Here is a 111845-nt window from a genome sequence, read left to right as displayed (position 1 = left end):
CCGCGGGCCGTGACCCGTTTCTTCCGAGAGCTCCCCGGTGATGGCCGGATCGGTGCTGATGCGCCCAGTCTACGCGCTCGGGCTGTCGTGCGGTGCGGCGGGGTGCGGCGGGGCTTGAGGTTGCGTCGCAAGCGTGGAGGGGCGGTTGCGGGGGTGGGGCGGCGAAGGCGTTGAGTGTCCAGGACACGCCGCGTCGCGCGGTGCGGGTGCGGCGTGTTCTGGACACTCAACGGGGCTGCGCCCGCGCGGTCGGCACCCGGTGCCGCGGGACGGGCGGGCGCGGGCGGGCGCGGGCGCGGGCCGGGCGCGGGCGAGTGCCCGGGGCGGTCGCGCGACCGGGTCGGCAGAGGCGTTGAGTGTCCAAGACACGCCGCGTGTGGCGGTGCAGTTGCGGCGTGTCCTGGACACTCAACGGGGTTGCGTCGCGCGCGGGCTGACGGCCCGTGCCGCTTGCCTGCAGTCGCGGGCGGGGTCCCGGCAACCGCACGCGGGGGCCGACAGAGGTGTTGAGTGTCCAAGACACGCCGCATGGAGCGGTGCGGGCACGGCGTGTCCTGGACACTCAACGGGGCTGCGCCCGCACGGGCGGGCGCCCGATGCCGCGGGCCGGACGGTGGCGCGCGCGGGCCGGGCAGGCGCGCGCGCGCCGACAGAGGCGTTGAGTGTCCAAGACACGCCGCGTGAGGCTATGTAGGCACGGCGTGTCCTGAACACTCAACGCGGCTGTGCCCGCGCGGTCGGCCGCCCGCTGCCGAGGGCCGGCAGTCGCGCATTCGCGCGCGCGGGTGGGCGTGCGCAGCTCACCCGTCGGCGGACGGGCCGGTACCCACGCCCGCCGCGGCGAGCAACTCCCTCGTGAACGGATGCCGGGGATCGGCGAAGACGCACGACACCGTGCCCGAGTCCACCACGCGGCCGTCCTTCATCACGATGACGTCGTCGGCGATCGAGGCCACGACGTCGAGGTCGTGCGTGATGAACACCATCGCGAGGTCGCGCTCGCGCTGGAGGGCGAGCAACCGTTCGAGGATCCGCTCGCGCACCGTCGCGTCGAGCGCCGACACCGGCTCGTCGAGCACGAGCAGGTCGGGGTCGGCGGCGAGGGCGCGGGCGATCGCGACGCGCTGGCGCTGACCGCCCGACAGCTGGGCCGGAAGCCGTCGGCCGAACGCCGGGCCGAGCCCCACCTCGTCGAGCAGGTCGCCGACCGCCGCCCGACGGCCGGCACGCGGCACACCCGCGGCGGCGACCGCCTCGCCGAGCGTGCGTCCGACGCTCCAACGCGGGTCGAGGGCGCCCCAGGGGTTCTGCTGCACGAGCTGCACGCGACGGCGGGCGGCGCCCCTCGCCGCGCGGGGCGACCACGGGCGGCCGTCGAAGGTCAGGGTCCCGGCATCCGGTTCGGCGACGCCGACGATCATCCGCGCGAGCGTCGTCTTTCCCGAGCCCGACTCCCCGACCACGGCGAGGGTGCGGCCGCGCCGCACGGCGAACGACACGTCGTCGACCGCCGCGCGGTCACCGAACCGCTTCGTGAGGGACGTGCCCGAGGCCAGCGGGGCGTCGGTGCGGGGGGCGCGATGCAACGGCGGATGCCGGGTGGCATCGACCAGCGCACGGGTGTGGGGGTCTCGGGGGGCGGCCATCACCTCGGCCGTGGTCCCCGTCTCGATCGCGCGTCCGTCGTGCAGCACGATCACCCGGTCGGCCACGCGACGGACGGCAGCGAGGTCGTGGCTGATGAACACCACGGCCACGCCGCTGTCGGCGATCGCGCGCACCTGATCGAGCACGCGCGCCTGCACGGTGGCATCCAGTGCCGTCGTGGGCTCGTCGGCGACCAGGATGCCGGGACCCGCCGCCAGCGCCGAGGCGAGCAGCGCGCGTTGGCGCAGGCCGCCCGACAGCTCGTGCGGGTACTGACGCGCCCGCCGGTCGGGCTCGGGCAGGGCCACGCGCTCCAGCACCGCGCGCACCCGATCGCGCAGGGCGTCGCCGCGCACGGCGGGTTCGTGGATGCGCAGGGGCTCGGCGACCTCGGCGCCGATCCGGCGCAGGGGGTCGAGCGAGACCAGGGCGTCCTGCGACACGAGGGCGATGCGTCGCCCCCGGAGCCTGCGCCAGGCCCGCCCGCCGAGGGCGCGCGCGTCGACGCCGTCGATGCGCAGGGCTTCGGCGCTCCACGACAGCGTGCGCGGGAGCAGTCCGAGCAGTGCGCGGGCGCTCAGCGACTTGCCCGTGCCCGATTCCCCCACGATCGCGACGCACTCCCCCGGCGCGACGTCGAGGTCGAGTCCGCGGACGAGCTCAGTGTCACCGTCGGCGATGCGCAGCCCGCGCACGTGCACGCCGCCCGCGCCGTTCCCGCCCGCGCCGCTCACACCCGCCACCGCCACGCCCCGCCCCTCTCGCCCGTTCACGCGCCGCGCTCCTCGGCGCGCGCGCGCAGGATACGACCGACGATGCTCACGCTGACCACCGTCGCGGTGATGGCGAGGCCCGGGAACACGGCGACCCAGGGCGCCTGCAGCAGCAGGTTGCGTCCGGCCGAGAGCATGAGTCCCCACTCCGGTGTCGGTTCGGTCGGTCCGAGGCCCAGGAAGCTCAGGCCCGCGGCGGCGAGGATGCTCGTGCCGATGCCGATCGTGCCCAGCACGCTCACCGCGCCCAGCACTCCCGGCAGCACGTGCCGCACGTGCACGGTGACCGCCGGAACCCCCACGATCCGCGCCGCTTCGACGTGCTCGGCGGCGGCCGAGGTGCGCGTCTGCGCATGCGCCAGGCGCACGTACACGGGGACGGCGGCGATCGTGACGGCCACCGCGACGTTGACCGACCCGGGACCGAGCACGGCGACGACCAGCAGCGCCACGAGGAACTCGGGGAACGCCAGCAGCACGTCGACGACGCGCATCGCCGCGGCGTCGACCAGGCGCGGTGCCATCGCCGACAGCGACCCGACGATCACGCCCACGACCAGCGCGAGCCCCGTGGCGAGCAGTCCGATGCCCACCGAGCGTCCCGCGCCGAAGACCACACGCGAGTAGACGTCGCGTCCGCTCTGGTCGGTGCCGAACCAGTGGGCGCCACTCGGCGGCTGGAGCGCCGCCCGCACGTCGGTCAGCAGCGGGTCGTGAGTGGCCAGCAGCCCCGGCGCGAAGGCGGCGACGGCGACGACGGCGAGAACGGCGCCCGCCGTGCTCAGCGCCACGACGCGGCCCCTCACCCCGGAACCCCCACCCGGGCGCGCAGGGCGGCGTCGGCCCGCCGCAGCCTCGGGTCGAGCACGGGCACGACGAGGTCGACCACCGTGTTCACGACGACGAAGACGAGGGCGCTCAGCAGGATGACTCCCGTGATGACGGGCAGGTCGCGATCGGTGATCGCGGTGAGGGTCACGCGGCCGATTCCAGGACGCGCGAACACCGTCTCGACCAGCACCGCACCCCCCAGCAGCGAGCCGACGAGGTAGGCCGCGAGCGTCACGCCGCCGACGCTCGCGTGGCGCAGGGTGTGGTGCACGCTCTCGCGCAGCGGCGTCGCCCCGCGGGCACGCACGGTGGTGAGGAACGGTTCCCGTTCGGCCGACTCCACGCCGTCACGCAGCACCTGCGACAGCAGCGCGGCGACCGGCAGAGCGAGGGTCACCGCGGGCAGCACGAGGGCCGCGGCATCCCTCGCCCCCGACACCGGGAACCACCCCAGCTGGAAGGAGAACACCGACAGCAGCACGAGTCCCGTCCAGAACACCGGCGAGGAGAGCACGATGAGTTCGATCCCGGATGCCAAGGCTCGGCCCGTCCGCCCGCGCACGAGCAGGGCGCTGGCCAGGGCGAGCAGCACCGCAATGACGAGCGCGAGGGCCGAGAGCTGCAGCGTGGGTCCGAGCTGACGCCCGATCACCTCGGCCACGGGCTGCCGCAGCTGGTACGACTCCCCCAGGTCGCCGCGCAGCAGTCGACCGAGGAAGGCGCCGTACTGCTCGAAGACCGGGCGGTCGAGGCCCAGCTCGCTGCGGATCCCGTCTTTCACCGCGTCGCTCACCTGCGCCTGCGGGCCGAGCATGACGTCGACCGGATCGCCGGGGATGATGCGGAACGCCACGAACGCCAGCGTCGCCGCCCCCCACAGCACCACGACGACGGATGCCACGATCCCGCCGATGCGCCTCAGCAGGGCGCGCGAGCGAGATCGTGGCATTCCGGGTCCGAGTCTCAGCCGACGGCGGCCGTGGCGAACAGCGGCCGACCGTAGAGGTCGAACGTCAGGCCGGTCACGTCGGGACGGACGGCGCTGATGAGCGCGGGGCTGTACAGGGGCACGATCGCGGCGTGCTGGGCGTTCCACTGCTGTACCTGGGCGTAGATCTCGGCGCGCGCGGTGGGGTCGGTGGTCGACGCGCCCTCGGCGAGCAGCGCGTCGACGGTGGGGTCGCTCACCTGCGAGGCGTTCTGGAAGCCGTCGGTGGCGAGGTGGCTGCGCAGCAGATCGGCATCGACACCCGAGAAGCCCCAGTCGGTGACGTCGTAGGTCTTCGGGCCGTACTGCTCGTTGTACGCACCGGGCTCCAGCACCTCGCGCTGCAGGTCGAATCCGATCGCCTTGAGGTCGCTCTGCACGGCGTTGGCGAGTGCGGCGCGGTCGTCGGGCACGGGGGTCCAGGCGATCCAGCGGGCCGTGAGGCGCTGGCCGTCCTTGGTGCGGATGCCATCGGCATCCCGTCCGGTCCATCCGGCCTCGTCGAGCAGGGCGCCGGCGGCGGCCGCGTCGAAGGGCCACGAGTTCTCGAGGCTCGCGTCGTAGCCGGGAGTCGTGGAGCCGAGGATGCTCCAGGCGCGCGGGTACTGGCCGAAGAAGATCTCCTGCACGGCGGTGTCGACGTCGATGGCCCGCGTGAAGGCCTGGCGCACCTTCTCGTCGGCGAAGACGCCGTACTTCTCGTTGAGGAACAGCGAGTAGGGCAGGCCGGGGTACTCGATCGACTCCACGGTGTCATCGGCCGGGACCTGGCTGACGAGGTTCGGGGGCAGGTTGGTCACGACGTCGGCCTGGCCGCTCGACAGCGCGCCGACGCGCACCGAGGCCTCGGGCAGGATGTCGACGCGCAGGGTCTCGAACGCGGGCTTGCCGCCCCCGTCGGGTCCCCACGTGTAGTCGTCGTTGCGCGTGTACACGATGTCCTGATCGGGCGTGTACTCGGTGAGCTCGAAGGGGCCGGTGCCGACCGTGACGCCGGGGCCGCCGGCCTTGAGCTGGTCGGCCTTCGTCTCGAGCACGGCCGGGGAGTAGAACCCGAGCAGCGCCGTGCTCGCGGCCTGCAGGAACGGGGCGTAGGGCTGCGAGAAACGCACGCGCACCGTGTGCTCGTCGACCACGTCGGTGCCGGCGTACAGGTCGCCGCCGAGCATGGATGCCGCCTGCGCCGACGCCGTGTCGGGATCGACGATGCGGTCGAAGTTCGCCTTCACGGCCGCCGCGTCGAAGGGCGTCCCGTCGTGGAAGGTGACGTCGTTGCGGAGGCGGAAGAGATAGCTCGCGCCGCCGTCTTCGACGTCCCACGACTCGGCGAGCCACGGCGAGAACGAACCGTCGGCCTCTTGGAACACGAGCGAGTCGAGCACCGCGCGCTGCACCATGGCCGACACGTCGAGCTGGCTCGTCTGCGGGTCCATGTGCCCGGCCGAGAGGTTCGCGCCCTCGATCGCCCAGACGATCTCGCCGTCGCCCGAGGCGCCCGGGTCGGAGCCGGAGCACGCCGACAGGGAAAGGGCGGCGACCGCGGCGACGGCGACCGCCGACAGCACGCGACGGGAGAGCGAAGAAGGCATGGACGAACCTCAGAGTTTTCGATGGGGAGGTTTCAGACTACCCGGGTTCCTGGACGCGGTGCGGAAACCTCGACGCCGTGGGCCGTTGTGCACCTCGGCATCCACCCCACCCCACGGACTTTGCGCACATCGCCGAGCACGCGCCCGCCGGCGCCACGCGCGCACGGCGACCCCGGTATCCTGGAGGCCACCCCCTTCAGGCACGCTCACACAGTGCCGCCCATATCGTTCGAGGAGTACTCCCATGGCCACGATTCCCGACAAGCCCGCCCTGGAAGGCCTCGAGCAGAAGTGGGACGCCGCGTGGAAAGAACGCGGCACGTACGTCTTTGACCGCCTGCGCGCCGCCGAGAGCGGCCGGCAGGGCGTCTACTCGGTCGACACCCCGCCGCCGACGGCATCCGGGAGCCTGCACATCGGGCACGTGTTCTCGTTCACGCACACCGACGTGAAGGTGCGCTTCGAGCGCATGCGCGGCAAGACCGTGTTCTACCCGATGGGCTGGGACGACAACGGCCTGCCCACCGAGCGCCGTGTGCAGAACTACTACGGCGTGCGCTGCGACCCCTCGCTCCCCTACGACGCCGACTTCACCCCGCCGTTCGCCGGCGGCGACAACAAGAGCAGCAAGGCCGCCGACCAGGTGCCGATCAGCCGCCGCAACTTCATCGAGCTCTGCGAGCAGCTCACGATCGAGGATGAGAAGCAGTTCGAGGAGCTCTTCCGCGAGCTGGGGCTCAGCGTCGACTGGACGCAGACCTACCGCACCATCTCCGACGACTCGATCCGCACGAGCCAGCTGGCGTTCCTGCGCAACATCGAGCGCGGCGAGGCGTATCAGTCGATGGCGCCGACCCTGTGGGACGTCGACTTCCGCTCGGCGATCGCCCAGGCCGAGCTCGAAGACCGCGACCAGCCCGCCGCCTACCACCGCGTGGGCTTCGCGAAGACCGACGGCTCGGGCGACGTCTTCATCGAGACCACCCGCCCCGAGCTGCTCGCCGCGTGCGTCGCTCTCGTGGCCAACCCCGACGACGAGCGCTACCAGCCCCTCTTCGGCACGACCGTGCGCACCCCGCTCTTCGACGTCGAGGTGCCGGTGCTCGCCCACCCGCTCGCGCAGAAGGACAAGGGCTCGGGCATCGCCATGATCTGCACCTTCGGCGACGTGACCGACATCATCTGGTGGCGCGAGCTCGACCTGCCGAACCGCACGATCATCGGTAAGGACGGACGCATCGTCGCCGACGCCCCCGACGTGATCGTGACGGATGCCGCGAAGGCGGCGTACGGCGAACTCGCCGGCAAGACGGTCTTCAGCGCCAAGAAGCGCATCGTCGAGCTGCTGCAGGAGGCAGGCGCCATGGAGGGCGCCCCGAAGCCCTTCACCCACCCCGTCAAGTTCTTCGAGAAGGGTGACCGCCCGCTCGAGATCGTCTCGACGCGCCAGTGGTACATCCGCAACGGTGCGCGGGATGCCGAGCTGCGCGAGCGTCTCGTCTCGCTGGGGCGCGAGATGTCGTGGCATCCCGACTTCATGCGCGTGCGCTTCGAGAACTGGACCAACGGCCTCACCGGCGACTGGCTCGTCTCGCGCCAGCGCTTCTTCGGGGTGCCGATCCCCGTCTGGTACGCGCTGGATGAGAACGGGGAGCGCGACTACGCGCGCGTGCTGACGCCCGACCTCGCCGCCCTCCCGGTCGACCCGACGGTCGATGTGCCCCCGGGGTACACCGAGGACCAGCGTGGAGTGGCCGGCGGCTTCGACCCCGAGCTCGACATCCTCGACACGTGGGCGACGTCGTCGCTCACCCCGCAGCTGGCCGGTGGCTGGCAGCGCGACGAGGAGCTGTGGAACCTCGTCGCACCGTTCGACCTGCGACCGCAGGGTCAGGACATCATCCGCACCTGGCTCTTCTCGACGATGCTGCGCAGCGCCCTCGAAGACGACCGGAGCCCCTGGTCGGATGCCGCGATCTCGGGCTTCATCGTCGACCCCGACCGCAAGAAGATGTCGAAGTCGAAGGGCAACGTCGTCACTCCCGCCGACATCCTGAAGCAGCACGGCTCCGACGCCGTGCGCTACTGGTCGGCGTCGAGCCGCCTGGGCACCGATGCCGCCTTCGACCCGCAGAACCCGACGCAGGTGAAGATCGGTCGTCGCCTGGCGATCAAGCTGCTGAACGCGGCGAAGTTCGTGCTGTCGTTCCCCGTGCCCGAGGGCGCCGAGGTCACGCACGACCTCGACGCGTCGATGCTCGCGACCCTGGATGCCGTCATCCGAGACGCCACCGCGGCCTTCGAGGCGTACGACCACGCGCGGGCGCTGGAGATCACCGAGTCGTTCTTCTGGACGTTCTGCGACGACTACCTCGAGCTGGTCAAGGAACGCGCGTACGACCAGTCCGACGTGGGTCAGGCGTCGGCGGCGCTCGCGCTGCGCACGGCCCTGTCGGCGCTCGTGCGCCTGTTCGCCCCGGTGCTGTCGTTCGCGGCCGAAGAGACGTGGTCGTGGTTCGAAGAGGGTTCGGTGCACACCGCCGCGTGGCCGGAGCCGCTCGGCATCGACGGCGACCCCGCCGTGCTCACCGCCGTCAGCGCCGCGCTCATCGGCATCCGTCGCGCCAAGACGGAGGCCAAGGCTTCGCAGAAGACGCCGGTCACCTCGCTCACCGTCTCGGGTCCGAACGTCGAAGCCCTGCGTCTGGCCGAGGGCGACCTGCGCGCCGTGGGCCGCATCGAGACCATCTCTTTCGTCGGGGCCGAGACCACCACGGTCACCGACATCGTGTTCGCACCCCAGGAGGACTGATGCAGCTCGGAACCCGTTGGACAGCCCGCGAGCAGCCGCCGAAGGCCGTGCCCGAGGCGCTGCACGCGCAGATCGCCGCGGTCGAGGCCGCACTCACCCCCGACGGCCTGAGCGCCCCCGCCCCGCGGTGGACGCTCACGTTCCTCGAGGGGCGTGCGGTCGCCGAGCTCGACACCGGGGTCGTCGTGACCCAGGATGCCGCGGGCGAGGTCGTCGTGCGCTACGACGACGACGACGAGTTCGCCTGAATCAGCGCACGCGCAGGTAGAACTCCGCCTCGGCGTACGGCGACCGCCCGTCGCCTCGGGCGGCGCGCCGTGCTTCGCTGTGCACGGGCCTCATCGCCCGCGCCCGCATGCGGGACTCCGGGCTCGGGCGAGCATGCGGGACAGGCCCAGCAGGGCGCGGTCGAGGGCGGTGGGGGCGAGCGTGCGCGGCGCCGCGGTCGTGAGGGCGGTCATGAGGCGACTCCGTCGGCGGGAAGTGGGAAGACGTCGGCACGCATGGTCACCACGCGAACGTCGTCGCCGGTCTGATCGCGGTACCGGTCGGTCGTCTCGTCGATCACCGCCTGCAGGCGTGCGCTGAGGTCGGCCATCTGCGCCGACGTCAGTCGGGCGCTGGCGGTGGCGATGAGCGTGGCATCGCGCCAGTCGGGTGCTTCTTCCCAGCCGTCGCGCACGAAGCGCATGAGCTGCTGCTGCCGCAGGGTGAGGGTCTCGCTCGCGACGGCCTCCTGCACGGCACGACCGGCCGGGGTCTCGGCCAGCTCGGGGTTGGTGAGCGTGATCGCACCCACCGGGCGTTCCCACCAGCGCTCGCGGGCGGTGCCGCGCCCCTCGACCTCGCGGATGAGGTCGTGGCGCGCGAGCGCCCGCAGGTGGTAGCTGGTCGCGCCCGTGGACTCCCCCGTGAGCGTCGCGAGGCCGCTCGCCGTCTGGGCGCCGTACTGGCTGAGCATGTCGAACAGTCGGACGCGAAGCGGGTGGGCGAGCGCGCGGAGGGCACCGGCGTCGAGGACGCGTTCCCGGGGTCGGTTCTGCTCGGTCATGATGCAAAGATACCTTTGCACGAGTTTCTTTGCAAGCACTTCTTTGCATCCGGTCGCTGGACGCGTGACTACGCTGGAACGATGACGGATGCCGTGACCAATCCCCTCCTCTCACCGCCCGCTCTCCCCTACGACCTGCCGCCCTACGGCAGCATCCGCGCCGAGCACTACCTCCCCGCGTTCCGCGCGGCGTTCGACGCCCACCGAGCCGAGGTCGACGCCATCACGGCGCAGACCGATGCTCCGACGTTCGAGAACACGCTCCTGGCGCTCGAGCGCAGCGGCGAACTGCTCGACCGCGTCGCGAGGGCGTTCTACACCGTGTCGTCGGCCGACGGAACGCCCGAGATCCAGGCCGTCGAAGAAGAACTCGCGCCGCTCCTGGCCGCGCACGGCGACGCCATTCAGCTCGACACGGCCCTGTTCGCCCGCATCGCGGCGGTGCACTCCACCCTCGACGACCTCGAGCTGGATGCCGAGAGCCGGTACCTCGTCGAACGCCACCACCGCGAGATGGCCCTCGCCGGCGCCGGTCTCGACGATGCGCAGAAGGCCCAGCTGACCGACCTCAACCAGCGGCTGTCGGTGCTCACCACCGCGTTCGAGAAGAACCTGCTCGCCGACACGAACGACCTCGCGGTCGTCTTCGACGACGTCGCCGAGCTCGACGGTCTCGGCGCCGGCGAACTGTCGGCCGCAGCCCAGGCGGCGACCGCCCGCGGTCTCGAGGGCCGCTACGTCGTCACCCTGACCCTGTACACCGGTCACCCCTACCTGGCGTCGCTCACCAACCGTGAGAGTCGTCGACGCCTGCTCGAGGCCTCCCGCTCGCGCGGGACCCGCGGCAACGCGCACGACAACCGTGCGGTGCTGCGCAACATCGTGCGGCTGCGCGCCGAGCGTGCCGCCCTGCTGGGGTACCCGTCGCACGCCGCGGCCATCCTCGCCGATCAGACGGCCGGCTCCCCCACCGCCGTGCACGAGCTGCTGCGCCGCCTGGCTGCCCCCGCCGCGGCGAATGCCCGCGCCGAGCAGGCCGCGCTCCAGCGCATCGCCGACGCCGACGGTATCGAGATCGAGGCGCACGACTGGGCGTTCTTCACCGAGAGGGTTCGGGCAGCCGAGTACGACCTCGACCGCGCGGCGCTCCGGCCCTGGTTCGAGGCGGAGCGCGTGCTCCGCGACGGCGTGTTCTTCGCCGCGGAGCAGCTGTACGGCATCCGCGTGAGCGAGCGACACGACCTGCAGGGCTATCACCCCGACGTGCGCGTGTTCGAGGTGCACAACGCCGACGGCAGCGAGCTGGGCCTGTTCCTGCTCGACCTGTACACCCGCGACACCAAGCGGGGCGGCGCGTGGATGAACTCGATCGTCACGCAGTCGGCGCTGCGCGGCACCGCTCCCGTGGTGGTGAACAACCTCAACGTCAACAAGCCCGCGCCGGGCACGCCGACGCTGCTGAGCCTCGACGAGGTCACGACGCTGTTCCACGAGTTCGGCCATGCTCTGCACGGGCTCTTCGCGACGGTCACGTACCCCCACTTCGCCGGTACCGCCGTGCACCGCGACTTCGTGGAGTTCCCCAGCCAGGTGAACGAGATGTGGATCCTCTGGCCCGAGATCCTGACGAACTACGCCCGCCACATCGACACCGACGAGCCCCTCCCCGCTGACGTCGTCGAACGCCTGCACGCGTCGGAGGCGTTCAACCAGGGCTTCGCCACAAGCGAGTACCTGGCGGCTTCGTGGATCGACCAGGCCTGGCACGGCCTGTCCGTCGACGAGGCGGCGGCCGAGATCGACGTCGCCGAGTTCGAGGCCGCCGCTCTGGCGGACATCGGCCTCGACATCCCGGCGGTGCCGACCCGGTACTCGTCGACGTACTTCGCCCACGTGTTCTCGGGCGGGTACAGCGCGGGCTACTACTCGTACATCTGGAGCGAGGTGCTCGACGCCGACACGGTCGAGTGGTTCCGCGCCAACGGTGGCGTGCGCCGCGAAAACGGCGATCGGTTCCGGCAGCGCCTGCTCGGCGTCGGCGGCTCGGGCGATCCGCTGGCGGCCTACCGCGACTTCCGCGGGCGCGACGCCGACATCCAGCCGCTGCTGGAGCGCCGCGGTCTCACGGGCTGAGGCGTCCCGCCGTGGCCCTCGCCGCCGACGGGCGTGGGCGGGGCCACGGCGGGACGTCACCGAGCACGCTCAGCGGGTGAGCGACTCGACGAAGTCGCCGACGCGCTGCGCCAACGCCTCCGGCACCTCGGCCGCGGTGAAATGACCGCCCTCGGACAAGCGCTCGAACACCCGCAGGTCGCGGTAGAACGCCCGAGCCATCACCTCGGGGTAGTCGGCCTCATGGCGCTGGATGAAGACCGCAGCCGGCACGGTCGTCGTCGCGGCGGGCTCGGCGTCGGCGGAGTGATGGTCGAAGTAGGGCCGGAACGACGTCGCGATCGTCTGCGTGACCCAGTAGAGGGTCACCTCGGTGAGGATCCTCTCGCGGGAGATGCGCGTCTCGAGCGAGCGCGGATCGTCGGTGTCGACGTCGGCCCACTCGACGAACTTCTCGACGATCCACGCCAGCAGCGCTGCGGGCGAGTCGTTCAGTCCGACCGCCAGGGTGTCGGGCCGTGTCGCCTGCGCGTGGCTGTAGGCACCGCCCGATGCGCGCTCGCGCTCCAGATGAGCGCGGAACGCCTGCACCTCGGGGAGCGCGGACAGGGACTCGTCACTCGGGGCGGCGAAGTGGGGGTGCGTCGCGATGATGCCGGTCACCTGATTCGGATACCGCACCGCCAGAAGGTCGTTGATCGACGCCGAGACGTCTTCGCCGTAGGTGACGTACGTCTCGTATCCGAGGTGCTCGGTCATGAGTTCGTGCACGGACCGCACCAGCCGTTCATCGGTCATCGGCCCCTCCCGATAGGGCGTCGAGAAACCGAACCCGGGCAGGCTGACGACCACGACATGCATGCGAGACTGCAGGCGTTCCGCGAAATCGAGCTGCAGGGCGAAGGTGTGCGGCCACCCGTGCATGACGAGCAGGGCCGGCGCCTCGGGGTCGGGCGCGCGGAGGTGGACGGCGTGCAGCGTCGCCCCCTCGACGTCGACGAGCACCTGCGGGTGCGCGTTCAGCCACTCCTCGCGGGCGCGCCAGTCGAAGTCGGCCCAGGACTCCACCAGCTCGGCGAGGTAGTCGGCCGTCATGCCCGAGGCCGGTCGGCCCGGGGAATCCGGGAGCAGCCGGGAACGGCGCAGACGCTCTCGGAGGTCGACGAGGTCGTGCTCGGGAACGGAGATTCGAAAGGGTGTGACGCTGACCATGTCGCGAGGTTAGCGGCCACCTCCGACATCGCTCGCCGACGCTGCGGCCCGTCTGGTCACCGCCGGTGCAGGACCGCGTGTGCGAACGCTCGCGCTACGGCGCCGCCGTCGTTCGAAACGGTCCCGATCTTCTCAGGCGAGACGAGCCGGGCGTTCGCGCTCAGGCGCTCCGGCGCTTCTGCGCGAGCACGATCGTCGGCGGCACACGGTCTTCGACCGACGCCCGCGTGATGACCACCTTGGCGATGTCATCGGCCGAGGGCACATCGAACATGATCGGTCCGAGCACGTCTTCGAGGATCGCGCGCAGACCGCGGGCACCCGTCTTGCGCAGCACCGCGAGGTCGGCGATGGCGCGCAGCGCGTCTTCGTCGAACTCCAGCTGGACGCCGTCGAGCTCGAACATGCGCTGGTACTGCTTGACCAGGGCGTTGCGCGGGGCGGTGAGGATCTCCATCAGCGCGTCCTGGTCGAGGGGCGAGACCGATGCCACGACGGGAAGGCGACCGATGAACTCGGGGATGAGACCGAACTTGTGCAGGTCTTCGGGAAGCGCCTCGCTGAAGAGGTCGGGCGCATCTTCTTTCCGCTGGAGCGGGGCGCCGAAACCGACGCCGTGCTTGCCGACGCGAGCGGAGATGATCTCTTCCAGCCCCGCGAAGGCGCCGGCCACGATGAACAGCACGTTCGTCGTGTCGATCTGGATGAACTCCTGGTGCGGGTGCTTGCGCCCGCCCTGCGGGGGAACCGACGCGACGGTGCCCTCGAGGATCTTCAGCAGGGCCTGCTGCACACCCTCGCCCGACACGTCGCGCGTGATCGAGGGGTTCTCGGCCTTGCGGGCGATCTTGTCGACCTCGTCGATGTAGATGATGCCGGTCTCGGCGCGCTTGACGTCGAAGTCGGCGGCCTGCAGCAGCTTCAGCAGGATGTTCTCGACGTCTTCGCCGACGTATCCCGCCTCGGTGAGCGCCGTGGCATCCGCGACCGCGAACGGCACGTTGAGACGCTTGGCCAGGGTCTGCGCGAGGTAGGTCTTTCCGCAGCCGGTGGGACCGAGCAGCAGGATGTTGCTCTTGGCGATGTCGATCTCTTCGGCACGCGCCTCGGCGGGCTGCAGGGTGCCGTGCGAGCGCACGCGCTTGTAGTGGTTGTAGACGGCGACGGCGAGGGCACGCTTGGCGGCCTCCTGACCGACGACGTACTCCTCGAGGAACGAGAAGATCTCGCGGGGCTTGGGGAGGTCGAACTCGGCGACTTCTCCCGCCGAGGACTCGGCCATGCGCTCTTCGATGATCTCGTTGCACAACTCGACGCACTCGTCGCAGATGTACACGCCGGGACCGGCGATGAGCTGCTGCACCTGCTTCTGGCTCTTGCCGCAGAAGGAGCACTTGAACAGGTCGGCGCTTTCACCGATACGTGCCATGCCGGTTCCTCCTGTCACCCGGCCCCCGCCGGTGTGTACCCGAGCCTAACCCGTGCCCGTNCGAGACGAGAAGCGCGTCAGGCGGTGAGAGCCGCGGGCATGCGCTTGCGCGTGGTCAGCACCTGGTCGACGAGGCCGTACTCGAGGGCCTCCTGCGCCGACAGGATCTTGTCGCGGTCGATGTCCTTGTTGATCTTCGCGACGTCCTGGCCCGTGTGGTGAGCCATCGTGTGCTCGAGCCAGGTGCGCATGCGCAGGATCTCCTGCGCCTGGATCTCGATGTCGGACGCCTGCCCGTGACCCGCTTCGCCCATGGCGGGCTGGTGGATCAGGATGCGGGCGTTCGGCAGCGCCAGGCGCTTGCCCGGGGCACCGGCGGCCAGCAGCACCGAGGCTGCCGATGCGGCCTGACCGAGCACGACGGTCTGGATCTGCGGCGAGACGTACTGCATCGTGTCGTAGATCGCCGTCATGGCCGTGAACGAGCCACCGGGCGAGTTGATGTACATGATGATGTCGCGGTCGGGGTCCTGCGACTCGAGAACGAGAAGCTGGGCCATCACGTCGTCGGCCGACGCGTCGTCGACCTGCACGCCGAGGAAGATCACGCGGTCTTCGAACAGCTTGTTGTACGGGTCCTGGCGCTTGTAGCCGTAGGCCGTGCGCTCCTCGAACTGAGGAAGAACGTAGCGGCTGCTGGGCATGTGTGACGCTGCGCCGCCGAAAGTGGGGATGTTCATGTCGGTGTCCTTTCCTCTCGGCCTCAGGCCGCGGTCCCGCCGCCGCCGGTGACGTCGGTGGCGTGCTCGCGCATGTGGTCGACGAAGCCGTACTCGAGAGCCTCGGCGGCGCTGAACCAGCGGTCGCGGTCGCCGTCGGCGTTGATCTGCTCGACGCTCTTGCCCGTCTGCGCGGCGGTGATCTCTGCCAGACGACGCTTCATGTCGAGGATGAGCTGCGCCTGCGTCTGGATGTCGCTCGACGTTCCGCCGAAGCCGCCGTGCGGCTGGTGCAGCAGAACGCGCGCGTTGGGCGTGATGTAGCGCTTGCCCTTGGTGCCGCTGGTCAGCAGCAGCTGACCCATCGACGCCGCCATGCCGATACCGACGGTCACGATGTCGTTCGGGACGAACTGCATCGTGTCGTAGATGGCCATGCCGGCGGTGATGGAGCCGCCGGGCGAGTTGATGTAGAGGTAGATGTCCTTCTGCGAGTCCTCTGCGGCCAGCAGCAGGATCTTGGCGCAGATCTCGTTGGCGTTATCGTCGCGCACCTCGGAACCGAGCCAGATGATGCGGTCCTTCAGCAGCCTGTCGAAGACGCTCGTTGCCATAAGGGGTTCGGGCATGTGTGCTCCTCTTCCGGTGATCTGCAACGAATCTACCGGCGGGCCGCGGGCCGGGATGCCGTGTTCGCCGCGGGCGGATCAGCGGGATTCGTCGGCGATTTCTTGCGCGTACCCGGTCACCGAGCGGGTATAGCGCGGCAGGTGCGGCGCGAGGGCCCGGAGGGCGATGGATGCCGCCTGCTCGGGCGCACCGGTCGACACCAGCGCGAGGGCGTAGAACGCCGCAGCGGCATCGTGCAGCGGTCCGCGCGGTTCGCGCCCGTACTCGGCGCGAAGCAGTGCCAGGGCCTCCTCGGTCTTGCCGAGGTTGCGGATCGTGCTGGCCAGCTGGATGATGGCGCGGGTGCGTCGCTCGTCGTCGAGGCCGAGGGCGAGCGCGCGGCGGTAGAGCACCTCCGCCTCGTTCTCGACGCCCGCGGAGTCCCGTGCGCCGGCCCGCTCGAACAGCGCGATGGCGTCGTCGTCGGGCCGCTCCGCGGCCAGCTCGTCGATGCGTGCGATCACCGCGGTGGGTTCCAGCGTCTCGTCTGCCCACACGGCATCCACTCGGTCCTGCCAGTCGTCCATGTCGTCGCTCCGCCCTCTCGGCGTCGTCCTTCTCACTCGAGTGTCCACCACACGCCGCATCACCGAAGTTGGGCGCGGCATGTCCTGGACACTCAACAGCATTCGGAGCCGGCGCCGGGCGCGCCGCCCCGCGCGTACCCCGGGGGGTGCGCCCGGGTGCGCACCCCCGGGTTCGGGGCCGGGTGCGAACCCTCGGGTCCGGGGCCGAGTGCGCACTCTCGGGTTCCGGCCCGCGCGCCGCGCACCGCACCGCCCGTGCGCCCCGGGGCGCAAACCCCCTGTTGAGTGTCCAAGACTCGCCGCTCAGAGCGCGCGGCGCGCGGCGTGTCTTGGACACTCAACAGAGAGTCCGGGAACGGGAAAGGGGGCGGATGCCGTAGCACCCGCCCCCTCGTCACGACTTACTCGCTCTCGGCGGCCTTGTCGTCGGCCTTCTTCTTGGCGGGCGCGCGCTTCTTGGCGGGAGCCTTCTTGGGAGCCTCCGCGGCGGGAGCCTCTTCGGCCTCGACGATGGCGTCGGCGTCGGCCGCGGCGTCCGCGATCTCCTGCGCCTCTTCGACGACCTCGTCGTCACCCTCGGTGGGCTCTTCGCCCTCGACGGCGACGAAGCCGGTCAGGTCGACGGCCTTGCCGTTCGTGTCGACGACGGACACCTTGCCGAGCGCGATCGCGAGGGCCTTGTTGCGGGCGACCTCACCGACGAGCGCGGGCAGCTGGTTGCCCTGCTGGAGCGCGTTGACGAAGTCCTGCGGCGCCATGTTGTACTGCGCGGCCGACTGGATCAGGTACTGCGTGAGCTCGTCCTGCGACACCTGCACGTTGGCGTCTTCGGCGATCTTGTCGAGCACCATCTGCGTGCGGAACTGCTTCTCGCTCGCCTCGGTGACCTCGGCGCGGTGCTCGTCGTCTTCGAGGCGGTTCTCGCCCTCGAGGTGCGTGTGCACCTCGTCTTCGATGAGCGCCGGCGGAACCGGGATGTCGACGGCCTCGAGCAGGGCCTCGATGAACTTGTCACGCGCGGCGGAGCCCTGCGTGAACACGGCCTGCTGCGACACGCGCTCGCTCAGCGACTCGCGGAGCTCCGCGAGCGTGTCGAACTCCGACGCCATCTGCGCGAAGTCGTCGTCGGCGTCGGGGAGCTCGCGCTCCTTGACGGCGGTGATGGTCACCGCGACCTCGGCCTCTTCGCCGGCGTGGTCTCCGCCGACCAGCTTCGAGCGGAACGTGGTCTGCTCGTCGGCGGTGAGCGATTCGATGGCCTCGTCGATGCCCTCGAGCAGCTCGCCCGAGCCGACCTCGTACGAGACGCCCTCGGCGCGGTCGATCTCGGCGCCTTCTATGGTGGCGACCAGGTCGAGCTCGACGAAGTCACCGGTGGTCGCGGGGCGGTCGACGGTGACGAGCGTGCCGAAGCGCGCACGCAGGCGGTCGAGCTCGGCGTCGATGCCGGCCTCATCGGCCTCGACCGCGTCGACGGTCACCGTGAGGGTGTCGTAGGCGGGGAGGTCGAACTCGGGGCGAACGTCGACCTCGACGTCGATGACCAGGTCACCGGAGAAGTCCTTGAGCTCGGGGAGCTCGATGATCTCGGCGTTGGGGCGACCGATGACGCGCAGTTCCTGGTCGTCGACGGCCGCGCGGTAGAAACCGTCGAGGCCCTCGTTGACGGCGTGCTCGATGACCGCGCCGCGGCCCATGCGCTGATCGATGATCGGGGCGGGGACCTTGCCCTTTCGGAAGCCGGGGATCTGCACGTCGCGCGCGATGTGCTCGTAGGCGTGAGCGATGCTCGGCTTGAGCTCGTCGGGCGAGACCGTGATGTGGAGCTTGACCCGGGTGGGGCTGAGCTTCTCGACGGTGCTGTTGACCATGCGGTTCGTTCTCCTCGTGTGGCCCGCGCGCACGCGGGGGCCGATTGGGCCTGTGGTCTGTGGGGCCGTGACGTCGGGGCGACAGGATTTGAACCTGCGGCCTCCCGCTCCCAAAGCGGGCGCTCTACCAAGCTGAGCTACGCCCCGGGGCGACGCGCGGCACGCGCCGACGAAACGACCGAGGAAAGTCTAGTCGATCGGCCTGGGCACGCCGGTTTCTCTGCGGCGGGGTTGTCTGATCCGCTCGGGATGCGTCCGCGGGCGGCACTTCCTGCCGGTCCTCCGGATGCCGAGGAGCCACCCGCCCGTGCACGAGTGCCCCCGCATGGTGTCGGAGGCACTCCCACGGGTGTCGTAGAGTAGAGAAGTCCGATTCCGCGACTCCTCGAGTCGCCGGATTTCGGGGCTGTAGCTTAGTGGTAAAGCCTCTGTCTTCCAAACAGATGATGCGAGTTCGATTCTCGTCAGCCCCTCCACCGTAAGTGCCTGGTCAAGCACCGTTTCCGTAGCTAGTTCGGCTCCCTCCGCTGGAGCCGATCGGCGTCCGTGGAAAATCCGTGGACAAAAGCCTTTCGCAGCACCCGCTCTCCGGCGTAACACGGTCATGAGCGGAAACAACATGAAGCGCAGCCACGGCACAGGCAACATCAGCGAGTACAAGGACGGCTTCCGGCTGAAGTGGAGCACGCCGGAGGGGGGCCGCGGGTCGAAGGTGCTGAGGCCTTCGACGCGACGGCAGGCGGAACAGGAGCTTCGCCGCATCCTCGCTGAAGTGGACAGGGGCGAGCACCAGGACGACCGTCGAGGGGCGGTGACCTTCGACGCGTTCTTCAAGGACTGGCTAGCTCTGCGTGAGCTGGAGGTGAAGCCCTCCACCTTTAAGAACCTCGTGAGCCTGCACAAGACGGTTCTGAGCCCCACTTTTGGCTCCCGCAAGCTGAACACCATCACGCGCCGGTCCGTGGACCTCTGGTGGGCCAAGCATTCCAGCCACCCCGTCACGAGGCGGAACGCGTACTACGCACTCAGAGGCGCGCTGGAGCAGGCGGTGGACTGGGGCATGCTCTCCGTGTCACCGTGCAAGGTGAAGGATCCCGGCAAGGACGTCTCGAAGAAGCGGCCGACGTGGAGCGTCGAAGACTTCGACGCGGTGCTCTCGCACGTTGACGCGTTCTACCGACCGGCAATCGAGGTGATGTTCGCCGGTCATCTTCGACTCGGTGAGCTGATCGCGCTCGACTGGTCAGACGTGTCGCGGGACGGCCTCATCACCGTGACTAAGCAGAAGCTCGGTTTGGGCTTCACTGCCGACACAAAAACCGGCCAGCACAAGCGCATCAAGCTTCTCCAGCGGGGCGTGGATGCCCTCCAAAAGCTACCGAGAGGGATCGGGTCCACTCCCCTGTTCCCGGGCAAGCGCGCCGAGCGCATGCCCCGTAGGAGCCTCCAGGATGCGTGGGACGACGCCCTGAAGGCCGCTGGGTACGAGAACTTCCATGTGCACGATGTCCGGCACATCGGCCTGAGCCTGGTCGCCGAGGCGGGAGCATCGGAGCGCGTCGTGCAGGAGCCTGCGGGGCACGCTTCTGCGACCTTCACCAGGCGCTACCTGCACTCGAACGAACGGATGCACGCGGACGCAGTTAGGAAGGTAGACGCGCTGGTGTCCAAGTTGCGCGACAAGGCTTCCTAACCCCTCTCCCCCATGCGGGGCGCGGTTCGCTCGGGCAGTGTCGGTGGTCGCCCCTAGAGTGCCGGTGGAGGCAGTGCCTCGGAACCCGGGGGAGCTGAATGCTGAGTTCTCGTGAGTGGGCAACACTCATCATCATCTTCGCTGCCATCGTGGCGATACTCCTGTGGCCTAAGACCAGGCGGGGTGTTGTCCCCCACCTCAAGCCATTGGTGACAGCGGCATTCGCGCCGCGCCTAGTTGCCGTGTATCTGATCGTCCTCGCAGTGTGCGTCTTGTCCACGCTCATTGCGAGGGCGGTCGGTCTATGGGAGCCCGCGCTTCTGAAGGACACAGTCATTACGACCTTCACAGTGATACTGCCGATGACCTTCCGCTCAATGAGCTTCAAGACGGGCGGCGCTCTAACTCACCGCCTTATCCGCGAAACGTTGACGCTCGCGGCGCTGCTCACTCTCTACTTGGACACTGCCCCTCTTGCCCTCGGATGGGAGATCGTGGTCCAGCTCGCGGCTATCTTCTTCGGTGCTCTCACTGCGGTGGCCGCGACCAAGCCCGAGTGGGCCCCGGTCAAGCGGCTGTGCGATGTCGTTCTGGCGTTGTTGGGTACGTTCCTCATCGTCTGGACGACGGTGCGCCTGTTCCAGGAGCCGCCTGACTGGGCAGAGTTCTTCCGCTCGTTGTTCTTCGGCTTCTGACTGCCGCTTTCTCTCCTCCCCTTCTTTTACCTATTTGGTTTCTACGCTCGCACAGATATGGTGCGCGCTCGGGCACGAGCTTTCGGCCGACCGCTGACGCCCGCGCTCGTTGCTGCCCTCCTCGTCGGCACCCGGCTGCGGCTGGGCTTGCTGGCGAAGTTCACCGGACGGTACAGCGACCTCGGGCGCAAGTCGGGTTTGAGAGATGGCCTGGCATACATGCGCTCGTTTCGTGAGGACGTTGCGCGCCGCGAACGAGATGAACAAGAGCGACTTCGCGCCCTCGATGAGCACGTCGGAGATGGCGGTGTAGATGACCAAGGTGCACACCTAGATCGCCGGGAGTTCGAGGCCACGAAAGATCGCCTCGACTGGATCTGGACATGCCAGAACGGCCAGTTCGATCGGCAGGGAGGGCGCTACTGGACGGATCTTCTTGACTGGATTGTTGACGCCGAGAAGCACGGGCTCCCCCAGGCGCACGGCTTCTTCGTGGAGGTCACCCGAGACGGTCAGATGTTCCGCGCCTGGCGGCGCACGCCGGGTGGAGCGGTGCTGGGAGTAGGGGCGCGCGAGCGGGGCTCCAAGTTCCTCTTCCAGGGCGAGGAACCTCCGACGCAGTGGCCGGGTGAAGCCGTAGCTTGGGTTGACGCCATCCGCGCGGAATGGCCTCCCGATTGGCACCGCAGCGACCGGTCACGACTGTGAGTGAATGTGGAGTGTGACGGCACCATGCGTAGTTGGGACTTTCTGAAGCAAGAAGACCTCCCCGACATCTGGGGTGGGCAGTCAACGAGCACGCAGACGGTGATCGATAGCCACCTGCTTGACGCTGTGACAGCGGGTCCGATACCCGACCACCCCGACGTCGAGGTTGCAGTCGCCTTGGCTCGTTTCGTGCACGAGGAGTATGAAGGGCGCGGAACTCACGAGAATCAGGTCTCGTCGCAGGCGGATTCCGCCACGATCATGCGCGCATTGAAGGCGGTACTTCGGCGGATGAACATCGATACCTTCAACCCGCCGTATCGCGACTTCGACACGTTCTACAAGTACTGGCGGACATCAGGGGCAACTGGGAGCTGGCAAGCTCGCCGGGATCTGCTCGATGCGGATTTCGAGCCCCTCCACCAGCTTCTGGACGAGCGCGAGGCGGGCTCTATTCACTCGACCCTTGCGACAGCAGTCTCACCTCACCGAGTCACCGGGTGGCCGCGCGTTGACGAGGAAATATCGGAGCTGAGGCGACACTTTGAGACGGCGTCGACGCGGCAGGATTACTCCAATGTCGGCAATGATGTGGTCTCGGTGCTGGAGGCTGTGAGCGCGACCGTGTACGACCATGCGACTCACGGCCGCGCCGACGAATCAGAACCTCCGATTGCTAGCACCAAGAACCGCCTAGACCGCTTCATTGAAGTTTCCCTTGACGGCCGGGATAACGCTGAGCTTCGCAAATTGGCACGCGCTTCTATCGAGCTTGCGCAAGCAGTCAAACACCGGCGGGAGACTGTCACGCGGCTGGAGGCGGGTGTCGCGGCCGACGCGGTCATTCTCCTCGCCAACATGCTGAGACGTATCCAAAGCTAACGAGCCAAGGACGGAAGGGCGTGCGCTCTGTGTCATGCTTCCCAAATGGGCTGGAAAGAGTTCGCGGCTTCCGTCATCGGAGATGTGCTCTCGTGGCCGGTCGTTTTCTTGGTTGTCATCTTGCTCCTTCTCAAGCCGTTACGCCGACTGATTGGGCGGTTGCGCAGCTTCAAGGGGTGGGGCGCTGAGATGAACCTGGCTGAGGACCTTCTGACGATCTCCACGCGGACTGAAGAGAGGCTGGAGGCGGCAGAGCCCAACGGTGCGAGCAACGCGGGAACGCGGGACGGCACAACAGTGCCCCTCCGGTCTACGCGCCGTGACGACGGCGGTCGCAAACCGGACAGCAAGGACAAGCATCCCCAGTCAGGCGGCGAGGCGTCGGAGGAGGTCGCGTTTTACGACACTGAAGCGGGGGCTGAGATTGATCCCGTTGGGGCGATCATTTTTTCCTGGTCTGATCTGCTGCACAGCCTGGTGATGCTTGACATCGCCTCGCTAGGTCCCAATAGGCCAGCGAGCGGCGAACGAAACATCTTGAAAGAGCTGGAGCGAGCGGAGCTTCTCGACGAGGGCCTCATTACGTCAATCCGGGGGCTCCAAAAGGTTCGAAACCTCGTGGCGCACGGTCAAGTCGTCCCATCACCGGCAGAGGCGCTCAGCTATAGACGCACGGCGCGAAAGCTCGCCAATCGAGCCGACATGTTGACGGGTCAGCTCACAGCGAAGTCGAAGCCATCGGGGCACCTCGACCCCTAGATTTTCGACGCGGGCGATCGAGTGATCCGGTAAATCGTTGCGATCGAGACTCCCAGGGTGCGGGCGATGTCGGGCACGCTCTCGCCCGAGTTGCGCAAGGTCTGCGCCGTGCGAGCTTGCTTGGGGTCGGTCACCCTGGGGCGACCACCGACTCGGCCCTGCGCCTTAGCCGCGGCGAGTCCGGCGACGGTGCGCTCGGCAATGAGATTGCGCTCCAGTTCGGCGAAAATACTGGCCATCTGAAGCATGGCGCGTCCCATAGGGGTGGCACTATTCAGGCCGTCCGAGACCGACTCGATATTGATCCCGCGCTCTGTGAGGTCAGCGAGGAGCTGCGCAATGTGGAGTGAGCTGCGGCCCAGGCGATCGAGACGGTAGACGACAATCGTCACCTCGTGCCCAGCCTGACGCTCGGCGTAGGCATCGGCGAGCATGGCGTCCAGTCCGGGGCGCGAGGTCCTCGTGCCGCTGACTCCGTGGTCGGAGTACCGGTTCCGGCGCAGGACCTTCGCGTCTTCCAAGGCGCTGAGCTGAAGAGCTTCATCCTGGGCCGAGGTCGAGACACGGGTGTAACCGAGGCGGATGTTTTGCGGGGCCGTCACGAGTCCAGTGTCTCATTAAGTCAGACGTTTAGGCGACTCATTCTCGCTTGAGTTCTGACGCACCTTCCGATGCTGGGGTGAGCCCAGGGATACGCGCAGCCTGATTGGCGCGCTGGTCTCTCGTCTCGGCTTCGTTTTTGAGAGGCCTCCGTCGGCTGTGTCAGGCGAGCTGCGGAGCGACGTCATCGCCGGAGTCGTCACCTATTCGGCGCATTCCGATCTGCACGGGTGGTGCGGTGCCCAACAGGATCGCTTCGATGTCGCGCGAGTTCTGGGCATCGTCGGTGATTGACATGGGGCGAAACACCGGTTCCCATCGGTCGGTCACCGTGGGGCCTCGCCCTCGCCCAGCACGCCGCGGAGGGCCTGCTCTGCGCCTTCGAGGAAAGCTCGCTGAACGGGTGTCGCGCTCTGCTCGCCACGCTCCACCGCGGCCAGGCGGGCGGACAAGGCGTCGGCGGTGGCGCGGATCTCGTTCGGTGGCATCATCTCGGGACCTTCCTTTCGATGGGGGGAGGTGGCCCGCCTCTCACTCCTGCCCATGCCCTAGGAGAAAGTGAGAGGCGGGCCGCCGACACCTCGGCCGTCGTCGGGGAAGGAGGGCCCCTCCGAGATGTCGGCGGGGTGCAGCGCTGTCGTCACTGCACCGGACCGGCCGCGATCGCCGCAAGGAGGTTCGACGATCCCGGCCGGGGGTCAACGGCTTGGAAAGGCGCGGCTGCGCAGCTCGGCCACGTACTCGCGCGGAAGATCCGCAATCTCGACCACGCGCCCGTCCTCGACCGTGAGGCAGTGCAAGATCTGCTCACGATCCAGCACGAGTGCACTCCGCGGCTGGATGCCGACAGAGATCCGCGCACCGGCCGGGACCGCGACGGTCGCGCCAGCGATCGTGAGCAACACGCTGCGTTGTCCCCGGAACGTCGGCTCCACCAAACGCTTTGTGAGGGGGAAGCCACTCTGAGAGCGCCTCTCAGGCGACTGTGCGCGCTTCTGCGCTGCTTGCAGGGCTCGTGCCACCTGGGCGCGTTGGGTGGCGGCTGCGGGCTTCTGAGTGCGCTGTGCGGTGGTCACTGGGGTTCTCCGATCCAGTACGCGAAGCTGCGGAGGGACATGAGCACGATCGCGTGCCTCACGGGCAGGCCGGGGCGCTGGATGACGGCTGCGGCCAGGCGGTTCCCGTCGGCTGCGGCTGCGACCTCTGCGAAGTCGAGGCGCTCGGCATGGCCACGATCGAGAAGATTCGCGCCAGAGGTGAGGGTCCAGCCCGGGACGCCGCCGATACTCCCCGCGGCGTGATGGTTCAGATCGAGCGAGCCGCGCACCGCGGCGGGGAGACTCGTCTTCGAGCGGATGTAGGACACGACCTCGTCGCGGAACTCCCGCCCGCGAACGGCGTTATTCTCCGGCATTGCCTAGGTCGGCGTGGGGTCTGGTGCCGGGGTCGAGGTGGCGGGCGTGAGGTCTCCGGCGAGTGCTCGCGCATAGATTTCCAGCTCGACTGCGACGAGCTGCTGCTCGGTGGCTCGCCCCTTGCGGAAGAGCACAGCGGCTCCGTACGGCACCCCGTCGTCGGCGGCGACGATGCGGGCGAGGCGCAGCGCCTCTGCCCAGTCGCGGCGATATGCGGGGCGGAGGGCCAGGGACCAATTCGGCACACCGTGGATGTCGCTCATGCGGTTGAGCCGTCGGAAGCTGACAGGGCGCTCGACAGGGAAGCCGGTCACTGCGCGGAGCAACCATGCGACGGCCTCGCCCCAGTCGTGAGCGCGGCGGTCCACCTCCTCCCGTGCTCCTCGCTGTCGGTGGGTAAGGCCGGTCATCGCAGCGCCCCGCCCTGGGCTCGTGCGTCCGCCGCGCGGGCGCTGGCGTCGAGGCGTTCACGCTCCGCGGGGTCCGACCACGTCGTGGATGATGTGAGGGGCGCGGGGCCGTAGCGCCGCTCGACCGCCGCACGCGCCAGGGCACGCTCCCGGGGGTCCTCGATCCGCCACGCGGCGACCCGGGCGGCTTCGCGGGCCTCCTCCCAAGCGGCCGACCCGCGCTCCGGGATTGAAAGATCCTCGGTGACGTCGTCTGCGGGTGCGAGCATGCGTCGGCCCCAGAAGGCCGTCTGCTTTTCCTCGTCGTGCACGAGTGCTGGCCAGCCCGGGTCACCATTGCGATCGCGGCTCGCCTCGACAAGATCGCTGGTCACGACGAAGACCTTCCCGCGAGCGAGCGTCATGCCCGCGCCGCCCAGTGTTCCGCGGCCGGTCGGCAAGCTGAGTCCATCGTGGAGAGCGACGATGCGCTCGCCGGGGGTCGCAATGCGAGGAGTCATGCTGAGACCGCCTTTCGAGTCGTTTCGGAAAACAGGATGCGGAGGTCCGCTGCGTCCTCTGAGCGGTCGGCAGCATCCAACTCGGTGGCCAGCGCCTCGCCGACGGCGGGGTTAGCGCGAACGGCTCGCTGGACAGCGGCTGCGAGGGCGGCGAGCTTAGGTAGTTCGTTGAGCGCTTGATCCGCGGGGATGCCTACGCGGTCGGCAATAGAGGCCAAGAGACTCTGCTCTGCAACGATCGCTCGGATCGCCGTCGAGTCGTGGCCAGTCGCCATCGCTCGCACGCGGATCTCGCTAGCGGCGCTCATCAGCTCGACCATGCGGGATGCGATCGTCACCGCTCCGAGGCCCAGGCGAGCGCCCTGGTTGCCGCGCAGCTCACTGGCTACGTGATTGTTCCAGTGCCGCTCGATCGAGTCAGGGAAGTAGAGGGAAAACCGGGTCTCCCGCGATACGGACGCGAACGAGGCACCGTTTGCGAGGGCTCGCTCGATGCGGTCGCGATTCTGGCTGTCGTTGCACAGACTGCATTCGCGCGGCATCCTGACCTCCTCCTGAAGGGGCTCTGTGCCGCTTCATTAAGGATATCGACCTCACCCCGGCGGAATGATGGCGATGCGGCACACGGGTTTCAGAACGCCCCGGAGGCGAGAAGGTCGTCCAGATCGAGGACAGGTCGGCATGTGCCTGTTGTGGTCCAGGTGCGGCGGCGGAAGCTTCCAGCCTCCAACTCGTGCACGAGGCCCAGTGCGTCTGCGTCTCCGTCCCGAACGCTGCTCCAAAGGGACGACGGGGTGTCAGTGGCATCAGCGCGGACGCGGCTCTTGGTCACGTAGCGGGCTGCACGGTGGAGGTCGGACTCTCCGATGAGTGCGATTTGCTGCCCCTGCGGCGATGCGTGCCGGTCCAGCTCAGCGGCTTTGACTATCCAGCGGTCGCGCAGGGTTAGCGCGAACTGGCGGGCTTCGCCACGGGTGAGACGTTTTGGAAAACAGACCAAGAGGTGCCCGTGTGGATGCCATCCGGCCTCGGTGTGCTCGACCTCGATCGCACGGGCGGTTCCGGAGACTCCTCGACGCTTGAGCCAGCTTCCCGCGGTCGTGGCCTGAATGACCTGCACAAGAGCGCTCCAGTGGCTTCTGAGGCTTTCTCCGGGCTGTCCCGCGATCGTGGGAGTCCAGAGAAGCACCGTGCCGTGTTGTGCTGTTGTGAGCGAGTCGAGGAGTGACCTACGGTTCTGACCGGCCCGGGCTGTGCTGCATACCGCGCAGAGCGCGGACTCGCACCGTCGCCCACCTTGCCTACATCGCCGGATGCCCTGACGGAGCGAATAGAGGCGCANGCAGAGCGCGGACTCGCACCGTCGCCCACCTTGCCTACATCGCCGGATGCCCTGACGGAGCGAATAGAGGCGCCGTATTCCGTTTAGCTCGTACTGGGCGTTATATCGATCGCCTCGATTTAACCCGTCTTGATGGATGGACCGTGCCGCGACGAGATTGGATGCGGCTCGGTCAGCGCGCTCGTGAGCGACGCAGGCCTCGTGGGTAAAGGGGACGCGACGCCCCGCGCGTGGGTGCGACGGATCGGCTAAAGTCGGCACTAGAGATCGTTTCTTCAGCCGCCTCAGACCTGGCCGGGTCGGGGCGGGTTCTCTTTGCCCCCTGGGCGGATGAGGCCGAGGTTATCTCATCAGGCGAATTTATACTCTGACCTGGTATTTATTTCCTTACTCGCACTAACCAACATTTGACGCTGGTTCGCGCTAGATATGCACAACGTTGCTAACAGGGGGTTCGCGCTAACCGTCCTAGGCTCGGGGCTATGAGTGGATCTGATTGGATTGCGATCGCGGCGGCCTTAATCGCCCTCATTGGTGCGGGATTCGCAGGGTGGCAGGCCCGGGAAGCATCGCAGGCCCGTCGCGATGCGGCGCAGTCCAGCAAAGAGGCCGCAGCACTCGCCGCCGAGTCCGCCGCGGCCTGGAGGAGCATCGCCGAGTCGCAAAAGCAAGTCGCACTCGCGCACCGGCCGAAGGCTTGGAGCGACGTCAAGGCGGGCCCTGGCGACCTCCGAACTATCCGCAACAGCTCAGAGCGCCCAATTCGCGTGGAGCGTATTGACGCTTCCCCCGAGGCCGCTCAGGCGCTTGTGCGGGTTGAGGGAGGGATACCTCGGACGCTCAAAGCGGGTGAGCTGCTGGAGCTGTTCGTTTCAGCACGAATGAGCCTCGCGGTGCGTAACGTGACGATTGTCTGGCGGTTTGCTGACGAGGACGGGCCGATTCACGATTCTCAGCGCCGCGTGAACTAGCTGCCGCCACCCTTCGGGCACCCGCCCCCTGCCGTGGACAATCCGTGGACAATCACGGGCCCTGCGCGAGGTAGATTATGGGGCGAAGGAACCGTCATGTTTTGCGAAATATCGCGGGTCCAGGCACAAGCAAAAGGGTCCTACATCTGTCTTCCAAACAGATGATGCGAGTTCGATTCTCGTCAGCCCCTCAACCCGTCCCGCGCCTAGGGATTCTCCGCATCGGCATCCGATCGCCGACGACACTCTCCGCGGAACGATTCCGGCAGCACGACGTTCTGCCCGGCTCCCGCGAAGAACCCGGCCACCTGCGCGGGTCGATATCCCGCGATCCCGCACCCGACCTCGGTGACGAGGAACCGCAGGTGGGGGTGATCCGCCGCGAACGCGACGAATCGCCGTGCCTGCTCCTCGAACACGGCGAGTCCCGACATCGTGTCGATGCCGTACGCCTGCCCCTGCAGCCCCTCGCTCTGACCCCAGACCGCTCCGAAACGGTCGAGGGCGAACCGCGCCGCTCCCCCGCCGTGCGCCCCGGACGCGTTCGATCCGAACACGAAGATCTCGTCGGGGCCGAGCGTCGTGATGTGCATCTCGCGAGACTACGCGTCGCGCTGCTGCTCGGGGCCGGCCCATCCGCCCAGCGACAGGTCGAGATCGAGGCCCGCTTGCGCGTCGGTGGGGACGTCGAATCCGCAGGCGGCGTAGAGCGCCGCGTGCCGCCACGACCCGCGCGGCCACGATCCTCGCGCCGCCGCGACACGGACCCGCTCACGGCGTATCGACGAGGCGGTTGCGCAGATGACGACTCCCGGGCGGCGGCGGCATCGCCGACAGCGACACCGCTGGCCACGACACCACAGTCCCGGCGCGGGCCCCGGTCAGAGCCGCGGAACTTCACCCGACGGACGCGTCGATTCGCTCCCCCTGGGTCAGTTCATCCACATACGCAGGTCTCGGTCGATGTCCGTGACCGGCGACGCGGCGCGATGCCGCGCCGCGTGCGCCACGTACGTCTGGGCGTTGCGCAGGATCTTCGCCCGCTCCTCGTCGTTCAGCGCGCGACGCACCCGGGCCGGAACCCCCGCGACGAGCGATCCCGCCGGCACGACGGTGCCCTCGAGCACGACCGCTCCCCCGGCGATGAGGCAGCCCGGACCGATATCGGCACCCGAGAGGATCACGCTCCCCATCCCGATCAGCGAACCGTCGCCGATGGTGCACCCGTGCACGACGGCGTTGTGTCCGACCGAGACGTCGGCGCCGATGACGACGGGGCGTCCGGCGTCGACGTGGACCGAGACGTTGTCCTGCACGTTGCTCCGGGCGCCGACGGTGATCGACGCGCTGTCGCCCCGCAGAACCGCGTTGTACCAGACGCTCGCATCCGTCGACAATCGCACGTCCCCCACGACTCGGGCTCCGGATGCCACGAACGCGGTGTCGTCGATCTCGGGAGCAGCATCGGGAAAGGCGAGCACGACGGCGTCGCGAGCGATGGTCATGGCCCGACCCTAACGACCCGCGGCTCCTGGCCGCACGCGCGGCCCTACTACGGGCGGGGGCCACTTCCCTGCCGGGAGCGCGAAGCCGATAACGCCGGCGATTCACTGGCCCAGACGGGGCGTGGCAGCGGCGCGCTCGCGGCCGGCGCGCTCCCGGCATCCGGAGCCCAGGGAGCGCGGACTCGCGCTCCCTGCGAGAAGGCGGGAGCATAGGTGAGGATTGCCTATTCATCAGGTATTTAGCCGAGCCTCATCTTGCTTGCGGAATGTCCGCGAGTGAGTAGCGTTGCATCCATCGAGACTTCGAACGTCGCCTAAGGAGCAAACATGAGCACCGTTCACACCCCCGCCGCCACCACCGTCGACTCCACCATGGCGTCCGGCACCGCGCAGTTCCTGTCCCCCGTCGTGATCGGCCTCGAGGCGCTCGTCGTCAACGGCAAGCAGGCGCACTGGCACGTCCGCGGATTCAACTTCATCGGCGTGCACGAGTTGCTCGACACCGTCGTGGCTCACGCGCAGGATTGGGCCGACCTGGCCGCCGAGCGCATCGTCGCCCTGGGCCTGCCCGTCGACGCGCGCCTGTCGACGGTCGCGGCCAAGGCGAAGGCCACCGAGGTCCCCGCCGGCTTCGCGCAGTCCGACGTCGTCATCCGCGCCGTCATCGCCGACATCGACGCCGTGCTGCTCGACATCGAAGCCGCCATCGAGGGCCTCGACGAGCTTGACATGACGAGCCAGGACGTCGCCATCGAGATCAAGCGCGGTCTCGACAAGGACCGCTGGTTCCTGTTCGCGCACCTCGCGGCGTAATTACTCCACGAAGGGGGCGGTGCTTCGGCACCGCCCCCTTCGTCGTCCCCACGCACAAGACGCCGGGGCTGTCGTCGCGCGCGAATCCGAAGCGGCGAGGACTGCCGCCTCAGGAGCCGTGCGTCACGCGCCCCGCGAGCAGCGTCGTGCGCACCGGCATGGCGCGCAGACCCCGCTCGTCAGCGGCGTGCGGATCGTCACCCACGATGACGAGATCCGCCAGGGCCCCGGGGCTGATCTGCGCCGGCGCCGTCGATCCTCCGGCGGTGGACGCCGCGATGGCGGTGTCGATGTCGATCCGCTGGTGCGGGTGCCAGGCGTCGCGCCCGTCGCGCGTGCGGAACACGGCCGACGCCATCGCCGCCCAGGGATCCATCGACGCCACGGGCGCGTCGGAGCCGAACCGCACGTTCGCCCCGCTGTCGACCAGGGCGCGCAGGGGGTAGGGCTGAGCGGATTGCTCGGCCCAGATGGCATCCGTCATGTCGCGATCGTCGAGCGCGTGCTCGGGTTGCACGCTCGCCGCGACGCCCAACCGGGCGAAACGCGGAATGTCGGCGTGCGCGACGAGCTGTGCGTGCTCGATAGTGCCCACCGCGCCGGTGCGTGCATACGCGTCGAGAGCGTGCGCGTTCGCGACGTCGCCGATGGCGTGGATCGCGCACTCGAGCCCCGCGGCGGTCGCCCGCGTCATCATGTCGACGAGCGCGTCAGGGGGCACGGTGAGCAGTCCGTGGTTGCCGATCTCACCCGGGTAGTGGTGGGCGCACGCCGCCGTGCGGGTTCCGAGCGACCCGTCGGTGATGGCCTTCAGCGGTCCGACGCGCACGAGGTCGTGCGCTGCCCCGCGCACCCGGTCGCCGGTGCGCAGGCCCTCGGCGATCGCGCGGTCGAGGTGCTGCGGGTAGGTGCCGTACGAGACGCGGAGCGTGTCGAAGCCCCGCGCGACCCGCCGCTGCCAGGGCTCGTCGTTCCACGTCATGTCGAGGTCGACGAGTCCGACGATCCCGCGCGCCGCGGCGGCGCGAGCCATGCGCTCGACGGCGTCGTCGGCACGGTCCGGGTCCATGGCGTTGAGTCGGCGCGAGATCTCGAAGGCGTCCTCTTCGCGCAGCATCCCGGATGCCACGGGCTCGAAGCCCTCGCGACGGAACGCGGCGCTGTTCATCCAGACGCTGTGCACGTCGGCGTTGACAAGGTAGGTCGCCCCGTCTCCGGTCGCGGCGTCGAGCAGGGCGAGACTCGGCTCGTCGGGCCACAGCCCGTCGCGGAAGCCGACGCCGATGCGGCGTCCGTCGCTCTCGGGGGCGAACGCCATGATCGATGCGGCATCGCGCGCCGAGGCGACCTCGCCGAGCGGCACGCGCTCGGCGACCAGGGCCCACTGCAGCACGTGCACGTGGTGGTCCCAGAGGCCGGGCAGCAGCCAGCCGCCCTCCCCGTCCACCACCACGCCGGTGGGCCGGAGGTTCCCCGTGGGGGCGATGTCGGCGATCACTCCGTCGGCGATGACGAGGTCGACGGGCTCCGAGGTGGGGAGGAACTCACGACCCGGCCCCGCCACCCGCACGGCGCGGACGAATCCGACGTGCTCGCCGATCACGCGCGTCCCCGGGCGTCTTCGGCGCGGCGCATCTCGCCGGCGAGCTCGGGGTGCTGTGCGGACAGCCCCGCGATGACGGTCTCGACCACCTCGGCGCTCTTGTTCTGGCTCAGCTTGCGTTTGGCCGTGACCCGCGTGGGTGTCAGGCGGAAGCCGACGGTGCCGCGCTCGAGGCGTTCGACGAACGTCGCGTCGTTCGGCAGGGCGTACAGGGTCCGCGCGTCGTCGGCGTCGCCCTCGAACCGCTCGACGAGACGTTCGAGTACGCGGAGGTTCTCGTCGGGCGTCAGGATCTCCGGGATGCCGGAGAGGTGCGCCGACACGAAGTTCCAGGTGGGGACGGCGGGCACGTCGCCGTACCACCGGGGAGTGATGTATCCGTGCGGGCCCTGCACCACCACGAGCAGCTCGCGGTCGCCGAGACCGAGGATCGCGTCGTCGGGCTTGCCGACGTGCCCGACGATGGTCAGGTCGTCTCGCTGGTCGTCGAGCATGACCGCATAGTGCGAGGCGACGAGACCGTCGTCGCCCTGACCGACGAGGGTGACCCACGGGTGGCGGTCGATGAGACGCCGGATCTCACCGACGTCGGTCATCGCGAAGCTGGGGTTCTGGCGCACCGGATCAGCCTAGAACGCGGCGGGCTTCACCAGGCTCATCCGCCGACGCGGCGCGCGAGGCACCGGGCTCGTCGACGGGACCGTCCCCGGCAGATCAGGCCCGGCAGATCAGGCCTGGCAGCGTGGGCACCAGTAGAGCTTGCGCCCCGCCGCCTCTTCCATCACGATGTCGGTGCCGCATACGCGGCACGGCAGACCCGCGCGGTGGTAGACCCAGTGCCGGTCGTCGCGATGGGCCATGGCACGGCGATACGCCTCGGGATCGAGGTCGTCCATCGTCATCATCTGGCCGGTCTCGACGCCGATCGACAGCAGTCGCACCCAGTCCCGCCACATGCCGCGGACGACCTCTTCGGGCACGTCGCGGCCAGGCGTGTGCGGATTCTGCCGGGCTCGGAAGAGGATCTCGGCGCGGTAGACGTTGCCGATTCCGCTGACCACGGCCTGATCCATCAGGAGCAGGCCGATGGCGGTGGGCTTCTTCTCGACGGTCGCGGTGAAGCGTTCCTCGCCCTCGGCGACGTCGTCGACGAGGGGGTCGGGGCCGAGCTTCGCGATCGTCGCCGCCACCTCGTCGGGCGTCTGCAGCACGCAGGCCGTGGGGCCGCGCAGATCGGCGCACGTCGTCTCGGTGAGAAGACGCAGCCGCACGGCGCCGACCACCGGCGGTGGCCACTCGACCTGTTCGTCGAGACCGGTCGTCTGCTCCGACATGCGCACCCGCGCGCGCCGGGGGGCACCGATCGAGCTCAGGGAGTTCTCGCCCGCGGCGTCGAGGATCGGCGCGTCGTCGAACGTCGTGCCGCGCTGGTTGGTGTGCCCCATGCGGCCGTTCGCCGAGGCGATCGTCGCGTCGAGCGCCACCTCGCCCGAGAAGTCCCACGCGCCGTACATGCCCAGGTGCACGCGAAGCCACACGTCACCGTCGAACCGCAGGAACATCTGCTTGGCGACGGCCCGCACCTCGACCGCTTCGCGTCCGTCGAGCACCGACGCGCCCTCGACGAAACGACCCTGGGGGCTGGATGCCGCCACGACGCGCCCCACGATGTTGCGGTCGAACTGCCGCGCGATGCGGTGGACGGAATGCCCTTCGGGCATCAGCCTGCCTCGGGGTCGAACGAGTCGCTGGCGTCGGTCAGGGTGTTCTCGCCGCGAGCCGCCCGCGGGTCGGGCAGCAGCACGCCGTCTTGCTCGTACGCCGCGAGCTGGCCGATCCGGCGCGCGTGGCGTTCTTCGCCCGAGAACGGTGTCGCGATGAAGCGGTCGATGAACGATGCGGCCTCGTCGAACGTGTGCTGACGCGCGCCGATCGAGATGACGTTGGCGTCGTTGTGCTCGCGCGCGAGCTCGGCGGTCGACACGTTCCACACCAGCGCGGCGCGCACGCCCAGCACCTTGTTCGCGGCGATCTGCTCGCCGTTGCCCGAGCCGCCGAAGACGACGCCGAGCGCGTCGACGCCGTCGGCCTGATCACGCACGACCGCTTGAGCGGCGCGGATGCAGAAGGCCGGGTAGTCGTCGAGCGGGTCGTACTCGAGGGGGCCGTGGTCGACGACCTCGTGCCCCTGGGCGGCGAGGTGGTGCTGGATCTGGGTCGAGAACTCGAGACCGGCGTGATCGGTGCCGATGTGGATGCGCATGCGCTCATCTTATTGACGGCCGCCGACATCAGGGGGCGGACGCGACGACGCCGCCCGCTCCCCGGAAGAGAGAGCGGGCGGCGTCGGATCGGGTCAGGGGCGAACGCCCGCGGCGACGGGCTTGAACCCGGCGCGGATGTTCTCGCAGCAGCCGGGGCGACACACGTCGTACCACGGCCCCAGGTCGGTCAGGTGCGGGCGTTCCGATTTCGGAGTGCCGTTCAGTCGCTCCTCGACGAGGTCGACGAGGCCCGAGACGTAGGCCGGGTCGACGCCGGGCGTGGGCGTGCGGACTGCGCGGATGCCGGCCTCCTCGGCGGCCTCCATGGCCTCGGTGTCGAGGTCCCAGAGCACCTCCATGTGGTCGCTGACGAAGCCGAGCGGCACGATCGCGACGGCCTCGACCCCGCGGCCGGGAAGTTCGGCGATCACATCGTTGACGTCGGGCTCGAGCCAGGGCTGCGTGGGCGGGCCGGAGCGCGACTGGTAGACGAGCTCCCACTCGACCTCGGCGACGGCGTCGGCGACAGCGGCCATGACGACCTCCGCGACGGCCTTGTGCTGGGCCTCGTACGCGCCCCCCTCACCGAACTCGACGTCACGGGGGCCCGAGCGCTGGGCGTCGGCCATCGGAATGGAGTGGGTCGAGAACAGCACACGGATCTTCTCGGGCGCGATCCCGTCGGCGACGAAGCCGGCCACGGCATCCGTCACTCCGCGCAGGAACGTGTCGACGAAGCCGGGGTGGTCGAAGAACTGGCGCACCTTGTCGATCGTCACGGTCTCGCCGAGCCCGGTCGACTCGAGCACGCGGGCGTAGTCCTCGCGGTACTGCCGGCAGCTCGAGAACGAGCTGTACGCGCTCGTGGCGATCGCCAGAAGAGTGGTGTGGCCGGCCTCGGCGGCCTCGGTCACGGCTTCTTCGAGGTAGGGCGCCCAGTTGCGGTTGCCCCAGTAGACGGGCAGGCCCAGCCCGCGCGCAGCGATCTCCGCCTCCAGAGCCGCCTTCAACTCGCGGTTGTGCTCGTTGATGGGGCTGACCCCGCCGAAGTGGCGGTAGTGATGGGCGACCTCTTCGAGGCGCTCGTCGGGGATGCCGCGTCCGCGCGTGACGTTGCGGAGGAAGGGGATGACGTCGTCCTGCCCCTCCGGGCCGCCGAATCCGGCGAGGAGGATGCCGTCGTATGCGACGGGCGTCTCGACCCACTTTGGCCCCGACGCCGCGGCGGGCGAGGCATAGAGGACGGGTTCAGGGGTGGTGTCCGTGTCGGTCGTGCTCACGCAGACATCCTCGCACCTGCATGGCGAGCCCGGGCGCGGGTTATCTCGTGACTAGGCTTATCTGGTTGTCATCGTCGCCGACGGCGTCCGTCGTCACCCGCGAGAGCGCTCGATCTGCGACGATCCACCCTCATCCCAGGGAGTACGCCAGTGCCAGGAGAGAACCTCACCCGCATCGAAGCGCAGGAACGCCGCGCCGTCGTCGACACGCACGCCTACGACGTGCAGCTCGATCTCACCCGCGGCGACGAGGTCTTCTCCTCGCGCACCGTCGTCACCTTCGCCGCCACCGAGGGCGCATCGACGTTCATCGATCTCATCGCGCGCACCGTGCACTCCGTCACGCTGAACGGCCGCTCCCTCGACCCGGCCGCCGTGTTCGTCGACTCGCGCATCGCGCTCGACGAGCTGGCATCCGAGAACGAGCTCGTCGTCGAGGCCGACTGCGAGTACACGAACACCGGCGAGGGCCTGCACCGCTTCGTCGACCCCGTCGACGGCGAGGTCTACCTCTACTCGCAGTTCGAGGTTCCCGACTCCCGCCGCATGTACACGGTGTTCGAGCAGCCCGATCTCAAGGCCGCCTTCACGTTCTCGGTGACCGCCCCCGCGCGCTGGAAGGTCGTCTCCAACTCCCCCACGCCCGAGCCCGTCGCCGTCGGCGACGACACCGCCCGCTGGGACTTCCCCCCGACGCCCCGCATCTCGTCGTACATCACCGCGCTCGTCGCGGGTCCGTACGAGGCGACCTTCTCGGAGCTGACCAGCGCCGACGGCCGCGTCATCCCCCTCGGCGTCTTCGCCCGCAAGAGCCTCTGGCAGCACCTCGACGCCGACTACGTCTTCGACAAGACGCGCCAGGGCTTCGCGTACTTCGAGGAGAAGTTCGGGTTCCCGTACCCGTTCGCCAAGTACGACCAGCTCTTCGTGCCCGAGTTCAATGCCGGCGCGATGGAGAACGCCGGCGCGGTGACCTTCACCGAGACCTACGTCTTCCGCAGCAAGGTCACCGACGCGGTCAAGGAACGCCGCGTCGTGACGATCCTGCACGAGCTCGCCCACATGTGGTTCGGCGACCTCGTCACCATGAAGTGGTGGAACGACCTCTGGCTCAACGAGTCGTTCGCCGAATGGGCGTCGACGATCGCCACCGCCGAGGCCACCGAGTGGAAAGCCGCCTGGACCACCTTCAACGCGATGGAGAAGACCTGGGCCTACCGTCAGGACCAGCTCCCCTCGACCCACCCGGTCGTCGCCGAGATCACCGACCTCGAAGACGTGCAGGTCAACTTCGACGGCATCACCTACGCCAAGGGCGGGTCGGTGCTCAAGCAGCTCGCCGCCTGGGTCGGGATCGAGCAGTTCTTCGCCGGGGTCGGCGCGTACTTCCAGAAGCACCAGTGGTCGAACACCGAGGTCGGCGACCTGCTCGTCGAGCTCGAGGCCACCAGCGGCCGCGACCTGGGCGACTGGGCGAAGAAGTGGCTCGAGACGGCGGGCGTCAACACGCTCTCGCCGCTCATCGAAGAAGGCTCCGACGGCACTATCTCGCGCTTCGCGATCGTGCAGACGGCGCCCGCCGACTACCCCACCATCCGTCCCCACCGCCTCGGCGTCGGCTTCTACTCGCTCAACGACGCCGGAGCGCTCGAGCGCGTGCACCGCGTCGAGATCGACGTCGACGGTGACCGCACCGAGGTCGCCGAGCTCCGCGGCATCCGTCGTCCCGATCTCGTGCTGCTCAACGACGACGACCTGGCCTACGCGAAGATCCGCCTCGACGAGCGCTCGCTCGCCACGGCGATCGCCCACCTGAAGGACATCTCCGACCCGCTGGCCCGCTCGCTCGTCTGGGGTGCGGCCTGGGATCAGACCCGGGATGCCGAGTCCTCGGCCACCGACTACCTGGATCTCGTGCTGCGCAACATCGGTTCCGAGACCGAGTCCACGACGGTGCGCACGACGCTCGGTCAGCTGCAGCTCGCAGCCAACTCGTACGTGACGCCCGCGTCGCGTGAGGCGGCTCGCGCCCGCGTCGCCGACGGCCTCTGGGCGCTCGCCCAGGCCGCCGAGGCCGGCAGCGACAGCCAGCTGCAGTTCGTCACCGCGTTCGCCTCGGCGGCCTCGACTCCGGCGCACGCCGAGACGGTGCGGGCCCTGCGCTCGGGCGAGACGGTGCTCGACGGCCTCGAGATCGACACCGACCTGTCGTGGCAGTTGCTCATCTCGCTGGCCACGGCCGGCGCGGTGTCGGCCGACGACATCGACGCGGCCCGCGCGGCCGACAACACCTCGAAGGGTGGGGAGCTCGCCGCCCAGGCGAAGGCCTCGCTGCCCACGCACGAGGCGAAGCAGCAGGCGTGGAACTCGCTCATCGACAATGCCGACGCGCCGAACACGATCGTGCGTTCGACCGCCCTCGGCTTCACGCACCCGGCGACGGTCGACGTGCTGGCCGACTTCGTCGAGCCGTACTTCGCGATGCTGCTGCCGATCTGGGAGTCGCGCAGCTACCAGATCGCGCAGTACCTGATCGTGGGTCTGTACCCCGCCGCCCTCGCGAACACCGCCCTGCGCGATGCGACCCGAGCCTGGCTGACGCAGAATGCCGACGCCGCCCCGGCGCTGCGCCGCCTCGTCGGCGAGAACCTCGCCGGCGTGGAGCGTGCGCTGTCGGTCCAGGAGCGCGACTCGCAGTAATCGCGCCCCTCAGAATGCCCCCTCCCTCACCGGGAGGGGGCATTCGTCGTTCGCGGGTCATCCTCGCGTGGACCCGGATCATCCCCTGGGAGGATGCCCCCGCCCGGGGCGCCTCCGTAGCGTGAAGGCATGATCGTTGCAGAGCACCTCACCAAGCGTTACGGCGACAAGACCGCCGTCGACGACGTCTCGTTCACCGTGGCCCCCGGCCGCGTCACCGGCTTCCTCGGCCCCAACGGCGCGGGCAAGTCGACCACCATGCGCATGATCGTCGGTCTCGACCGTCCCTCGACGGGTTCGGTCACCGTCGGCGGGCAGGACTACCGCCGCCTGCGCTCCCCCCTCACCGAGGTCGGCGTGCTGCTCGACGCCAAAGCGATCCACACCGGGCGCTCGGCGCGCAACCACCTGCGCGCCATGGCCGCGACGCACGGCATCGGGCGCAGCCGCGTCGACGAGGTGATCGAGCTCACCGGCATCGGCTCGGTCGCCGGCAAGCGGGCGGGCAAGTTCTCGCTCGGCATGGGCCAGCGTCTCGGCATCGCCGCCGCTCTCCTCGGCGACCCGCACACCCTCATCCTCGACGAGCCGGTCAACGGCCTCGATCCCGAGGGCGTGCGGTGGGTGCGCCAGTTCGTCCGCCATCTGGCGGGTGAGGGTCGCACCGTGCTGCTGTCGAGTCATCTGATGAGCGAGATGGCGCAGACCGCCGACCACGTCATCGTGCTCGGCCGCGGACGCGTCCTGGCCGATGCGCCGCTCGCCGACCTCGTCGGCACCTGGACCACCACGACCCTGCTCGTGCGCTCCCCGCGCCTGGCCGACCTCGTCTCGGCCCTGCAGATCCCGGATGCCACGGTGACGGCCACCGAGCCCGGTGCCGCTCAGATCACCGGCGTCACGGCGCAGACGGTCGGCGACCTCGCCGCCGCTCGCGGCATCCCCCTCTATGAACTGACCCCGCGAGCGGGCTCGCTCGAGGACGCCTACCTCGCCCTCACCGACGACTCGGTCGAGTACAAGATCAAGGAGATCGCATGACCGCCGTCGCTTCCGCGCCGACCACGCGGGCCCACGCCCTCGCCTCGACCGCGCACCGCCTCAGCTTCATCCACCTGATGAAGAGCGAGAGCATCAAGATGCTCACCCTGCGCTCCACCTGGTGGTCGCTCGGCGTCACCGCCGCCCTGTCGGTCGGGATCTCGTTGCTGATCGCCGCGGCCTCGAGCGACATCGGCGGCGGCTTCCCCGCGGCGAACGTGATCCTGGCGCCGACGCAGTTCACGATGCTGGTCGCCGGCATCCTCGGTGCGATCGTCATCACGGGTGAGTACTCGACCGGCATGATCCGTTCGACGCTCACCGCCGAACCCCGTCGGGGGGCGGTGCTGGTGGCCAAGGCCCTCGTCGTCGCACTCGTCATGGCCGTGACCACCGTCGTCATCTACGCGGTGGCGATCGCCGTGACCGCGCCGCTGGTCAGCACGGGCCTCGACTGGTCGACGCCCTCGGAGTCCCTGGTCCCTCTCGCGTTGGGGGTCGTGTCGATGGCGGCCTTCACGCTGATCGGTCTCGGCTTCGGCTTCGTCATCCGCAGCGGCGCCGGCGCCATCGCCGCCACGGTCGGGGTGCTCTTCGTGCTGCCCATCGTGTTCAGCCTGTTCTCGTTCGCGGGACCGAGCTGGCAGTGGATCCTCGACGCGGCCGACTACCTGCCGGTCAACGCCGCGGTGCAGCTCACCACACCCGGCGGCACGGAACTCGGCCAAGGCGCCCTCACCCTGGCCGCGTGGGCCCTCGCGCCGCTCGTGCTGGGCTGGATCTCCCTGCGGTCGCGCGACGTCTGACCCCTCCTCCCCACCACGGATGCCTCGACGCTCAGCCAGCGCCGAGGCATCCGTCGTTACGCTGTGACGGATGTCTGTTCTCGCCGAAGTCCCCGAACCGAGCCCGTCTTCCACCGCGCCCCCGGCCGACATCGGCAGCCTCGATTTCTGGACCTGGGTCGGCGGCCAACTGCTCGGCTTTGGTGGCGTGCTGCTGCAGATTCTCGGCATCGTCGTCGGGATCGCCATAGCGGCATGGATCCTGCGCGTCATCATTCGGCACGTGGTCGATCGCATCGTCAACGGCGCCAAGAGCAAGGCGCGCGTCGACGACACCCAGGCCCTCGACCGGTCCCCGCTCAGCGCGGTGCGACTCGTGCAGCGCACGCGCACGCTCGGCACGATCCTGCAGAACATCGTCAACGTCATCTTGGTGATCGTGGCGCTCGTGTGGGTCGCCGGGATCGTCGCGCCGAACGCGCTGGCCTCGCTCACCCTGCTCACGGCCGCCGTCGGTGCCGGTCTCGGTTTCGGCGCGCAGAACATCGTCAAAGACGTGCTCAACGGCATCTTCATCGTCGCCGAAGACCAGATCGGCATCGGCGACGTCGTCGACCTGGGCCTGGCGACCGGCATCGTCGAGTTCGTCAGCGTGCGCATCACCCACGTCCGCGACGTCAACGGCACGCTCTGGTACGTCCGCAACGGCGAGATCACCCGCATCGGCAACATGTCGCAGGGCTGGTCGCGCGTCATCATCGACCTCGCCGTTCCCACCGACGCCGACATCGACGACGTCGAGACGGCGATGCTCGCCGCGGCGAAGACGATGTCGAAAGAGTCCAAATGGCGCTCGCGCATCATCGAGCAGCCCGAGATCTGGGGCCTCGAGTCCATCAGCGGTGACGCTCTCGTCATCCGCCTGGTCATGAAGACGCGCTCGAGTGCCAAGGACGACGTCGCCCGCGAGCTGCGCGCGCGCCTCAAGCGTGCGATTGATGCGATGGGCATCGCCCTGCCCCAGCTGAACTCCATCATGCTCAGCGGGCCCGAGGGCGCGCAGAGCGTGCGCGGCGCGCACCCGCCGAAGACGAAAGAGACGCCGGTGGCGCCCGGCGCCGACCGCCCGCGTTGGAAGCCCCGCGGCCGCCGGATCGAGTCGTCCGACACCGCCGACGACCACGACGACGCCGTCCCCACGAAGACGAAGAAGAAGGCCGTGCGCGACGAGACCCCGACGGCGACCCTGGATCTCCCGGGCGCCGAGGTGCCCGGGGCCGACGTCGCCAAGCCGACGCCTCCGGCCGTCCGTGCCGACCAGGAGGAGCAGTCGTGACCGAACCCATCAGCTTCTACGACCAGGTCGGCGGCATGGACACCTTCCGTCACCTGGTCGATGCGTTCTACCGCGGCGTGGCCGGCGACGAGGTGCTCAAGCCCATGTACCCCGAAGAAGACCTCGGGCCGGCGGCCGAACGTCTGACGCTCTTCCTCGCCCAGTACTGGGGTGGGCCGGCGACCTACGGCGAGACTCGAGGTCATCCGCGTCTGCGCATGCGCCACATGCCGTTCCACGTCGATCCCGACGCCCGCGACCGGTGGCTTCGGCACATGCGCGCCGCCGTCGACGAGATCGCGCTGCCGCCCGCGTTCGAGGCGCCCCTCTGGGACTACCTCGAGCGCGCCGCCTACGCGATGGTCAACACGTTCGAGCCCCGCGGCATCGGGCCGCAGCAGAACGGGCGCCCCGACACGGGTCTCCCGGTACGCGCCGCCGACTGAGCGACGTCACGGGGCGGCGGGTGCCGATCACCGCCGCTCCGGCGCCGTGGTCATACCGGCCCGCGCGCCGTCGGGTCGGCCGCGCCGTCCGCCTTGCCGCGTCGACCGGCGCAACGTCGACCGGCGCAACCTCGACCGGCGCAACCTCGACCGGCGCCACGTCAGCTGGCTCGAAGCTGGCCGCCCGCGCACTGTCGCGCATTCACGCGGTGCAGCGGGTCGTCGGGCCGCCTCAGCGTCCGAGGAAGTCGCCGAAGCCCGGGATGTCGAAATTCGACAGACGTTCCCCGAGCCCGCCGACCTGATCGCCCAGACCCGACACCGCGTCCTGCGCGCCGCCGGCCCAGTCGCCCGCCGCCCCCAGATCGACGCCGCCCGCGAGTGTCTCGAGGTCGACACCGGATGCCAGAGCGTCGAGGTCGACGCCCTCGGCGAGCCCGGCGAAGTCGACGCCCAGCTGACCCGCCTGCGCGAGCAGGGGCCCCGCGACCGCACTGACGATCGCTCCGCCGGCCACGGCGGCGAGCAGCCCGCCCGCACCCACCACTCCCGCGCCGATCAGCCCGCCGCGGCCCGCGCGGGACAGCATCTGCGACATGCGACCCGGACGCGTGGCCTCGGCGCGTGCGGCCGTGCGGGCGAGGTCGTCGGGGGCGTCCGAGCGCGGACGCTCGTGCGGGTGCAGGTCGGTATCCATGCGCTCGCGCACGTGCGCGCGCTGCTCGGGCGTCAGTCGCGCGAAGGCCTCGCGATGCATCTGCTCCACGCGATCGGGGTCGGCCGTGCGCAGCAGGTAGTCGTACCGCGCGATCGCCCCGCGGTCGTCGGCCGAGAGCGCCGGGGCCGAGCCCGACGTGGGCGGCGGAGCGTATCGGCCGGTGTCTCGGCGCGAACCGGCGACGGGCGCGGGAGCGGGTGCGGAGTCCGCCCGGCGGTCACCGGTGACGGCATCGGCGGCGGAGCGCACCATGGTGCGCCAGTCGCGGGAGGCACCCGACGAGGGGTGGGGAGCGGAGCCGTCCCGCGAGGACGACGAGGACGACGCCTTGTCGACGGCCTTCGAAGCGAGATCGAACAGACGGGAGAACGAGACCATGGGGTACCTCTCGACGGGCAGCGGAAACTGCGACGTCAAGGTCTCCTCCGCCCCGGACGGGACCGACGCACCCGGAGCCCAACGGTGGGCTCGTGATGACGGATGCATCGCGACGGGAGTACTCCCCTTGCTTCCCTCAGCGTAAAGCGGCCACCTATGCGCGGGCTGGATCAGCTCCCGGTCGCGCGCACGGCGGTCAGCCCCGAGCGCACGGGGCCTCGAACGAGCACGTGACCGCGAGCGAGGCTCACGCGAGTCCACGCGCCGCTCGTGCGGACGGGCGCCATCTCGCTGCCGGCGATGAAGCCCAGCGCGAAGGCCGCGAAGGCGGTGCCGAGCGGCAGACCCCCGAGGGCGTCGTCGGGCTGACCCCACACCTGCGCGCGGATCACCCGCACGATGTCCTCACCCGCATCGGCGGGGAGCGCGTCGGCGACGGCGGCGACCCCGTACTGGGCTCGGGATGCCAGAACGGCGGCGTCGATGGCATCCTTCTGCTCCCATCCGCTGCGCGGGGGCGAGATCCCCGCCCACGCGGGCGAGGTGGCGGTCTCGGGAAGGACGACCGCTGAGGCGTCGTCAGGGGCCGGGAGCAGCGCGGAGGCGTCGACCACGAGGTCGCACTCGAGCTCGGGATCGATCGCCGAGACGCGCAGGCCCAGCACCGTCGGGGTGGCGTCGAGCAACCCGCGGGGAGCGAGGGGGGCGGCGGTGGCGACGAGCACTCCCCCGTCGGCACGCAAGCGCACGGTGCCGTCACCCAGACGGATCGTGCGGGAGGCGAAGGTCAGCAGGTCGGCTGCCGCCTGGGGGTCGGGGAACAACAGGCGCGCGGACACCCGCCCTAAACTATCAAGCGGCGCGGGCTCGCTGCGCCGGAAAGCGAGTCGCCATGACCGATGCCCTCGATCCCGTGGCGTCGCTCCTCGCGGTGCTCGACCTGCGCGACGCCGGCGCCCGCACCACCGAGGACATCTTCACCGGTGTCTCGCAGCCCATGCCGTTCGGGCGGGTGTACGGCGGCCAGGTGCTGGCCCAGTCGGTCGTGGCCGCGTCGCGCACGCTCCCGTCCGAACGCGCGGTGCACTCGATGCACGGGTACTTCCTCCGCCCGGGCGACCCGGCCGACGGCATCACCTTCTCGGTCGACCGCATCCACGACGGACGCTCGTTCTCGACCCGGCGCACGCAGGCCTACCAGGCCGGCGTCCCGATCTTCTCGATGATCGCCTCGTTCCAGGACGAGCACCCGGGCCTGGAGCACGCCGAACCGATGCCCGACGGCATCCCTCAGCCCGAAGACCTCGCGCCGTTCGACGCCGAGGGACTCCACCCGCTCAGCCGCCGGATGTTCTCGGAGCGACCGGTCGACGTGCTGCACGTCCCGTCGCCCATCTACACCTCGGTCGAGGGCCCTCGGGTGCCGCGACAGGCCGTGTGGATGCGCACACGCCGAGCACTGCCCGACGACCCGGCGGTGCACCGCGCGGCGCTGGCGTATCTCAGCGACCTCACGATCCAGGAGTCCATCATGCGCGCGCACGGCGTCGCGTGGAACGTCCCGAACCTGAAGGTCGCCAGCCTCGACCACGCCATGTGGTGGCACCGTCCGGGTCGCGTCGACGACTGGCTGCTGTACGTGCAGGAGTCCCCCAACGCCCGCGGCGGCCGAGGCCTGTCGACCGGGCGCATCTACTCACGCGACGGCGTGCTGGTCGCGAGCGTGGCCCAGGAGGTCATGGTGCGGGTGCCGAACGACTGACGGCGCCGAAGGCTCAGGCGCGGGCGGCTCGCCGCCGGTACTCGATCGGATCGCCCGTGTAGGGCGCCCATGCCGCGCGCTCCGCATCGGTCCATCGGATCGGGCGACCGGTCGAGGTGTCGACGAGCACGACGACGGCCGTGGCGCGCGCGTAGAGCACGCGCTCGGGATCGCCGACCGGACTGTAGACCTCGAAGCAGATGTCGGCGCTCGAGCCGCCCATCGCGCCGATCCACATCCGCACGTCCAAGGGGCGCTGGGTGTACGGCGTCGGTCGGAAGTACTCGATCTCCTGCCGCGCGATGAGGGTTGCGCGTTCCCCGCCGCTGGCGAGGACGTCCATGTCGAACACCGCGGTCGGCAGGGGCTCTTCGTCGCCGTCGCTGTACCAGAAGGCCCGCAGGCGCGCCTCTTCGAGCAGTTTCAGCATCGCGGTGTTGTTCACGTGCCCGAGCGCATCGAGGTCGCCCCACCGCAGGTGGATGGGGACGTGCACCCGCGAGGGTCCGGCCGCAACCGGACCCTCGTCGGGGGATGCCGCGCCCGCCGACGCGGCGGCCGCGTCAGTCACGCGTGAGCTTGCGGTACGACGACCGCGACGGGTTGGCGGCGTCGGCACCGAAGCGCTCGATCTTGTTCTGCTCGTAGGCCTCGAAGTTGCCCTCGAACCAGTGCCACTGGTCGGGGTGCTCTTCGGTGCCCTCGTAGGCGAGGATGTGCGTCGCGATGCGGTCGAGGAACCACCGGTCGTGAGTGATGACCACGGCGCAGCCGGGGAACTCCAACAGCGCGTTCTCGAGCGAGCTCAGCGTCTCGACGTCGAGGTCGTTGGTGGGCTCATCGAGCAACAGCAGGTTGCCGCCCTCTTTGAGCGTCATCGCCAGGTTGAGGCGGTTTCGCTCACCACCGGAGAGCACGCCGGCCTTCTTCTGCTGGTCGGGTCCCTTGAAGCCGAACTTCGACACGTACGCGCGGGAGGGGATCTCGGTCTTGCCGACCGTGATGATGTCGAGTCCGTCGGACACGACCTCCCACAGGGTCTTCTCGGGGTCGATGTTCGCGCGGGACTGGTCGACGTAGCTGATCTTGACGGTCTCGCCGATCTTCAGCGTGCCGCCGTCGAGCGGCTCGAGACCGACGATCGTCTTGAACAGCGTGGTCTTACCCACACCGTTGGGCCCGATGACACCGACGATGCCGTTGGGGGGAAGGTTGAAACTGAGGTTGCTGATCAGCGAGCGGTCGCCGAAGCTCTTCTCGAGCTTCTTCGCATCGATGACGATGCCGCCCAGACGCGGACCCGCGGGGATCTGGATCTCGTCGAAGTCCAACTTGCGCGTGCGCTCGGCCTCGGCTGCCATCTCTTCGTAGCGGGCGAGTCGAGCCTTGGACTTGACCTGGCGACCCTTGGCATTGGAGCGCACCCACTCCAGCTCCTCTTTGAGGCGCTTGGCGAGCTTGGCGTCCTTCTTGCCCTGGACTTCGAGGCGCTGGCCCTTCTTCTCGAGGTAGGTCGAGTAGTTGCCCTCGTAGGGGTACAGGTGACCGCGGTCGACCTCGGCGATCCACTCCGCGACGTTGTCGAGGAAGTACCGGTCGTGAGTGATCGCGATGACGGCGCCCTTGTAGGCCTTCAGGTGCTGCTCGAGCCAGAGCACGCTCTCGGCGTCGAGGTGGTTCGTGGGCTCGTCGAGCAGGAGCAGGTCGGGCTTCTGCAGCAGGAGCTTCGCGAGCGCGACGCGGCGGCGCTCACCACCGGACAGCGGCACCACCGACGCATCGGCGGGCGGGGTGCGCAGGGCGTCCATCGCCTGGGCCAGCTGGGAGTCGAGGTCCCACCCGTCGGCGGCGTCGATCTCTTCCTGCAGCGTGCCCATCTCGGAGAGAAGGGCGTCGAAGTCGGCGTCGGGATCGGCCATGAGGGCGGAGATCTCGTTGAACCGATCGAGCTTGGGCTTGATCGCCACGCCGTCCTGGATGTTCTCGAGGACGGTCTTGGTGTCGTCGAGCTCCGGCTCCTGCATGAGGATGCCGACAGTGAAGCCCGGGCTCAGCCGCGCCTCGCCGTTGGACGGGACGTCGAGACCGGCCATGATCTTCAGGATCGTCGACTTTCCCGCACCGTTCGGCCCGACCATGCCGATCTTGGCACCCGGGAGGAACGACATCGTGACGTCGTCGAGAATCAGCTTGTCGCCCACAGACTTACGGGCGCGGACCATGGAGTAGATGTATTCCGCCATAACCTCTCCAGTCTAGGGGCGCAGAGCCTCCGCGCCGACGCCCGGGGTCCGCTGCTGCCGATCGGTGGACGCTCGTCGCTCGAGGTCCGCGTCGCGCGGGGAGGTCGGACTGCCGGCGCCGAGGGAGGGCACGCGCACCCAAGTCCCGCGCCCGGATCGGGCGCGAAGGCTCACCAGTCGATCGTGCGCGTCTCCCCGATCAGACAGCCCCCGGCCGACAACCCGGGCAGCACCGTCGACACGGGGTTGCCGATCGAGGGACCGACCTGACCGACCAGGCAGTCGTCACCGAGGCGCACCGAGAACTCGATGCTCTCGGCGGGGTTGCCGATCGTGGTCTGGTCGGCCGTGACCTGCATCGACCCCTTGTCGAACCCGGCTGCGGCGAGGGCGTCGATGTAGGCACGACCGGCGACCTGATCGGGTCCGGACCAGACCGCACCGACGACCTGCGTGAAGTACGGCAGGTTCTCGGCGGCGGTTCCGTTCGGTACGAGTGCGACCGGCGCCGGAGCGCTGGTGGCGGCACCGGCGTCGGAGGGAGTCGTCCCCTCGGTGGCGATGGCCGCAGGCGTGGCGGACCCCTCGGGCGTCGTCGGCAACTGGCCGCCCGTACAGCCGGCCAGAGACAGCACGGCCAGGAGAGTCAGAGCGGCGAGGGGACGACCGTGGGAGCGGGACACGCGGTCAATCCTACGGACGCGGCCCGCGACCGCAGCCTCGCCGGCCTCCGCCCCCGCGCCGACCGTCTCAGAAGGGCGCGTCGACGGGCTCGGCCGACGAGTCGGCGGTAGCGCCGGACTCGGTCTCGTCGCGTGTCGCCGCCTCGGGCGACTCCCCTCCCGGGAGTGCCCATCCGTCGGCGTCGCTGGTGGCCGCCGCCGCCGTTCGTCCGGCCGATGCCGCCGCCACGACCGCGGGGCCCGACGGAGTATTCGACGACTCCGGCCGCGGCGTGCGTTCGAAGCGCGAGATCCCCCACCGCAGATCGTGGCCGATCGCCTCGGCGGTGACGTCGGCGCTGACGCCACGTTTGCTCTCGGTCTCCCATTCCCGCAGCCGCAGGCGACCGTTGAGGATGATGCGCTCCCCCTTTTGGAACGACCGCAGCGCGTGCGCCCCCAACTCGCCGAAGACGGACACGGCATAGAAGCTGGTGTGCCCGTCGACCCATTCGCCGCGTTCTCGATCGAGACGTCGCTCGCCGACGGCGAGACGGAACGCCGCGACGGTCCCGCCTCCGCGCGTCGAGCGCTGCTCGAGATCGCCGACGATGTTGCCCACCAGGGTGATGTGGTCGCTCATGATGAAGTCCTCTCGGTGTGTGTGGTGCGCTCCGGCATCCGTGTGCCCGACGGATGCCGGAGCCCCGCCAGAATGACCGCACCCGCCTGGTCCGCGCGGGCCCGAACCGCACATCCGGGGAGGGATCGAGCGATCCCTGTCGTGGGGAGGACGGGTGAGATCTCCCGTCCGCGGCGATGTCGGAGGTTGGTTCTACCGTGTCCGCATGAGCACCGCACTCTGGAACGACCTCGCCCCGGCTCCGCGTCCGGCCGGGTGGGGCGCGGCGACCCATGTCGCCGCGGGTCTGTGGCGCGTTGCCGACCCACGCGGCCTCGTGGTGGGTCACATTCGCGCGATCGCGGCCGAGGGGGGCTGGCGGTACACCGCCGAGCGCTTCCATGCCGCGTCGGGACGCTTCCGTGAGCTCGGCGCGTTCTGGTCGTCATCCGAGGCCTTCGAGTGCCTGCGGTACAGCCGCTGACCCGGTGCCCCGCGGGCTCAGCCGCCGGCACCGCGCTCCGCGCGCTCAGACGCCGACACCGCCCTCCCCCGGCTCAGCCGCGCGACCGCGCCCCGCGCGCCGACGCGGCGCTCCGCGCGCAGAGGCAGCTCGACCGACGTCAGACGACCGTCGAGAGCTCGTCGCGCGCTGCGACGGAGCCGCCGCCGCGCACGTCGTCCCAGGCGGTGCGCAGAATGTCGACCGCGCGCTCGAGGGTCGGGGGTGCCGCGGTGAAGGGCAGCCGCAGCCGGCGATCGTGGCCTCCTTCGACCGCGAAACGCGAACCCGCCGACAAAGCAAGCCCGCGCGCCCGCGCGTTCATCACCAGCGGGGTGCTGAGCGGGTGCCCGATGCCCACCCACAGCGAGACGCCACCGGAAGGTTGGGGCACCTCCCACTCGGGGAAGGTTCGGCGAAGCGCCGCGACCAGGCTGTCCCGTCCGGCGCGCAACAGGTCGCCGCGCTGGACCGAGATCTCGTCCAGCCGGGGAACGAGACGCGCCGCGATGGCCTGCTCGAACTCGGGTGTGCCCAGGTCGTGCACCGGGCGACCGACGGCGAGCCGTCGGATGATGTCGGGCGCGGCGCGGATCCATCCGACGCGAAGCCCGCCCCACACGGTCTTGCCGAGCGACGCCACACGGATGATCCGGTCGTCGTCCGGGAACGGCGCGGCCGTCCCGCGCCGATCGATGTCGAGTTCCGCCGTCGTCTCATCGAGCACCAGCACGCTCCCCACCCGACGGGCGCCCTCGACGAAGGTCGCCGCCTCGAGCGAGGTCATGGTGCGGCCGGTGGGGTTGTGGAAGTCGGGCATGAGGTACGCCAGGGTCGGCAGGGCACGCGCGAAGGTCTGTGCCGCCCGCTCCAGGTCCCAGCCGCGCTCGGGGTCGACGGGAACGCCGACCAGGCGCGCGCCGACACGACGGAAGGCGTCCGCTGCGTGCGGATAGGTCGGCGTCTCGATCATCACTCGGTCGGCGCGCGTCAGCAGGATCGACGCGATCAGGTGGATCGCGCTCTGCGCACCGGTCGTGACGAGGATCTGATCGGGGTCCGTCGGCAGACCGCGCCGCACATAGCGTTCGGCGATCGCCGAACGCAGTGTCGGATCGCCGACCACGTCGTAGCCGATCCGGGCGACCAGCGCGGGGGCGTCTTGGGCCACTTCCGAGACGACGGCCGGAAGCCCCGGCCACGCCGCCGGGCTGGCCTGCTGCAGGTCGATGATCGTGTCGTCGGCCTCGTAGCGTCCGGGATCGTTGCGCCCCACGGGAAGGGTGACGCTCCCGCTGCCGCGAAGGCTCTCAATGTGGCCGGTGTCCCGCAGGCTGCGATACGCGGCGGCGACGGTCGTGCGGCTCAGCGACAGCGCCGTCGCGAGTTCGCGTTCGGCGGGCAACGCGGTCGAGGGCGCGAGGCGGTTGTCGAGGCAGAGCAGTCTGACGCCGTCGGCCAGCGCCTCGTACGCCGGGCCGGCCCCCCGCCACCCCCCGAGTGCTTCAGCCAGAGCGCGGGCGGAGATGCGGGAATCCATGGGGCCACGGTATCCGTATTGGCCTTATCAGACCAAGCCAATCACGTGATTGGATTCCTTCATGTTCTCCCGCATCACCCGGCTCATCGTCGGACTCGCGCTCTATGGCGTGGGCTGCGCGTTCACCGTCGCCGCGGGCCTCGGCGTCGACCCGTGGACGGTCTTCGCGCAGGGCATCTCGCGGGTGTCCGGGATCGGCATCGGATGGATCACCAACATCGTGGGCCTGGGGGTCCTGCTGCTCTGGATCCCCCTCCGCCAGAAGCCGGGCGTGGGTACCGTCGCGAACATCCTTCTCGTGGGGACGAGCATGCAGGTGGCGCTCGTTGTCCTCCCCCACCCCGACGTGTTCTGGGTCCAGACGGCGATGCTCGTGGCGGGCGTCGTCCTGGTGGCCGTGGCATCCGGTCTGTACATCGGCGCGCGCTTCGGCCCCGGTCCGCGCGACGGCCTCATGACGGGCATGCACGCGCGCTTCGGATGGCCCATCTGGGCCTGCCGCCTCGGGGTCGAGGGCAGCGTGCTCGTCCTGGGGTGGATGCTGGGCGGAACGGTGGGGATCGGCACCGTCGTGTTCGCCCTCGGTATCGGACCCCTGGTCCACGTCGCGCTTCCGCTCCTGGCCACGCCCGAACCGTCGCGACGCGCGCGCCGCCCGGTCCGGGTGTGACCTCGAACGCTCAGTGCTCCCGGAACTCGGGGCGATCGCTGCCGGGCTTCAGGTGCGAATGCAGCGCGTTCTTGGCGATCTCCATCGACGGATAGACCCCCAGCCGCTCGTCCTTGCCCGCCATATGGACGGCGTAGCCCTCGGCATCCTTCTGGATCTTGCCGACGACCCCGGAGGGGCCGTACGCGACCCAGAGGCGGCGGTGCGTGATGGTCTCAGACATGAGTGCTCCTTCGCTCTCGATGGCGGCAGATTACGCTCGCGCGTCCGGCCGCACCAGGGGCTGGTGTCGACGGAACGGCCCGACGGATATCCTGGAGCGGACCCCCAGTAGCTCAGTGGATAGAGCAGCGGCCTTCTAATCCGCCGGTCACACGTTCGAATCGTGTCTGGGGGACCAGATGCCGTGTCGGAGCCCCTCACTAGACTGAGGGGATGGTGAACGCCTCCGAGAACGACCGTCTCGTCTGGATCGACTGCGAGATGACGGGACTCGACCTCGCGGTCGACGAGCTCGTCGAGATCGCCGTCGTCGTGACCGATTTCGAGCTCAACGTGCTCGACCCCGGCTTCCAGATCGTGATCAAGCCCGATGACTCCGCGTTGGACAACATGGGCGAGTTCGTCACCGACATGCACCGCTCGTCGGGACTGCTCGACGAGATCCCCCACGGGGTCAGCCTCGCCGACGCGGAGTTCCAGGCGCTCGAGTACATCCAGCGGTTCGCGCCCGTCGAGGGCAAGGCCCCGCTGGCGGGCAACACCATCGGCACCGACCGCATGTTCCTCGCCAAGTACATGCCGCGCGTCGACCGCTGGCTGCACTATCGCAACGTCGACGTGTCGAGCATCAAAGAGCTGTCGCGCCGCTGGTACCCACGCGCGTATTTCCAGGCGCCCGCGAAGCACGGCGGGCACCGCGCCCTCGCCGACATCCGCGAATCGATCCGCGAACTCGCCTACTACCGCGCCGCGGTCTTCGTGCCGCAGCCGGGTCCCACCAGCGACGAGGCGAAGGTCGTCTCGGCCTCGGCCGTGTCGTCGTTCGCGCTGGACCTATGACATAATCGTTCAGTTGTCTGCTGCGGCGGACACATGGTGGCTATAGCTCAGTCGGTAGAGCACCGCGTTGTGGTCGCGGGGGTCGCGGGTTCAAGTCCCGTTAGCCACCCCACACCCACGAAAGCCCGGTCGAGTCCTCTCGCCGGGCTTTCGTCGTCCCGGACTCCCGGGCGCAGCGCCCGTAGAATCGTCTGTGTCCGCCGGCGTCGCCGGCTCGGCATCCATCGATCGGCTTGCGACCCCGGGAGGCCCGCCGTGAACGACGACGCCGACACGCGCGCGGCCCTCGACCTCGACGCCGAAGCGTTCGAACGCCTGGTCGTCGATGAACTCGACCGCCTGCCCGACGACATGGTCGACGGGCTCGACAACGTGGTGTTCGTCGTCGAAGACCGCCCCGAAGACGGCTCCCTCGATCTGCTGGGCCTGTACGACGGATGGGCCCTGACCGAGCGCGAGCGCTACGGCGTCGGCGAACTGCCCGACAGGATCATCCTGTACCGCGAACCCCACCTCGCCGCGTGCGACGACGAGGGCGAGTTGCGCGACGAGATCCACACCACGCTCGTGCACGAGATCGCGCACTTCTACGGCATCGACGACGAGCGTCTGCACGAGCTGGGATGGGCATGATGGCCGGGCTCGCGACACCCGACCTCGACGTCGTGGACGAGACCGACCTACGCGCGCAGCCGCCGTCGTCGTGGCAGACGGTCGTGTGGAACGACCCCGTCAACCTGATGAGCTACGTGCGCCACGTCTTCCGCACCTACTTCGGCTTCGACACCGCCACGGCCGAGCGACTGATGCTCGCCGTCCACCACGACGGGCACGCCGTCGTGGCGCGCGGTCCCCGCGAAGTCATGGAAGCCCACACGCACGCGATGCACGACTTCGGACTCTGGGCCACCGTGCGGAAGGAGCCCGCGTGAGCGAGCAGATCGTGGTGCTCGAGATCAGTGGTCTCGAAGCCCTCCACCTGGCCGGCATCGTGGGTCAGTTCCGCGACGTGATCGCCGACAGTCGACGCGACGACGACCCCGCCGTGGCACGCCTGCTGCCCGACGCCTATCCCGACGACGACGACGCCACGCGCGAGTTCCGCCGCCTCACGGGCGACGACCTGCTCGGACGGCGGGCCGACGACGCCGCGATCGTGCTGCGGACGTTGGGCATGGACGGCGGCGACCTCGACGCCGACGACGATCCGGATGCCACGATCTCGGTCGCGCTCGGCGAGACCGAGGCTCTCGCGTGGATGCGCACCCTCTCGGCCGTGCGGCTCGTACTGGCCACGCGTCTCGGCATCCAGAGCGAAGACGACCACCAGCCCGACGATCCGCGCTTCGGCATCTACGACTGGATCGGCTACCGTCTCGACGGCCTCGTCACCGCTCTCGATCGGCGCTGAACGCGGAGAGTTCCGAATGCCGTGCACCCGGCGCGTGGGCGGTCACGAGGTGCCGCACGGGGCGTTCTGCATGTCGTCCCGACCAGGCGCCGGACTCGTCGGCGCGTTACGGCACCCGCACGACCACCGAGGCCAACGACACCGGATCGTGCGCGACGAGATGCTGCTCCTCTTGCACCGCCCAGCCGTCCCAGTGCGGTCGGTAGGTGTCGCCGTCGCGGTCGAGCGCGCGGTGCTTGCGGGAGGACGATGGAGCGTCGACCCACACCGTGACATCGGCCAGGCGCGCCGACTCCGGAGTGAGCACCCCGGCGCCCTCGACGACGAGAGGAAGAGACGGGTCGACGGCGTGCGCCTCGGCGCGCGCGTCGCTCTGCCAATCCCACCGCTGCCAGACGCCCACCATGCCCCGCGCGTGCGGTGACAACACGGTCTCGCGGGCGTACTCCGCCCCCGCGGCGAGCCCGCCCCAGCCGGGGTAGAGGTCGTCGAGGGCCACGAGCTGCACCCGACCGCGACCCGGCCACGCGGCGACGAGCCGACGCGCGAGAGAACTCTTGCCCGCGCCGCTGCGGCCGTCGACGACGACCACCGGATTCGCCACGCCGAGGGCGCTGACGCGCGCCACGACGGAGGCCGTCGCCGCGGCGAGGGCGTCGTCGACCGGGTCTGCGCTACTTCTTGAGGGCGCGGATGACACGGCTGAGCGCGCGACCGGCGACCCACACGAACGGGATGCCGACGGCGAGCAGCGACACGAGGTTCGGGTCGAACCGCAGGTCGTCGCCGCGGCGGATGTAGGCACCGAGCGGCAGGGTGTAGCCACCGCCGCCACCGCCGCCGTTGCCCTGCTCGTCGGAGCCGCCGCCGTACCCGGCCCACACCAGGGCGACGGGAACGATGCGCACGCCGTCGACGTCCTGCTGCTCGCCGTAGGCGGAGGTGACGCCGAAGTGGGTGGACTGCTGGCCGAGTTCCAGAGCGATGTTGGGCATGAGCCCACCGTACCGGCCCGGGGATCAGCGACCCAAGGGCGTTGCGTCGACGCCGACGGCGTGTCAGTGGTCGTACGACGGCCGGGGGTTGGTGGGCAGAGCGCCCCCGCCGCGCGTGGGGCCGAGGAGCGACCCCCGGGTCACCGCACCGCGCCCGAAGCGCGCCGTGGCCCCGTCGAGCGCTCCCTCGATGCGGCGCCACTCGGCATCGTCGTCCCAGAGCGTCGCCGCCATGGCCGCGGGCTTGAGCTTCTCGCCCCGCACGCCCACCAGGCGCACCGCCTGGCGGCGGTCGATGGAATCGAACAGCTCGATCGCCGCGTCGCCGATGCGCTGTCCGACCGAGGTGGGCTCGGCGAGCGTGCGCGAACGGCTGAGCGTGGTGAAGTCCGAGAAACGCACCTTGATCGCAATCGTCGACGCCTCGTACTCCTGCGCGCGCAAGCGGGCACCGACGCGGTCGGCGAGTCGACGGAACTCGACGTGCAGGGTGCGCGTGTCGGAGATGTCGGTGTGGAACGTCTCTTCGTGCCCCACGCTCTTCTCGGCGCGACCCGTGTGCACCTCGCGCGCGTCGACCCCGCGCGACAGGTGCCAGATGCGCTCGCCCATGGCGGCGCCCAGCACCTGGTCGAGCGCGTGCCGCGGGGTGTCGAGGATGTCGGACACCAGGCGGATCCCCCGGGACTCCAACGCCTCGGCCGCCTTCGGGCCCACGCCCCACAGGGCGCGCACCGAGCGCGGCCGGAGGAACGCCTCGGTGTCGGCGGCCGAGACGACCAGCAGTCCATCGGGTTTCGAGATGGTGGACGCCATCTTGGCGACGTGCTTGGTGGCCGCGACACCGATGCTGCACGTCAGCCCGGTCTCGGCCTTGACCCGGGCTCGCAGGTCGCGGGCGATGATGGCGGGACTCCCCCACAACCGGCGCGCTCCGCGCACGTCGAGAAAAGCCTCGTCGATCGACAGGGGTTCGACGAGCGGGGTCACGTCATGGAAGATCGCCATGACCTGCCGCGACATCTCGGTGTAGCGCTGGTACGGCGGGTTGACGACGATCGCCGTCGGGCAGAGCCGCAGAGCGATCGCCACGGGCATGGCCGACTTGACCCCGTACCGACGCGCCTCGTACGACGCACTCGACACGACGCCGCGGCCCTCGGAGCCGCCGATGATCAGGGGCTTGCCCGCGAGCGAGGGATCGTCGAGTACGGCGACCGACGCGAAGAAGGCGTCCATATCGACGTGCAGGATGCCCGCGCCGGTGTCGTCGGCGTCGGGACGCGAGACGAGCCTCCCGGTGCCGTCGCCTCGTCCCATGGCATCCATTCTCCCCCCCGACCTCCGACATCGGGCGGAGTGGAGGCGTCGACACCAACGGGAAACGACGGATGCCACGGCACCGGCCCCTCGTGGGGCGGCGGTGCCGTGGCATCCGGGGCGTTCTACTGGGCGGCGGCGCGCTCCAGCACGAGCTCGCGCACGCGCGCGGCGTCGGCCTGGCCCTTCATCGCCTTCATGACCGCGCCGATGACGGCGCCGGCGGCCTGCACCTTGCCGTCGCGGATCTTCGCCAGCACGTCGGGCTGAGCCGCGAGGGCGTCGTCGATCGCCGCGATGAGCGCTCCGTCGTCGGAGACCACGGCCAGGCCGCGGGCGTCGACGACCTCTTGCGGGGTGCCCTCGCCCGCGATGACGCCCTCGAGCACCTGACGGGCGAGCTTGTCGGTGAGGGTGCCCGCCTCGACCAGCTGCTGCAGAGCGGCGACGTGCGCGGCCGAGACGAGGTCGGCGGCGTCGCGCTCCTGCGCGTTGGCGACGCGGGTGATCTCACCCGTCCACCACTTGCGCGCGGTCGCGGGGGTGGCACCGGCGGCGATCGTCTCGGCGACGGCGTCGAGCAGACCACCGTTGGCGACGTCCTGGAACTCGAGGTCGGTGAAGCCCCACTCGGCCTTCAGACGACGGCGACGGGCCGCCGGCGGCTCGGGAAGGGCCGCGCGCAGCTCCTCGATCAGCTCGGGAGCCGGTACGACGGGCAGCAGGTCGGGCTCGGGGAAGTAGCGGTAGTCGTCGGCATCCGACTTCGGGCGCCCGGGAGAGGTGCGACCGGTGTCCTCGTGCCAGTGGCGCGTCTCTTGCGTGATCGTGCCGCCCTCGGCCAGGATCGCGGCCTGGCGCTGGATCTCGTACCGCACGGCGCGCTCGACCGAACGCATCGAGTTGACGTTCTTCGTCTCGGTGCGCGTGCCCAGCTTCTCTTGCCCGCGGGGACGCAGCGACACGTTCGCGTCGCACCGCAGGTTGCCGCGCTCGAGCTTGGCCTCGGAGATGCCGAGACCGCGCACGATGTCGCGGATCGTGGCCACGTACGCCTTCGCCAGGTCGGGAGCCGAGTGCTCGGCGCCGATGATCGGCTTGGTGACGATCTCGACCAGCGGGACACCCGCGCGGTTGTAATCGACCAGCGAGTACTCCGCGCCCTGGATGCGACCGGTCGCGCCACCCATGTGGGTGAGCTTGCCGGCGTCCTCTTCCATGTGGGCACGTTCGATCGGAATCGTCACGAGCGTTCCGTCGGCCAGCTCGACCTCGACCGAGCCCTCGAAGGCGATCGGCTCGTCGTACTGCGAGATCTGGTAGTTCTTGCCGAGGTCGGGGTAGAAGTAGTTCTTCCGCGCGAAGCGGCTCGACGGCGCGATCGAGCAGCCGAGGGCGAGCCCCAGGCTGATCGAGGAACGGATCGCCTCGGCGTTCACGACCGGGAGCGCACCCGGCAGTCCCATGTCGACGGGCGCGACCAGGGTGTTCGGCGCGGCGCCGTGGTGGGCCTCGTTCGCCGGGTTCGGCGCGGACGAGAACATCTTCGTCGCGGTGTTCAGCTCGACGTGCACCTCGAAACCGAGGACGGGCTCGAATCGCTCGAGCGCCTCGTCGAAGTCCATCAGCGCATCTTTCGCCATCAGCTCGACGCTCCGTTCGTGAGAGAGGGGGCCTTGTCCAGCAGCGGTCCGCCCCACTGGTCGACCAGCAGCGCCTCGAGCGCCGCGCCGACGCGGTACAGACGCGCGTCTTCGCGGGCGGGGGCGAGGAACTGGATGCCGACGGGCAGGCCGTCTTCGGCGGCGAGGCCGCTCGGCACCGAGATGCCCGGGACACCGGCCAGGTTGGCGGGGATCGTGGTGATGTCGTTGAGGTACATCTGCAGCGGGTCGTCGATCTTCTCGCCGAGGCGGAATGCCGTGGTCGGCGCCGACGGCGTCGCGATGACGTCGACCTCGGCGAAGGCTGCGTCGAAGTCCTGCTGGATGAGCGTGCGCACCTTCTGGGCGCTGCCGTAGTAGGCGTCGTAGTAGCCCGCCGACAGCGCGTAGGTGCCGAGGATGATGCGGCGCTTGACCTCGGGACCGAAGCCGGCGTCGCGCGTGGCGGCCATGACGTTCTCGACCGTGGCGGGGCCCTGGGGGTTCACCCGCATGCCGAAACGCACCGAGTCGAACTTGGCCAGGTTGCTCGACGCCTCGGCGGGGAGGATCAGGTAGTACGCGGCGACACCGTACTCGAAGTGCGGGGCGCTGATCTCGACGATCTCGGCACCCTGCTCCTGCATCGCGGTGAGCGAGGCGCGGAACGAGTCGGAGACCCCCTTCTGAAAGCCCTGGTCGTCGAGTTCGCGGATGACGCCGACCTTCAGTCCCTTGAGCACCTGACCGGTGGCGCCCTCTCGGGCGGCCGCGGCGAACGAGGGCCACGCGTCGGAGAGCGACGTCGAGTCGTTCGCGTCGTGTCCGCCGATGACGTCGTGCAGCAGCCCGGCGTCGAGGACGGTGCGGGTCACCGGCCCCACCTGATCGAGGCTGGATGCCAGGGCGATGGCGCCGTAGCGGCTGACTCCGCCGTACGTGGGCTTGACGCCCACCGTGCCGGTCACGTGCGCGGGCTGACGGATCGAACCGCCCGTGTCGGAGCCCAGGGCCAGCGGCGCTTCGAACGCCGCCACGGCGGCGGCGGAGCCACCGCCGGAGCCGCCCGGGATGCGATCGAGATCCCACGGGTTGCGCGTGGGACCGTAGGCCGAGAACTCGGTGGACGAACCCATGGCGAACTCGTCCATGTTCGTCTTGCCCAGGGGCACGAGGCCCGCGGCGCGCGAGCGCGCGACGACGGTGGCGTCGTAGGGCGACATGTAGCCCTCAAGGATCTTCGATCCGCTGGTCGAGGGCATGTCGGTCGTGACGAGCACGTCCTTCACCGCGAGGGGCACACCGGCGAGCTCGTGGAGCTGCTCACCCGCGGCGCGGCGGCGATCGATGTCGGCCGCCACCTCGAGGGCGTGGTCGCTGACGTGCAGGAACGCGTGCACGTCGCCGTCGACGGCGGCGATGCGGTCGAGGTGCGCTTGCGTCGCCTCGACGCTCGACACCTCTTTACGGGCGAGAGCGGCGGCCAGGTCGGCGGCGCTCAGGCGGGTCAGGTCGGTCACTGTTCCTCCCCCAGGATGGCGGTCACGCGGAATCGGCCGTCGGCCTGGTCGGGTGCGTTCTGCAGCACCTGCTCGCGCGTGAGCGGTTGCTGAACGACATCCGGGCGGAACACGTTCTCGAGCGGGATCGGGTGGCTCGTGGCGACGACGTCGGGCGTTGCGACCTCGGACACCTTCGCGATGTTGTCGACGATGGCATCCAGCTGGCCGGTGAGGCTGTGGACCTCCTCGTCGCTCAACTGGATCCGAGCGAGCACACCGAGATGGCGCACGAGATCAGGAGTGATTTCAGACACCCGTCGAGTCTAGTTCGCGCGGCGCCGCGCGCCGGGCCGCGATGGACGGGCGAAGACCGGTGACGTGCCGCGCGTATCCCCGCTGTGCGGAACGCCGGGCCGGTTGCGACGGTACGGCGCTCGCCCCTCGCCGTAGGCTGGCCGCGTGACGCGCTTCGACCCGCCCCGTCCCTGGACCCGCAGCTACGCCGACGGCGTCCCCGAGAACGTCGGAGCCCAGACCGGCTCGCTCGTCGACATCGTCGACGCCTCGACGCGCGACTATCCCGACGCCCCGGCGCTGCAGTTCTTCGGACGCGAGACGACCTACGCCGACATGTCGGCGCAGATCTCGCGGGCGGCAGCCGCTTTGGCGGCCCACGGCGTACGCGCCGGAGACCCCGTCGCGATCGTGCTGCCGAACTGCCCTCAGCACATCGTGGCGTTCTACGCCGTGCTGCGGCTCGGAGCGGTGGTCGTCGAACACAACCCGCTCTACACCCCGCGCGAGCTGCGCAAGCAGTTCGAAGACCACGGCGCGAAGCACGCCATCGTCTGGAGCAAGGTCGTGCGCACGGTGCAGGAGTTCCCCGCCGACCTGCGGGTGAGCACACTGGTGTCGGTCGACGTCACCCTGGCGATGCCTCGGCTCACGCGTCTCGCACTCCGGCTGCCGATCGCAAAGGCCCGCGAGTCCCGCGCCGCGCTCACCGAGAAGACGCGGGATGCCACCCCCTGGACCGAGCTCGTCCGTCACGCGCCGCTGCCCGAGTCGCACCCGCGACCGACCGCCGACGATCTCGCGATCATCCAGTACACCAGCGGAACAACGGGCACCCCCAAGGGCGCCATGCTCACGCACGCCAACCTGCTCGCCAACGCCGCCCAGGCCCGCGCCTGGGTTCCGCAGATCGTGCGCGGCGAGGGGTGCGTCGTCTACGCGGTGCTGCCGATGTTCCACGCCTACGGGCTGACCCTGTGCCTGACCTTCGCGATGTCGATGGGCGCGCGGCTCGTGCTCTTCCCGAAGTTCGACCCCGACCTCGTGCTCGCCGTGACGAAGAAGCACCCCGCGACGTTCCTGCCCCTCGTTCCGCCGATCGCCGAACGGCTGCTCGCCGCCGCCGAGGCCCAGGGAATCTCGCTGGCCGGAACGGACGTCGCGATCTCGGGGGCGATGGCACTGCCCCACGACCTCGTCGTGCCGTTCGAGAAGGCCACCGGCGGCTACCTCGTCGAGGGATACGGGCTCAGTGAGTGCTCCCCCGTGCTCATGGCGAACCCCGTGGCCGGCAACCGGGTCGCCGGAACCGTGGGGCTCCCCCTGCCGGGCACCGAGTGCCGCGTCGTCGACCCCGACGACCCCCGCACCGACGTCGAACGGGGCGAGCTGCTCGTGCGCGGTCCCCAGGTGTTCTCGGGCTACTACGGCAAACCCGAAGAGACCGAGTCGGTGTTCGTCGACGGCTGGTTCCGCACGGGCGACATCGTGACGATCGACGACGACGGGTTCGTGCGCATCGTGGACCGCATCAAGGAACTCATCATCACCGGCGGCTTCAACGTCGCACCGACCGAGGTCGAGAACGTGCTGCGTCAGCACCCGTCCGTCGCCGATGTGGCCGTGGTCGGCGTGCCGAGCGAACATTCGGGTGAAGACGTCGTCGCCGCCGTCGTGCCGACCACCCCGGCTGACTTCGACGCCGAGGCGGTGCGGGCGTTCGCGCGCGGCATCCTGACCCCGTACAAAGTGCCCAAGCGTCTCGTGGTCGTCGACGAGCTGCCCCGCTCGCTGATCGGCAAGGTGTTGCGCCGGCAGGTGCGCGATCAGCTGCTCGGCGGCTGAACGAGAGGCCCCGCGCGGCTCCGACACAAGTCCCCGGTGCAAGATGGCGCCCCTCGTCGTGCCCTCGATATCGTGAGCCCCACCCGGAGCGATCCGCCCGGGGAGACAGAGGGGGATCACATGATCATCAAGCGCACTCCGCTCGCCGCCCTGGCGGCGTCGGCATTGCTGCTGCTGGCCGGCTGTTCGGGAGGCGGCGCTCCGGCGGCCGATCAGTCCAAGGCCGACGCGTGCGACATCGTCAAGACGCAGTTCGAAGAGGTCAGCAAGGCGGGCTCGTCGATGAGCTCGTCCGACCCCGAGGCCGCGATGACGAGTTTCAAGAGCCTCGCGACGAACGTCGACGACGCGTTCTCGTCGATCACGAACACCGAGGTCGCACCCGCTGCCGCCCAGGCGAGCGGTGCGCTGAACGACTACGTCGCCTTCCTCGAGGGCGTCGTCGCCGACCCGAGCGGCGTCGACGGCTTGGGCGAGCAGGTGCAGACGCTGCAGCAGAGCTTCACCGACGCCGCGGCGGTCTGCGCCGGCTGACGTCGCGATACGCGCGCTGAGGGGCGGGGCCGGTGTCGGCTCCGCCCCTCCGTGCGGGAGGGAGGGGCCGATCCGGGGCCGCCGCCTCGCCGCGGCGCGGACCTCGGGCATCTCCCACGGTAGGTGCGGTCAGGCCGTCGTCGCGACCCCACGGACGCGCACGCACGCGAACGGCCTGCGGTGTCTGCGCTCCGGGGGCGTCTGCGGGGGGCCGGGGCTGCTCAGTCGTCCGAGGTCGGCATGTCGGAGGTCAGCGTCTCAGAGGTCGCTTCGTCTACGTCGCCGACAGCCCTCGCGCCGCCGTCTGCGGTGACGTCAGCGGTCGCGTCGGCGATCGCATCCGCGTTGCCGCCGTCCTCGCCGTCAAGAGCCGCGGGCCCTTGCTCGACCAGCACGCGGAACTGTGCGGCGTCGAGGATGCGCAGACCGAGCTCTTCGGCCTTCGCCAGCTTCGACCCGGCTCCCGGGCCGGCCGCCACGAAGTCCGTCTTCTTCGACACGCTCGACGCGGCCTTGCCTCCGGCGGCGAGGATGGCCTCCTGCGCCCCCTCTCGGGAGTACCCCTCGAGAGACCCGGTCGCCACGACCGTGAGCCCCGCGAGCACACCACCGGCGGCTGCTGCGGCGCCCGGCCCCGGGTGGCCGGGGATGGCGAAGCGCACGCCCGCGGCCGTCCATCGCTCGACGATCTCGCGGTGCCAGTCGACCTCGAACCAGTCGATGACCGCGTCGGCGATGATGCCCCCGACGCCCTCGACGGCGGCGAGCTCTTCTCGCGAGGCCGCGCGGACGGCATCCAGCGATCCGAACCACTGCGCGAGCGCGCGGGCGGCCACCGGTCCGACGTGGCGGATGTTCAGCGAGACGAGCAGACGGTACAGGTCTTTGGTCTTGGCCTTCTCGAGTTCGGCCACCAGTTTCAGCGCCTGCTCCGACGGACGCACCTCGCGGTGATCCTTGCGGATGCCGCGGCGTCGGCGCTCGGCGGGATCGAGGTCCTCGGTCCCCGGCGGATACGTGGCCGGGCCGAGCTTCTGGAACGGCGCGCGACGCACGAGGTCTCCGGTGTCGGGGTCGACCTTGCGCTCGCCCGTCTCGGAGTCGCGCACGACGACCTCGATGGGAACGAGCTGCTCGATCGTGAGATCGAACAACCCCGCCTCGGTGTCGAGGGGTGGGCGGTCGGGGACCTCGGGCTGGGTGAGCGCCGCGGCGGTCACTTCGCCGAGCGCCTCGATGTCGAGCGCGCCGCGGGAGCCGATGTGCTCGACACGCCCCCGCACCTGCGCGGGGCAGGAGCGGGCGTTCGGACACCGCAGGTCGATGTCGCCCTCTTTCGCGGGGCGCAGCGGGGTGCCGCACTCGGGACAGTCGGCGGGCATGACGAACGCGCGTTCCGTGCCGTCGCGCAACTCGACCACCGGGCCGAGGACCTCGGGGATGACGTCGCCCGCCTTGCGCAGCACGACCGTGTCGCCGATGAGCACGCCCTTGACCTTGACCACGTCTTGATTGTGGAGAGTGGCCTGGCGCACCACGCTGCCGGCGACCTTCGCCGGCTCCATCACGGCGAAGGGCGTGGCGCGCCCGGTACGCCCGACCGAGACGACGATGTCGATGAGCTTCGTATTGACCTGCTCCGGCGGGTACTTGTAGGCGATGGCCCAGCGCGGAGCGCGGCTCGTGGCGCCGAGCTCGTCGTGCAGCGCCAGCTCGTCGACCTTGACCACGACGCCGTCGATCTCGTGCTCCACGTCGTGGCGGTGCTCGCCGTAGTGCGCGACGAACGACAGAACGCCGTCGATCGAGGATTCGACCCGGCTGTACGGCGACGTGGGGAGTCCCCACGACGCCAACAGGTCGTAGATCTCGCTCTGGGCGGCGACCGGCGGATCGGGCCACGCGCCGAGGCCGTGGACGTATAGAGAGAGCGAGTCGATGCGGGCGAGGCCGGCCTCGAGCTCGAGGCCGGTCTTCTTCTCGATCTGCTGGCGCAGTCCGCCGCTGGCCGCGTTGCGCGGATTGGCGAACGCGGGGAACCGTCGCGCGGCCGCCTGCTCGGCCTTCTCTTCGTCGAAGGCCCGGTTGCCGCGTCGACCGGCGGCGCGCTCGCGGGACTCGGCCACTGCGCGCTCTCGGTACTCGCCCTGCAGTCTGTTGAGGTTCTCGAACTTCGCGACCGGAATGAACACCTCGCCGCGCACCTCGACGAGGGCGGGATGCCCCTCGCCGGACAGTTGTCGCGGAACGCCGGCGAGACGGAGCGCGTTGTCGGTCACGATCTCACCGACGCGCCCGTCACCCCGGGTGGCCGCCGAGGTGAGAACGCCGTGCTCATAGCGGAGGTTGAGGGCGAGGCCGTCGATCTTGAGCTCGCTGAGCCAGTGCACCGCTCGACCCGCCGCCGCCTCGGTTTTCACCGCCCAGTCGCGCAGCTCGTCGGGAGAGAAGACGTTGTCGAGGCTCAGCATGCGCTCGGCGTGCTCGATGGTGGCGAGGTCGGTGGCCTCGGCGGCGCCCACCGACTGCGTGGGGCTGTCCTGCCCCTGCAGCTCGGGGTGCAGCCGCTCGATGGCCTCGAGTCGTTGCATCCATCCGTCGTAGGTGGCGTCGTCGACGAGCTCGGCGTCCCGGCCGTAGTACGCCTCGCGCGCGTCGACGATGCGCTGCGTCAGGTCGGCCGCCTCGACGCGCGCGTCGTCGAGAGAAAGGTCGGGAAGCTGGTCGTGCTCGGTCACGTCCTCCAGCTTAGGGAGGGGTTCCGACATCGCCGTCGGGGTTGCCTCACTGGCGTGATGAGCGGAGTGCCAGGGACCAACGGAGGACCGATGCCACGGCATCCACCCTCCCCCGAACCCACACCCTCCGCTCATCACCGCCGGCGGACCCCCACGCCCGCGCGAGAAGGTCAGGCGTCGACCGGTACCGCCGACACCGTCCGGTCGATCGTGAACTGGCCCATCACGCGCGTGCCGTCGTACAGCACAGCCGTCTGCCCGGGGGCGACGCCGTCGAACGGCTTCTCGGGACGCACGGTGAGCACACCGTCCACCAGAGAAGCGCAAGCGGGCACCGGGTCGGCGTGCGCGCGGATCTGCACGTGGCAGTCGAAGCGGTCCTCCGCGGGTGCCCGGCCGGCCCAGGTGAAGCGCTCCCCCGCGATCTCGGCGCACGCGAGTGCCTCTTTCGGCCCCACCACGACGGTGTTGTTGATCGGGCGCACCTCGAGCACGAAGCGCGGCTTGCCGTCGGAGGCGGGAACGCCGAGCGACAGGCCCCGTCGCTGACCGACGGTGAAGGCGTGCGCCCCCTCGTGCGTGCCGACGACGGCGCCCGAGCGGTCGAGGATCTCGCCGCGCTCGGCTCCGACCTTGTCGGCGAGCCAGCCGCGCGTGTCGCCGTCGGGGATGAAGCAGATGTCGTGGCTGTCGGGCTTCTGGGCCACGGTCAGCCCGCGCTCGGCCGCCTCGGCGCGCACGAGGGCCTTCGACGGGGTCGACCCCAGCGGGAAGTAGGTGTGGGCCAACTGCTCCGCCGTCAGCACGCCGAGCACGTACGACTGATCCTTGGCATTGTCGGACGCACGGTGCAGCTCCCGCCCGTCGGGCGTGTCGATGAGCGTGGCGTAGTGCCCGGTGCACACGGCGTCGAAGCCGAGCTCGAGGGCGCGTTCCAGCAGGGCTGCGAACTTGATCTTCTCGTTGCACCGCATGCACGGGTTGGGGGTGCGCCCCGCGCGGTACTCCGACACGAAGTCGTCGATGACGTCGTCGCGGAACCGCTCCGAGAAATCCCAGACGTAGAAGGGCATGCCGAGCTTGTCGGCGGCGCGACGGGCGTCCATCGCGTCTTCGATCGTGCAGCATCCGCGACTGCCGGCGCGCAGCGTTCCACCCGCGCGCGACAGCGCCAGGTGCACGCCCACCACGTCGTGGCCCGCCTCCACCGCGCGGGCCGCGGCCACCGCGGAGTCGACGCCACCGCTCATCGCCGCCAGAACTCGCATGGGTCCAGTCTACGAACGCGGGGCTGAACGGGCGCCGGATGCCACGGCCCGGGCGTACGCGTCGGGAAGACGAGCGAGCACCGCCTGGACGTCCGCCGACGTCGAGGTGCGTCCCAGGCTGAACCGCAGCACCGAGCGGGCGGCGCGGTCGTCGAGTCCGAGAGCGAGGACGACGTGCGAGGGCTCGGCGACACCGGCCTGGCACGCCGATCCCGTCGACACGGCGATCCCCGCCATGTCGAGCAGGAACAGCAGCGTCTCGCCCGCGGCATCCGGGAACAGCACGTGCGCGTTTCCGGCAAGCCGATCCGTCGGATCGCCCAGCAGGCGCGCCGCCGGGACGGAGCTCAGGATGCCGTCGACCAGGCGATCGCGCAGCGCTCGGAGCCGTGCGTTCTCGCCCTTGCGCTCGGCCTCGGCGGCGGTGGCCGCGGCGGCGAAGGCGGCGGCTCCCGCGACGTCCTGCGTTCCGGCGCGCAGCCCCCGCTGCTGCCCGCCCCCGTGCACGAGGGCCGTCAGCTTCGCGTGCCGCGACACCACCGCGGCCCCCACCCCGACGGGGCCGCCGACCTTGTGCGCCGAGACCGACATCGCCGCCAGTCCCCCGGTCGCGGTCCCGGCACCCCGCCAGGCCGCGAAGTCGACCGCGATCTGACCGAGCGCCGAGACGGCGTCGAGATGCAGGGGAACCCCGGCTCCGGATGCCAGCTCCGCGAGAGCCGCCGGATTCTGCACCGTCCCGACTTCGTTGTTGGCCACGAGCGCGGTGGCGACGGCGGCCCCCGGCAGCGCCGCGGCGAACGCGTCGGCGTCGATCCGACCGAGGGCGTCGAGGCCGACCGGGCGTACGAGCGCGCCCTGGGTGGCGAGCCAGCTCACGACGTCGAGCGTGGCGTGATGCTCGCCGTCGGGCAGAACGAGGGCGTCGACCCCGGTCGGGCGGGACCACCACAGCCCCTTCAGGGCGAGATTGGCCGCCTCGGTGCCGCTGCCGGTGAAGACGATCTCGATGGCCTGGCACCCCAGTACGAGGGCGAGCTGGTCGCGGGCGTCTTCGAGCAGGCGACGCGCCGCCTGGCCGGCCCCGTGGATCGACGACGGATTGCCCAGCACATCGTGTGCGGCGAGCCAGGCATAGCGCGCTTCTGCGCGCAACGGCGTGGTCGCTGCGTGATCGAGGTAGACCTGCATCGTGCTGTCCTTCCGACGACGCCTGCCGCCGTTCACTACCCTAAGACGCATGGTCCGACCCGAGACTGTCCTTCCCGCCCGCCCCGGCCTGCTCGGCAGCGCCTTCGACGATCTCGGAGTGAGGCTGGGCCCCGATGGCGGCACCCTCCGGGTGTGGTCGGGTCACGCCGACGCGATGCAGATGCTCGTGTTCGACGACGTCGACCTCGACTGGGCGACCGAGACGGTGACGATGGTCCCCCTCGGCGACGGGGTGTTCGAGGCGACCTCCGCCCTGCTGCGGCCCGGAGCCCGCTACGCCATCCGCGTGGGCGGTCCGCTCGGCCCCGGCAACACCTTCAATCCGCAGACGCTCCTGGTCGAGCCGTACGCGCGGGGACTCGTCTCGGGCAACTTCGGCGATTGGCGCGCGGTCGTGGTCGAGGGCGGCTTCGATTGGGGCACGTCGACGAAACCGCGCGTGCCGCTGGACAAGACCGTGATCTACGAGGGCCACGTGAAGGGGCTGACCAAGCGGCATCCCTTCATTCCGCCGGCGCTGCACGGCACCTACGCCGGTCTCGCGCACCCCGCGATGATCGATCACTTCCTGTCGCTCGGCATCACCAGCGTCGAGCTGCTGCCGATCCACGCCTTCGCGACCGAGCCGCGTCTGCTGCAGCTGGGGCTGACGAACTACTGGGGCTACAACAGCCTCAACTTCTTCACCCCGCACGCCGCCTACGCCACCGCCGCCAGCCGCGCCGAGGGTCCCGAGGCGGTGCTGCGCGAGTTCAAGGGCATGGTGAAGCTGCTGCACGAGGCCGGCCTCGAGGTCATCCTCGATGTGGTCTACAACCACACCGCCGAAGAGGGCATCGGCGGCCCCCGCACGAGCTTGCGGGGCATCGACAACCGGTCGTACTACCGCCAGACCGACGACGGCGCCTACATCGACGAGACCGGGTGCGGCAACGCGGTCGACACCTCGACCGACGCCGCGGCGCGGCTGGTCCTCGATTCGCTGCGTTACTGGGCGAACGACGTGCAGATCGACGGGTTCCGCTTCGACCTCGCCGTCACGCTGGGCCGCGACGAGCGGCACTCGTTCACGCCGGAGCATCCGCTGCTCCAGGCCATCCGCGACGACGCCGAACTCGCCGACGTGAAGCTCATCGTCGAGCCGTGGGACGTCGGCATGGGCGGGTGGCAGACGGGGAACTTCGGCGACGGCTGGCAGGAGTGGAACGACCGCTACCGCGACCGGGTGCGCAACTTCTGGCTGAGCGACATCGACTACGCCCGCCGCGCCGACACCGCCCCCGTGGGGATCGGCGGCTTCGCCACGCGCCTGGCGGGCTCCTCGAATACGTTCTCAGAGGAGCGCGGACCGCTCGCGAGCATCAACTTCGTGACGGCGCACGACGGCTTCACGCTGCGCGACCTCGTCTCGTACGACGTCAAGCACAACCTGGGCAACGGCGAGCAGAACCGCGACGGCGCCGACACCAACCGCTCCTTCAACCACGGCGCCGAAGGGCGCACCGATGACGAACGCGTCCTCGCCACCCGTCGCAAGGCCATGCGCAACCTGATGGGCACGCTGCTCGTATCGGCCGGCATCCCGATGATCACCGCGGGCGACGAGATGGGACGCACCCAGCGGGGCAACAACAACGCCTACTGCCACGACTCGGCCCTCACCTGGCTGTCGTGGGATCTCGCGCCCTGGCAGCGCGATCTGTTCGCGCACACGCAGCGTCTGCTGCAGATCCGCCGCGACAACCCGGCCCTGCGTCCTCGGCGGTTCGCCCGACTCGGGGAGCGCATCCCCTCGGCCTCGGTGATGCAGTGGTTCGACGAGAAGGGGCGCACGATGTCGAGCGACGCCTTCAACGACCCCGCGCATCGCACGCTGCAATACCTCGCGACCTCGACGCCCGAGCACGAGGACCTCAACCAGGTCCTGCTGGTCGTGCACGGGACCGAGGCGCCGGCCGACATCGTGCTGCCCGCCCTCGACGACGATGCCGGCACGGCCTACGTCTCGCTGTGGTCCAGTGCCGACGAGGCGCCGACCCCCGGCGGGGAGCGTTTCGCCCCCGGCGAGACGGTCTCGCTGGCGGGTGCGTCGATGCGTTTGTTCCGCGTCGAGTAAGCGACGCGCGCTGTCAAGGGCGCGAGAAAGGTGAGGGCACGTCGTCGCCCCGCGGTAGGTTCGGACCGTGGCTGACACGACGACTCTCACGCCCGAGCTGCCCTGGCGCAGTGCCGCCTCGATCCCCGTGCGGCCGGTCAAGCCGACACCGACGTCACGGAACGTGGTCACCCCACGCATCCCCCTGGCTCTTCCGCATCCGAGTGTTCCCGGCGGGCGGTTCCGACCGTCGGCCTTCGTCGGCGAAGCCGTGCCCTTCACGGTGACCGCCTTCCGCGAGGGACACGATCTGATCGGCGTGCACGTGCGCCTGTTCTCGCCCTCGGGCGACGAGTCACTGCACCGTCTCAGCCCACTGAACGACGGGTTCGACCGCTGGTCGGCGCTCGTGGTCCCCCTCGAGCAGGGTGTCTGGCGGTTCCGGTTCGAGTCCTACGCCGACGACTTCGCCACCTGGGAGCACGCGGCAGACCTGAAGATCGCCGCGGGCGTCGACGTCGCCGTCATGCGCGAGATGGGCGCTCAGCTCTTCGACCGCGCCCGAGGCGAGAAGAAGCGCCCCGGCAGCGACAAAGACGTGCTGTACGACGCCGCGCGGGCACTCCGCGACCCCGACACGCACGACGACGTCGCCCTCGACATCGTCCGCGACCCCGCGATCGCCGCGTTGTTCCACGCCCGGCCCCTGATGGGTCTGGTCTCGGTCGGGCGCGACGCCGAACTGCTCGTCGAACGCACCCGCGCCGGTGTCGGCTCGTGGTACGAGTTCTTCCCCCGCTCCGAGGGCGCCACGCGCGCCGAGGACGGCAGCGTCGTCAGCGGAACCTTCCGCACCGCCGCCGAGCGCCTCCCCGCCGTCGCCGCGATGGGCTTCGACGTGCTGTACCTGCCGCCGATTCATCCGATCGGTCAGACCAACCGCAAGGGCCCGAACAACACCCTCGTCACCCAGCCGGGCGACCCCGGTTCGCCGTGGGCCATCGGCGGGGCCGCGGGCGGGCACGACAGCGTGCACCCCGACCTCGGCACTCTCGACGACTTCCGCGCCTTCGTCGCCGCGGCGCGCGAGAACGACATCGAGGTGGCCCTCGACCTCGCCCTCCAGGCCTCCCCCGACCACCCGTGGGTCACCGAGCACCCCGAGTGGTTCACGACGCTCCCCGACGGCTCCATCGCCTTCGCCGAGAACCCGCCGAAGAAGTACCAGGACATCTACCCGGTCAACTTCGACAACGACCCCGACGGCATCCGCGCCGAGGTGCTGCGGATCGCGCGCCACTGGATCGCCCAGGGCGTCAAGATCTTCCGCGTCGACAACCCGCACACCAAGCCGTTGCAGTTCTGGGAGTGGCTCATCGCCACCGTCAGCGCCGAAGAGCCCGACGCGGTCTTCCTCGCCGAGGCGTTCACGCGCCCAGCTCCCCTGCAGGGGCTCGCGATGGCCGGGTTCCAGCAGAGCTACACCTACTTCACGTGGCGCAACACGAAGGAAGAACTCGAGGAGTTCCTCTCGGGCCTCGCGCACGAGACCGACGACTTCCTCCGTCCCAACCTCTTCGTGAACACTCCCGACATCCTCACCGAGTACCTGCAGTTCGGCGGTCGACCGGCGTACAAGATCCGCGCCGCGATCGCCGCCACCGCAGCCCCCACGTACGGCGTGTACGCCGGGTACGAGCTGTACGAGAACGTCGCGCGTCCCGGCGCCGAAGAAAACATCGACAACGAGAAGTTCGAGTACAAGTTCCGCGACTGGGCCGGTGCCGAGGCGGCGGGCGACTCGCTGGCCCCGTACCTGCGCATGCTCAACGAGGCCCGACGCGCGCACCCCGCCCTCGGCCAGCTGCGCAACCTCAGCGTGCACTGGAGCGACGACGACGCGATCCTCGTCTACTCGAAGCACCTCGATGCCGCCCTGTCACCCACCGGCGAGAGCGACACGATCATCGTGATCGCCAACGTCGACCCGCACTCGACCCGCGAGAGCACCGTCCACCTCGACACCACCGTCTGGGGTGTCGAACCGGGAACGTCGTACGACGTCGAAGATCTCGTGACGGGACAGGTCTGGACCTGGGCCGACCACAACTTCGTGCGTCTCGACGCCTTCACCGAGCCCGTGCACATCCTGCACGTCAAGGAGAACCGATGACCACTCTTCCTCCCGAGATCCTGGATGCCGTGGCGAACGGCGCGCACCACGACCCGCACAGCGTGCTCGGCGTGCACGAGGGCGCCGACGGCTGGGTCCTGCGCGCGCGGCGCCCTCTCGCGCGCGAGGTGGCTGCCGATCTCGCCACCGGTGACAGCGTCACCCTCGAGCACGTGCACGGCGGCGTGTGGGAAGTCGCTCTCGCCGAGAACCCCGGCCGGTACACGCTGCGCACGACCTACGACGACGGGGTCGAGAACGCCACCGACGACGGCTATCGGCACGCTCCCTCGATCGGCGAGCTCGACCTGCACCTCATCTCCGAGGGGCGTCACGAAGAACTCTGGCGGGTCCTGGGCGCCCACATCCGCGAGATGGACGGCTCCGCCGGTACGGCCTTCACGGTGTGGGCGCCCGACGCCCGCGCCCTGCGCGTGATCGGCGACTTCAACGGCTGGGACGGCACGGGCAGCGCGATGCGCTCGATGGGCGGCAGCGGCGTCTGGGAGCTCTTCGTGCCCGGCATCGGCGCGGGCACCCGCTACAAGTTCGAGATCCTCACCCGCGGCGGTGCCTGGATCCAAAAGGCCGACCCGATGGCCCGCCTGGCCGAGGTCCCCCCGGCCACGGCCTCGGTCGTCACCGAGTCCGAGTACGCCTGGTCGGATGACGCGTGGATCGAGGAACGCTCGACGACCGCTCCGCTGGACCGCCCGATGTCGATCTACGAGCTGCACCTCGCGTCGTGGAAACCCGGGCTGTCGTACCGTGACGCCGCCGACGAGATCATCGACTACGTCGGGGCCCAGGGCTTCACGCACGTCGAGTTCCTCCCGCTCGCCGAGCACCCGTTCGGCGGTTCCTGGGGCTACCAGGTCTCGGGCTACTACGCTCCGACGAGCCGCTTCGGAGACCCCGACGACCTGCGCTACCTCATCGACCGGCTGCACCAGGCCGGCATCGGCGTGATCATGGATTGGGTCCCCGGCCACTTCCCCAAAGACGAGTTCGCGCTCGCGCGCTTCGACGGCGAGCCCCTGTACGAGCACCCCGACCCCCGGCGCGGGGAGCACAAGGACTGGGGCACGCTCATCTTCGACTACGGCCGCAACGAGGTGCGCAACTTCCTCGTCGCGAACGCGCTGTACTGGTTCGAGGAGTTCCACGTCGACGGTCTGCGCGTGGATGCCGTGGCATCCATGCTCTACCTCGATTACTCGCGCAACGACGGCGAGTGGGCCCCCAACCAGTTCGGCGGGCGCGAGAACCTGGAGGCCATCCGGTTCCTGCAGGAGGTCAACGCGACCTCGTACAAGCGTTATCCGGGCATCGCGATCATCGCCGAGGAGTCGACCAGCTTCCCCGGGGTGACCGCCCCCACCTCGCACGCCGGACTCGGTTTCGGGTTCAAGTGGAACATGGGCTGGATGAACGACTCGCTGCAGTACATCGGGCGCGATCCCATGTACCGCTCGCACCACGAGGGCGAGCTGTCGTTCTCGTTCGTCTACTCGTTCAGCGAGAACTTCGTGCTCCCCATCAGCCACGACGAGGTCGTGCACGGCAAGGGGAGCCTCTTCGGCCGCATGCCGGGCGACCACTGGCAGAAACTCGCCAACATGCGCGCGTTCCTCGCCTACATGTGGGGCCACCCGGGCAAGCAGCTGCTCTTCATGGGCCAGGAGTTCGGCCAGATGTCGGAGTGGTCGGAGTCGCGCGGCCTCGACTGGTGGATGCTCGACCAGCCGTCGCACGCGCAGTTGCACGCCTTCGTCGCCGAGCTCAACCGCGTGTACCGCGACCAGGCCGCCCTGTGGTCGCGCGACCACGACGGTGCCGCGTTCTCGCGTCTGGGCGCTCCCGCGTGGAACCCCAACGTGCTGGCGTTCGCGCGCCGCGACCACCACGGCAACACCATCGCCGTGCTGTGCAACTTCTCGGGCGTCCCGCTCGGGGACTTCCCCATCGACCTGCCCGAAGCGGGAACGTGGACCGAGATCCTCAACAGCGATGCCGAGGCGTTCGGCGGCTCGGGTCAGGGCAACTTCGGTGCGGTGACGACCGATTCCCGCGGCAGCGCCGTCGTCACGCTCCCGCCCCTGGGCGTGCTGTGGCTGCACCACCGCGCCGGGAGCTGACCTCGGCGAACGACGAAGGCCCCACCCTCGATCGGGTGGGGCCTTCGTCGTCGGCTCAGAAGAGCAGGGATGCCAGACGGGTACGCGCGCGGATGACGCGGGCGTCGTCGTCGCCGACGAGACCGAACAGCTCGAGGATGCGTTCGCGAACGGGCGCCCGATCGTCGGCCGGGAGCTCGGCGAACAGATCGAGAAGACGCGCGAAGGCGTCGTCGACGTGGCCGCCCACGAGGTCGAGGTCCGCAACCAGGAACTGCGCGTCGAAATCGGTGGGAGCTGCGGCCGCGGCCGCACGGGCGGCCTGGAGGTCGGCATCCTGCACGCGGGCGAGCAGGCGCACCTGTCCGAGTCCGGCGCGGGCATCGGCGTCGCGGGGGTCTTCGACCAGCGCCTGCTCGTAGGCGGTGATCGCCCGGGCGTAGTCGCCCTCTTCGATCGCGGCGAACGCCTCGGCGTGCAGCGGGGGCAGAACCGGCTCTTCGGGCTCGGCGACCGCATCGGCGGCGCCGTCGACGGGGATCGTGCCTGTGACGCCGTGCTGAGCCGCGAGCTGCAGCAGCTGGGCGAACACCTCGCGCACCTGCTCCTCGGGGACGGCGCCCGTGAACAACGGCACGGGCTGGCCGGCGACGAGCGCCAGCACCATCGGGATCGACTGCGCGCGGAAGCCCTGGGCGAGCTGCGGGTTGGCGTCGACGTCGACCTTGGCGAGCACGAGACGGCCCGCGAGCTCGGTCACGACCTTCTCGAGCACGGGGCTCAGCTGCTTGCAGGGACCGCACCACTCCGCCCACAGGTCGATGACGACCGGAACGGTCCGCGACAGCTCGAGCACCTCACCGAAGCTGGCATCGGTGACGTCGAAGACGAGGGGCAGCGCTCCCGACGGCGGGGCCGCCGGGGCGGCCTCACCGGCGGCGGGGGGCTGCGGGCGGTTGCGCAGCGACGAGAGGTCGACGGCACCGCGCATGACGGAACCGGGGGCGGGAGTGCTCACGGGGACACCTTCGCTTCGAGGAGGCTGGATCGGTAACCGAGCAGGCGGATCTGGTCGTCCGAGCCTTGGCTGGGGACGTAGAAGAAGACCTGGTCGGAGTAGGTGGTGGTGAAGCCCGTCGCCGACTGGTCGACGCCGGTCAGCGCCTTCACCGCCGGGTTGTTGTCGAGCTTGATCACGGCGTCGGCGTTCGTGGGCTTGGCCGTGTCGCTCTCGTACACGTTGACCGCGACGATCGCGCCGGTGTCGAGGGTGGCCAGAGCGATCGGCGAGGCGGGACCGGCCGAGGCGGCGAAGCTGATCTCGGCCGTGCCCTGACCCGTCTGATTCAGCTCGTCGGTGCGCTTGGTCTTGTTGTCCTGGATGGCGGTCAGCAGCAGGTCGTTCGCCGTGTCGAAGAGGCCGTACGAGGCACTGTTCTGCCCGTTGTTGATGATGTCGGAGTAGGCCTCCGCGACCTTCTGCGGCTCCATGACCAGGAACGACGAGTCCGGGGGAACCTGCGTGGCGCCCACGTACGGGGCGGCCAGCTCGGGCAGGTTGGTCGAGGCCTCGAGGTTTCCGACGTACGCGGCCTTGTACTCGGCCCAGGGCGTCTCTTGCGTCATCATCATGATCGTCGTGGTCGGAGTCGCCGCGTCAGCGGACTCCACGACCGTCATGAGCGTGCGCGGCCACGCGCCGGTGGTCTGCGGCAGGATGATCTGCACCGGTTCGGCCGGGATGGCGGGGAGGGCCGGACGGTCGGTGATCGCCGCCCGCAGCGTGTAGTTGGTCTCGCGCTCCGCGAGCGCCGGTCCCGTCAGGCGGGTCGCGGCGGCGGTCTTGTCGAGGGACGCGTCGGCCTGCGTCACCGCGGTCGACACGCGCGAGACGATGCGCGTCGCCTGCGCCTCGGTGACGGCCGGCGGGAACTGGCCCTCGGGCACGATGACGGTCGGGGACGCACTCGGCGTCTCGGTCGCGGCCAACTGCGGCCACGCATCGGCGGAGCAACCGGCGAGCAGGGTGAGCGAGACACCGAGCGCGGGGACCGCGATGAGGGCGCGTCGTCCACCACCCAGGGCTCCGCGCACCCGACCCCGGCGGGCCGGCGACTCGCTCACGACACCCGTGCCCGCCGTCCGGGACTCGCCGATCGAGATGGGCTCGGTCACGGGCAGCGGGAGGCCCTTGCGGCGCGGGCGGCGCGAACGACGCACGTGCCGGATGCCGAGGAGGTACAGCACGAGACCGGCGAGAAGCGCGATGCCGCCGCCCACGATCAGCGGGCCCGCCCAGGGTGTGCTGTCGTCGATCGGCCACGTCACGCTGATGTCGGAGGGGGCGGGAGCGATACCGTCCGAGGCCACCAGGACGCTCATGTCGGCGGGAAGCTGCAGAGTGGTCGACAGCGAACCGGTCTGTTCGAACTCGTCGAGCCACAGGTCGGAATCGACCGGGCTGCGCCCGGCGACCTCGCCCGTCGCGGTCGCGGTGGGCTCGACGACCGACGTCTGGAGGCTGCCCTCGCCGCCGGGGACCACCGAGGTGTACCGCGTGTCCGACAGCCACGCCTGCATGTCGGAGGTGCGCCCGTACGACACGAACACGGCTCCGTCACCCGCGACGCGCAGCGTCTGCGCGCCCGGGGTGCTGGTGAGAACCGACCCGTCGATGAGCGTGTAGGGCGTGGTGCCCTCGGTCTGCACGGCCGCGGTGGTCTCGGACGGACCCTGGAATACGGTCCGCTGAGCGATGCCCGCACCGATCATGGCGGCGGCGATGACGAACGCCACCACGGCCCAGACAAATCTCACTCTTCACACCATCCCCACCGGCGGCCCTGGCACCACCGAAGAATCGACGTTTCAGAATAGCCGAGGACGCCTGAAAGTTCGCGGCGAGGCCCGTCGCGCACGTTCGAGGGCGCGGCGTCAGTATCCTGACGACAACGGGCGCCGTCGCACCCGTCCGAGGCGGGAGTCGTCGTCATGAAGATCCACAATCCTTTCCAGGTGGCGCTGCTGGCGACGCTCGGCGTCGGCGTCGGGCTGCTGCTGATCGGCAGCGTCGAGAACCTGTCCACGATCCTGCTGTACGTGGGAACGGCCCTCTTCCTCTCGCTGGGCCTCGATCCCGTCGTCTCGTTCCTCGAGAAGCGCGGTCTCCCCCGGTGGGCGGCGGTCCTCGTGACGATCCTCGGGGTGCTGGGGATCTTCGCCGGCATCATCGTGATGGTCGTGCCGATCATCGTCGGGCAGATCACCCAGCTCGTGGTGCAGATCGAGCAGCTCTTGCAGCCGACCCGGTGGAACGAGATCGTCACGCAGGTGCAGACCTGGGTCGAGCAGACCCTCCCCTGGTTGCGCCTCGACGAGGTGTGGGCCGGTGTGCAGCAGTGGGTCACCACGCTCGACGTGGGTTCCATCTCGACGATGGTGGGCAACAGCCTCCTCACGATCGGCGGTGCGGTGGCGGCCGGCCTCGGCGGCGCGTTCATCGTGCTCATCCTGACGATCTACTTCACGGCATCCACCCCGTCGCTCAAGTCGGCGGTCTACCAGTTGGTCCCCGCGTCGAAGCGCGCGCGGTTCATCGAGCTGGCCGAGAAGATCACCGATTCCGTCGGCTACTACGTCATGGGTCAGGTGAGCCTGGGCGTGATCAACGGCGTGCTGAGCGCGATCTTCCTGTCGATCATCAACGCCCCGTTCCCGGCCGTGCTCGCCGTGATCGCCTTCTTCTTCTCGTTGATCCCGCTCGTGGGTACGCTCACCGGGTCGACGATCATCGTGCTGACGTGCCTTCTGCCCGGGCTCGGATCTCCCACGACGGCGCTGATCGCGCTGGTCTACTACCTCGTCTACATGCAGATCGAGGCGTACGTCATCTCGCCGCGCATCATGAACCGCGCCGTCTCGGTACCCGGTGCCGTCGTCGTGATCTCGGCCCTCGCCGGCGGTGCGCTGCTCAACCTGCTCGGCGCCCTTATCGCCATCCCCGTGGCCGCGAGCATCCTCATCATCTACCGCGAGGTGATCATCCCGCGGCAGAACGAGCGGTGATCGAGAGTCGGCGCTCCGTCACCCCGCGAGACCGGCCGAGCCGTTCGCCTCGCGTGGGAGACCGTCGTCAGCCGTCGAGGTCTCCGTCCCACTCCACGGGGAGCGGCAGCGCGTCGGGGTTCACGGCGGCGACGATCTCGGTGAGCACCCGACGGGTCTGGGTCTCGCCCACCCACAGGTGCTTCCCGCCCTCGACGGCGATCAGGGTGGCATCCGGAACGGACGCGAATCGCTCCCGCGCCTCATCCGGTCGCAGGTAGTCGTCGAATTCGGGAACCAGCACGACCATGCGCCGCGCGTCGCCGGCCCACGCGGCGACCTCTTCGGCCGTCGCACGATGCAGCGGCGGCGAGAGCAGGATGACGCCCTCGACGTCGTGATCGCGACCGTACTTCAGCGCCAGCTCGGTGCCGAACGACCACCCGACCAACCACGGTCGGGGAAGACCCCGCTCGCGCGCGAAGTCCACGGCCGCGGCGACGTCGAACACCTCGCTCGCTCCCCCGTCGAAAGTGCCCTCGCTCGTTCCGCGGGGTGACGTGGTGCCGCGCGTGTTGAAGCGCAGCACCGCCAGGTCGGCCAGGGCCGGCAGTCGCCCCGCGGCCTTGCGCAGGATGTGCGAGTCCATGAAGCCGCCCGCCGCCGGCAGCGGATGCAGGGTCACCAGCGTCGCGACGGGTTCCCGCTCGAGCGGAAGGGCGAGCTCGCCGACGAGGGTGAGCTCGTCGACCGTCCGCAGCTCGATGTCCTCACGACGGGCGGGGAGCAGAACGGGTCCGCGTATCTCCATCAGGCGATCCTCCAACAGTGCGTGTGCCAATGGCGTCGGGCGGCGAGGTCGGCGGCGTCACCGAGCACGCCGTCGGCCCGCCAGACGACGAGGTGGGCGGTTCCGGCCACGACCGCGCGACCGCAGCCGGGGCAGACGTAGTCCTTCAGCGCTTGCGGTGCCGAGATCGGCTGCACGGTCCAGTCGATCCCGCGCTTGACCTCGGTGCGCTTCCACCCGGCGATCAGGCGGTCGAGGGAATCCTCGCCGCGGCCGGGTTCCGGACGACGTTTACGGGAGCGGGGCATGGGCGCCGCTCACCACCAGTGGTTGCTGGTCCAGAACGCGTAGGCCCCGGCCCAGCTGCCGTACCGGCCCGTGGCGTACCCGGTGGCCCAGCGCAGGTTGTCGACCGGGTCGTAGCCGTTTCCGGGCACCTTGCTGCACGGCAGCGCCTGCACGAGACCGCACGCGCCCGAGGAGCGGTTGGTCGCGTTCGGGTTCCAGCCGCTCTCACGGCTGACGATGTAGTCGACGTAGCCCATGTCCGCGTCGGAGATGCCCGCCGCCGCCATCCACTCGCCCGGGGCACCGCCGCCGGAGTAGAACAGCGGTCCGGCGTCGCCCGCCGACGATCCCGACCCGCTCGACGGCGTGGGGGTGGGTGTCGGGGTCGGCTTCGGCTTCACGTAGACGTTGTAGCTCGAGCGATCGAGCACGGGAGCCTGCTTCTCGCCCGAGGTCGATACGGCCTGCGTATCTCCGAGACCCTCGGCGTACAGCGTGACCGTGCGGGGTTCGTCCGCCTGAGCCGGCGTCAGCGCCGCACCCATCGGACCGACGTACGCGGCGGCGAAGAGCACCGCGGCGCACGAGGCGAAGACACCGACCACTCCGCGTCGGCGAGACCAGCGCGGCGCCGAACGACGCGGAAGCGCGGGCGGCACGACGTCGACGGACACCACGCCCCGGCGGGCGGCGCGGGACGAGGAGGCACGCGAGAGGTCTGAACCGGCAGTCACAGTGTGCTCGAGTCTACCGACGCCCGCGGGCGCGTGCCACGTGAACGGGTCATCCGACGGCGAGCATGACCTCGACGACGGCATCGAGCACGGCGTCGACCTGCGCCTCGCGGTATCCGCCGCGCTGCATGCGGAAGGCGACGGCGCGCACCTGCTCGGGCGTGACGGGGTGGCCCGCCGCCAGATACCCCGCGACTCGGTCGGCGACGACGTCGACCTCGTCGACGCGGTAGCCGTAACGGAGCAGACCGACGCGATCGAAGCGTTCGCCGCGCGGGCGGCCCAGACGATCGAGCACGACCTGGGCCGTGTCGCGCGTCTCGGCGACCCACGCCCGCGCGCCCAGGCGCGACAGGGCGAACTCCCGCTCGCGGGCGGCGAAGGCGTCCTCGACGCGTCCGAGCGCCGCGTCGACGGCGGCGACCGCGTAACCGCCGCGCACCAGGGGGAAGGCGGCAGCGCGGATCTCCGACGAGCGCAGCGCTCCCTCGGCATCCGCTTCAAACGCCTCGCGCGCCTGCGCGAGGAAGGCGTCGACGGCCCGCTTCTCGTAGCCCTTGGAGCGCCCGGAGGCCTCGGGGAACGGCGTCGCGCTCACTCGATCGTGGATCGGGGTCTCGGTCATGACACTCCCAGCGGGGCGAGCACGTAGAACATCACCAGCGCGGCGGTGGCCGACGGCAGGATCGAGTCGAGGCGGTCGAGCACTCCCCCGTGGCCGGGGATCCACGAGCTCATGTCCTTGATGCCGAGGTCGCGCTTGAGCATCGACTCACCCAGGTCGCCGACCGTCGCCGTCGCCAGGACGACGGCGCCGAAGATGAGACCCGCCCACCACGGCACCTGCAGCATGAAGACGGCCAGCAGCGCCCCGGCGACGAGGGCGGCGACGCAGGCCCCGGCGAAGCCCTCCCAGGTCTTCTTCGGGCTGATGCGGGGGGCCATCGGATGCCGCCCACCGCGCCCGAACGTCAAGCCCGACACGTACGCGCCGGTGTCGGCGGCGACGGCCAGGATGAGGAACGCCAGCACCCACCATTCGCCGCGCGGCTGCGCGAGCAGAATCAGCGCGACGCTGGTGAGGAAGGGGACGTAGAGCTGCACGAAGCCGCCGACGAGAACGTCGCCGATCACCTCGATGGGCGCGCGACCGTCGTCCGAGAACAGCTGCGCGGTGAGGCGCCACACGATGACCACGACGACCGCGACCAGGGTGGCGACCCAGTGCACCCACGCGCCGAGGAAGAACCCGCTGAGCACGAGCAGGAAGCCCATGACGAGCTGGGGCACCACATCGACGCGCCGCCCGGCCACCTGGAGCGCGCGCGAGAACTCGAGCACGCCCAGCACCATGGCCGCCGCGGCGAACAGCACGAAGAGCCACTTGACGAAGACCAGCGACGCGATCACGATCACGCCGATGCCGACGCCGATCAGTGTGGCGACGATGAGGTCGCGGCCCGTGCGCTGCTTGAGACGCTCGTTGGCCTGGTCGAACTCCGCGCGGGCATGCGCGATGTGCTGCTCGGCGTCGGTGCGCATCGCCCGCAGCTGCGACTCGATCGCGGTCACGCCCTCGCCCGTGATCGGCGAACGGCGCACCGGATCAGCCCGGCGAGCATCGGTCGGATCGATCGGATCGGTGTCGCCGGTCCCGGGCAGGTCGGTCATGACTCAGACCTCGAGGAGTTCGGCCTCTTTGCGCTTGAGAGCCTCGTCGATCTTGTCGACGTGCGTGCGCGTGAGGCCATCGAGGTCCTTCTCGGCGCGGACGAGCTCGTCTTCGCCGACATCGCTCTTCAGCGCGTCGAGGTCGTCCTTGGCCTTGCGGCGGAGGTTGCGCACCTGCACCTTGGCGTCTTCGCCCTTGCCGCGCACGATCTTGACGTACTCCTTGCGGCGGTCCTGGGTGAGCTCCGGCATGGTGATGCGCACGATCGTGCCGTCGTTCGTCGGGTTGACCCCGAGGTTCGGCATGTCGCGGATCGCCTGCTCGATCGCCTTCAGCGCCGACTTGTCGTAGGGGTTCACCACGAGCGTGCGGGCCTCGGGGTTGTTCAGCGAGGCGAGCTGACCGAGAGGGGTGGGCGAACCGTAGTAGTCGACCAGCACCTTCTGGAACATCTGGGGGTTCGCGCGTCCGGTACGGACGGTCGCGAAGTCCTCCTTGGCGGCCTCCACGGCACGATCCATGCGCGCTCCGGCATCGGCGAGGACATCGGCGATCACGGTGACTCCATTCGTTGGGACTGACTTCTCAGTCTAGCCGTGTGCGGACCCGGCTCCCCGGGCCCGCACGGCGCGTCATGTGGTGACCAGGGTGCCCATCGTCTCGCCGAGCAGCGCACGGGTGACGTTGCCGGCCGGCTCCATGCCGAACACGCGCATGTCGATGCCGTTGTCCATGCACAGGCTGAACGCCGTCGAGTCGACGACCTTGAGACCCTTCTGCAGAGCGTCGCGGTAGGTGAGGTGATCGAGCTTGACGGCGTCGGCGTCGGTGCGCGGGTCGGCGGTGTAGACGCCGTCGACGCCGTTCTTGGCGACGAGCACCTCGATGGCGCCGATCTCGAGCGCGCGCTGGGCGGCGACGGTGTCGGTGGAGAAGTACGGCAGCCCCGCTCCCGCGCCGAAGATGACCACGCGGCCCTTCTCGAGGTGGCGCACGGCGCGACGCGGAATGTAGGGCTCGGCTACCTGCGTCATCGAGATGGCGGACTGCACGCGGGTGGCCGCTCCCGCCTGCTCGAGGAAGTCCTGCAGGGCGAGTGCGTTCATCACGGTGCCCAGCATGCCCATGTAGTCGGCGCGCCCGCGGTCCATGCCGCGCTGGCTCAGCTCGGCTCCGCGGAAGAAGTTGCCACCGCCGACCACGATCGCGATCTCGACCCGGTCGACCGCCTCGGCGATCTCGCGGGCGATCTGGCTCACGACGTCGGGATTCACGCCCAGTTGGCCCCCGCCGAATGCCTCCCCCGACAGCTTCAGCAGTACACGGCGGCGCTTGGTGGCTTCATCGATCACGTGTGGTGTCCTCTCGTCTTGAACAAACTAGCTCCCCGCCCGCGTCGACCGAAACGACCCCCGGGCAGGGAAAAGGCCCGGGATGCCATGGCACCCCGGGCCTCGTCATGCGTGGATTACGCGCCGACCTTGAAGCGGGCGAAGTCGGTCAGGGTGAGACCGGCGTCGGACGCGACCTTGGCGACGGACAGCTTGTTGTCCTTCGCGTAGTCCTGGTCGAGCAGCGAGACCTGCTTGAAGAACGCGTTGACACGGCCCTCGACGATCTTCGGAAGGGCGGCCTCGGGCTTGCCCTCGTTGCGGGAGATCTCGGTGACGATCTCGCGCTCCTTCTCGACGTCGGCCTCGGGCACGGCGTCGCGCGTGAGGTACGAGGGGTTGGCGAACGAGATGTGCTGCGCGATGGAGCGAGCGGTCTCGGCGTCGTCGCCCGTGTAGGCCAGGACCACGCCGACCTGCGGGGGCAGGTCCTTGCTGGTCTTGTGCAGGTAGACCTCGAACTTGTCGCCCGAGATGGTGCGCACGCGACGGAGCTCGACCTTCTCGCCGATGATCGCGGCCTCGTCCGAGATGAGCTGCTCGACGGTCTTGCCGTCGGCGTCGGCGGCCAGGGCGGCCTCGACCGAGTCGGCGCCGGCGGCGGACGCCGCGTCGACGACCTTGTCGGCCAGAGCGATGAAGCGCTCGTTCTTGGCGACGAAGTCGGTCTCGCAGGCGAGCTCGAGCAGCGTGACGGTGCCGTTAACCTCGCGCGCGGCGACGAGGCCCTCGCTGGTCGAACGGTCGGCGCGCTTGGCGTTGCCCTTTGCACCCTTGAGGCGCAGGATCTCGACGGCCTTCTCGACGTCGCCGTCAGCCTCTTCGAGCGCTTTCTTGGTGTCGACCATGCCCGTGCCGAGCTGCTCGCGCAGCGCCTTGATGTCGGCGATCGTGAAGTTTGCCATGGTGTGGCGGTCTCCTTGTCGTTTGCGTTCTAGATGTGAGCCCGGCGGGGCCGTGTCACCACCCTCGCGAAGAGGGGGCGGTCACGACCCCGCCGGATCGTAGCCTGTGCGGGTGACGCCCCGGCCACCCGAGGGTGACCGGGGGTCGCGCGGCTTACTTGCTGTCGGTGGCCTCGGCGTCGGCGACCTCGGTCGCGGTCTCGCCCGACGCGTCGGCGACGGCCTCGTCGTGAGCCTCGGCGCCCGCGGCGTCGTCAGCCGACTCGGTGGCGGCCTCGGTGGTCTCGGCGTCGGTCTCGGCCGCAGCCTCGTCGGACGTGCCCGAGGTGAGCAGCTCGCGCTCCCACTCGGCGAGCGGCTCGGCGGCCTCGGCCTCGGCCTCGCCGGCGGGCTGGTGGCGCTGGATGAGGCCCTCGGCGGCGGCGTCGGCGATGATGCGCGTGAGCAGGCTCACCGAGCGGATCGCGTCGTCGTTACCGGGGATCGGGTACTGGAACTCGTCGGGGTCGGCGTTCGTGTCGAGGATGCCGATGACGGGGATGCCGAGCTTCTTGGCCTCGTCGACCGCGAGGTGCTCGCGCTTGGCGTCGACCACCCAGATGGCCGAGGGGGTCTTCTGCAGGTTGCGGATACCACCGAGCGACTTGTGCAGCTTGTCGAGCTCGCGCTTCTTGAGCAGCAGCTCCTTCTTGGTGAAGCCACTCTCGGCCGGGTTCTCGTAGTCGAGCTCTTCGAGCTCCTTCATACGGGCGAGGCGCTTCGACACCGTCTGGAAGTTGGTGAGGAGGCCACCGAGCCAGCGCTGGTTGACGTAGGGCTGGCCCACGCGCGTCGCCTGCTCGGCGAGGACTTCCTGCGCCTGCTTCTTGGTGCCGACGAAGAGGATGGTGCCGCCGTGCGCAACGGTCTCTTTGACGAACTCGTAAGCCTTGTCGATGTACCCGAGCGACTGCTGCAGGTCGATGATGTGGATGCCGGAGCGCTCGGTCAGGATGAAGCGCTTGACCTTCGGGTTCCACCGGCGGGTCTGGTGTCCGAAGTGAACGCCGCTGTCGAGCAGCTGGCGGATGGTGACGACGGCCATGGTCGTACTCCTGTTTCTGGGCGCTTTCGCGCCGTGGTTGTGGTTGTTCGCGTCGGACGATGCGTTCGACGAGCCTGGTGCCCGGCGCACACCCGCCATCCGCCGGAGCGGAGGACCATGGGGTGTGGATGCCGCGCGATGCGCTGCCCCGAGGGGCGGCGCGCTGCGCTGAGGGCACGCGGAGTCATCCCGACAAGCGAGATGCGTCCTCCAGCATACAGGACGCCTCCTCCCCACCGCGTGCATGAGAGGGACCGTCACCGTCACGCCCGATTCGCCCTCGAGGGCACGGAACGGGGCGGGAGACTTCGGCCATGCGATCCCGGCCCCTCGTCCCGCGCGCGCTCCGGTTCGCGATGATCCTCGCCCTGCTGCTCGCGGCGAACCCGACGGTCGGCGGCGATCCGCTCGCCGATCGGGGGTGGGTGTGGCCGGTGCAGACGGTGCAGCTCCTCCGTCCCTTCGAGGCCCCCGCCCACCGCTACGGTCCGGGCCACCGCGGAATCGACCTCGCGACCCCCGAGCCGGTGCGCTCCCCCGCCGACGGTCGCATCGCCTTCGCCGGAGCGGTGGCCGGACGCCTCGTCGTCACCATCGACCACGGAGACGGTCTGGTCACGACCCTCGAGCCCGTGGCGACCGGCCTGGTCACCGGTGACCGCATCGCCCGCGGAGCCGTCGTGGGCACCGTCGCCCCCGAAGGTCACACCCGGCCGCACACGCTGCACTTCGGCGTGCGGCTGGACGGCGAGTACATCAATCCGCTGCGTCTGCTGGGCGGCGTTCCGCGAGCGGTTCTGCTGCCCTGCTGCTGACGACGGGACCGGGCGGCGCGCTTCCGCGACGTCACCTGCTCGCTGCGGGCGGCCGGGCGTCAGCCGATCTGGTTACCGCGACCATCGACCGTGGTCTGGCCGACTCCCCCGCCGGCGCGGACGATGTTGTCCTGTCCGCGTACCGTGACCGATGAGACGGCACCACCGGCGTCGACGGTCGTGCGGTCGCCGCTGAGGTCGACGCTGCCGATGGCGCCGCCCGACGAGACAGCCGCATCGTTGCCCTGCACGACGAGCGCATCGATCGCCGACGCGGACACCCGGACTCGATCGCCCGAGACGCGCAGGGAACGGATCGTCGCGCCCGCGGCATCCACCGTCAGCGCGGACCCCGAGACGGTGAGTTCGGCGCAGGTGCCGACGACGCGGACCGTCTGTTCGGCGCCCGAGACGTTCTGCGAGCCTCCGTCGCCGCACGAGAGGGCATCGGGGTCCGACGCCGGCGTCGAGGGATCGGGCACGGGTGCGACCGTCGGCGCCGTGGTCGGAGGCAGGGTGACGACCGTCGGCGAGGGCGCGGCAGCGGTCGGAGGCGCGGAGGTGACGACCGCTCCCGGGGGGAGGCGCGTCTCGACGGGCGTCGGCTGCAGCGCGCACCCGGCGAGCGAGAGGACGAGCACGACGGCACCCGCCGCGGCGGAGACGGATCGGCGATTCACCCGGCTCACGCTACGTCCGCCGACGGGGCGAGCGCCAGCGGCTGGCCGCGCAGAGCGTGCATCGGGTCGCGGTATCGGGCCGTCACGCGGGGTCGGGCACGCGCGGGCCCACGCCGGATCGAGCCCGTGCACGCTCGAGCTCGCGCGGCCAGCGCCTACTCGGCCCCGTAGCTGCTCGGGTGCGGTGATGCTGAGGTGCTCGAATGCCAGACACGTGGCTGCTCCGAGGCCCGCATGCTCTGCGGCTCGGACACCACGTGCGCGGCTGGTCAGACGCCCGGGTGCTTAGGCCCGCGGATGCGCGAGCTTGTACGCCTCCCGCAGCCGTTCGCCAGAGACGTGGGTGTAGATCTGCGTGGTTCCGAGGCTGGCGTGTCCGAGGATCTCCTGCACCGCGCGCAGGTCGGCGCCCCCGTCGAGCAGGTGCGTCGCTGCGGAGTGGCGTAGCGCGTGGGGTCCCAGGGTCTCGGCCCCGACGACGGGGGCCACGGTGCGCGAGACGAGGGAGTGCACGGTCCGTGGTCCCAGGCGCCGGCCTCGCGCGCCGAGGAACACCGCGCGCCCCGCGCCCCCCTCACCCCGCGCCGAGAGGACCGGGCGCGCGCGGACCAGGTAGGCGTCGAGGGAGAGGCCGGCGGGAACGCCGTAGGGCACGACGCGCTCCTTGTCGCCCTTCCCGCGCAGACGCAGGGTGCGACGCTCGGGGTCGATGTCGTCGAGGTCGAGACCGCAGATCTCCGACACGCGGGCGCCCGAGCCGTAGAGCATCTCGAGCAGGGCGTGGTCGCGCAGCGCGAGCGGATCGCCCTCGCGCGCGTTCTCGGCCGCCGTCGCCAACACGCCCTCGAGTGCCTGAGCGGTGGCCACGGCCGGCAGCGTGCGACCGCGCTTGGGGGCGACGAGGCGTTGCGCGGGGTCGCCGTCGATCAGCCCCGCGTCCTTCGCCCAGGCGAGGAATCCCCGCACCGCCGACGTCCGTCGCGCCGCGGTGGCCTTCGACAGCCCCGACGTGGATGCCTCCCACTGCCATTCGCGGAGGTCCTCGACGCCGAGCGCCGCGACCTCCGGATCGCCGGTCGCCCCCGTGAGGTCGGCCAGATCGGCCCGGTACGCGCGCACCGTCGCCGACGAGAGCCGGCGCACGTCGGAGAGGTGGGTGAGATACCCCTCGACGGCTTCCGAAACATGCACGGCTCCACCCTGCCCGCCACGCACGACGGAGCCCGGCGCGACGCGCACTCCGACCGCGATCGCATCGAACGGACGACCGACGGCGCGCGCGGGGCCACGCGAGGAGCATTGGGCACTCCGCCACCGGCCCTCTCATCGCGCGCCGTGCCCCAGGAGCCAGTCCCCCTCGCCGTCGCGCATCACCCGCCCCTCGAGCTCGGCGAAGCCCAACAGCACGACGGCGCGTGAGGGCGCCAGCCCACTCCGCCGCGCGACCTCGTCGGCCGGTCGTGCCGACCGCGCGGAGAGAGCGTCGATGATCCGGGTGCTCTCGTCGGTACGCCCGTCGTCGACCGACGTGCCCGCTCCCGCGCCGCCGAGCATCTCGCGCACGTCGGCAGCCGAGGTCACGCACACTCCGTCGTACTCGCGCAGGATGCGGTGGCAGCCGGCCGAGGCCGCACTCGTCACCGGCCCGGGTACCGCCCCCAGGGCGCGACCGAGCGTCGCCGCATGTGCAGCCGTGTTGAGCGAGCCGCTGCGCCACCCGGCCTCGACGATGACCACGGCATCGGCGAACCCCGCGATCAGCCTGTTCCTCGCGAGAAACCTCCATTTCGTCGGTGCGGCTCCGCACGGTGTCTCGCTCCACACCCCACCCGACGCGGCGATCGTCGTCAGCAGGGCTTCGTGCCCGCGCGGATACGAACGGTCGACGCCTCCGGCGAGGAAGGCGCTCGTCGTTCCCGCGGTGCTCAACGCGGCGCGGTGGGCCGCGCCGTCGATTCCGTACGCCGCTCCCGACACCACCGTGACGCCGTCCGCAGCGAGCTCGGCGGCGAGGTCGGCAGCGATCCCCTCTCCGTAGGCCGTCGAGGCGCGCGCCCCGACAAGGGCGACGACGGGCCCGACGGGAGCCGCAGATCGGCCCCGCCGCCACAGAGCCACCGGGGCATGGGCACCGAGGTCGTCGAGCTTCACCGGCCAGTCTTCGTCGCCCGGCACGACGAGGTCGACCGCCGCCCGACGGGCCGACTCCAGCGCGGCGGTGATCGACCCGGGCTGCAGGCGCGGCAGCCACCGTGCGCGCGCGTCCGCGAGTTCCGCCCCCTCTCCGCGCGAGACGAGACGGAGCGCGTCGACCGGCCCGTGCGTCGCGATCAGGGCCCCGGCCACCCCGTCGCCGGGCTCGAGCAGAACGCTCCAGATCGCGCGGGCGTAGGCCGAGCCGTCGTCGCCCTCGGCGCGCCGGAGCCCGTGGAGGGCGCGGCGCGCGGCCGGTGCCTCGAGATCGGGGAGGTTCACGCGCTCATCCCCCGCCGCAGGTACAGCGCTCGACCCACGTCGTCGGGCTGCAACCGCTCATGACCGGCGATGTCGGCGACGGTCCACGCCACCCGCAGCAGCCGGTCGTAGCCGCGCAGGGTCAGCGCCCCACGCCGCAGTGCCGCGTCGAGCGGGCTCAGCACGGCGGGCGACGGTGCCGCGGGGCCGCGCAACCAGGTCCCCGGCACGTCGGCGTTTCGACGCCACGGGGTTGCGGCCCACCGGACCGCCGTGTGTTCTCGCGCCCGCGCGACGGTCTCGCGCGCCTGCGCGGTGGTCACCGTCCGTGTGTCGCTCTCGCGTCGCGCGGCCGATACGCGCTGGAGGCGCAGGTCGATGTCGATCCGGTCGAGGAGGGGACCCGACAGTCGACGGGTGTACCGCCGGATCGCCTGCGGGGCGCACTCGCATCTTCCCCCGGCCACCCCGTACTGACCGCACGGGCAGGGGTTCGTCGCGACCACGAGTTGGAAACGCGCGGGATAGGTGGCGGCCACCCCCGATCGGTGCACCTGGATGACGCCGCTCTCGAGCGGTTGGCGCAGGGCGTCGAGGACCGCCGCCGGGAACTCACCACCCTCGTCGAGGAACAGCACCCCGTCGCTGGCGCGGGCGATGGCGCCCGGGCGGACCACGCCCGACCCTCCCCCGATCAGGGCGGCGGCCGTCGCGCCGTGGTGAGGGCTCTCGAACGGCGGTGTCCGCGACAACCGGGTCACCGTCTCGCCCGACAGGGAGCGCACCGACGCCACCGACAGCGCGGCGTCGTCGTCGAGCGGGGGCAGGATGCCGGGGAGCCGACGCGCCAGCATGGTCTTGCCCGCGCCCGGGGGCCCGCTCATCAGCATGTGGTGGCCGCCGGCCGCCGCCACGACGAGCGCGTCGACGGCATCGGCCTGCCCGACGACGTCGGCGAGTTCGTGGCTCTCATCGGAGGACTCGTCGACCGCCGGAGCCGCGACGGGGTCCAGCTCCACGGCGTCGGTCGCCCCTCCGTGCCAGCGCACGACCTCGGCCAGGCAGGTGGCGGCGAACACCTCGACCCCCTCGACGAGGGCGGCCTCGGCCGCATTGGCCGCGGGGACCACGACCCGTGCGTGCCCCGCGCGGCGGGCAGCGACCACCGCGGGCAGAATGCCCGGCACCGGGCGCAGCCGCCCGTCGAGTCCCAGCTCGCCGACGTGCACGGTGGCGGCGACGCGGGCGGCATCCATGCGCGTGGTCGTCGCCAGTGCGGCCACGGCGATGGCCACGTCGAACCCCGACCCGCGTTTGGGAAGACTCGCCGGCGAGAGGTTCACGGTGATCCGCCGCTTCGGCAGGTCGAGACCACGATTGGCGCACGCGTTGCGCACCCGACGCCCTGCTTCGCCGAGGGACTTGTCGGGGAGTCCGATGATGGCGAACTCCGGCGTCTGCGACGACACGTCGGCCTCGACCTCGACGGGGTCTCCGCGCAAGCCCGTCAGTGCCACCGCCCACGTGCGTGCCACGCTCACAGGGCGTCCTCGAGGTGCTCGAGGCGGGCCGTCGCCGGATCGTCCCCCACGAGGGCGATCGCGTCGATGCGCAGATGGCGGCCGCGTGCCGCGTCGGGGTGAGCGGCGATCCACGCCATGGCCAACCGCCACAGGCGAGCCGCCTTGCGCGCGTCGATCGCCTCGAACGGGTGACCGAAGTCCTCGCTCCGGCGGGTCTTCACCTCGACCACGACGAGAGTGCTCCCGTGCTCGGCGACGATGTCGAGCTCGCCCTGTGCGCACCGCCAGTTCCGCGCCAGTATGCGGTAACCGTCGCCCGTCAAGAAGGCGACGGCGCGTTCTTCCCCGGCTCGGCCGAGATCGTCTTTCGCTGCCATGCCCGAGAGCGTGGCATCCGGCTCACCCCGTCCGGGGCATCGAAACCGTCATCGGTGGAGAGCCCGAGAGATCGGGCCGCTGTGGAGGAGCCTCAGTTGTCGAGCGACAGCTCGTCGGGCAGCTGGAAGTCATGGCGAGAGAGCTCTTCGACGTTGACGTCCTTGAACGTCAGCACCCGCACCGACTTCACGAACCGGTCGGCGCGGTAGATGTCCCACACCCACACGTCGGTCATCGAGATCTCGAAGTAGAAGTCGTGCTCGGTGTCGCGGCGCACGACGTTGACGTCGTTGGCCAGGTAGAACCGTCGCTCGGTCTCGATCACGTAGGTGAACTGGCGCACGACATCGCGGTACTCGCGGTAAAGGGCCAGTTCGAGTTCGCGGTCGTAGTCCTCGAAGACGTCGTCATCCATGGTTCTCCCATCCTAGGCGGGCGTCGGGCGCCGAGCCGCACGCGGGTGCGCTCCCGGGCGCGTCCCTCGGCGTCGTCGGATCGGCGTCGTCAGAACAGCGTCGTCAGAACAGCGTGGGCGCCGCGGCGATCGCCCACGAATGCCGGTGGTGCTCGCTCATGCCGTGCACGGCGATCGCGTCGCGGTGATCGAGGCTCGCGTACCCCTTGTTGCGCGCCCACCCGTAGGCGGGCAGGTCGTCGTGCAGACCGACCATCAGGGTGTCGCGGGCGACCTTGGCGATGACGGATGCCGCGGCCGCACTCGCGCAGTCGCGGTCGGCCTTGATGATCGGGCGCACCGTCAGCCCCGACTCGCCCGCCGGGGTGATGTAGTCGTGGTTGCCGTCGAGGATCACGAGCGCTTCTTCGGGCACGACGCCGTGGGCGCGCAGGTCGGCGATCGCCCGGACCGCCGCGAGCCCGAGGGCACGGATGATGCCGATCTCATCGACCTCGACGGAGCTCGCCCACCCGACGGCGCTGTGCTGCACGAACGCCGCCGCCCGCGCGGCGACCTCGGGGCGACGGGCCTCGGGTACGAGCTTGGAGTCGCGCAGCCCCATCGGCACGCGCTTGCGTGAACGGGCCGGGTCGACCACCGCCGCGCCGACCGCCACCGGTCCCGCCAGCGCCCCGCGACCCACTTCGTCGCAGGCGATGACGATCGCGTGCTCCTTGAGCAGGCGACGCTCGAGCGTGAGGGTGGGCTCGATCACGGCGATCCCGGCGCGGGGACCCCCGCGAACACCTCGTGGTGGAAGTCGACGAGGCCGAACCGGTCGAGCGGCCACGTCTTGAGGAAGGCGCGCCCGACGACGTTGTCGACGGGAACGAAGCCCAGCCCGGGCTGATCCTGGTTGAAGCGCGAATCGCGCGAACTGTTGCGGTTGTCGCCGAGCACCCAGAGCGAGCCCTCGGGCACCGTGATGTCGTAGGGAACCGGCTCGGGAGCCGTGGCGCCGGGCGCGAGGCGCACGTAGCTCTCGTCGAGCGGCACACCGTTCACGGTGGTCTGCCCGAGCGCGTTGCAGCAGACGACGTGGTCGCCGGCGGTGCCGATCACGCGCTTGATCAGGTGGTCGTCACTGTCGGGCGCCGACAGGCCGAACAGCGACAGCGCCCAGTCGACGCCCTCGACGAGCGGCGACCGCGGAGCGGCCGGTGTGGTGTCGAGCCATCCGCCCGGGTCGCGGAACACGACGACGTCGCCGCGCGAGTACTCGCCGAAACGGGGGGTCAGCTCATCGACCAGAATCCGGTCGTTGATCATCAGCGTGTTCTCCATCGACGCCGACGGGATGTAGAACGACCGAACCACGAACGTCTTCACCAGGAACGACACGACCAGCGCGATGAGCACGATGACCACGAGGTCGCGGAAGAACAGCGCCCACCCGCGGCGACGCCGACCGTCGGAACGGGATGCCATGGCATCCGGGGTCGAGGCGGTCTGGTCGTTCATGTGTTCCTTCACCGGGTCCACCGCACACCGGAGAACCGCACGGACAAGGGTCGCACATCGAGGCCCCGCCGAATGACCGACGCCGCCGCGAAAACGCCGAACGCCCCGTGGGTGAAATCCACGGGGCGTTCGAGGGGAGCGGACTCAGCGGTCGCGCTTCTCCTTGATCTTGGCCTTCTTGCCACGGAGGCTGCGCAGGTAGTAGAGCTTGGCGCGACGGACGTCACCGCGGGTGACGACCTCGATGTGGTCGATCACCGGGCTGTGGACGGGGAACGTGCGCTCCACGCCGACCTGGAAGCTGACCTTGCGGACGCAGAACGTCTCGCGGACGCCATCGCCCGAGCGGCCGATGACGACGCCCTGGAAGACCTGGACACGCGAGCGCGTGCCTTCGGTGATGTTGACGTGCACCTTGACGGTGTCGCCGGGGGCGAAGACGGGGATGTCGGACCGCAGCGAGGCTGCGTCGACGGAGTCGAGGATCTGCATGATCTTCACTTCCTGCGACCGCCACAGGTCGATCGCACGATAAAAGGGGAAAAGGTGAGGCGTGCCCGAAGCCGCGGATGCGGCGGACTCCCCTGAGGCAGAGCCGGTCAGGGCACAAACGCCTATTCTGCCACGGACACCGGGCGCGGCAAAACCGGCTCAGTCGGGGCGGCGCGTTTCGGAGACGACGATCACGTCGCCCGCGGGCTGGGCAGCCGGGCGTTCCTGCGCCGGCGGGATGTAGGCCGTGCCGTCGGTGGCGTGCAGCACGGTGACCGCACCCCGTGCTTCGTTCCACAACTGCGCCAGCGATGACCAGAACAGCAGCAGCGCACCGACGACCGACAGCACCAGCAGCGGGAAGAACACGCGCGAGTCGAAGAAGCCCAGCGCGATGATCACCACGTGCCACAGCCCCAGGCCCGCCACATCGCGCCACGACACCGCGCGCGACTCGCGCACGCTCGCCCGTCCGCGGATGAGCAGTGACAGCAGCACCTGCGAGACGAAGACGGCCGGCAGGGCGACGAACAGCCACAGCAGGGCCCACCCGCTTCCGCCCGAGAAGACGATCCATCCGACGAACAGCCAGAGCGGCAGGACGAAGGCGGCCGGGAACAACCAGCCGAGGAAGAGTCTGCGCAGCGCCATGGACCGATGCTACGGCGCGGGAATGTGCGCTGCCTATGAGAACCCTCTGCCCGTCTCGGCGCGAGGGCGCCGCGTCGGGGAGAATGGATGTTCCACGAGAGGAACACCATGATCGAACTTCGCACCCCGGCCGAGATCGAAGCGATGCGTCCGGCGGGCCGCTTCGTCGCGGAGGTGCTCGCGACCCTGCGCGACGAGACCAAGGTGGGCACGAACCTGCTGCACCTGGATCGCCGCGCCCACGACATGATCCGCGCCGCCGGTGCCGAGTCCTGCTACATCGACTACCACCCCTCGTTCGGCGCGAGCCCGTTCGGCAAGGTGCTGTGCACCTCGATCAACGACGCCGTGCTGCACGGCCTCCCCCACGACTACGTCCTGCGCGACGGCGACCTCGTCTCGCTGGACTTCGCGGCGTCGGTCGACGGCTGGGTCGCCGACTCGGCCGTGTCGTTCGTGGTCGGCACGGCCCGCGACGAGGACCTGGCGCTCATCGACACCTCGGAGCGCGCTCTGGCCGCCGCGATCGACGCCGCGACCGTCGGCCACAAGATCGGCGACATCTCGGCGGCCATCGCCGCGGTCGCCCACGCCGAGGGGTTGAGCATCAACACCGACTTCGGCGGTCACGGCGTCGGACGCACGATGCACGGCGACCCGCACGTCGCCAACGACGGCAAGGCAGGACGCGGCTATCCGCTGCGTGCGGGTCTCGTCGTGGCGCTCGAGCCGTGGTTCCTGCACACGACCGACGAGCTGGTCACCGACCCCGACGGCTGGACGCTGCGCAGCGCCGACGGCTCGCGCGGGTCGCACTCCGAGCACACGGTCGCGATCACCGCCGACGGCCCGATCGTGCTCACGGACCGTTCGTTCCTCGGCGTCGACTGACACGCGATCGACGGATGCCGCGGCCTCGGGGTCGCGGCATCCGTCATTCACAGGGCGGGCCGGTGCCGAGCGCGGGGCGCACCCGATGCGGACTCCCCCTCCGCCCCAGGCCGCGAGGCGTACACCCGGGGCGGCGGGGTCAGTCGGCGAGCAGGTCGGGCCGGCGCTGTCGCGTGCGCTCGAGCCGCTGCTCGCGTCGCCACGAGCCCACCGCACCGTGGTTGCCGCTGAGCAGCACCGGGGGCACCTCGCGCTCGCGCCACACCGCGGGCTTGGTGAACGACGGATACTCGAGCAGCCCGTCTTCGTGGGACTCCTCGACGAGGCTCTCGGGGTTGCCGACGACGCCGGGCACGAGGCGGCCGATGGCCTCGACCATCGCCATCACGGCGACCTCTCCCCCGTTGAGCACGTAGTCGCCCAGGCTGATGAGACGCACCTCGCCGAGTTCGGCGGCGTAGTCGAAGACGCGCTCGTCGATGCCCTCGTAGCGACCGCATCCGAAGACGAGGTGCGGGGCGGTCGACAGCTCGCGCGCGGTGGCCTGCGAGAACCGCTCGCCGGCGGGCGACGGGAAGACGATCACGGGCCGCTCGGGCGCATCGCGGGTGACGTCGTCGAGCGCCTCGCCCCAGGGTTCGGGCTTCATGACCATGCCGGCGCCGCCCCCGTAGGGCGTGTCGTCGACCGTGCGATGACGGTCGTGCGTGTAGTCGCGCAGATCGTGCACGCGCACGTCGAGCAGGCCGCTCTGACGGGCCTTGCCCAGCAGCGACACCTCGAGCGCGTCGAAGATCGTCGGGAAGATCGACACGATGTCGATGCGCACGTCAGTCCTCGCGCGCGTCGGTGGCCTCGTCGGCGTCGGGCGTCTCGTCGACGTGCGCCTCGAGGTCGGCGGCGTCGGGCTCGGGCTCGTCGCCCTCGACCGACGGAAGCTCTTCGAAGAGACCGGCCGGGGGCGTGACGACCACGCGACCGGCGGCGATGTCGACCTCGGGAACGATCGCGCTCACGAACGGAACGAGGACCTCGCGCTCGTCGCCGCTCAGGCGGACGATGAGCAGGTCCTGCGCGGGGAAGTGTTCGACCCGCACCACGCGACCTATGATGTCGCCGTCACGCACCACGTCGAGACCGACCAGCTGGTGGTCGTACCAGGCGTCGTCTTCGGTGGGGGCGGTCTCGGAGTCCTGGTCGATCCACAGGATGGCCTTGACCAGCGCCTCGGCGGCGTTGCGGTCGTCGACACCCTCGAAGAAGGCGACGGGGTGCGAGTTCATCCACCGGAACTCGCGAACGGTCAGTTCGCGGCCGTGCCACGGCGACGACTCGGGCACCTGCAGAGTGAAGGTGCTGCCCGGGACGAAGCGCCTGTCGGGGTCGTCGGTGTAGAGCTCCAGCTTGAAGGCGCCTTTCAGGCCGTGGGCCTTGACCAGGCGCCCGACGCGGAGCTGGGTCTTGGCGGGCTGGGAGCCCGCGGTGTCGTCGGCCGCCATCAGTCGTCGGCGACGTCGACGCGAACGCGACGCCCGTCGGCGAGGACGGACACGACGGTGCGCAGTGCTTTGGCGGTGCGTCCGCCGCGCCCGATCACGCGACCCCGGTCATCGGGGTGCACGTGAACCTCCAGCACATCGCCGCGGGGCGAGGTGCTGGAACGGATGGTCACGGCGTCCGGGTGATCGACGATCCCCTTGACGACGTGTTCGAGCGCGGCAGACAGCACGGGAATTACTCGGCCGAGGTCTCGGCGGCGTCGGCGGACGCCTCGGCGGGGGCCTCGGCAGCCTTCTTCTCGGCCTTGGGCTTGACGACCGACTTCTTGGCGGCGTCGGGCTGGAAGGGCGCCTTGGGCTCGCGCACCTTGACGGTGGACACGGCGTTGGCGTCGCCCTTGAACTTGCCCCAGTCGCCCGTGAGCTTGAGGATGGCGGCGACCTGCTCGGTGGGCTGGGCGCCGACCGACAGCCAGTACTGCGCGCGCTCCGAGTCGACCTCGATGAACGAGGGCTCCTCGGTCGGGTGGTACTTGCCGATCTCTTCGATGACACGACCGTCGCGCTTGGTGCGCGAGTCGGCGACGACGATGCGGTAGTAGGGCGCGCGGATCTTTCCGAGGCGCTTGAGACGGATCTTGACAGCCACGATGACTCCTGATGATGGAAAACGAACGAACCGAACGCCTGGAGCGTGGGGTGCACACCCGGCGGAAGCTCAAAAGGGCGGACCGACACTGGATAGAGGGTCGAGTGGTGGGTCCGACCCTCTATTCTGCCAGATCCGTCGCCCCACCCGCGACAGCGACATCGAATGACACGCCGCGGCGCGCCGGAGTCGGCGTAACACGGCGTTTCCCGCGGCGCGATCCACCGCATGCCGCATGCGAGACTGAGCCGCATGAGGCTGCCGTTCGCTGCATCGACGCGCTCGTCCGTGGGGCTGGAGTGGGAGCTCATGCTCGCCGACCGCGAGACGGGCGACCTGGTCCCCCGTGCCCCCGAGATCCTCGAACGCCTCGAGGATCGCACCGCGCTCGAGCGCTTCACCGTCACGGGTGAGCTGCTGACGAACACCGTCGAGGTCACCAGCGGCGTGGGCGACACCGTCGCCGGAGCCGTCGACGACATCGCCGACGCGATCGGCGCTCTGCGCGAAGAGACCGAGCCGCTCGGCGTCGAGCTGCTGTGCGCCGGAAGCCACCCCTTCGCGCAGTGGTTCGACCAGCAGGTCAGCGACAAGACGCGCTACCACTCGCTCATCGAGCGCACGCAGTGGTGGGGCCGCAACATGATGATCTGGGGCGTGCACGTGCACATCGGCGTCGACGACGTCGAGAAGGTCCTGCCGATCGTCAACGCCCTCACCGTCTACCTCCCGCACCTGCAGGCCCTCTCGGCATCCAGTCCATTCTGGGCGGGCGAGCGCACGGGGTACGCCTCGAACCGCGCCCTCGTGTTCCAGCAGCTGCCCACCGCGGGTCTGCCCTGGCAGCTCGAGACCTGGGACGACTTCGAGCGCTACCTCGACGACATGGTGCGCACCGGGGTCATGGCGGATGCCAGTGAGGTGCGCTGGGACATCCGTCCGGCGCCCAAGTGGGGCACCGTCGAGATCCGCGCGTGCGACGGGATGTCGACCCTGCCCGAGCTCGCCGCGGTCGCCGCCCTCGCGCAGACGCTCGTGGAGCACTTCTCGCGCCTGATCGACGAGGGTCGCGAGCTTCCCGGCATCCCGCCCTGGTACGCCCGCGAGAACAAGTGGCGCGCAGCCCGCTACGGTCTGGACGCGCGGGTCATCGTCGATCGTGACGGCACGCAGCTGCCGGTGGTCGACCACCTGCGTTCGACGATGCAGGAGCTCGCCGGGGTTGCCGCCGAGCTGCACTGCGCGCGCGAGTTCGCCGGGCTCGAGACGATCCTCGCCACCGGCGGCAGCTCCGCTCGCCAGGTCGCGGTGGCCGAGGCCGCCGACGGCGATCTGCGCGAGGTCGTGCACCACCTGATCCGCGAGTTCCGCGCGGGACCCACCCTGCGCGAGCACCTCGCCTCGCTGCGGGTGTGAGCGGGCTCGGCGCCCCTTCATAGGGTCACCCTCATAGGATCGCTCCATGATGCGCGGGCGTTCTCTGGTGGTCACGACGGCGATCGCCGTGGGCCTGGGCGTGCTCCTCACCGCCTGCGCCGCCGAGACGTCGACCGCTCGGCCCGAGCCGACGTTCGCCGATCCGGTGCTGCGTCCCTCCCCCACCGCGACGCCCTCGTCGACGCCCGCGCCCCTGCGCGTGGTGACGGTGGGCGATTCCCTCATGTCGGGGTTCGGGCTGGAACCGGAGCAGGCGTGGCCGGTGCTGCTCGGCACGCGCGCGCACCTGAACCTCACCAACCTCGCCTGCGCGGGAGCGGGCTTCGTCGTCACGGGCGACTGCGGGGTGCCCTTCTCGGGGCTCGCGCCCGCCGTCACCGCCCTGCAACCGCAGCTGATCGTCGTGGAATCCTCGAGCAACGACTTCTGGGAGGACGGCGACGAGATCCGCGACGATACCGCCGACACCGTCGAGCTGCTGCGCGAGGCGGCGCCCGACGCGCGCATCGTCGGGCTCAGCACCATCTGGAACGACGAGGCCGACGTCCCCGACGACACCGCCGTCACCTCGCAGGCCCTGAGAGACGCCGTCGACGACGCCGGGGGCACGTTCCTCGACGTCGGGCAGCCGCTCGTCGGGCACCCCGAATGGATGCAGCCCGACGACGTGCACCCGACGCCGCGGGGTCAGCGCGCGATCGAGCAGACGGTCATGTCGGCACTGCAAGACGCCGACGTGCTGCCCTGACCCGACGCCCTGGGCGCGGCGTCAGCCGCGACCGAGCAGCTCTCGTCGCGGGGTCAGCCGCGACCGAGCAACCTTCGTCGCGGGGTCAGCCGCGACCGAGCATCTTCTGCAGCTCGGCGAGGTCGGCCTCGCTCGGCGCCGCCTGGCCGCCCAGGCCAAAGCCCGAACCGGTCGGAGCGGTCGCCTCGGCGACCCCGGCGTTCTCGGCCGCGCGCTTGGCGGGGTTGCCCGAGCGCGAGCCCTTCGCCTTCTGCTGCTTGCCGCGCTTCGATGAGGCGCCGGGCTTTCCGCCGACGGGACCCATGCCGGGGATGTTGGGCACACCGCCCCGTGCGACGGTCTTCATCATCTTGGCGGCCTGGTCGAAGCGCTGCACGAGCTGGTTGACGTCGGTCACCGTCATGCCCGAACCGCGAGCGATGCGCAGGCGACGCGAGCCGTTGAGGATCTTGGGGTTGCGACGCTCACCGAGCGTCATCGAGCGGATGATGGCCTCGGTGCGATCGATCTCGCGCTCGTCGAAGTCTTCGAGCTGTTGCTTCATGTTGCCCATGCCCGGGAGCATCCCGAGCATCTTCTTCATGGAGCCCATCTTCTTCATCTGCTGCATCTGCTGCAGGAAGTCTTCGAGCGTGAACGTCTCGGTCGCGAGCTTCTCGGCGACCGCCATCGCCTCGGCCTCGTCGAACGCGGACTGCGCCTGCTCGATCAGGGTGAGGATGTCACCGAGGTCGAGGATGCGCGACGCCATGCGGTCGGGGTGGAACGGCTCGACGTCGTCGAGACCCTCACCCGTCGACGCGAAGATGATCGGCCGACCCGTGATCGAGGCCACCGACAGGGCCGCACCACCGCGGGCATCGCCGTCGAGCTTCGACAGCACGACGCCGGTGAAGTCGACGCCGTCCTGGAACGCCTTGGCCGTGTTGACGGCATCCTGGCCGATCATGGCGTCGATGACGAAGAGCACCTCGTCGGGCTGGGTCGCCGTGCGGATGTCGGCGGCCTGCTTCATCAGCTCGGCGTCGACGCCCAGGCGGCCGGCGGTGTCGATGATGACGATGTCGTGCTGCTGGCGGGTGGCGTAGGCGACGCCGTCGCGGGCGACCTTCACGGGGTCGCCGACGCCGTTGCCCGGCTCGGGGGCGTAGATGGCGGCACCGGCGCGCTCGGCGACGACCTGCAGCTGGTTGACGGCGTTCGGGCGCTGGAGGTCACAGGCGACCAGCAGCGGGGTGTGCCCGTCTTTCTCGAGCATCTTGGCGAGCTTGCCGGCGAAGGTCGTCTTACCGGAGCCCTGGAGGCCCGCGAGCATGATGACGGTCGGGGGGTTCTTCGCGAACTGCAGTCGTCGCTGCTGACCGCCCAGGATGCCGACGAGCTCGTCGTTCACGATCTGCACGACCTGCTGCGCGGGGTTCAGCGCGCGGTTGACCTCGTCGCCGAGGGCGCGTTCGCGCACCGCCGCCGTGAACTCCTTGACCACGGGCAGCGCCACGTCGGCGTCGAGCAGGGCCCGGCGGATCTCGCGCACGGTCCCGTCGACGTCGGCGGGTGTGAGCTGGCCCTTCTTCCGGAGGTTGCGGAAGGTCTCTGTGAGCCGGTCGGAGAGGGTGCCGAAAGTCGCCATGATGAGACGAGTTTACGCGGGTGGCGCGAAAGGCGCTGTCGACCCGCGTGGCCCGTGGCCCCGGCGTCGCCGGGCTCAGGCGAGAGCGAGGGCCGCCGTGAGCGTGTCACGGAGCGCCGGCCCGGTTGCGGTGCGGTCCGCCCACGCCCAGACGGCAGCCAGAACCGCCGCCGAGAGGGCTCCCCCGCGCACCTCGGCCGAGAGCTCCGGCATCCCGTCCCGCACGAATCGCGCCGCGAGATCCCGCTGCAGCCGGAACTGCCGGATGGCGCGATCGCGGTCGAGCTCGGTGGCGATGCCCATGGCGTCGGCGTTCGTGATCGCCAGGGCGAGGGCGTCGGGAGCGAACCCCTCTCCGATGCGGATCAGGGTCTCATCGATCGCCGACCCCGTGCGCAGGTGCCGCTGGGCGGCATCCACCCGCTCATCGAACCCCGACCACAGCACGTCGCTCTTCGCGGCGAAGTAGTTGAAGAAGCTGGAACGACTGACGCCGACCCGGCGGGTGATGTCGGACACCGAGGTGGCGTCGTAGCCGCGCTCGAGGAACAGCTCGCACGCGGCTTCGGCCAGCACCTCTCGCGACGAGGCGCGGGGGCGTCCGCTGCGGGGCTCGGGGGTCACCGCTTCAGCCTAGGCGGCTCGTCGCATGTATTCTTGGACGCAATCCAACATTGGGAGCGGTCGATGATCGACATCCACCACGCGGGGCTCTCCCCGCACTACGTGCCCTATCTCGACGGCTGGGCCCACCAGCGGGCGATCCACGCGGACGTGGTCGCCGGCAGCCGGCCCGACACCCTGCTGCTCCTCGAGCACGAGGCCGTCTACACGGCCGGCAAGCGCACCGAGGCCCACGAGCGGCCCGACGACGGCACCCCGGTCGTCGACGTCGATCGCGGAGGCAAGATCACCTGGCACGGACCGGGCCAACTGGTGGGCTACCCCATCGTGCGTCTGCCCGAGCCGATCGACGTGGTCGCCCACGTGCGGCGACTGGAAGCACTGCTCATCTCGGCTCTCACCGAGCACGGAGTCGACGGCTTCCGCATCGAGGGACGCAGCGGCGTCTGGGTCCGACGCCCCCTCGGCGTCGACAAGGTCGCGGCGATCGGAGTCCGCGTCGAAAGAGGTGCGACCATGCACGGCTTCGCCGTCAACTGCGACAACTCCCTCGCCGGCTTCCGGCGCATCGTCCCGTGCGGGATCTCGGATGCCGGGGTCACGACCGTGAGCGAGGTGATCGGCCGCGATGTTTCCCCCGCCGATCTCGCGCCGGCGATCGAGCGCGCGTTCCGCGCCGAGTACGCGGCGGTGGCCGCGTGAGCGCCTGCGGAACCGGAGCGACCGGGGCACCGGCATCTACCGCTCCGAACGGACGCAAGCTCCTGCGTCTCGAAGTGCGCAACGCCGAGACCCCGATCGAGCGCAAGCCCGAGTGGATCAAGACCAAGGCCCGGATGGGGCCCGAGTACACGGCCCTGCAGAACCTCGTGAAGACCGAGGAACTGCACACGGTGTGTCAGGAGGCCGGCTGCCCCAACATCTTCGAGTGCTGGGAGGACCGCGAGGCGACCTTCCTCATCGGCGGTTCCCAGTGCACGCGGCGCTGCGACTTCTGCCAGATCGACACGGGCAAGCCCGCCGACTACGACACCGACGAACCGCGCCGTGTCGCCGAGAGCGTGACGCGGATGCAGCTGCGCTACGCCACCGTGACGGGCGTCGCGCGCGACGACCTGCCCGACGAGGGCGCGTGGCTACACGCCGAGACCGTGCGGCGCATCCACGCCGAGAACCCGGGCACGGGCGTCGAGATCCTGGCCACCGACTTCTCGGGCAACATCTCGCACCTCGACGAGGTGTTCTCGTCGCGGCCCGAGGTGTTCGCGCACAACGTCGAGACGGTGCCCCGCATCTTCAAGCGCATCCGTCCCGCGTTCCGGTACGAGCGCTCGCTCGGCGTGCTGACCGCCGCGCGCGAGGCCGGCCTGATCACCAAGTCGAACCTCATCCTCGGGATGGGCGAGGAGCCCGCGGAAGTCGTGCAGGCGCTCGAAGACCTGCGCGCGGCCGGCACCGACATCATCACCATCACGCAGTACCTGCGCCCCACGCCCCGGCACCTTCCCGTGCAGCGCTGGGTGAAGCCCGCCGAGTTCGTGGAGTTCAAGCAAGAGGCCGAGCGCATCGGCTTCCTGGGCGTGCTCGCCGGGCCCCTGGTGCGCTCGTCGTACCGCGCGGGGCGCCTGTGGGCGCAGTCGATGGTGTCGATGGGCCGCGAGATCCCGCCGCACCTCGCCCACCTCGCGAAGGACATCGCCGCCGCCGACGCCGGTTTCGCGCAGGCCGTCTGACGCGGTTCGTCGGCGGCGACGGCCGTCTCGTCGCCACGGCGGCAGACGGCAGCCGTCGTTCTCGCACGTCCGCGCGGGCACTCACCCGCGTCGTGAGCCCGGCCGTCTCGGGGTCGGGCCTCAGTCGGCGCTGGTGACCGACTGCACCTGACCGTCGGAGCCCAGGTTCACCAGCAGGGCATCGTCGGTGGCGTCGGGATCGAGGGCGTACTCGAGCACCGCGAAGGGGTCGGCTCCCCCGTGCTCGTCGGCGAGGATCGTCATGCTCATCAGCTGCAGCGCCTTGATGACGTCGATGTGCGTGTCGCCGGTCACGTCGGTGAGGAAGTCCTCGAGCTCGTCACCGAGGGTGGCCTGCTGCTGCAGGATGTACTCCGTCACCTCGCTCGTGCGGGTGTCGAGCTCGTTCACCATGGCGTTGCGCGCCACGAGGTCGATCGCCTCGAGCGTGGAGATGAGCGAGGCCGCGACGTCGAGCGCGTCGACCGAGACGTCGTCCTGGTCGGGGGCGGTCAGGTCGACCGTGACGCTCTGATCGCCGAACTCCACGTTCTCCGACCAGAAGATCGAACCGTCGGGACCCGACTCGAGGAGTCCGAAGAAATCGTGCTCGATGGCCATGAGTCCATGTAAGCAGTCAGCCCCGACTTCGGGAAGGCGACCCGCCTGGGGCGCCGACTGCGATAAGGGTCCCGCGGTCAGTCGACGAGCGAGGCCGCGAACACGTGCGGGGTGAAACCGGTCAGGTCGTTGATGCCCTCGCCCTGGCCGAGCAGCTTGACGGGGATGCCGGTGAGTTCCTGCACGGCGAGCACGAAGCCTCCCTTCGCCGACCCGTCGAGCTTCGTGAGCACGAGGCCGGTGACCCCGGCACTGTCGAGGAAGGCCTGCGCCTGCATCAGTCCGTTCTGGCCGGTCGTGGCATCCAGCACCAGGAGGACCTCGCTGATGGGCGCCTGCTTCTCGACGACGCGTTTGATCTTGCCGAGCTCGTCCATGAGCCCGCCCTTGGTGTGCAGGCGCCCCGCGGTGTCGATGAGCACGATCTCGGTGCCGGTCTCTTTCGCGTGGGCGACGGTCTGGAAGGCGACGGATGCCGGGTCCTGACCCTCGTGCTGCGGGCGCACGATCGTCGCACCGCCGCGCTCGGCCCAGGTGGCGAGCTGGTCGACGGCTGCCGCGCGGAACGTGTCGGCGGCACCCACCACGACCGTCCGGCCGTAGCGCTGCAGGAACTTCGCGAACTTGCCGATCGTGGTCGTCTTGCCGACGCCGTTCACCCCGACCACGAGCACCACGGCCGGCCGCTCGGTGAGTCGCAGGGTGGTGTCGAACTTCGCGAAGTGCTCCTCGAGCGTCTCGCGCAGCATGCGCTGCAGATCGCGCGGGTCGGTCGTGCGGAAGCGCTCGACCTTCTCGCGCAGCTCGTCGATGAGGCGCTCGGTCACGTCGGGGCCGAAGTCGGCGGTCAACAGCGCCGTCTCGAGGTCGTCCCACGTCGTCTCGTCGATCGTGGGTTTGACGAAGAGTCCGCGCAGCGCGCGACCCAGCGACCAGGAGTTCTCAGCCATTGCTTCAGCTTACGGGGGCGGCTTCGCCCCGCGCGGCGGCGCGATCGCCCACGCGCTGTCCGACCACGGCCGACACGCCGTCCTGACGCATCGAGACCCCGTAGAGGGCGTCGGCGATCTCCATCGTGCGCTTCTGGTGGGTGATGACGATGAGCTGGCTGCTCGCGCGGAGCTTCTCGAACACCCCCAGCAGGCGGCCGAGGTTGGCGTCGTCGAGCGCCGCCTCGACCTCATCGAGGATGTAGAAGGGGCTGGGTCGCGCGGTGAAGATCGAGGTCAGGAACGCCACGGCCGCCAGCGACCGCTCCCCGCCCGACAGCAGCGACAGCCGCTCGATCTTCTTGCCGACCGGGCGCACCGACACCTCGATGCCGGTGGTGAGCGGATTGTCGGGGTCGGTCAGCGAGATGCTCCCCGCCCCGCCCGGGAACAGGATGGGGAAGATCTCGGTGAAGGCGACCCGCGTGTCCTCGAAGGCCGCGACGAAGATCGTCTGCATGCGGTCGTCGAGCTCGGCGATGATCGTCTGCAGGTCGGCGCGCGTCTGCTGCAGGTCGGCGAGCTGCTCGGTCAGGAACGCGTGCCGCTGCTCGAGGGCCGCGAACTCCTCGAGGGCGAGGGGGTTCACCCGTCCCAGCTGGCCGAGCTTGCGTTCGGCTTCCTGCAGGCGCTTCTTCTGCGCCGCGCGGTCGAACGCCACGCCGTCACCGTCGCCCTCGCCGGGAAAGACCTGGTCGGGACCGTATTCCGAAATGAGAATGCTCTCGTCGAGCGCGAGCTCCGAGTGCACGCGTTCGAGAAGGCTGGTGATGTGCAGCTTCTGCTCGTGCATCTGCAGCTCGAGACCGTGGACGCTCTCGGTGAGACGTGCCAGGCGCTCGCGCACCCCGCTCTCCTCCGCGCGCGCTCGGCTCAACTGCTCGGTCACGGCCGTTCGGGCCGACTCCGCGGCGGCGAGCTCGACGCGCGCCTCGCTCACCGATCGATCGACGGAGTCGAGCACCGCCGGGAGGTGCCCGGCGACCTCGGCGGCGATCTCGCGCTGCGCGCGACGGATGACCGTGCGTCGCGCCGCTTCGTCGGCCGCCGCGCGCTCTCGCTCCCGCTGCTGCTCGAGCTGCACGATGCGGGCCTCGCCCGCGCGCACCCGCTCGCGGAGCGTCTCGATGTCGAGTCGCGCCCGCATCTCCCCCTCGCGCGCCGCCTCGACCTCGGCGAGGAATCCGTCGCGCGCCGACACGTCGAGGATGGGGCGGGGCGTCTCCTGGGCACGGCGCAGCGCCTCCTCGGCGACGCGGGCGGTGGCCTCGGCCTCGGCGACGGCGGCCTCGGTCTGCGCGAGTCCGGCCGCCAGGCGTTCGCACTCCGCCACGGCGGCCTCATGCCGCACCGTCACGCGGTTCACCTTCTCGGCGTGCGCCGCCAGCGCGGCGTCGTGCGCGCGCAGGGTCGACAGCGCGTCCTTGGTGCGTTGACGCGCCTCGCTCTGGTGACGCTGCTCGTCGCCGAGGGCCTCGCGCAACGAATCGGCGATCACGACGGTCTCGTCGAGCCGCTCGCTCGCGGCGGCGCGTTCGGCCGCGAGCTCGAGGCGCGAACCGCCCGCTCCCGAACCGGCGCGCAGGGTGCGCGCGGTCAGCACCTCTCCGGCGCGGGTCACCAGGGTGATGTCGTGGGCGAGCGAGGGCAGAGCCGTCCGGGCGGTCGCCAGGTCGTCCACGACGACCACCCGCGACAGGATGGCGCTCACCCCCGACGAGGCCGTGACGACCTGCGCGGCGGGCACCCCGCCCGCCACCGTCGGCGGGGCGTCCGAGACGGCGGCATCGGCGATCGCGATCTCGACGAGCCCCAGATCGGAGTCGGCGGCCGTCCGGGCAGCGGCGAACGCCGCGTCGATGTCGTCGACGAGCAGACCCTCCGCGAGGGTGCCGAGGGCGGCGGCGATCGCCGCCTCGAAGCCGGCCGTCACCCGCACGTCGTCTCCGACGAGCCCCCGGATGCCGGTGCCCCCGGCCGCGATCAGTTCGGCCGCGGCGTTGCGCACGTCCAGCGCGCGTCCGAGCGCGGCCGTCTGCGCCGACAGCGCGTCGCGCTCGCGCTCGGCCGCGTGGAGGCGTTCCCGCAGCGCCGCCACCTGCGTCTCGGCGTCGTTCGCGTCGCGCTGGGCGCGCTCGTACGCCGTGGCGTGTTCGACGGTGGACGCTTCGGGCACGACGTCGGGATCGAGCGCCGCCCGCGCCTCTTCCGCTTCGGCGCGCCGGGCGAGCGCGGCCTCGAGCGCACGCTGCTGACGCTCCACGCCCGCGCGCACCGCGGTGAGGGCCGCGTGGGCGGCATCCGCGGCTCCGCGCAGGGTGGTGAGGCGCATGTCGTGCTCGGACACCAGCGCGCTCTGCGCGGAGATCTCGGTGTCGAGGGCGTCGAGCTCGGCGCGAGCCCGCGCCACGGCCCGTGCGGCATCCGCGGCGGCGTCGTGCGCGTCTCCGAGACCGGCCGCGATGTCGTCGATCTCGGCGCGGACGTCGTCGATCATGGTCTGCGTCACCGTGGGGGCGAACCCCGCGCCGTCGGCGTCGTCGTCGGCGAGCAGCGTCAGACGCTGCCCGGCCAGGCTGTAGAGCCCGCGCAGACGCTCCTGCACCTGCTCGAGCGCGAAGGCGACGCTGCGCGCACGGTCGACCGCCTCGGAACGCTGGTCGTTCTCGAGCCGCTCCACCCGCTGACGCAGCCCATCGGCCTGCTCCTGCAAGCCCAGGCGTTCGGTGTGCCGCTCGCTCTCGGCGCGGGCGGCGTCGGCGAGCTGCCCGCGCAGGCGCACCAGTTCGTCGGCGTACAGCCGGGCTTTCGCATCGCGCACGACCGCCGCGATCGTCGCGGCCTCGCGTGCGACCTCGGCCTGCTTGCCGAGCGGCTTCAGTTGGCGTCGCAGCTCCCCCGCGAGGTCGCTGAGACGGGTGAGGTTGGTCTCCATGGCCTCGAGCTTGCGCGCGGTCTTCTCTTTGCGACGGCGGTGCTTGAGGATCCCCGCCGCCTCTTCGATGAACCCGCGCCGATCCTCGGCCGTCGCCTGCAGAACGGTGTCGAGGCGGCCCTGGCCGATGATGACGTGCATCTCGCGGCCCAGGCCCGAATCGCTCAGCAGCTCCTGCACGTCGAGAAGGCGGCACGTCTGTCCGTTGATGGCGTATTCGCTCGCGCCGGTGCGGAACAGCGTGCGGCTGATCGTCACTTCGCTGTAGTCGATGGGCAGGGCGCCGTCGCTGTTGTCGATCGTCAGGTGCACCTCGGCGCGCCCGAGGGGTCCACGCGTGGACGTTCCGGCGAAGATGACGTCTTCCATCTTGCCGCCGCGGAGCGTCTTCGCTCCCTGCTCGCCCATCACCCAGGCGAGGGCGTCGACGACGTTGGATTTCCCCGATCCGTTCGGCCCGACGATGCAGGTGACGCCGGGTTCGAGGGCGAAGGTCGTGGACGAGGCGAAGGACTTGAAGCCCTTGAGCGTCACGCTCTTGAGGTGCATGTCACCCCGCCTTCCCGCGATCGAGTACGGCCTCACGGTACCCGAGATTCCGCGGGATTCCGCGGCGCCAAGCCGCGCACCGTCGTCGCGACGCGCCCGGCGGGCACGCCAATCTGGACGAACGCTTGACATTCGCGCGCACACCTCGCTAGCGTCGGTGGTCGCAACCGACGACGAAAGGAGGTCCTCCCATGATTCGCACTCTCACCGGCTTCACCGCCACCGGCTTCATCGCCGTTCCCGTGCTCTCCGCACCGTTCACCGGAGTGACCACCGCCGTCGGAATGCCCTCCCGCCAGGGTTGACCCGGCCCACGGGGTTGTCACCTCGCGTCGAGACGCCGTCCGTCTCCGCTTCCCGTGCCGCATCCCTCGGATGCCGTGCACCCGATCCTCTGGATCCCTCCGTGCGAGCTCGGCTCGCGCGATTCTTTCCGCTCTTCTCTTCTCGGAGCCTCCGCATGAGCACTCTGCCCACGCGCGCGCCGCACTCTGCATCGGCCGCGCCCGCCCCTCTCACCATCCCCGTCACCGACCACCCGGTCGGCCGCCTCGACCGACTGACCCTGCGTCTCGGCCTCTGGCTGCTGACCCGTCACGCCGCCCGGATCCACGCGATCGAGCGGCGTGCCGCCGCCGCCCACCGGGCACGGCAGCACGACGCCCAGCGCACCCAGCGCGAACGCGACTGGTATCGCGCCGCCGCGCTGCAGCGTCCGCCGGCCTGACCCGGCAGTGCCGTCCCCTCGGGGGCGGCACTGCTCGCCCCCTTCTCCCCCGTAAGAAAGACACACACGACATGACTTCGCTCCCCGCCGGCCTCGAGCTGCGCCCCCTGCACGTGCCGATCTCGATCGATGCCCCCGATGCCGCCGACTTCCGCGAGATGGCCCGGGTGCGGAACCTCGTCTACGCCGAGATCTCCGGACACGACGACAACTCCATGCCCGCCGACGAGCTGCTGCCGGCGTATCAGCCCGACCCCGCTCAGGTGCGTTACTGCTGGTTGGCCGTGCTCGACGGTGAGGTCGTGGGCCGTGCCTCACTCGACCTGCCGCAGGAAGAGGGGGCGCGCACCGGGTTCTGGCTCGTGGAGCTCCGACGCTCCGCCTGGAACCGCGGCATCGGCCGCGCCGCCTTCGCCCTGATCGAGCGCACCGCGCGCGAGCATCACCGCACCGTGCTGCAGGCCTGGGCCGAGCACCCCGAGACCGACGGACCGCGGCTGGACGCACCGACCGGATTCGGCTCCGTCCCGCGCGACCACGCGGCGCGCTTCTTCCTGGCCTCGGGGAGCACCCTCGAGCAGGTCATGCGCGTCAGCAGCCTCGACCTCGCCGACGCCGCACCGCGGGTGCGGGACCTCCTCGACGAGGCCGAGCGCGCGGCCCGCGGCTATCGCGTCGTGCAGTGGGCGCTCCCGACCCCCGACGAGTTCGTCGAGTCCTTCGCCGCGATGAAGTCCCGCATGGTCACCGACGCCCCCTCGGCCGACCTCGAGTTCGACGAGGAGGTGTGGGATGCCGCACGCGTCCGCCGCTTCGAGGCGACTTACCTCGACGCCGGTCGCCACATGCTCATCACCGCCGCGCAGCACGTGGACTCCGGGGAGCTGGCGGCGTTCACCGAACTCGTCATCGGCAAGGACCGCACGGCGATGTCGCATCAGGAGGACACCCTTGTCACGGCCCCCCACCGCGGCCACCGCCTGGGGATGCTGGTGAAGTGCGCCGCCCTGCAGGCCTGGCGCGAGATCGCCCCCGACTCTCCGCGGGTGATGACGTACAACGCCGAAGAGAACCGCCCGATGCTGTCGATCAACGAGCGCATCGGGTTCGTTCCGGTCGCCTACGAGGGCGTATGGAAAAAGGTGCTCGACTGACGTCCGCCTGACCGGGAGAGGTTCCCGCGCGTCCCGCGAACCGCGGCGCGCGGGAACCGGGCGCCGGCGGGTCGCTCACCGCACGCGCTGGCAGTGCGGACAGAAGTGGCTCGAGCGGTTCATGAACGACACGCGCACGATCGGGCGCCCGCATCGCGGGCACGGTTGCCCGGTGCGGCCGTAGGCGTTGAGCGAGTGCGCGAAGTACCCGGCCTGCCCGTTCACGTTGACGTACTGCGCGTCGAAGCTCGTCCCGCCCTCGGCGAGGGCCTTCTCGAGCACGGCCTGCACCTCGGCCAGCAGACGGTTCACGGCACGGGTCGACAGAGCCGACGCCGCGGTCTCGGGGTGGATGCGCGCGGCCCACAGCGACTCGTCGGCGTAGATGTTGCCGATGCCGCTGGCCACGGTCTGATCCAGCAGCACGCGCTTGATGCCCGACGCGGTGCGCGCCAGACGCGCGCGGAAGCGGTCGGCGCGGAAGGCGGGGTCGAGGGGATCGCGAGCGATGTGGGCCACCTGCGTCGGCACCCGGGCGAGGTCGGATCCACGCCCCGCCGCAGCGCCGTCGGCGGTGTCCACGAGGGTGTCGACCGCGAGCGAGCCGAACGTGCGCTGGTCGGCGAAGACCACCGACAGTGGCCCGTGCACGGGATGCTCGAGCTCGATGCGGATGCGCTCGTGACGCTCCTCGGGCGCCCCGGGAACACGAAGCAGCATCTGACCGCTCATGCCCAGGTGGGTGACGATGGCCTCGGTGTCGGAGACCGGCATCCACAGGAATTTGCCCCGGCGCACCGCCGACGAGATGCGGCGACCTGCGAGCTGGGCTTCGAAGTGCGCGGCTCCCCCGGTGTGCCGGGTGAGGGCGCGCTCGTCGCGCACGTCGACCGACGCGATGACGGCGCCGGTGACCGCGGGTTCGAGTCCCGCGCGGACGACCTCGACCTCGGGGAGTTCAGGCACGCGCGTCGAGTTCGCGCCAGGCGGTGAGGGCGGCGGCCATCTCCGCCTGCTTCTTGCTCGACCCCGCACCCGTGGTCACGACCTCGCCGACGGTCACGGTGGCCGTGAAGCGACGGTCGTGGTCGGGCCCGGTCGCCTCGACGCCGTAGACGGGCGCCGGAAGCCCCAGTCGCGCGGCGATCTCTTGCAGGCTGGTCTTCGGGTCCATCGCCGCGCCGTACCGCTCAGGGTCGGCGAAGAGCGGTTCGACCAGGCGCAGCACCATGTCGGTGGCGGCATCCGGTCCCGCCGAGAGGAACGTCGCCCCGATCACGGCTTCCATGGTGTCGGCGAGGATCGAATCCTTGTCACGACCGCCGGTCAGGATCTCGCCCCGGCCGAGCCGCACGTGATCGCCGAGGCCGATGGTGCGCGCCACCTCGGCGAGGGCCACGGTCGACACGACGCTCGCGCGTCGCTTGGCGAGGCTTCCCTCGTCGAGATCCGGATGCCGGGAGAACAGCCGCACGGTCACGGCTTGGCCCAGCACCGAGTCGCCGAGGAACTCGAGACGTTCGTTGTGCGGGATGGCGCCGTTCTCGTAAGCGAACGAGCGGTGGGTCAGGGCAAGCGAGAGAAGCTCGGGGTCGATGTCGACCCCGAGCTTCTCGGTGAGCGCTGAGCGCCCGACGGTGTTTCGCGTCACGGTGTTTCGCGTCACAGTGTTCCGCGTCGCAGTGTCTCGTCGCGGGCGACGATCAGACGTCGGCGACCTTGCGGCCCTTGTACTCCATGAAGAGTTCGGTGCCCTGCGAGTCGGTGACGACCTTGGCCTGGTGGGGGCGGCTGTAGACGACCTTGCCGTTCTCGATGGTCTTCACCAGCGGAGTGGGTTCGGCCTTCCACTGCGCGCGGCGCGAGCGGGTGTTCGAGCGGGAGACTTTCCGCTTCGGGGGGTTACCTGCCATGGCTAGCTCTTCTCTGTCTTGGGGGCGGCGCGGAGCGCATCGCCGTCGTCTGGGGTGTACTGCTGGAGCGCAGCCCATCGAGGATCAACGGACGTCTGCTCCGTGTCGCCGGTGCTTTCCGTCAGCCTCTCGCCCGTATTCGGGTCGAGCCCGGGGCAGTCCGGCTGACACACCGGCTGGAACGGAAGCGACAGGACAATCGTGTCCCGGACCAGATTTTCAAGATCCACGTGGTCGTCTTGAACGTCGAAGTCACTCGCTTCGTTTCCAGGATACGTGAAAAGTTCCTGGAACTCGACTTCGACAGGCTCCTCGATGTCGATGAGGCATCGGCCGCACACGCCGGTGGCGGTGGTGTCGACGGTGCCGGACACGAGGATGCCCTCGTGCACCGACTCCAGACGCACCTCGATCTCGAGGGGCTCGGCCTCGGGGATCGAGACGAGTCCTTCACCCCACTTCTCGGGCGCGGGGATGTCGAGGCTGTGCTCGCGCATCTCTCCCGCGTGGTGCTCGATGTCACGTACGGGGAGTTGGAAGGGACCGGGTCGGCGGGTTCTCACGGTCGTCCATGCTACCCGCGCGCCCCTGAACACGGGCCGGATGCCGCGTCGCGACCCGCCGCGGACCGGTGGGACCCGCG

General features: G+C 70.1%; 114 protein-coding genes and 4 tRNA genes. 39 read left to right on the top strand and 79 right to left on the bottom strand.

Annotated features, from left to right (window positions below; translation table 11 throughout):
- Positions 1-800 precede the first annotated feature (800 nt).
- From IFR11_RS01650 to IFR11_RS01635, 4 genes are read right to left on the bottom strand one after another with little or no spacing between them, the layout of a single operon-like run.
- The gene (locus IFR11_RS01650; RefSeq protein WP_342030232.1) at positions 801-2420 is read right to left on the bottom strand and encodes an ABC transporter ATP-binding protein; all 1620 of its coding nucleotides are present in this window, start codon (positions 2418-2420) and stop codon (positions 801-803) included.
- Positions 2417-3211 (bottom strand): ABC transporter permease, encoded by a 795-nt coding sequence (locus IFR11_RS01645; RefSeq protein ID WP_342030231.1) that lies wholly within the window; start codon positions 3209-3211, stop codon positions 2417-2419. The genes IFR11_RS01650 and IFR11_RS01645 overlap by 4 nt, the downstream gene beginning before the upstream one ends.
- Before the next feature lie 11 nt (positions 3212-3222).
- Positions 3223-4200 (bottom strand): ABC transporter permease, encoded by a 978-nt coding sequence (locus IFR11_RS01640; protein ID WP_191915013.1) that lies wholly within the window; start codon positions 4198-4200, stop codon positions 3223-3225.
- 14 nt (positions 4201-4214) lie between these two features.
- Positions 4215-5828, bottom strand: coding sequence for an ABC transporter substrate-binding protein (locus IFR11_RS01635; protein ID WP_191915012.1), 1614 nt, complete (start codon positions 5826-5828; stop codon positions 4215-4217).
- Between the two features lie 244 nt (positions 5829-6072).
- Here IFR11_RS01635 and valS point away from each other — a divergent pair, with 244 nt between their 5' ends.
- Complete coding sequence (valS, locus tag IFR11_RS01630) at positions 6073-8640, top strand: valine--tRNA ligase (protein ID WP_191915011.1); 2568 nt, start codon at positions 6073-6075, stop codon at positions 8638-8640.
- Positions 8640-8888: a hypothetical protein gene (locus IFR11_RS01625; protein ID WP_055836886.1), complete on the top strand. Its 249-nt coding sequence runs from the start codon at positions 8640-8642 to the stop codon at positions 8886-8888. The genes valS and IFR11_RS01625 overlap by 1 nt, the downstream gene beginning before the upstream one ends.
- Before the next feature lie 90 nt (positions 8889-8978).
- Here IFR11_RS01625 and IFR11_RS16500 read toward each other — a convergent pair whose 3' ends face one another.
- The gene (locus IFR11_RS16500; protein WP_274604416.1) at positions 8979-9101 is read right to left on the bottom strand and encodes a hypothetical protein; all 123 of its coding nucleotides are present in this window, start codon (positions 9099-9101) and stop codon (positions 8979-8981) included.
- Positions 9098-9691, bottom strand: a complete 594-nt coding sequence (locus IFR11_RS01620) for a winged helix-turn-helix domain-containing protein (RefSeq protein ID WP_191915010.1) — start codon at positions 9689-9691, stop codon at positions 9098-9100. Before IFR11_RS01620 ends, IFR11_RS16500 begins: the two co-directional genes overlap by 4 nt.
- A gap of 81 nt (positions 9692-9772) precedes the next feature.
- On the opposite strand from IFR11_RS01620, the gene IFR11_RS01615 reads away from it, so the two are divergent.
- Complete coding sequence (locus tag IFR11_RS01615) at positions 9773-11824, top strand: M3 family metallopeptidase (protein ID WP_191915009.1); 2052 nt, start codon at positions 9773-9775, stop codon at positions 11822-11824.
- A gap of 69 nt (positions 11825-11893) precedes the next feature.
- Here the strand turns inward: IFR11_RS01615 and IFR11_RS01610 are convergent, their stop codons facing one another.
- The 7 genes from IFR11_RS01610 to IFR11_RS01580 all read right to left on the bottom strand — a co-directional run bounded on the left by IFR11_RS01610 (position 11894) and on the right by IFR11_RS01580 (position 18377).
- Positions 11894-13015, bottom strand: coding sequence for an epoxide hydrolase family protein (locus tag IFR11_RS01610; protein WP_191915008.1), 1122 nt, complete (start codon positions 13013-13015; stop codon positions 11894-11896).
- A gap of 160 nt (positions 13016-13175) precedes the next feature.
- Entirely contained in the window at positions 13176-14444 is a 1269-nt protein-coding gene (clpX, locus tag IFR11_RS01605) for an ATP-dependent Clp protease ATP-binding subunit ClpX (RefSeq protein WP_055836872.1), read from the bottom strand.
- A 77-nt stretch (positions 14445-14521) separates the two neighbouring features.
- Entirely contained in the window at positions 14522-15184 is a 663-nt protein-coding gene (locus IFR11_RS01600) for an ATP-dependent Clp protease proteolytic subunit (protein ID WP_055836869.1), read from the bottom strand.
- A 23-nt stretch (positions 15185-15207) separates the two neighbouring features.
- Positions 15208-15792, bottom strand: a complete 585-nt coding sequence (locus tag IFR11_RS01595) for an ATP-dependent Clp protease proteolytic subunit (RefSeq protein ID WP_055836866.1) — start codon at positions 15790-15792, stop codon at positions 15208-15210.
- A gap of 78 nt (positions 15793-15870) precedes the next feature.
- A complete protein-coding gene (locus IFR11_RS01590; RefSeq protein WP_191915007.1) occupies positions 15871-16359 on the bottom strand; it encodes a tetratricopeptide repeat protein in 489 nt (162 codons plus the stop codon).
- A 401-nt stretch (positions 16360-16760) separates the two neighbouring features.
- Positions 16761-18230, bottom strand: a complete 1470-nt coding sequence (gene tig / locus IFR11_RS01585; protein WP_191915006.1) for a trigger factor — start codon at positions 18228-18230, stop codon at positions 16761-16763.
- 73 nt (positions 18231-18303) lie between these two features.
- Positions 18304-18377 (bottom strand) — tRNA-Pro (locus tag IFR11_RS01580).
- A gap of 255 nt (positions 18378-18632) precedes the next feature.
- On the opposite strand from IFR11_RS01580, the gene IFR11_RS01575 reads away from it, so the two are divergent.
- From IFR11_RS01575 to IFR11_RS01550, 6 genes are all read left to right on the top strand, one after another.
- Positions 18633-18706, top strand: a tRNA-Gly gene (locus IFR11_RS01575).
- A gap of 128 nt (positions 18707-18834) precedes the next feature.
- Positions 18835-19923: a tyrosine-type recombinase/integrase gene (locus tag IFR11_RS01570; RefSeq protein WP_191915005.1), complete on the top strand. Its 1089-nt coding sequence runs from the start codon at positions 18835-18837 to the stop codon at positions 19921-19923.
- A gap of 98 nt (positions 19924-20021) precedes the next feature.
- Positions 20022-20618, top strand: a complete 597-nt coding sequence (locus tag IFR11_RS01565) for a hypothetical protein (protein WP_206755286.1) — start codon at positions 20022-20024, stop codon at positions 20616-20618.
- 57 nt (positions 20619-20675) lie between these two features.
- Positions 20676-21326, top strand: a complete 651-nt coding sequence (locus IFR11_RS01560) for a hypothetical protein (protein ID WP_191915003.1) — start codon at positions 20676-20678, stop codon at positions 21324-21326.
- A gap of 24 nt (positions 21327-21350) precedes the next feature.
- On the top strand, positions 21351-22208 hold the full coding sequence (locus IFR11_RS01555) for a hypothetical protein (RefSeq protein WP_191915002.1): 858 nt from the start codon (positions 21351-21353) through the stop codon (positions 22206-22208).
- A 45-nt stretch (positions 22209-22253) separates the two neighbouring features.
- A complete protein-coding gene (locus IFR11_RS01550; RefSeq protein ID WP_191915001.1) occupies positions 22254-22967 on the top strand; it encodes a hypothetical protein in 714 nt (237 codons plus the stop codon).
- On the opposite strand, the gene IFR11_RS01545 is transcribed toward IFR11_RS01550, so the two are convergent.
- The 8 genes from IFR11_RS01545 to IFR11_RS01515 all read right to left on the bottom strand — a co-directional run bounded on the left by IFR11_RS01545 (position 22964) and on the right by IFR11_RS01515 (position 26434).
- Positions 22964-23569, bottom strand: coding sequence for a recombinase family protein (locus tag IFR11_RS01545; RefSeq protein WP_342030230.1), 606 nt, complete (start codon positions 23567-23569; stop codon positions 22964-22966). The genes IFR11_RS01550 and IFR11_RS01545 overlap by 4 nt on opposite strands.
- 160 nt (positions 23570-23729) lie before the next feature.
- Positions 23730-23864 (bottom strand): hypothetical protein, encoded by a 135-nt coding sequence (locus tag IFR11_RS16495; protein WP_274604415.1) that lies wholly within the window; start codon positions 23862-23864, stop codon positions 23730-23732.
- A 29-nt stretch (positions 23865-23893) separates the two neighbouring features.
- On the bottom strand, positions 23894-24058 hold the full coding sequence (locus IFR11_RS01540; protein ID WP_191915000.1) for a hypothetical protein: 165 nt from the start codon (positions 24056-24058) through the stop codon (positions 23894-23896).
- A 207-nt stretch (positions 24059-24265) separates the two neighbouring features.
- The gene (locus IFR11_RS16205) at positions 24266-24472 is read right to left on the bottom strand and encodes a hypothetical protein (RefSeq protein ID WP_192040442.1); all 207 of its coding nucleotides are present in this window, start codon (positions 24470-24472) and stop codon (positions 24266-24268) included.
- Between the two features lie 167 nt (positions 24473-24639).
- Positions 24640-24981, bottom strand: coding sequence for a hypothetical protein (locus tag IFR11_RS01530; RefSeq protein WP_191914998.1), 342 nt, complete (start codon positions 24979-24981; stop codon positions 24640-24642).
- Between the two features lie 3 nt (positions 24982-24984).
- Positions 24985-25245, bottom strand: a complete 261-nt coding sequence (locus IFR11_RS01525; RefSeq protein ID WP_191914997.1) for a hypothetical protein — start codon at positions 25243-25245, stop codon at positions 24985-24987.
- 143 nt (positions 25246-25388) lie between these two features.
- Positions 25389-25832, bottom strand: a complete 444-nt coding sequence (locus IFR11_RS01520; RefSeq protein ID WP_191914996.1) for a hypothetical protein — start codon at positions 25830-25832, stop codon at positions 25389-25391.
- Between the two features lie 56 nt (positions 25833-25888).
- On the bottom strand, positions 25889-26434 hold the full coding sequence (locus IFR11_RS01515) for a hypothetical protein (RefSeq protein WP_191914995.1): 546 nt from the start codon (positions 26432-26434) through the stop codon (positions 25889-25891).
- A 1282-nt stretch (positions 26435-27716) separates the two neighbouring features.
- Between IFR11_RS01515 and IFR11_RS01510 the strand changes: the two genes are divergently transcribed.
- Positions 27717-28205, top strand: a complete 489-nt coding sequence (locus IFR11_RS01510; protein WP_191914994.1) for a hypothetical protein — start codon at positions 27717-27719, stop codon at positions 28203-28205.
- A gap of 206 nt (positions 28206-28411) precedes the next feature.
- Here the strand turns inward: IFR11_RS01510 and IFR11_RS01505 are convergent, their stop codons facing one another.
- On the bottom strand, positions 28412-28798 hold the full coding sequence (locus IFR11_RS01505) for an A1S_2505 family phage non-structural protein (protein WP_191914993.1): 387 nt from the start codon (positions 28796-28798) through the stop codon (positions 28412-28414).
- A gap of 339 nt (positions 28799-29137) precedes the next feature.
- Positions 29138-29710, bottom strand: coding sequence for a gamma carbonic anhydrase family protein (locus IFR11_RS01500; protein WP_191914992.1), 573 nt, complete (start codon positions 29708-29710; stop codon positions 29138-29140).
- Between the two features lie 327 nt (positions 29711-30037).
- On the opposite strand from IFR11_RS01500, the gene IFR11_RS01495 reads away from it, so the two are divergent.
- Entirely contained in the window at positions 30038-30523 is a 486-nt protein-coding gene (locus tag IFR11_RS01495; protein WP_191914991.1) for a Dps family protein, read from the top strand.
- Between the two features lie 109 nt (positions 30524-30632).
- Here IFR11_RS01495 and IFR11_RS01490 read toward each other — a convergent pair whose 3' ends face one another.
- The 5 genes from IFR11_RS01490 to IFR11_RS01470 form a co-directional block, all read right to left on the bottom strand.
- Entirely contained in the window at positions 30633-32126 is a 1494-nt protein-coding gene (locus tag IFR11_RS01490) for an amidohydrolase family protein (RefSeq protein ID WP_191914990.1), read from the bottom strand.
- Positions 32123-32746 (bottom strand): FMN-binding negative transcriptional regulator, encoded by a 624-nt coding sequence (locus IFR11_RS01485; RefSeq protein WP_191914989.1) that lies wholly within the window; start codon positions 32744-32746, stop codon positions 32123-32125. Before IFR11_RS01485 ends, IFR11_RS01490 begins: the two co-directional genes overlap by 4 nt.
- 108 nt (positions 32747-32854) lie before the next feature.
- Positions 32855-33847: an Fpg/Nei family DNA glycosylase gene (locus IFR11_RS01480; RefSeq protein WP_191914988.1), complete on the bottom strand. Its 993-nt coding sequence runs from the start codon at positions 33845-33847 to the stop codon at positions 32855-32857.
- Positions 33847-34389 carry a ribose-5-phosphate isomerase gene (locus tag IFR11_RS01475; RefSeq protein WP_055836828.1) on the bottom strand — a complete coding sequence of 181 codons (543 nt, stop codon included), beginning with the start codon at positions 34387-34389 and terminating at the stop codon, positions 33847-33849. The genes IFR11_RS01480 and IFR11_RS01475 overlap by 1 nt, the downstream gene beginning before the upstream one ends.
- Positions 34390-34482: 93 nt before the next feature.
- Positions 34483-35670: a ferrochelatase gene (locus tag IFR11_RS01470; protein WP_055836825.1), complete on the bottom strand. Its 1188-nt coding sequence runs from the start codon at positions 35668-35670 to the stop codon at positions 34483-34485.
- A 150-nt stretch (positions 35671-35820) separates the two neighbouring features.
- Here IFR11_RS01470 and pepN point away from each other — a divergent pair, with 150 nt between their 5' ends.
- The 5 genes from pepN (at position 35821) to IFR11_RS01445 (ending at position 41978) form a co-directional block, all read left to right on the top strand.
- Complete coding sequence (gene pepN / locus IFR11_RS01465) at positions 35821-38370, top strand: aminopeptidase N (RefSeq protein WP_191914987.1); 2550 nt, start codon at positions 35821-35823, stop codon at positions 38368-38370.
- A gap of 129 nt (positions 38371-38499) precedes the next feature.
- The gene (locus IFR11_RS01460; RefSeq protein ID WP_191914986.1) at positions 38500-39411 is read left to right on the top strand and encodes an ABC transporter ATP-binding protein; all 912 of its coding nucleotides are present in this window, start codon (positions 38500-38502) and stop codon (positions 39409-39411) included.
- Positions 39408-40217, top strand: a complete 810-nt coding sequence (locus IFR11_RS01455) for an ABC transporter permease (RefSeq protein WP_191914985.1) — start codon at positions 39408-39410, stop codon at positions 40215-40217. Before IFR11_RS01460 ends, IFR11_RS01455 begins: the two co-directional genes overlap by 4 nt.
- Before the next feature lie 70 nt (positions 40218-40287).
- A complete protein-coding gene (locus IFR11_RS01450; RefSeq protein WP_191914984.1) occupies positions 40288-41532 on the top strand; it encodes a mechanosensitive ion channel family protein in 1245 nt (414 codons plus the stop codon).
- Positions 41529-41978, top strand: a complete 450-nt coding sequence (locus tag IFR11_RS01445; RefSeq protein ID WP_082516559.1) for a globin domain-containing protein — start codon at positions 41529-41531, stop codon at positions 41976-41978. Before IFR11_RS01450 ends, IFR11_RS01445 begins: the two co-directional genes overlap by 4 nt.
- Before the next feature lie 232 nt (positions 41979-42210).
- On the opposite strand, the gene IFR11_RS01440 is transcribed toward IFR11_RS01445, so the two are convergent.
- Complete coding sequence (locus IFR11_RS01440) at positions 42211-43074, bottom strand: cation-transporting ATPase (RefSeq protein WP_191914983.1); 864 nt, start codon at positions 43072-43074, stop codon at positions 42211-42213.
- 170 nt (positions 43075-43244) lie between these two features.
- Positions 43245-43913: a hypothetical protein gene (locus IFR11_RS01435; RefSeq protein ID WP_055836809.1), complete on the bottom strand. Its 669-nt coding sequence runs from the start codon at positions 43911-43913 to the stop codon at positions 43245-43247.
- A gap of 53 nt (positions 43914-43966) precedes the next feature.
- Here IFR11_RS01435 and IFR11_RS01430 point away from each other — a divergent pair, with 53 nt between their 5' ends.
- Positions 43967-44836, top strand: coding sequence for an acyl-CoA thioesterase (locus tag IFR11_RS01430; RefSeq protein ID WP_191914982.1), 870 nt, complete (start codon positions 43967-43969; stop codon positions 44834-44836).
- 13 nt (positions 44837-44849) lie between these two features.
- Here IFR11_RS01430 and IFR11_RS01425 read toward each other — a convergent pair whose 3' ends face one another.
- From IFR11_RS01425 to IFR11_RS01410, 4 genes are all read right to left on the bottom strand, one after another.
- Entirely contained in the window at positions 44850-45332 is a 483-nt protein-coding gene (locus tag IFR11_RS01425) for an acyl-CoA thioesterase (protein ID WP_055837884.1), read from the bottom strand.
- Positions 45333-45399: 67 nt separating this feature from the next.
- Positions 45400-47079 (bottom strand): energy-dependent translational throttle protein EttA, encoded by a 1680-nt coding sequence (gene ettA / locus IFR11_RS01420; RefSeq protein WP_191914981.1) that lies wholly within the window; start codon positions 47077-47079, stop codon positions 45400-45402.
- A gap of 170 nt (positions 47080-47249) precedes the next feature.
- Positions 47250-47762 (bottom strand): DUF6993 domain-containing protein, encoded by a 513-nt coding sequence (locus IFR11_RS01415; RefSeq protein ID WP_191914980.1) that lies wholly within the window; start codon positions 47760-47762, stop codon positions 47250-47252.
- Positions 47763-47829: 67 nt separating this feature from the next.
- Positions 47830-48384 (bottom strand): single-stranded DNA-binding protein, encoded by a 555-nt coding sequence (locus tag IFR11_RS01410; protein WP_191914979.1) that lies wholly within the window; start codon positions 48382-48384, stop codon positions 47830-47832.
- Positions 48385-48589: 205 nt separating this feature from the next.
- Between IFR11_RS01410 and IFR11_RS01405 the strand changes: the two genes are divergently transcribed.
- Positions 48590-48847, top strand: a complete 258-nt coding sequence (locus tag IFR11_RS01405) for a hypothetical protein (RefSeq protein ID WP_191914978.1) — start codon at positions 48590-48592, stop codon at positions 48845-48847.
- Between the two features lie 139 nt (positions 48848-48986).
- On the opposite strand, the gene yczR is transcribed toward IFR11_RS01405, so the two are convergent.
- Positions 48987-50405 (bottom strand): MocR-like transcription factor YczR, encoded by a 1419-nt coding sequence (gene yczR / locus IFR11_RS01400; protein WP_191914977.1) that lies wholly within the window; start codon positions 50403-50405, stop codon positions 48987-48989.
- Positions 50406-50466: 61 nt separating this feature from the next.
- Between yczR and yczE the strand changes: the two genes are divergently transcribed.
- Positions 50467-51075, top strand: a complete 609-nt coding sequence (gene yczE / locus IFR11_RS01395; protein ID WP_191914976.1) for a membrane protein YczE — start codon at positions 50467-50469, stop codon at positions 51073-51075.
- A gap of 10 nt (positions 51076-51085) precedes the next feature.
- On the opposite strand, the gene IFR11_RS01390 is transcribed toward yczE, so the two are convergent.
- Positions 51086-51298, bottom strand: coding sequence for a hypothetical protein (locus IFR11_RS01390; RefSeq protein WP_055836783.1), 213 nt, complete (start codon positions 51296-51298; stop codon positions 51086-51088).
- A 101-nt stretch (positions 51299-51399) separates the two neighbouring features.
- Between IFR11_RS01390 and IFR11_RS01385 the strand changes: the two genes are divergently transcribed.
- From IFR11_RS01385 to IFR11_RS01360, 6 genes are all read left to right on the top strand, one after another.
- Positions 51400-51475: transfer RNA gene (locus IFR11_RS01385), tRNA-Arg, on the top strand.
- Positions 51476-51510: 35 nt separating this feature from the next.
- Positions 51511-52137 carry an oligoribonuclease gene (orn, locus tag IFR11_RS01380; RefSeq protein WP_055836780.1) on the top strand — a complete coding sequence of 209 codons (627 nt, stop codon included), beginning with the start codon at positions 51511-51513 and terminating at the stop codon, positions 52135-52137.
- A gap of 36 nt (positions 52138-52173) precedes the next feature.
- A tRNA-His gene (locus IFR11_RS01375) sits at positions 52174-52249 on the top strand.
- A gap of 239 nt (positions 52250-52488) precedes the next feature.
- The gene (locus IFR11_RS01370; RefSeq protein WP_374754289.1) at positions 52489-52770 is read left to right on the top strand and encodes a metallopeptidase family protein; all 282 of its coding nucleotides are present in this window, start codon (positions 52489-52491) and stop codon (positions 52768-52770) included.
- Positions 52761-53069 (top strand): ATP-dependent Clp protease adapter ClpS, encoded by a 309-nt coding sequence (gene clpS / locus IFR11_RS01365; RefSeq protein WP_055939876.1) that lies wholly within the window; start codon positions 52761-52763, stop codon positions 53067-53069. Before IFR11_RS01370 ends, clpS begins: the two co-directional genes overlap by 10 nt.
- The gene (locus tag IFR11_RS01360) at positions 53066-53548 is read left to right on the top strand and encodes a DUF2017 family protein (protein WP_342030229.1); all 483 of its coding nucleotides are present in this window, start codon (positions 53066-53068) and stop codon (positions 53546-53548) included. The genes clpS and IFR11_RS01360 overlap by 4 nt, the downstream gene beginning before the upstream one ends.
- Positions 53549-53654: 106 nt before the next feature.
- On the opposite strand, the gene IFR11_RS01355 is transcribed toward IFR11_RS01360, so the two are convergent.
- From IFR11_RS01355 to gatC, 6 genes are all read right to left on the bottom strand, one after another.
- Complete coding sequence (locus IFR11_RS01355; RefSeq protein WP_191914975.1) at positions 53655-54248, bottom strand: hypothetical protein; 594 nt, start codon at positions 54246-54248, stop codon at positions 53655-53657.
- Positions 54223-54543: a hypothetical protein gene (locus tag IFR11_RS01350; protein ID WP_055836765.1), complete on the bottom strand. Its 321-nt coding sequence runs from the start codon at positions 54541-54543 to the stop codon at positions 54223-54225. Before IFR11_RS01350 ends, IFR11_RS01355 begins: the two co-directional genes overlap by 26 nt.
- Before the next feature lie 63 nt (positions 54544-54606).
- The gene (locus tag IFR11_RS01345; RefSeq protein WP_191914974.1) at positions 54607-55863 is read right to left on the bottom strand and encodes a DNA polymerase IV; all 1257 of its coding nucleotides are present in this window, start codon (positions 55861-55863) and stop codon (positions 54607-54609) included.
- A 125-nt stretch (positions 55864-55988) separates the two neighbouring features.
- Positions 55989-57506 (bottom strand): Asp-tRNA(Asn)/Glu-tRNA(Gln) amidotransferase subunit GatB, encoded by a 1518-nt coding sequence (gene gatB, locus IFR11_RS01340; protein ID WP_191914973.1) that lies wholly within the window; start codon positions 57504-57506, stop codon positions 55989-55991.
- A complete protein-coding gene (gene gatA / locus IFR11_RS01335; protein WP_055836757.1) occupies positions 57506-59026 on the bottom strand; it encodes an Asp-tRNA(Asn)/Glu-tRNA(Gln) amidotransferase subunit GatA in 1521 nt (506 codons plus the stop codon). Before gatA ends, gatB begins: the two co-directional genes overlap by 1 nt.
- Positions 59023-59322, bottom strand: coding sequence for an Asp-tRNA(Asn)/Glu-tRNA(Gln) amidotransferase subunit GatC (gatC, locus tag IFR11_RS01330; RefSeq protein WP_055836752.1), 300 nt, complete (start codon positions 59320-59322; stop codon positions 59023-59025). The genes gatA and gatC overlap by 4 nt, the downstream gene beginning before the upstream one ends.
- Positions 59323-59467: 145 nt before the next feature.
- On the opposite strand from gatC, the gene IFR11_RS01325 reads away from it, so the two are divergent.
- Together IFR11_RS01325 and IFR11_RS01320 are read left to right on the top strand one after the other, a co-directional pair.
- Positions 59468-61147 carry a long-chain-fatty-acid--CoA ligase gene (locus tag IFR11_RS01325; RefSeq protein WP_055836750.1) on the top strand — a complete coding sequence of 560 codons (1680 nt, stop codon included), beginning with the start codon at positions 59468-59470 and terminating at the stop codon, positions 61145-61147.
- Between the two features lie 120 nt (positions 61148-61267).
- Entirely contained in the window at positions 61268-61681 is a 414-nt protein-coding gene (locus IFR11_RS01320; RefSeq protein WP_055836747.1) for a hypothetical protein, read from the top strand.
- Between the two features lie 221 nt (positions 61682-61902).
- Here IFR11_RS01320 and ligA read toward each other — a convergent pair whose 3' ends face one another.
- The 3 genes from ligA to IFR11_RS01305 form a co-directional block, all read right to left on the bottom strand.
- Entirely contained in the window at positions 61903-64449 is a 2547-nt protein-coding gene (gene ligA, locus IFR11_RS01315) for an NAD-dependent DNA ligase LigA (RefSeq protein ID WP_244630510.1), read from the bottom strand.
- Between the two features lie 140 nt (positions 64450-64589).
- On the bottom strand, positions 64590-65687 hold the full coding sequence (gene mnmA, locus IFR11_RS01310; RefSeq protein WP_191914972.1) for a tRNA 2-thiouridine(34) synthase MnmA: 1098 nt from the start codon (positions 65685-65687) through the stop codon (positions 64590-64592).
- A 9-nt stretch (positions 65688-65696) separates the two neighbouring features.
- The gene (locus tag IFR11_RS01305; RefSeq protein WP_191914971.1) at positions 65697-66878 is read right to left on the bottom strand and encodes a cysteine desulfurase family protein; all 1182 of its coding nucleotides are present in this window, start codon (positions 66876-66878) and stop codon (positions 65697-65699) included.
- A gap of 49 nt (positions 66879-66927) precedes the next feature.
- Here IFR11_RS01305 and glgX point away from each other — a divergent pair, with 49 nt between their 5' ends.
- The 3 genes from glgX to glgB all read left to right on the top strand — a co-directional run bounded on the left by glgX (position 66928) and on the right by glgB (position 73305).
- Positions 66928-69015 (top strand): glycogen debranching protein GlgX, encoded by a 2088-nt coding sequence (gene glgX, locus IFR11_RS01300; protein WP_191914970.1) that lies wholly within the window; start codon positions 66928-66930, stop codon positions 69013-69015.
- Positions 69016-69082: 67 nt separating this feature from the next.
- Positions 69083-71167, top strand: coding sequence for a maltotransferase domain-containing protein (locus tag IFR11_RS01295; RefSeq protein ID WP_191914969.1), 2085 nt, complete (start codon positions 69083-69085; stop codon positions 71165-71167).
- Positions 71164-73305 (top strand): 1,4-alpha-glucan branching protein GlgB, encoded by a 2142-nt coding sequence (gene glgB / locus IFR11_RS01290; protein ID WP_191914968.1) that lies wholly within the window; start codon positions 71164-71166, stop codon positions 73303-73305. Before IFR11_RS01295 ends, glgB begins: the two co-directional genes overlap by 4 nt.
- Before the next feature lie 55 nt (positions 73306-73360).
- On the opposite strand, the gene IFR11_RS01285 is transcribed toward glgB, so the two are convergent.
- On the bottom strand, positions 73361-74302 hold the full coding sequence (locus IFR11_RS01285; RefSeq protein WP_191914967.1) for a tetratricopeptide repeat protein: 942 nt from the start codon (positions 74300-74302) through the stop codon (positions 73361-73363).
- The gene (locus IFR11_RS01280) at positions 74299-76101 is read right to left on the bottom strand and encodes a hypothetical protein (RefSeq protein ID WP_055836724.1); all 1803 of its coding nucleotides are present in this window, start codon (positions 76099-76101) and stop codon (positions 74299-74301) included. Before IFR11_RS01280 ends, IFR11_RS01285 begins: the two co-directional genes overlap by 4 nt.
- A 174-nt stretch (positions 76102-76275) precedes the next feature.
- Between IFR11_RS01280 and IFR11_RS01275 the strand changes: the two genes are divergently transcribed.
- The gene (locus IFR11_RS01275) at positions 76276-77349 is read left to right on the top strand and encodes an AI-2E family transporter (RefSeq protein ID WP_055939859.1); all 1074 of its coding nucleotides are present in this window, start codon (positions 76276-76278) and stop codon (positions 77347-77349) included.
- Positions 77350-77416: 67 nt separating this feature from the next.
- Here IFR11_RS01275 and IFR11_RS01270 read toward each other — a convergent pair whose 3' ends face one another.
- The 9 genes from IFR11_RS01270 to rpsB form a co-directional block, all read right to left on the bottom strand.
- Positions 77417-78139: an alpha/beta hydrolase gene (locus tag IFR11_RS01270; RefSeq protein WP_191914966.1), complete on the bottom strand. Its 723-nt coding sequence runs from the start codon at positions 78137-78139 to the stop codon at positions 77417-77419.
- Positions 78139-78426 carry a hypothetical protein gene (locus IFR11_RS01265; protein WP_055836713.1) on the bottom strand — a complete coding sequence of 96 codons (288 nt, stop codon included), beginning with the start codon at positions 78424-78426 and terminating at the stop codon, positions 78139-78141. The genes IFR11_RS01270 and IFR11_RS01265 overlap by 1 nt, the downstream gene beginning before the upstream one ends.
- Positions 78427-78435: 9 nt before the next feature.
- Positions 78436-79140: an aggregation-promoting factor C-terminal-like domain-containing protein gene (locus IFR11_RS01260; protein ID WP_235561599.1), complete on the bottom strand. Its 705-nt coding sequence runs from the start codon at positions 79138-79140 to the stop codon at positions 78436-78438.
- A 49-nt stretch (positions 79141-79189) separates the two neighbouring features.
- Positions 79190-79765: a DivIVA domain-containing protein gene (locus IFR11_RS01255; RefSeq protein ID WP_055836710.1), complete on the bottom strand. Its 576-nt coding sequence runs from the start codon at positions 79763-79765 to the stop codon at positions 79190-79192.
- Positions 79762-80811 (bottom strand): phosphatidate cytidylyltransferase, encoded by a 1050-nt coding sequence (locus tag IFR11_RS01250; protein ID WP_191914965.1) that lies wholly within the window; start codon positions 80809-80811, stop codon positions 79762-79764. The genes IFR11_RS01255 and IFR11_RS01250 overlap by 4 nt, the downstream gene beginning before the upstream one ends.
- A gap of 3 nt (positions 80812-80814) precedes the next feature.
- A complete protein-coding gene (frr, locus tag IFR11_RS01245) occupies positions 80815-81369 on the bottom strand; it encodes a ribosome recycling factor (RefSeq protein ID WP_055836704.1) in 555 nt (184 codons plus the stop codon).
- Between the two features lie 75 nt (positions 81370-81444).
- The gene (pyrH, locus tag IFR11_RS01240; RefSeq protein WP_055836701.1) at positions 81445-82164 is read right to left on the bottom strand and encodes a UMP kinase; all 720 of its coding nucleotides are present in this window, start codon (positions 82162-82164) and stop codon (positions 81445-81447) included.
- Between the two features lie 116 nt (positions 82165-82280).
- Complete coding sequence (gene tsf, locus IFR11_RS01235) at positions 82281-83108, bottom strand: translation elongation factor Ts (RefSeq protein WP_191914964.1); 828 nt, start codon at positions 83106-83108, stop codon at positions 82281-82283.
- Positions 83109-83262: 154 nt separating this feature from the next.
- Entirely contained in the window at positions 83263-84192 is a 930-nt protein-coding gene (rpsB, locus tag IFR11_RS01230) for a 30S ribosomal protein S2 (protein ID WP_055836696.1), read from the bottom strand.
- 314 nt (positions 84193-84506) lie between these two features.
- Between rpsB and IFR11_RS01225 the strand changes: the two genes are divergently transcribed.
- Entirely contained in the window at positions 84507-85007 is a 501-nt protein-coding gene (locus IFR11_RS01225; protein ID WP_191914963.1) for a murein hydrolase activator EnvC family protein, read from the top strand.
- 59 nt (positions 85008-85066) lie between these two features.
- Here IFR11_RS01225 and IFR11_RS01220 read toward each other — a convergent pair whose 3' ends face one another.
- The 10 genes from IFR11_RS01220 to IFR11_RS01175 form a co-directional block, all read right to left on the bottom strand.
- On the bottom strand, positions 85067-85687 hold the full coding sequence (locus tag IFR11_RS01220) for a DUF3060 domain-containing protein (protein WP_191914962.1): 621 nt from the start codon (positions 85685-85687) through the stop codon (positions 85067-85069).
- 285 nt (positions 85688-85972) lie between these two features.
- On the bottom strand, positions 85973-86878 hold the full coding sequence (locus IFR11_RS01215) for a tyrosine-type recombinase/integrase (protein ID WP_191914961.1): 906 nt from the start codon (positions 86876-86878) through the stop codon (positions 85973-85975).
- Positions 86879-87010: 132 nt separating this feature from the next.
- A complete protein-coding gene (gene dprA / locus IFR11_RS01210) occupies positions 87011-88162 on the bottom strand; it encodes a DNA-processing protein DprA (protein WP_191914960.1) in 1152 nt (383 codons plus the stop codon).
- Complete coding sequence (locus tag IFR11_RS01205) at positions 88159-89682, bottom strand: YifB family Mg chelatase-like AAA ATPase (RefSeq protein WP_191914959.1); 1524 nt, start codon at positions 89680-89682, stop codon at positions 88159-88161. Before IFR11_RS01205 ends, dprA begins: the two co-directional genes overlap by 4 nt.
- On the bottom strand, positions 89679-90041 hold the full coding sequence (locus IFR11_RS01200; RefSeq protein WP_191914958.1) for a YraN family protein: 363 nt from the start codon (positions 90039-90041) through the stop codon (positions 89679-89681). The genes IFR11_RS01205 and IFR11_RS01200 overlap by 4 nt, the downstream gene beginning before the upstream one ends.
- Positions 90042-90133: 92 nt before the next feature.
- Positions 90134-90457 (bottom strand): DUF2469 family protein, encoded by a 324-nt coding sequence (locus tag IFR11_RS01195; protein ID WP_055836674.1) that lies wholly within the window; start codon positions 90455-90457, stop codon positions 90134-90136.
- A gap of 103 nt (positions 90458-90560) precedes the next feature.
- Positions 90561-91220, bottom strand: a complete 660-nt coding sequence (locus tag IFR11_RS01190; protein WP_055837870.1) for a ribonuclease HII — start codon at positions 91218-91220, stop codon at positions 90561-90563.
- Positions 91211-91960 (bottom strand): signal peptidase I, encoded by a 750-nt coding sequence (gene lepB, locus IFR11_RS01185; RefSeq protein WP_191914957.1) that lies wholly within the window; start codon positions 91958-91960, stop codon positions 91211-91213. The genes IFR11_RS01190 and lepB overlap by 10 nt, the downstream gene beginning before the upstream one ends.
- A 144-nt stretch (positions 91961-92104) precedes the next feature.
- Positions 92105-92452 carry a 50S ribosomal protein L19 gene (rplS, locus tag IFR11_RS01180; RefSeq protein ID WP_055837868.1) on the bottom strand — a complete coding sequence of 116 codons (348 nt, stop codon included), beginning with the start codon at positions 92450-92452 and terminating at the stop codon, positions 92105-92107.
- Between the two features lie 159 nt (positions 92453-92611).
- Positions 92612-93103 (bottom strand): MFS transporter permease, encoded by a 492-nt coding sequence (locus tag IFR11_RS01175; protein ID WP_191914956.1) that lies wholly within the window; start codon positions 93101-93103, stop codon positions 92612-92614.
- A gap of 108 nt (positions 93104-93211) precedes the next feature.
- On the opposite strand from IFR11_RS01175, the gene map reads away from it, so the two are divergent.
- Complete coding sequence (gene map, locus IFR11_RS01170) at positions 93212-93994, top strand: type I methionyl aminopeptidase (protein WP_191914955.1); 783 nt, start codon at positions 93212-93214, stop codon at positions 93992-93994.
- Positions 93995-94133: 139 nt separating this feature from the next.
- Here the strand turns inward: map and trmD are convergent, their stop codons facing one another.
- Genes trmD through rpsP form a run of 4 tightly spaced genes read right to left on the bottom strand, consistent with a single transcriptional unit; the run spans position 94134 to position 96142 of the window.
- Positions 94134-94823, bottom strand: a complete 690-nt coding sequence (gene trmD, locus IFR11_RS01165; RefSeq protein ID WP_191914954.1) for a tRNA (guanosine(37)-N1)-methyltransferase TrmD — start codon at positions 94821-94823, stop codon at positions 94134-94136.
- A gap of 1 nt (position 94824) precedes the next feature.
- On the bottom strand, positions 94825-95493 hold the full coding sequence (rimM, locus tag IFR11_RS01160) for a ribosome maturation factor RimM (RefSeq protein WP_191914953.1): 669 nt from the start codon (positions 95491-95493) through the stop codon (positions 94825-94827).
- Positions 95493-95723, bottom strand: coding sequence for an RNA-binding protein (locus IFR11_RS01155; RefSeq protein ID WP_191914952.1), 231 nt, complete (start codon positions 95721-95723; stop codon positions 95493-95495). Before IFR11_RS01155 ends, rimM begins: the two co-directional genes overlap by 1 nt.
- Positions 95724-95728: 5 nt before the next feature.
- The gene (gene rpsP, locus IFR11_RS01150) at positions 95729-96142 is read right to left on the bottom strand and encodes a 30S ribosomal protein S16 (RefSeq protein WP_055836651.1); all 414 of its coding nucleotides are present in this window, start codon (positions 96140-96142) and stop codon (positions 95729-95731) included.
- A 252-nt stretch (positions 96143-96394) separates the two neighbouring features.
- Between rpsP and IFR11_RS01145 the strand changes: the two genes are divergently transcribed.
- Positions 96395-97558 (top strand): glutamate--cysteine ligase, encoded by a 1164-nt coding sequence (locus IFR11_RS01145; RefSeq protein ID WP_055939829.1) that lies wholly within the window; start codon positions 96395-96397, stop codon positions 97556-97558.
- 46 nt (positions 97559-97604) lie between these two features.
- Positions 97605-98327, top strand: coding sequence for an SGNH/GDSL hydrolase family protein (locus IFR11_RS01140; protein WP_191914951.1), 723 nt, complete (start codon positions 97605-97607; stop codon positions 98325-98327).
- Positions 98328-98412: 85 nt separating this feature from the next.
- Here the strand turns inward: IFR11_RS01140 and ffh are convergent, their stop codons facing one another.
- Together ffh and IFR11_RS01130 are read right to left on the bottom strand one after the other, a co-directional pair.
- Positions 98413-99957 carry a signal recognition particle protein gene (gene ffh, locus IFR11_RS01135; RefSeq protein ID WP_055836644.1) on the bottom strand — a complete coding sequence of 515 codons (1545 nt, stop codon included), beginning with the start codon at positions 99955-99957 and terminating at the stop codon, positions 98413-98415.
- Between the two features lie 75 nt (positions 99958-100032).
- A complete protein-coding gene (locus IFR11_RS01130) occupies positions 100033-100581 on the bottom strand; it encodes a TetR/AcrR family transcriptional regulator (RefSeq protein WP_055939823.1) in 549 nt (182 codons plus the stop codon).
- Positions 100582-100644: 63 nt separating this feature from the next.
- Here IFR11_RS01130 and lipB point away from each other — a divergent pair, with 63 nt between their 5' ends.
- A complete protein-coding gene (lipB, locus tag IFR11_RS01125) occupies positions 100645-101283 on the top strand; it encodes a lipoyl(octanoyl) transferase LipB (protein ID WP_191914950.1) in 639 nt (212 codons plus the stop codon).
- On the top strand, positions 101280-102314 hold the full coding sequence (gene lipA / locus IFR11_RS01120) for a lipoyl synthase (protein WP_191914949.1): 1035 nt from the start codon (positions 101280-101282) through the stop codon (positions 102312-102314). The genes lipB and lipA overlap by 4 nt, the downstream gene beginning before the upstream one ends.
- A 120-nt stretch (positions 102315-102434) precedes the next feature.
- Here the strand turns inward: lipA and IFR11_RS01115 are convergent, their stop codons facing one another.
- The 3 genes from IFR11_RS01115 to smc all read right to left on the bottom strand — a co-directional run bounded on the left by IFR11_RS01115 (position 102435) and on the right by smc (position 107408).
- A complete protein-coding gene (locus tag IFR11_RS01115; RefSeq protein WP_055939821.1) occupies positions 102435-102935 on the bottom strand; it encodes a DUF2004 domain-containing protein in 501 nt (166 codons plus the stop codon).
- Positions 102936-103012: 77 nt separating this feature from the next.
- Positions 103013-103885 (bottom strand): signal recognition particle-docking protein FtsY, encoded by an 873-nt coding sequence (gene ftsY / locus IFR11_RS01110; protein WP_055836633.1) that lies wholly within the window; start codon positions 103883-103885, stop codon positions 103013-103015.
- 4 nt (positions 103886-103889) lie between these two features.
- Complete coding sequence (gene smc, locus IFR11_RS01105; RefSeq protein ID WP_191914948.1) at positions 103890-107408, bottom strand: chromosome segregation protein SMC; 3519 nt, start codon at positions 107406-107408, stop codon at positions 103890-103892.
- Between the two features lie 460 nt (positions 107409-107868).
- Here smc and IFR11_RS01100 point away from each other — a divergent pair, with 460 nt between their 5' ends.
- Complete coding sequence (locus IFR11_RS01100) at positions 107869-108135, top strand: hypothetical protein (RefSeq protein WP_070409772.1); 267 nt, start codon at positions 107869-107871, stop codon at positions 108133-108135.
- 71 nt (positions 108136-108206) lie between these two features.
- Positions 108207-109289 carry a GNAT family N-acetyltransferase gene (locus tag IFR11_RS01095; protein WP_191914947.1) on the top strand — a complete coding sequence of 361 codons (1083 nt, stop codon included), beginning with the start codon at positions 108207-108209 and terminating at the stop codon, positions 109287-109289.
- 75 nt (positions 109290-109364) lie between these two features.
- Here the strand turns inward: IFR11_RS01095 and mutM are convergent, their stop codons facing one another.
- From mutM to IFR11_RS01075, 4 genes are read right to left on the bottom strand one after another with little or no spacing between them, the layout of a single operon-like run.
- A complete protein-coding gene (gene mutM, locus IFR11_RS01090) occupies positions 109365-110255 on the bottom strand; it encodes a bifunctional DNA-formamidopyrimidine glycosylase/DNA-(apurinic or apyrimidinic site) lyase (protein WP_191914946.1) in 891 nt (296 codons plus the stop codon).
- A complete protein-coding gene (rnc, locus tag IFR11_RS01085; protein WP_191914945.1) occupies positions 110248-110940 on the bottom strand; it encodes a ribonuclease III in 693 nt (230 codons plus the stop codon). The genes mutM and rnc overlap by 8 nt, the downstream gene beginning before the upstream one ends.
- 52 nt (positions 110941-110992) lie before the next feature.
- Positions 110993-111202 (bottom strand): 50S ribosomal protein L32, encoded by a 210-nt coding sequence (rpmF, locus tag IFR11_RS01080; protein WP_055836618.1) that lies wholly within the window; start codon positions 111200-111202, stop codon positions 110993-110995.
- Positions 111203-111204: 2 nt separating this feature from the next.
- Positions 111205-111699, bottom strand: a complete 495-nt coding sequence (locus IFR11_RS01075) for a YceD family protein (RefSeq protein ID WP_055836614.1) — start codon at positions 111697-111699, stop codon at positions 111205-111207.
- Positions 111700-111845 lie beyond the last annotated feature (146 nt).

It is taken from the genome of Microbacterium sp. CFBP 8801 (assembly GCF_014839455.1).
Classification (GTDB): domain Bacteria; phylum Actinomycetota; class Actinomycetes; order Actinomycetales; family Microbacteriaceae; genus Microbacterium.
The sequence above is the reverse complement of the archived record's forward strand: the minus strand, read 5'-3'. Positions and strand labels throughout refer to the sequence as shown.

Coding starts and splice junctions, on each gene's coding strand:
- IFR11_RS01640 (WP_191915013.1), bottom strand. CDS start 4,200: ATGCCACGATCTCGCTCGCGCGCCCTGCTGAGGCGCATCGGCGGGATC.
- IFR11_RS01635 (WP_191915012.1), bottom strand. CDS start 5,828: ATGCCTTCTTCGCTCTCCCGTCGCGTGCTGTCGGCGGTCGCCGTCGCC.
- valS (WP_191915011.1), top strand. CDS start 6,073: ATGGCCACGATTCCCGACAAGCCCGCCCTGGAAGGCCTCGAGCAGAAG.
- IFR11_RS01625 (WP_055836886.1), top strand. CDS start 8,640: ATGCAGCTCGGAACCCGTTGGACAGCCCGCGAGCAGCCGCCGAAGGCC.
- IFR11_RS16500 (WP_274604416.1), bottom strand. CDS start 9,101: ATGACCGCCCTCACGACCGCGGCGCCGCGCACGCTCGCCCCCACCGCC.
- IFR11_RS01620 (WP_191915010.1), bottom strand. CDS start 9,691: ATGACCGAGCAGAACCGACCCCGGGAACGCGTCCTCGACGCCGGTGCC.
- IFR11_RS01615 (WP_191915009.1), top strand. CDS start 9,773: ATGACGGATGCCGTGACCAATCCCCTCCTCTCACCGCCCGCTCTCCCC.
- IFR11_RS01610 (WP_191915008.1), bottom strand. CDS start 13,015: ATGGTCAGCGTCACACCCTTTCGAATCTCCGTTCCCGAGCACGACCTC.
- clpX (WP_055836872.1), bottom strand. CDS start 14,444: ATGGCACGTATCGGTGAAAGCGCCGACCTGTTCAAGTGCTCCTTCTGC.
- IFR11_RS01600 (WP_055836869.1), bottom strand. CDS start 15,184: ATGAACATCCCCACTTTCGGCGGCGCAGCGTCACACATGCCCAGCAGC.
- IFR11_RS01595 (WP_055836866.1), bottom strand. CDS start 15,792: ATGCCCGAACCCCTTATGGCAACGAGCGTCTTCGACAGGCTGCTGAAG.
- IFR11_RS01590 (WP_191915007.1), bottom strand. CDS start 16,359: ATGGACGACTGGCAGGACCGAGTGGATGCCGTGTGGGCAGACGAGACG.
- tig (WP_191915006.1), bottom strand. CDS start 18,230: ATGGTCAACAGCACCGTCGAGAAGCTCAGCCCCACCCGGGTCAAGCTC.
- IFR11_RS01570 (WP_191915005.1), top strand. CDS start 18,835: ATGAGCGGAAACAACATGAAGCGCAGCCACGGCACAGGCAACATCAGC.
- IFR11_RS01565 (WP_206755286.1), top strand. CDS start 20,022: ATGCTGAGTTCTCGTGAGTGGGCAACACTCATCATCATCTTCGCTGCC.
- IFR11_RS01560 (WP_191915003.1), top strand. CDS start 20,676: ATGGTGCGCGCTCGGGCACGAGCTTTCGGCCGACCGCTGACGCCCGCG.
- IFR11_RS01555 (WP_191915002.1), top strand. CDS start 21,351: ATGCGTAGTTGGGACTTTCTGAAGCAAGAAGACCTCCCCGACATCTGG.
- IFR11_RS01550 (WP_191915001.1), top strand. CDS start 22,254: ATGGGCTGGAAAGAGTTCGCGGCTTCCGTCATCGGAGATGTGCTCTCG.
- IFR11_RS16495 (WP_274604415.1), bottom strand. CDS start 23,864: ATGTCAATCACCGACGATGCCCAGAACTCGCGCGACATCGAAGCGATC.
- IFR11_RS01540 (WP_191915000.1), bottom strand. CDS start 24,058: ATGATGCCACCGAACGAGATCCGCGCCACCGCCGACGCCTTGTCCGCC.
- IFR11_RS01530 (WP_191914998.1), bottom strand. CDS start 24,981: ATGCCGGAGAATAACGCCGTTCGCGGGCGGGAGTTCCGCGACGAGGTC.
- IFR11_RS01525 (WP_191914997.1), bottom strand. CDS start 25,245: ATGAGCGACATCCACGGTGTGCCGAATTGGTCCCTGGCCCTCCGCCCC.
- IFR11_RS01515 (WP_191914995.1), bottom strand. CDS start 26,434: ATGCCGCGCGAATGCAGTCTGTGCAACGACAGCCAGAATCGCGACCGC.
- IFR11_RS01510 (WP_191914994.1), top strand. CDS start 27,717: ATGAGTGGATCTGATTGGATTGCGATCGCGGCGGCCTTAATCGCCCTC.
- IFR11_RS01505 (WP_191914993.1), bottom strand. CDS start 28,798: ATGCACATCACGACGCTCGGCCCCGACGAGATCTTCGTGTTCGGATCG.
- IFR11_RS01500 (WP_191914992.1), bottom strand. CDS start 29,710: ATGACCATCGCTCGCGACGCCGTCGTGCTCGCCTTTCCCGATGCTGCT.
- IFR11_RS01495 (WP_191914991.1), top strand. CDS start 30,038: ATGAGCACCGTTCACACCCCCGCCGCCACCACCGTCGACTCCACCATG.
- IFR11_RS01480 (WP_191914988.1), bottom strand. CDS start 33,847: ATGCCCGAAGGGCATTCCGTCCACCGCATCGCGCGGCAGTTCGACCGC.
- IFR11_RS01475 (WP_055836828.1), bottom strand. CDS start 34,389: ATGCGCATCCACATCGGCACCGATCACGCCGGTCTCGAGTTCTCGACC.
- IFR11_RS01460 (WP_191914986.1), top strand. CDS start 38,500: ATGATCGTTGCAGAGCACCTCACCAAGCGTTACGGCGACAAGACCGCC.
- IFR11_RS01455 (WP_191914985.1), top strand. CDS start 39,408: ATGACCGCCGTCGCTTCCGCGCCGACCACGCGGGCCCACGCCCTCGCC.
- IFR11_RS01450 (WP_191914984.1), top strand. CDS start 40,288: ATGTCTGTTCTCGCCGAAGTCCCCGAACCGAGCCCGTCTTCCACCGCG.
- IFR11_RS01440 (WP_191914983.1), bottom strand. CDS start 43,074: ATGGTCTCGTTCTCCCGTCTGTTCGATCTCGCTTCGAAGGCCGTCGAC.
- IFR11_RS01430 (WP_191914982.1), top strand. CDS start 43,967: ATGACCGATGCCCTCGATCCCGTGGCGTCGCTCCTCGCGGTGCTCGAC.
- ettA (WP_191914981.1), bottom strand. CDS start 47,079: ATGGCGGAATACATCTACTCCATGGTCCGCGCCCGTAAGTCTGTGGGC.
- IFR11_RS01410 (WP_191914979.1), bottom strand. CDS start 48,384: ATGAGCGACCACATCACCCTGGTGGGCAACATCGTCGGCGATCTCGAG.
- IFR11_RS01405 (WP_191914978.1), top strand. CDS start 48,590: ATGAGCACCGCACTCTGGAACGACCTCGCCCCGGCTCCGCGTCCGGCC.
- yczR (WP_191914977.1), bottom strand. CDS start 50,405: ATGGATTCCCGCATCTCCGCCCGCGCTCTGGCTGAAGCACTCGGGGGG.
- yczE (WP_191914976.1), top strand. CDS start 50,467: ATGTTCTCCCGCATCACCCGGCTCATCGTCGGACTCGCGCTCTATGGC.
- IFR11_RS01390 (WP_055836783.1), bottom strand. CDS start 51,298: ATGTCTGAGACCATCACGCACCGCCGCCTCTGGGTCGCGTACGGCCCC.
- orn (WP_055836780.1), top strand. CDS start 51,511: ATGGTGAACGCCTCCGAGAACGACCGTCTCGTCTGGATCGACTGCGAG.
- IFR11_RS01370 (WP_374754289.1), top strand. CDS start 52,489: ATGGTCGACGGGCTCGACAACGTGGTGTTCGTCGTCGAAGACCGCCCC.
- clpS (WP_055939876.1), top strand. CDS start 52,761: ATGGGCATGATGGCCGGGCTCGCGACACCCGACCTCGACGTCGTGGAC.
- IFR11_RS01350 (WP_055836765.1), bottom strand. CDS start 54,543: ATGCCCAACATCGCTCTGGAACTCGGCCAGCAGTCCACCCACTTCGGC.
- IFR11_RS01345 (WP_191914974.1), bottom strand. CDS start 55,863: ATGGGACGAGGCGACGGCACCGGGAGGCTCGTCTCGCGTCCCGACGCC.
- gatB (WP_191914973.1), bottom strand. CDS start 57,506: ATGGCGAAAGATGCGCTGATGGACTTCGACGAGGCGCTCGAGCGATTC.
- IFR11_RS01320 (WP_055836747.1), top strand. CDS start 61,268: ATGATCATCAAGCGCACTCCGCTCGCCGCCCTGGCGGCGTCGGCATTG.
- ligA (WP_244630510.1), bottom strand. CDS start 64,449: ATGTCGGAACCCCTCCCTAAGCTGGAGGACGTGACCGAGCACGACCAG.
- mnmA (WP_191914972.1), bottom strand. CDS start 65,687: ATGCGAGTTCTGGCGGCGATGAGCGGTGGCGTCGACTCCGCGGTGGCC.
- IFR11_RS01305 (WP_191914971.1), bottom strand. CDS start 66,878: ATGCAGGTCTACCTCGATCACGCAGCGACCACGCCGTTGCGCGCAGAA.
- glgX (WP_191914970.1), top strand. CDS start 66,928: ATGGTCCGACCCGAGACTGTCCTTCCCGCCCGCCCCGGCCTGCTCGGC.
- glgB (WP_191914968.1), top strand. CDS start 71,164: ATGACCACTCTTCCTCCCGAGATCCTGGATGCCGTGGCGAACGGCGCG.
- IFR11_RS01275 (WP_055939859.1), top strand. CDS start 76,276: ATGAAGATCCACAATCCTTTCCAGGTGGCGCTGCTGGCGACGCTCGGC.
- IFR11_RS01270 (WP_191914966.1), bottom strand. CDS start 78,139: ATGGAGATACGCGGACCCGTTCTGCTCCCCGCCCGTCGTGAGGACATC.
- IFR11_RS01265 (WP_055836713.1), bottom strand. CDS start 78,426: ATGCCCCGCTCCCGTAAACGTCGTCCGGAACCCGGCCGCGGCGAGGAT.
- IFR11_RS01255 (WP_055836710.1), bottom strand. CDS start 79,765: ATGACCGAGACCCCGATCCACGATCGAGTGAGCGCGACGCCGTTCCCC.
- IFR11_RS01250 (WP_191914965.1), bottom strand. CDS start 80,811: ATGACCGACCTGCCCGGGACCGGCGACACCGATCCGATCGATCCGACC.
- tsf (WP_191914964.1), bottom strand. CDS start 83,108: ATGGCAAACTTCACGATCGCCGACATCAAGGCGCTGCGCGAGCAGCTC.
- rpsB (WP_055836696.1), bottom strand. CDS start 84,192: ATGGCCGTCGTCACCATCCGCCAGCTGCTCGACAGCGGCGTTCACTTC.
- IFR11_RS01225 (WP_191914963.1), top strand. CDS start 84,507: ATGCGATCCCGGCCCCTCGTCCCGCGCGCGCTCCGGTTCGCGATGATC.
- IFR11_RS01200 (WP_191914958.1), bottom strand. CDS start 90,041: ATGGCAGCGAAAGACGATCTCGGCCGAGCCGGGGAAGAACGCGCCGTC.
- IFR11_RS01195 (WP_055836674.1), bottom strand. CDS start 90,457: ATGGATGACGACGTCTTCGAGGACTACGACCGCGAACTCGAACTGGCC.
- lepB (WP_191914957.1), bottom strand. CDS start 91,960: ATGAACGACCAGACCGCCTCGACCCCGGATGCCATGGCATCCCGTTCC.
- rplS (WP_055837868.1), bottom strand. CDS start 92,452: ATGCAGATCCTCGACTCCGTCGACGCAGCCTCGCTGCGGTCCGACATC.
- IFR11_RS01175 (WP_191914956.1), bottom strand. CDS start 93,103: ATGGCGCTGCGCAGACTCTTCCTCGGCTGGTTGTTCCCGGCCGCCTTC.
- map (WP_191914955.1), top strand. CDS start 93,212: ATGATCGAACTTCGCACCCCGGCCGAGATCGAAGCGATGCGTCCGGCG.
- rimM (WP_191914953.1), bottom strand. CDS start 95,493: ATGGCGGCCGACGACACCGCGGGCTCCCAGCCCGCCAAGACCCAGCTC.
- IFR11_RS01145 (WP_055939829.1), top strand. CDS start 96,395: ATGAGGCTGCCGTTCGCTGCATCGACGCGCTCGTCCGTGGGGCTGGAG.
- IFR11_RS01140 (WP_191914951.1), top strand. CDS start 97,605: ATGATGCGCGGGCGTTCTCTGGTGGTCACGACGGCGATCGCCGTGGGC.
- ffh (WP_055836644.1), bottom strand. CDS start 99,957: ATGGCGACTTTCGGCACCCTCTCCGACCGGCTCACAGAGACCTTCCGC.
- lipB (WP_191914950.1), top strand. CDS start 100,645: ATGATCGACATCCACCACGCGGGGCTCTCCCCGCACTACGTGCCCTAT.
- IFR11_RS01115 (WP_055939821.1), bottom strand. CDS start 102,935: ATGGCCATCGAGCACGATTTCTTCGGACTCCTCGAGTCGGGTCCCGAC.
- ftsY (WP_055836633.1), bottom strand. CDS start 103,885: ATGGCTGAGAACTCCTGGTCGCTGGGTCGCGCGCTGCGCGGACTCTTC.
- smc (WP_191914948.1), bottom strand. CDS start 107,408: ATGCACCTCAAGAGCGTGACGCTCAAGGGCTTCAAGTCCTTCGCCTCG.
- IFR11_RS01100 (WP_070409772.1), top strand. CDS start 107,869: ATGAGCACTCTGCCCACGCGCGCGCCGCACTCTGCATCGGCCGCGCCC.
- IFR11_RS01095 (WP_191914947.1), top strand. CDS start 108,207: ATGACTTCGCTCCCCGCCGGCCTCGAGCTGCGCCCCCTGCACGTGCCG.
- rpmF (WP_055836618.1), bottom strand. CDS start 111,202: ATGGCAGGTAACCCCCCGAAGCGGAAAGTCTCCCGCTCGAACACCCGC.
- IFR11_RS01075 (WP_055836614.1), bottom strand. CDS start 111,699: ATGCGCGAGCACAGCCTCGACATCCCCGCGCCCGAGAAGTGGGGTGAA.